The following is a 90,243-nucleotide window of genomic DNA, read 5'->3' on the forward strand; positions in this document are numbered from 1 at the left end:
CAGGTTGTTGGAAACGATGAGTCTGATCTGTATGATACCAGTTCATCCATCTTTTAATTTGACTTACATTTTTAACCCCCAATGTTTCCATAATTGTTCGGTTAGAATAACCTTCCTTTTTCATTTCAACGACTTTCCATTTTATTTCTTCTGGATAATGAACTCTTTTCTTCAAATGAAAAACACCTCCACTTAATTCGCATTTAGTATGCGAATTAAGGAGGTGTTTTTTTCATGTCCCATTAATGGGGTTCACTTTAATATCGAAGGTTCTTTTTGCTAGAATAGTTATGATTCTTTCGTGGTGAATATTTGTTTGAAACGGTGCGGATTTCCCTTTTCTTCTCGATTTTTTTCTTTTGAAAAAACACTTAAGAGTAGTGGGGTTGCAGAATAAATACTGTCTTTTTCTAATAGGTGTTTCATACCTGACACCATCATATACAGATCTAAAATAACAATGGTAAATAATAAAACAGGACCAAAAACTATCCCAAAAGGTTAACTTAGATAGTTTTAAACAATGTTAAATCCATACAACTAATACTTGTAAATATTTGTTGATTTGGCCAAACATAAGATTTGGGAAGTAGATAGAGCTTTACGTGCAGTTTACCTATAAAAAAATCTCTTTTTCGACAAAAAAATAATTATCTTGCTTGACAGTCGTAAATATAACCGATATAATTCTTAGTAATTTCAAAAGAAATTATATTCAGAATATTAGATTGCGTTGAATAGGAGTAGTAAGGTCATGTGTTTGTACAGAGAGCTATGGGTTGGTGTGACATAGTCAAATAACATCCTGAACTCGCCTAGGAGCAGTAAGGTGGAACAGAAGTCTAATTCTTAGTAAATCTTAACGGTTAACCTTCGATAACAGGTTTGTAATCAAACGATTACTGCTAAGGTGGATTCATAATGGAATCAATGAGAGTGGTACCGCGTTAAGTAAATGGCTTGGCGTCTCTTTATATAAAGAGATGCTGGGCCATTTTTTATTATATATAGGAAGAAATGGAGGTTTTATTTGGATTGGTCAATTATATTTATTTATTAATATAAAAAGATTTAATTAGGAGGAAAATAAGATGAAACAGACGGAGCAATGGACTTCGAAATTAGGTTTTATAATGGCCGCAGCAGGATCTGCAATTGGACTTGGAGCAATATGGAAATTTCCTTATATTGCTGGGAAGAGCGGTGGAGGAGCATTCTTTTTAATCTTTATATTGTTTACGGTATTAATAGGTCTTCCGTTATTGATAGCTGAATTTATGATAGGGCGCAGTACACAAAAACAAGCAGTTGGAGCATTTAAAAGTATCGCACCCAATACAGGTTGGCACTGGATTGGACGCCTTGGCGTTGGAACATGTTTTATTTTGTTATCGTTTTATAGTGTTGTTGGTGGCTGGGTATTAATCTATTTATTCAGAGGGATAATGGGACAATTGATTACACCGCAGCAAAATTACAGTTCTTTATTTACAGAAACAATTGGGGATCCTGTTTGGGCAATCGCTGGACATTTTGCCTTTATGTTTATTACGATTTGGGTTGTATCAAAAGGTGTACAAAATGGAATTGAAAAAGCGAGTAAATATATGTTACCAGCATTGTTCGTTCTGTTTGTAGCTCTTATTGTTCGCTCTTTAACACTTGATGATGCGATGAAAGGGGTCAAATTCTTCTTACAGCCTGATTTCTCAAAAATCACATCAGAAAGTATTTTATTTGCAATGGGACAATCATTTTTTGCAATTAGTATAGGAATTTCAATCATGGTCACGTATAGTTCTTACTTAAATAAAAAAGAAAGTTTACCACGTTCAGCGGTAACGATTGTTGGACTGAACCTGTTTGTTTCTCTATTTGCAGGGCTTGCTATTTTTCCAGCAGTATTTTCACTAGGAATGGAGCCAACAGAAGGACCAGGATTGTTATTTATTGTATTACCATCTGTATTTAGTCAAATTCCATTTGGAAATGTCTTTTTAACAGTATTTCTTGCGCTATTTACATTTGCAACGCTAACATCTGCATTTTCTCTACTTGAAACAGTCGTTTCAGCACTAGCGAATGGACAGCAAGAAAGAAGAAAGAAATTGTCATGGATCATTGGATTTTTAATTTTCTTAATAGGTATCCCATCTGCACTTTCATTTGGTGTATGGAATGATATAACAATCTTCGGCAAAAATATTTTTGACGCGGTAGACTTTTTATCTAGTAATATATTAATGCCACTTGGAGCTTTATTCATTAGTATTTTCGTCTCATTTAAAATGGAGAAAAAGGTACTGGAAGCAGAATTTTTTATTGGCGGGAATTACAGGAAATCAGTATTTATTTGCTGGGTGTTTTTACTTCGATATGTTGCGCCAATTGCGATTGTCATTGTCTTTTTGAATGTGATTGGGATTATTTAAATGAAAATAATTGAATATTAAGAAAATATGCGGTGTATTTAAGGAGAAAAACCAACCGAATTATTAAAAAATGTGGTTGGTTTTTAGCCTGTATAAGTAAATCAATTTTATTTATTAAAAGTTATTCTCCCTTTAACATGATTTACTTTTATTTTATCGCTTTTTGCACCTAAGATGGTAACATGCTTTTCAATATTATTGATATCAGCTGAACCATCTCCAATTTTCGCTCTTATAGATCCTTTTATATCCGTAATAACAACTTTGCCGTTATTATTATCAAGATTAATGTCAGACTTTGTATGCGCAATATCTACATCTCCATCTCTATTTGTTACACTTACAGTTCCATTAACGTTGGAAATGTTAATATTACCGTTGACATTAAGTATATTAATATCTGATTCGAGGTTAGAGACTTTGATATCGCCGTCTCTATGATTTTCGTTAAATTCTACTTTTATGTTCTTAGGTAATGATAGTTTGACATCAACCCAAGTTTCACTATTGCTAAAAAATTGTCCATCAAAAGAAGTGTTTAAAGTTGCAATTCCATTTTTGGCTGAAAGATCTAGTTTTAATTTATCCATGCTAATACCCCTAGCTTTTGCAGTTATAGAAGCTTCTATTTTGTCTGATTTAGGATTCGTGGAAATATCAATATTACCATTTCGGTTATCTAGTTTTAACGTTTTAACATCAGTAGCAGGTAGCTCAAGTTGTTGTTCCTTTGTTTCAGTTTCGGAACTTGAACAACCAGTAAGAATTAAAGTTATTAACATACAGAAATAAATCAATCCTTTTTTCAATGTATTTCCTCCAGTCTTCAAAAAAAGTTTAAGCGACATCTTTTTTTACGAATATAGGGTATGCAATGCCATGCATGATGAATATATGAATTAAGATAAACAGTATAGAAAAAACGAAAGTCATACCTTCTACAGGAGGATTATCATATACGAAACTTGATAAATCCGTATGAGAGAAGATGAAATATTTTGTCCAACTGAAACCTTTTAATGAGATACTCATGACAAAACCCGAAATTGCTACTAAAAGAGAAAATACGATAGAGAATGTAGAACTTTTAAACGCCGCTGAAATCATAAATGCTAAAGTTGCAACAATAATTAAGTAAGGAATCTTAAATAATAAGCTGCCAATTAGTGCCTGAAGGATGCTTGTTTTTTGAACGACATGATCTTTGACAAATAAGTATTCACCATTTATTCCATCAAAGCCTAAAAGAATGCCACTAAATAGAATGGAAAGAAGAAACGTTATCATGATTAAGAAAAATCCAAATAATAACGTAGAAATATATTTAGAAAAATATATTTGTGTGCGAGTCGCGGTTCGTGTTAATAAAAATTTAATTGTACCGGATTGAAATTCACTTGCAACAATTTCACCAGCTATTATGAGTGTAAGAATGGAGATAGCTATTAAAAAGTTCGTACTTTGTCCAATTGTGAAGAACCATGCATTGTTTGTTGGTTTTATATTACTGTCGATGTAATAATTATTTAGTAGAAGTTTTTTTTCATTCTCCATTTTTTCAATAGGTAATTTTAGAGATTCTTTTTCAACTTGAAGCAATGCATTTTCTTCAATAAGAGATGTCTTCCAGTCATCCCCATAATTAACTTGACTGGAAAGCTTTACGTTTAGGAATTGAATGAAAATAAATACAACCATAACACCTACCATAATCCAAGTTCTTTTTCGTTTGAAAATTTTCATGTTTTCATTTTTTATTAGATTAATCATTGTGCACGCCATCTCCAGTCATTTCAATGAATTTGTCTTCTAAAGTTGTTTTCATGGTTTTAATGCCATAAACATTCACTCCATTTTTGGCTAATGTATCGCAAATTTCAGGTATATGTTCTTTACTTATTTTGATTGTAATGCCATTGTGACTTGTTATGATTTCTTCACCTATTACTAATTTTTGTAAGAGTGGGATTGCTAAATCTGTTCGGTCTACTTCAAATTGCACAGCTTGTATCTGTTCTTTTGTAATATCCTTTATATCATGTATACCAACTAGATTTCCTTTGTCTATAATAGCGATGCGATCACACATCATTTCCATTTCGGCCATTAGATGACTTGAAACAACAATTGCTACCTGTTCTTCTGTAGCTAGTTGTTTTAAATGAAACCTTAAATCTCTAATTCCTTGAGGGTCTAGTCCATTTGTAGGTTCATCTAAAATGAGAAGGGCAGGTTTGTGTACAAAGGCAATTGCAAGAGCAAGCCGCTGTTTCATTCCTAAAGAATAAGTGGAAACTTTATTATGAATACTTTTTTCTAACCCAACTAAAGAAACAACTACATCCAAACGTTCTTTTGGAATATTAGGTGTCATTCTAGAAAAGTGAAGGAGGTTATCATAGCCAGATAAAAATTTGTATAAATCAGGATTCTCAACAATCACCCCAACATCTTTCATAGCTTCTTTGAAGTCTTTGCTTGTGTCTTTTTTATTAATTGTGACTGTTCCACTTGTTTTAGAGATTAAGCCAACAATCATTTTAATTGTGGTTGTTTTTCCAGCACCATTGGGGCCTAGAAGACCAAGAATTTCTCCTTTTTGAGCATCAAATGATATTCGATTAACGAGTGTCCGCTTTCCAATTTTCTTAGTTAAGTTTTGTACATTTAAAATACACATATTTTGTTCACTCCCTTAATATTAGTGATGTGTTTCGGTTACAAACATAGCAAAAAGAATGTAATATAAGGCAGTGACAAAGTGTCATAACCTTGCTATGATGAAAATGAAAAAATAGGAAATATAGGGAAAAGGTATAATGTTCATTTGGATAGGAGGCATATGAAAGTTGAATGACATAAAAAATAAGTTAATTTGGCAGGAATGGGTAATGATACTCGTTCGGATTACTTGGATTGTTGCAATTGTTACTTTGACATATCAAGATAACCCAAACTTTCCACTTGAGATTGTTTTTATAAGTACAGTTTTGTCTTATGTCATACCTGTCATGTTATATAAATTACGAAGTGAATTATATGTAGTAACAGAAATTATCTTAGTGGGGGGACTTTCGCTTTATTTTGCTTATACGTATCATTTGGCTCAATTTTTATCCCCTGCAATTTTGACGCTTGCATTTTTTTGCCGTGGAAAACTAAATTTTTATACATTACCTGCAATGATAATTGTCTGTGTATTGGGAGTTTTCTTTAATTTTGGGTTTGATCGTAATAAGCTGCTTCTAAGTATATTTGATGTTCTCTTTATATATGGCATAGGTCATTTGCTACAAAGAGTTGTTTATTCTATGGATGCCATAAAGCAAAAATTAAATTTGATCAAGGATAAGAATGCAATTTTAGAACAATATTCTTCCCAGGTAGAAAGAATAACTCTGCTTGAGGAAAGGGATAGAATGGCAAGAGAATTACATGATACGATAGGCTATAAATTTACTTCGGTTATATTGAGTATGGAAACATTACGACCACATCTAGCAACCAAGGAGGGGGAGGAAAAATTACAAGAAATATTAGATATATCAAGATCTGCATTAGATAATATTCGAAGACAGGTTCACGAAATGGATCCACAAGAAGAATCAAATTTAGATGTGTCTTTATTGAACTTAATAGAGGAGTTTAAAAGTAATACAAATGTTCATGTTGTTTTCCGTACGGTTGGAGAATATTATCCAATGGCTAAAAAACTAAAGAGAACTTTCTGTCGGTGTTTACAAGAGGCAATGACAAATGCAACAAGACATGGGGGAGCTGAAAAGATACAAGTTCTTTTACAATATCATAAAAATTATGTGATGCTTCAAATACAAGATAACGGTATAGGCATGGAAGTTATGCAGGAGGGCTTTGGTTTATCGGGAATGAGAGAACGCCTAAGTGAATATCATGGGAATTTGAGTATTGATTCGACTAAGGATACAGGGACAATTGTGACTTGTTTGATTCCGACCTTACATAAAGAAGAATCATCTGCCCAAGATAAGATTCATATATTAATAGTAGATGATCAACCTATTATTTCAGATAGTTTAGAACTTTTATTGGATAAATACGGTTTTCGCGTATCGGTTGCGAATAGTGGGGTACAAGCCTTAAAACAATGTGAAGAAAGGCAGCCAAATATTGTTCTTATGGATATACAAATGCCTGAGATGAATGGGATTACAACAATGAAGAAAATCAAGCATAGGTGGCCAGGTACTAAAATAATTATGATCACAACTTTTGAGGATACTTCTAGTGTTTCTGAAGCGATTGAAGCGGGAGCAGAGGGGTATGTACTTAAATCTGTTCAACCAGAAGAGTTAGTAGCGGCTATTCGATTAGTACATTCAGGTGGGACAATGCTAGCTCAGGATGTGGCAACTCGCTTTTTTAAAGAATATAGTCCAATACCGAAAAAGCCTCCTTATGAATTGACTCCACGTGAAATGGATGTATTAGGATGTCTTAAAGAAGGACTTCGTTATAAAGAGATTGCAGCAAAGTTGTTTTTATCTGAAGGTACTGTAAGAAATTATGCTTCTTCTATTTATATGAAACTTCAAGTCTCAGGAAGAGGAGAGGCGGTGAAAAAAGCGGTGGATGAAGCTTTTTTATAAAAACGTAAAATCCAATTGGTACTATTTAAATTGAATGTAGCGTTTTTAAACGGAGGATAGAAAGATGTATTGTTATATTACAGATACATAACGTGTACGAATTCGTGGCCCTCCTAATCGTATATGAGATCAAAAGATGAAAAATTGGAGGACAAAGAGATGAAACAAGAAAAGGAAGTATTATTACAAGGCGAAATGATGAAAGTACGTGGAAAAAAGATATATGTGGAGACGTATGGATCAGGAGAAAATCATTCTGTATTGTATCTTCATGGAGGTCCTGGTGAGATGTGTTTTGATTTCACCTACCATCAAGCACATAGATTACAAGATACTTTTCGGCTTATTGCCATTGATCAACGTGGGGTAGGACGTTCGGATGAAATTGGGAAGCAAGAGCAGTTTGGATTGCAGGATCTTATCGAAGATTGTGAAGAGTTAAGGGAGATGTTACGAATTGAAAGATGGTCTGTTATTGGGCATTCCTTTGGTGGTTTTCTAGCGTTGTTATATGCAACGATGTATCCACAATCTATTCAAAAGATTATCTTTGAAGGTCCTACTTTTGATTTTGCATTAACAAGTAGAGCTTTATTGAAAAGGACAGGAGTTTTACTAAAGAAGTATGGAAAAGAAAAGCAAGGGAATGAATGTATGGCTATTGCAGAAAGTAATGCTAGTTCAGTAGAATTACTAGAAGCTTATTCGAAATTAAGCGATGAATTAGGGGATAAAAGAATGGAAATTTATAATTATGTCGAGGATGAAACGGATTATAGCTTATATAGTGAAGAAGAATGGGAAGAGTTTTATGATCGTTCCGAAATTCATTTTACAAGATTGAAAGGGGAAGGGGAAATTTATCAATTGACATTATCAAAATTAAAAGATGTGGAGAACCCGATGTTGCTCATCATAGGAAAACACGATGTGGTAACGTGTGAAGAACAAATTAAAACGTTCAAAAGAGACGTACAAAGTGGTAAAGTCATAGTTTTTGAAGAATGTGGTCATACACCGCATTATGAAGCGGCAGATCGATTCGCAGAAACTGTCATTGATTTTTTGAAGTGAATTAGGAAAAGGTGCTTCCTAAAAATGAGAAGCACCTTTTTTCTTTATGTTTAAATTTCAGGATGGAAGATTGTAATGTTAGGCCATTTACTCTGCCAATTCTTTTTTTGTAATCTCGTTTCATACATATTTGTGAGCTCTTTCGTTTCGAGGAAATGAGGTGTTGGCTTCACTTGCAGTGTGAGAACGTCTTCTATTCCGCAAGGGGCAGTTAGCACCACATTATCTTGTTCATCTAATGTGACTCCAAGAGCAGTCGCTGTTTCTGAGAATTTAGAAATGGCATCGACTGAAGATAAATAAGGTGGCATGTTATTGACTACATGCATGCGAGCTTGATTTTTCACGGACCACGGAATTGTAGAATCTATATGTTTAAGCCTATTTTCTAATTTTTTTTCGGTGGATTCACTAATATGTAATGGGTCGAAATAGATGATATCTATGTCTGGCGTTGGCGTTCTTACGTCATATCCATGAAGAACATCCCAAATTTTAGAACGAACAAATCCAGCGCAAACCCACCAATCAGGAAGTTGTAGGGTTTTTGCGGTCTGTAATATTTTCATCATCCAAGTATCGTTTTGTATGAGTTTAATAATATCTTGCTCTGTTTTAATATACATACATTTCTCTCCTTATTAAATATACTCTTCATTAAGTATTGCTTCTGTTAATCGAGCTGCCATAATGAGAAGCATCATTCACTGCGTAAGTTTAATAATCCATAAAATCCAATATGCACCAGGTACAAATATGAGCTGTGCTAATAATGTACCAAGAAATCTTGAAATCATAAGCCAACCAAACATCTTACTCATTGTATCAGCACCATTTTCTGATTGAAGCGCTCGCTCTGTTAAAAGGGCAATACGTGGATCTAGCAACACAGTTAATAAGATTGTAGCAAATCCATTAATAAGGCCAGAAGCCGTGATTGCTTTCGTTGCATAAGCCGGATTTAAATAAGAAGCATATAAGGCGGAAAGGACCCCCGCAGTATAAATTGCGGTTGCAAACATATTAATTAACATAATTCGTTTTGGAATGCCGCCCACTCGCATACGGTGGATCATTTCGAATTTTGGAAATCTAACATATTTTTTTGTATACTTCAATTTTTGCACATTGTTTGTTTTCATCATTCGAATGAATGAACCATCTGTTTCGAAGCGCTGAATTACATATCCAAAGAGTTTTGTTAAAGTTGGATATAGAATGATTGCGAGCAGTGTACCGATAGAAGCGGATAATAAAACAAGGCGCATCGTACTTTCTAAATTAATTGAAGCGCCACTCTTCGCTTGATCGATAATGCCACCAAGTAAAAAAGCTTGTAGCAAGTTGGATGTTCGTGAAATAAGTAATACCATCCCAACTACAGATAATGCAACGGCAATTTTCTTTAAACGAACACCTGCAAGCCGAATACTATAAGAACTTGTTTCGACGGCATGGATGATAATCGTGAAAGTCATTATAAAAATTAATGTTGTCATCATTTTTGGTCACCATGTTTCTATGAAATTATGCTCATCATACAATAGAACGATATCTACTTTTGAATTGAGTAATAACGTGCACGAAAAAATAAAAGTTAAAAACGAATGAATATTTTGATAATATAGAAAGGATGGTGATTTGTCAATTAGGGGTGGAGAATTATGTATACAACTTTTCTATTTGATTTAGATGGAACATTAACAGATCCGAAAGAAGGAATTGTAAATTCGGTTTTATATGCATTGCGAAAAATGGGAATAGATGAACCGAATCAGAAAGAGCTAGATTCTTTCATTGGTCCACCAATTCAGCATTCGTTTGCAGGTAGATACAGAATGGACGAAAAGCAAGTAGAGCAAGCTGTTACTTATTTTCGTGAATATCTAAAGCGAAGCGGCCTACTTGAGAATTGTGTATATGAGAGGATTCCGTATATTTTACAAGAATTAAAAGATGAAGAGAAACGATTATTTGTTGCAACTTCCAAGCCTACTGTATTTGCAAAACAAGTGTTAGAACACTTTGACTTGATTCATTTCTTTGAAGAAATAGTAGGTAGTAATTTAGATGGAACCCGAATCAAGAAAGATGAAATTATTGAATATATTTTGCATACCAATCCAGAGCTGCAAAGAGAAGAGGTAGTAATGATTGGGGATAGAAAGCATGACATAGTAGGAGCGAATTGTAATGGAATTGATTCTATCGGTGTATTGTATGGATATGGGAGTGAAAAAGAATTACAAGAAGCAGGAGCGACGCATATTGTGAAACATGTCGAAGAGTTGCGAAGCTTTTGTGCAAAAGACAAAAGTTTTAAAATATAAAACAAAAAGGAAAATCCCTTTATAACGAGCGATAGTTAAATTGTTTTCGTTTAAAGGGATTTTTTATATGTAATAGAATAGTAATAAATATGCTATTTTAATCATAAAAATTTTGTTGGAAAAGGGGGAGGAATGTTAGGGTTTGGAGTGTTATAAAAACGATATTTTGTAATACATAGAAAAAATCTAGGGTGAAAGGATTGAATTTTCAATTAAATAGAGGTGAGAGAAGTGGAACTAGTTATTATTTTATTAGCACTTAGTTTACTTATGTTTGTTGCCTATAGGGGATTTTCAGTTATTTTATTTGCACCAATTTTTGCTCTATTTGCAGTATTCTTAACGGAACCTAGTTTTGTACTACCTTTCTTTTCGAATATTTTTATGGAGAAAATGGTAGGATTTATTAAATTATATTTTCCAGTTTTCTTACTTGGTGCGATTTTTGGTAAAGTAGTAGGAATGTCTGGAATTGCAGATTCCATTGCTAAGACAATTATTGAGATAGTGGGTGAAAAACGGACCATTTTGGCTATCGTTTTAATGGGGGCTGTTTTAACTTATAGCGGTGTCAGTGTTTATGTTGTTGTATTTGCAGTATATCCATTTGCTGCAAAACTGTTTCGTCAAGCGAATATTCCGAAGCGCTTAATACCTGGAACAATCGTTCTTGGAGCTGTCACATTTACAATGGATGCACTCCCAGGATCACCGCAAATTCAAAATGTAATCCCGACAACATTTTTTAAAACAGATATTTATGCAGCGCCAATACTTGGTATTATTGGGGCTATTTTTGTCTTAACGTTAGGATTGATCTATTTAGAGAGTAGACGTAAGAAGGCGAAAGCAGCTGGAGAAGGCTATTTTGGTTTTGAAGATGGGGGTTCTGAAATGGCTGCATCACTAGAGCTAGAGCAAAAGAATCATACTGCTCTTCAAAGTATTGAAATTTCGAGATTACAGCAAGTCGTAGCATTTATACCACTTATTTTGGTAGGGGTTATGAATAAGGTTTTTACAATCACAATACCGAAGTGGTATCCAAATGGTTTTGATTTTTCTTCAATTGGAATGAAAGCGTTTGGTAAGGTAGAGCTAAGTGCAGTACTTGGTATTTGGTCGGTAGAATTAGCACTTATCATTGGAATTATAACAACGCTATTATTATATTGGAAGCGTGTGGTGACAGGGTTCCAAGCAGGACTGAATACAAGTATTGGAGGAGCGTTGCTGGCAACAATGAATACAGGAGCGGAATTTGGTTTTGGTGGTGTGATTGCAGCGCTTCCAGGGTTTGCGATTATGCGAGATAGCATTTCTGCAACGTTTACGAATCCACTCGTGAATGGAGCGGTAACAACAAATATTCTTGCTGGTATTACAGGTTCGGCTTCAGGAGGCATGGGAATTGTTTTAAGTGCTATGGGTGATAAATTTATTGCAGCGGCAGAACAATATCATATTCCGCTTGAAGTTATGCATCGTATTGTCTCTATGGCATCCGGAGGAATGGATACACTGCCACATAATGGGGCAATTATTACAATCCTTACTGTTACAGGATTGACACATAAACAATCGTATCGTGATATATTTGCTGTGACAATATTGAAAACGATTGCTGTATTTTTAGTAATTGCTGTTTATACATTTACAGGAATTTACTAATAAAATTATTAGTCTGGGAGGAAATAATAAAGCGAAGTAGAATATTAAATTTGATAATTTATGTAGTAGAAGGTTCACATTATAAAATATTTAGTAGGGAAAGAAGGGGTGGGTTACTTGCAAGAAATCGCAGAATTTCGTATGCCAAAGAACGTTTTATATGGGAGAAATTCACTAGATAAATTAGGAGAACAAGCAATTAAGCTAGGAAAAAGAGCTTTCATTATCAGTGATTCTATTATGAAAAAGCTTGGCTATATCGATGCGTGCGTGAAACTACTAAAAGCAAAAAAAATAGATGTTATTACCTATGAAAATGTAAATGCCGAACCAACAAATATTCATGTTTCGGAAGCGTTAACGATATGTGCAGAGTCAAAATGTGATTTGGTTATTGGACTTGGTGGAGGAAGTTGTATTGATGCAGCAAAGGCTGTAGCAGTTCTGTTTACAAACGGGGGAGAGATTGAAGATTATGTTCAAAATCAAGTAGAAATAGAAAAGCAAGCCTTACCTCTTATTGCAATTCCAACAACATCTGGTACAGGCTCAGAAGTTACAAGTGTTGCTGTGATTACAAATACAAAAACAGATGTCAAAATGATGATTAAGCACACAAATTTCACACCACAAATAGCGATTATCGATCCTTTATTGACATGTTCTGTTCCGCAGAATATTACTGCAGCAACAGGTATTGATGCACTATGTCATGCAATTGAAGCATATCTTTCTAGATTTTCACAGCCGCTTACAGATGTATTAGCACTTGCGGCAATTGGAACGATTATGAAACATTTGCGGATTGCTTATGAAAATGGGACAAATATAGAAGCACGAGAAGCAATGATGATTGCTTCCTTACAAGCTGGCATTGCCTTTTCAAATGCGTCGGTCACTTTAGTTCATGGAATGTCACGTCCAATCGGAGCACTATTTCATGTACCCCATGGGATATCAAATGCGATGTTATTACCAGCAGTTTTAGATTTCACAAAGGTTTGTTGCGTCAAGCGACTTGCAGATATCGGACGGTACATCAATCCAGATTTACATTTACTTCCTGACGAAGAGGTTGCTAATCATGCGATTTTTGAAATAAAGAAACTTTGTTTGGATCTACGTATCCCGAATCTTAAAGAGTATGGAATTGATCAGGTTGAATTTGAAAATGCTCTTTCAAAAATGGCGAAAGATGCACTAGCTAGTGGAAGTCCGAGTAACAATCCACGCATTCCTTCTTATCATGAGGTGAAAAAATTATATCGTATATGTTTTGACTATCAATATGAAACTTCTGTGAGTGTGTAGTGAAAATTCTGAATATTTTTGAAATATTTCCTCGGAAATGAAAAGGGGTGCAGGAGATGGAATTAGTAATTATATTATTGGCTCTTTGCATGCTGATGTTTGTTGCCTATCGTGGTTTTTCAGTTATATTGTTTGCTCCAATTTGTGCACTATTTGCGGTTTTATTAACAGAACCAAGTCACGTATTACCTTTTTTCTCTAATATCTTTATGGAAAAAATGGTTGGATTTATTAAATTATATTTTCCTGTATTCTTACTCGGAGCCATTTTCGGTAAGGTAGTAGAAATGTCAGGTATTGCGGAGTCTATTGCAAAAACTATTATTCAGCTAGTAGGTGTGAAACGATCCATGCTAGCAATAGTTCTAATGGGGGCTATATTAACTTATAGTGGTGTTAGTTTATTTGTAGTTGCTTTTGCGGTATATCCATTTGCAGCTAATTTATTTCGAGAGGCTAATATTCCAAAACGATTAATACCGGGAACAATTGCTCTTGGAGCGATTACGTTTACAATGGATGCGCTTCCGGGGACACCGCAGATTCAAAACGTTATTCCAACCACGTTTTTTAAAACAGACATTTATGCAGCACCATTTCTTGGAATTATTGGGGCAATCTTTGTATTTCTTGTTGGTATGTTGTATTTAGAAAGAAGACGAAAAAAGGCCGAAGAAAGTGGCGAAGGATATTATGGGTTTGGAGATGAAAATCCTGAAATGGCTGCTACAACAGAAACAGAACAAAATATAAAGCCAGCTATTCCTGCTTCTGAAATCACACCGCTTCGTCAAGTACTTGCTTTTGTACCACTTATTTTAGTAGGGGTAATGAATAAAGTGTTTACAGTATTGATTCCAACCTGGTATCCAAAGGGGTTTGATTTTTCATCGATTGGATTAAAGGCGTTTGGTAAAGTGGAGCTTACCGGTGTGCTAGGCGTATGGTCTGTGGAACTGGCTCTTTTAATCGGAATTATTACAACGATAATTTTAAATTGGAAACGCTTAGTTACAGGGTTTCAAGCTGGCTTAAATGCAAGTATTGGTGGTGCATTGCTTGCTGCTATGAATACGGGAGCTGAATATGGATTTGGAGGAGTTATAGCAGCATTACCTGGTTTTGGTGTCATTCGAGATAGTATTTCTACAACGTTCACCAATCCACTTGTAAATGGCGCAGTGACTACAAACGTTCTTGCCGGGATTACTGGATCAGCATCAGGAGGTATGGGAATCGCTTTAAGTGCGATGTCAGAGAAATATATTGCGGCAGCTGAACAATATAATATTCCATTTGAGGTCATGCATAGAGTTATTTCAATGGCATCAGGAGGCATGGATACATTACCGCATAATGGTGCCGTTATCACATTGTTGGCAGTAACTGGATTAACACATAAACAATCATATCGCGATATTTTTGCAATTACGATTATTAAAACATTGGCTGTTTTTGTGGTGATTAGTGTTTATAGCTTAACGGGAATTGTATAATATTTGTGATAGTTGGATAAAACACGACTTTAAAGTTTAAGTGAAAGTCGTGTTTTATTGTATGGAAAATATATAATAATAATAGAAAAATAATCTGTTATTCCAAACAAGGAGGAGAATAATTATGAAAGTGATGGGGCTTATTGGTGGAATGAGCTGGGAGTCTTCAGCAGAATATTATCGTATTATCAATGAAGAAGTAAAGAACAGGTTAGGAGGATTACATTCAGCAAAATGTCTTTTATATAGCGTTGATTTTGAAGAGATTGAACAATATCAATCTGAGGGTGATTGGGAACAAGCAGGAAGCGTATTGGGAGAAGCTGCATATTCTCTTGAGAAAGCTGGTGCAGACTTCATTGTTATTTGTACGAATACAATGCATAAGGTGATTGGTAATATTAAAGGGAAAGTGAGTATCCCTATTTTACATATTGCAGATGCAACAGCTATGGAAATAAAAAAACAAGGAATTCGATCAGTTGGTTTACTTGGAACGAAATATACGATGGAACAAGATTTTTACAAATCACGTATAGAAGAAAAGGGTATGAAAGTAATAATACCAAATCAAACAGAAAGGGAAATAGTAAATAGAATCATATATAACGAGTTATGTTTAGGAAAGATTAATCAAACATCAAGAGATTCCTATAAAAAAATAATACATAGTTTAGTACAAAATGGAGCAGAAGGAATTATATTAGGGTGTACGGAAATAGGGTTATTAGTAAAACAGGAGGATACTCAAGTTCCTTTATTTGATACAACTTTTATACATGCTGTTGAAGCTGTGAATATTTCCTTAGGTAGCTATTTGGATGCAGTACAAGAGAATAAAATAAAATAACATAATTTTATTATGTAAACTGATGTGATTGTATAGATGGAAAACATTCAGAAAATATTTTATAATGAAAGTGGTTACAAAAAGGGGGAGTATGGATGTTTTCACTTCAGCCAATTGCTTTTGTACATAATGAAAGAAAAATGATAATGGATGATGAATGGGGAGATGTACAATCTCTTATTACGTTAACTGATGCATATGCAGAAGAGAGTATACAAGGAATTGAAAGTTTTTCGCATATTGAAGTAATCTTTTATTTTCATAAAGTGAAAGATGAACAGATTCAATATTCGGCTAGACATCCACGAAATAATAAGGAATATCCGAAAGTAGGTATTTTTGCACAGCGAGGGAAAAATCGTCCAAATCGATTAGGAGCGACAATTGCAAAAGTTGTAAGGCGAGAAGGAAAATCAATTGTAGTTGAAGGATTAGATGCAATTGATGGCACACCTATATTGGATATAAAACCCGTTATGAGAGAGTTTGTACCGAATGATGGAATTACACAACCCGAATGGGCAACGAACATTATGAAAGAGTATTGGAAAGGGAGCGGAACAAAATGAAAATATATGAAGCAAAAATTACAGATTTAGATGGATTAGCGGTTGTATTTAATAATTATCGCATGTTCTATAGACAGGAATCGAATGTAGAAGAAGCAAAAATGTTTTTGCGTAATCGCATAGAAAGAGAAGAATCTATTATTTTTGTAGCAGTAGAGGATGGCCAATACCTTGGATTTACCCAATTGTACCCTTCTTTTTCATCGGTTTCGATGAAAGAGTTATGGATATTAAATGACCTTTTTGTACAAGAAAGTAAACGCGGAGCTGGAATTGGAAAGAAATTATTAGAAGCAGCTAGAATCTTCGCATTAGAGAATGGCGCCAAAGGATTAAAACTGCAAACAGAAATAGATAACAAATCAGCCCAGCGATTATATGCTGAAAATGGTTATTTGAGGGATAATCGCTATTTTCATTATGAACTAACATTCTAAAGTTAATATGGATGCAGGTGAAAACACAAACAGAACGCTATCATTCAACATATGTTGCTATTGTACAAGCTAACTCGTCTGTTCTTATAACTTATATATGATAGGGTGAAGTTGTTTTGCCACAGAATCCATACCTAAATCCACACCTTGTGATAAGCCAGTGCAATTAATTGATTTCTACATGAGCCCAGGAAATCTATATTTATTTTTTGCTGAAATGGTTGAAGTATTAGGGGTTTATTTATGTGAATCATTTGGTTTTATCCCAGTTATTGTACCAATTTCTATGAATACAACGTACAATATTATTTGTGATTGTTAGTATATTTGTATATAAAAAATAAAAAGCTTAACATATTACGCTTGATAAATGTGTTAAGCTTTTTATGTGGTACTAATTGTTGAGAAGAAGGTTATTCTTTAAAATTGTATTATATGTTGCAGCAGAATCCAGCTGACAGCATCTTGAAAGTTTTCTGCAATATAATCTGGTTCCATATCAGCCCATTTATCGCGATATGTGTGCAAAGCATCATATCCAGCTCCGGTTTGAACTAAGATCGTTGTTGCATTCACATTTATACCAGCAACGATATCAGTCCAGCGATCACCGATGACAATACATTTTGTTAAATCTAGCACATGTTTTTCTGCTGCTTGCAAGAGCATACCTGTACTTGGTTTTCGGCATTCACATCCATCTCCATGTCTGTGAGGACAAAGGTACACATCATCAAAACCGAATGATTCCAATTCTTGAATAAAATCTTCTATAGTTGCTTTCCCATCAGCAATACCAGGTTGATTTGTAAAGGAAAATAGTTTTATATTCTGTGCTTTTAATGCACGTAAAGCGTCATGTGTAAAGGGAAATAAGGTAAATTCACCAGGATAATGTACGGTAGTATCTCCTCCAATGGTTCCATCACGATCGATAAATATTGCTTGAATGTTTGTCATAATAATAATTCCTTTCAACTAGTAGATTAAAAGTATTTTACAAATCGATAACCATTTACTTCGTAGCCTAATTTTTTATAGAACGGATGAGCTTCTTTTCTTTGTGTACCACTTACAAGCCATGTTCCAATACAGTTATGTTTTTTTGCTAGTTGTTCTGCATAATCCATTAAAATTTGGCCAATTCCTTTTCGGCGTGCTGACAGATCAACACTAATAATGGATATCTCCCCATATCGTGTTACATCTTCTAAGTTTTCTCGTATGCGAAATCCGAGGAATCCGAATATCACATTATCTTCTTCGTAAACATATAGGAAATCAAACGGACTCATTTCAACAAATTGTAAGCGGTTTTGCATGTCGACATGAGAAATATTAGAGCCTTTTAATTCTTTCGTGAGTGAACAAAGTGCTTCTATATCATTCACAGTCGCTTTTCGAATGTGAGATTCCATTCTCTCAACTCCATCTATAAATGTAAATTAACAACTCCAAATGTTAAATATTCTGTTAAAAATCGTTTTTTCCTGCTAATAATACGAATATGAATATTTAATATATTAGATATATAGAATGATATTTTAAGGGAAAATATGTTATAATTCCCCTGGAGTTTATTGTAAGTGGGAAGAGGGGAAGTAATTTGTTACAGGTCAATATTCAATCGGCGGGTTATGAAGCAGGAGAAAAAACAATCCATGACATAGCATTTTCAATTGAAAAAGGTGAATTAGTCGCTCTTATTGGTGCAAATGGCGCTGGAAAAAGTACGACGATTAAATCAATGCTTGGCTTGCTTGCGCATATGGATGGCGAAATTTTATTTGGTGAAAAAGAGAATCCGTATGCCTATGTACCGGAACATCCAACATATTATGATTACTTAACGCTATGGGAGCACATTGAATTGTTAATGGCTGCACGTGGGTGTGAAGCAGGGAGCTGGGAGGAGCGGGCACAGGAGTTTTTACATACATTTCGAATGGAGAAGCATAAACACGAATATTTATCGAAGTTTTCAAAAGGTATGAAACAAAAATCGATGTTGATTTTAGCGTTTTTAACGGAACCAGACTTTTATATTATCGATGAGCCGTTTATTGGATTAGATCCAGTAGCAACACGAGAATTTTTAAATTTCTTATATAAAGAGAAAGAGCGAGGCGCAGGAATTTTACTTTGTACGCACGTATTGGATACAGCCGAAAGAATATGTGAACGATTTTTACTTATTTCACAAGGTACTTTAGTAGCAAATGGGAATTTAGAAACGATTCAATCGTTAGCAGAAATGCCGGAAAGGTCATTATTAGATTGTTTTGATGCAATCGTAAGGCGGGAACAACATGATGAAACAACAATTTTATAAAAGGTTACGTTATGAATGGCAGAGGAAATGGAAATCGATTCGATCTGTTACGGATTGGACGGTAGCTCTCTATATTATAATTCCAGCGGTTATATTTAGTGGAATCTATTACCGTTCATTATGGACACGAGAATTAACAGTTGAAGAACCTGCTTATTTTTTAATAGGTTTGTTTGTGTTTTTCTTTGCTACATATTCAAGAGGGATGCGTTCGTTTTTTGAACAAGCAGATAGCCTGTTTTTAATTCAACATCCAGTTCATATGCAAAAGTTAATAAAGTGTGGAATGATATATACATGTATTCGAATAAGTATAATGAATAGTATTGTAACGCTCATTATGTTACCTATATTGGTTAAGAGTATGGGGGCTTCTCTTTTACAAGTTGTATTATTTTGGCTGTCCTTTACCGTTTTTCGGTGCATGTTATCACTATTGGTAAGATATATATATGTGCGTGGTGGAAAGCGCTGGGTATTATGGATTGTAAAGATTATCGTATTTTTTATGAGTTTTATTTGCTTGGGAAGTGGTGTGTTTTTAGGTTTTAAACATCCAGTATATGCAGTGTTATTTATCATTGCATTGATTGGAATTAGTTTGATATTGATAAAACAAAAAATGAACTATCAACGTTTCTTTTTTAAGGAAGTTGAAAAAGAAAAGGAAGAGAGTATGCGCTGGACGAAGGAAATTATGCACTTTAGTGGTCAAACTACGAAGCCAAGTAATAATTCAAGACCATGGTTGTTTCCACGCTCGAAGCATATACTGGGAAAAAAATCGGATTCGCGTATTATTGAATCATTTATAAAGGAGTATTTTCGATCAGGTACTTCTTTAAGTTTTTATATTAAAATTATCTTGATGAGTGCAACATCTATAAAAGTAACACCATGGTGGATTGCGCTTATTATTATCGTATTTTCCTGTGTTGCAATTGCACGTTATTCTGGTGATCAATGGAATGAGTTTGCAAAGAAAATGTTTCTCCAATTGTATTGTGAGCAAGGGAAGTTATTATGGTTAAAAGGAAGGGCAACGATGTGTTTGTTTATTCCAGCTGTTTTGATTTATGCAACAGTTATACTCGCACAGTTTTATTTATTACCAGCTATCATCATTGGTATTTTCTTATTAATCGTAATAGGCTGGATTGTATTTTTGCCATAGAAAAAGAGCCAGGATGGCTCTTTTTTAATCTGTAATAGACTGGTAAATAAAATATAAGAGAACAAAAATGCTTACGACGGAGTACATGACATCTAGAGTCATAAAAAATCCTCCTCACTATAGTTGTATTTATATTGTATGAAATCTTACTATTCCATAGTCAAATGAAAAAAATATGAAAATTAATAAATTTGTAAAGTGCAAAAATTAGCATCATTTTGTATAATGGAAGAAACAACCGTTATAGAAATATAAGTAGTGAAAGAGGAGGGAATAAAAAATGCCAAATTGGTTTAGAAAAACGTTAGTCGCATTAATTACTGTGTTTACATTTGGCTTAGTGACGCCTCCTTCTATTTTGCTTGATAATGCAAAAGCGGACAAGCCTACAAGGCAACAAAATTTGGAGCAGACGTCCTATACATATGAACAAGATCGTGAGAGGTTAACCGCAGATACCTTTATCACATATGCAATGCAAGAGGCTGAAAAACAATCTATGCAAAAGTTTGGTTCTAAAATCGGTCCTGTCATTGAAGATGAGTTTAAAGATATTATTTTACCTAAAATAGAAGAGGCAATTGCAGAGCTTGCTACAGATTTACCAGAAGAGTCATTACAATCATTAGCAATTTCACAAAAACCAGCAGGTGGTAATAATGAAAAGATTTTTCATGTATATGACACAAAAACAGGAAACGACTTACTGCGTTTTCATGTAAGACGTGATCATCCACCGCAAAATGGATATTATTTTAATTTCCATTACCACCGCTTTGATGATGGTTATACAGCGCACCATGAGCTAGGAGATATTTATTGGAATACGAATATGCCGCCGAAATGGCTGTCTTAGTGAAAAAGAACAAGGGCGATGCCCTTGTTCTTTTTTGTTTTTATAGATGTGAAGGTGAAGTAGGCCTTAACAGCGAATAGAATGATGTTTAGATTTGTTTGAAAAAGAGGATAAAGGAGTATTCATTATGTTGAAATATATTGTATTTGACTTTGATGGTACATTAGTAGATTCACAAGATATATTTGTGCCTATTTATAATCAACTTGCTGAAAAACATGGGTATAAAACAGTAAGTGAAGAAGAAATTGAGCCTTTGAGAAAGTTATCTATTCCGGAAAGATGTAAACAGCTGCATGTACCACTGTATAAATTACCTGTATTAGCGCTAGAATTTTATAAGCTATATCAGCCAGCTATTAAAGATTTAGTTTTATTTCATGGAATGAAGGAAGTATTAGATGAATTAGATAGGAAGGGGTATAAAATAGCAGTAATATCTTCTAATTCAGAAGAGCATATTAGAACGTTTTTACATAATAATCAAATAGAAAATATTCAAGAAGTTTTTTGTTCGAAAAATCTGTTTGGTAAAGATAAAATCATCAAGAAATTTTTAAAAACAAAAAAAATAACAGAAAAAGATATGTTATATGTTGGAGATGAACAACGAGATATTGTTGCATGTAAAAAAGTTGGAGTAAATGTGATATGGGTTGGATGGGGATATGATGTGATAGAAACGGTCAAGGAAGATTCTCCAGATTATATGGTAAATACACCGAATGAAATTTTACATGTCGTTGAGTCAATGTATTAAAATGATAGAAAGAAAAGGGGATGCAGCAGTTTGAACCAGGTATTTATCACATTGAATTTTGGGTAACCAATATACAGTGGATTTTTATGATTCGAACGGTTTTGTCGTAGAAGTTTCTTATACGCCTAATGTTGAAATGTGGGCTCGGTTAGAACAATAAAAATAGAGGGAAGTATAGTACTCCCTCTATTTTGTATATCGGTATTTTTATTTTATTTTTGTAAATGCTAGAGGTTGTGTACTTAACATAACTGGTACGTGTAATTGAATCGCTTGGAATTCCCCATTTGTATTCATCTCATAAGCAAGCAACACATTCATTTCTGTTTGGAATAAGTCTAATGTTGCACAAAACATATCGTAGTGATAATGCTGTAATTGGACTTTCATTTCTGTAAATTGTAAAGATAACTCTTCATTTTGCTTATATACTTCTAGTGTTCCATAAGCTGGATGTTCAAATGTTCCAGTATAGTCTCCTAATGTATGAGAAGGCACTGTTCCTTTTACTTGCTCTGGAAGTGATTGGTTTACTTCTTTCATCATTTCCTTCAATTTAGCGGTGTCTTCTATAGCGCGCTTATGCCAATCAATTGTTTCTAATCCAAGGAGTTCATCATAAATTTGATTTGCAAGATAACTAGGAAGTAATGTATTTCCAGAGTTGGTTAATATAACAAGACCTATATTTTCTTTTGGAATGAATGAAACAAGTGCTGTAAAACCATCGATATTTCCGCCGTGATGGATCACTTTATAACCTCGATAAGCACTAATAAACCAGCCAAGACCATAACTATTTAATGGAGATTCAGGTGTAGATAAAATAGGTTGATCAGGAATTGTATTGTGCGGTGTATACATTTGTTGTAGTAGTTCAGAAGATAGTAATTCATGCTCTCCAATTTTTCCTTGATTTAGATGGAACAGCACCCAATTTGCCATATCTTCAATTGTAGAATTGATGCATCCAGCAGCTCCTACAGTGTCAATATTACGGAATGGTACTTCTTGTATTTCCCCATCTTTCTCAACGTAAGGAAAAGCATAGTCATTCGTATCTTGTGAGTCTATGACAGAGAAGTTTGTTTGTTCCATTTGAAGTGGTTCTAATATATGTTCTTTGGCGTATTGTTCCCATGTCCGATCTGTAATGTTTTCTACCATATAGCTAATTGTTGCATACATTAAATTGTTATATAAGAAAGCGGTACGGAATGGAGCATCGAGTGATAAATGTTTTATTTTTTCAACGAGTTCTTTTCGCTTTAAGGAAGAGTTGTACCAAAGAGCATCATGACGACTTACGCCAGAGCGGTGGGAAGCTAAATCTCGAGCTGTAATTTGCGAGCTTGCAAATACATCGGATAAAGAGAATGTAGGAATATAAGCTTGGACAGGAGCATCCCAATCAAACTTTTTCTGCCCTGCTAATAAGCTTAAAGAAAGCGTACCAAACGCTTTTGTCGCAGATCCAATTGCAAAATGTGTTTGAGGAGTAACCGGCTCTTTCTGTTCTAAATTTCGATAGCCAAATCCTTCTGAAACAATGACCTCACTATCTTTTATTACTGCTACAGCAGCCCCAGGGACGTGTAAATCTTTCATCATTTTTTCAATTGTTGTTTGTAATGTACAAACAACAGGGATTTTTGTTTTACTCATGCTTCTAACCTCCAAATATTATTTTATACTTCCGCACTATATTTTCTTTGATAAGAAGTTAAATCCCTCTGAAAAGATGAAAAGTTAAGAATTTTGTAAGATTCATTAAAATTGAGATTCCAAATTAAAATTCAGTTAATACTTATTATATTGAAATGTTTTTTTATATGTTTTACGGAGAGTTTTGCATGCAGAATTATTTTTTGTATGATAAACTCCATATAGGAAATAGATGCGAAAGAGGGTTTTTCTTACATATGAAACATGCTGAATATGAATACTTAAATTTATGCCGCCATGTTATGGAGCATGGTACAAAAAAAGAAGATCGTACAGGAACAGGGACTGTATCTGTATTTGGATATCAAATGCGTTTTAACCTTAGTGAAGGATTTCCTTTATTAACGACAAAACGTGTACCATTCCGCTTAGTAGCCAGTGAGCTTCTTTGGTTTATGAAAGGTGATACAAACATTCGTTATTTGCTTCAAAATAACAATAATATTTGGAATGAATGGGCGTTTAAAAACTGGGTGGAAAGTGATTCTTATAAAGGACCAGATATGACAGACTTTGGACTTCGTTCTCAGCAGGATGAAGAATTTAAGAAACACTATGATGAGCAAATGGAATTGTTTAAAAAGAATGTATTAGAAGATGATGATTTTGCAAAGCAATATGGTTCTTTAGGAGATGTGTATGGAAAGCAATGGCGCGCGTGGAAAACAACAGCTGGAGAAACACTTGATCAGTTAAAAGATGTAATTGAAATGATTAAGAAAACACCAGATTCTCGTCGTTTACTCGTTTCTGCATGGAATCCTGAAGATGTGCCAAGCATGGCATTGCCTCCATGTCACACGCTATTCCAATTTTACGTAGCAGACGGAAAACTATCATGTCAGTTGTATCAACGAAGCGGTGATATTTTCCTTGGCATTCCATTTAATATTGCAAGCTATTCGTTGCTAACACATTTAATTGCGCATGAATGTGGCTTAGAAGTAGGAGAGTTTGTTCATACAATTGGAGACGCGCATATCTACACAAATCATTTCGAGCAAGTGGAAAAGCAATTAGCGCGTGAACCACGCCCATTCCCGACGTTAAAATTGAATGCAGATGTAAAGTCTGTTTTTGATTTTGAAATGGAGGATTTAACATTAGAAGGCTATGATCCACATCCTGCAATTAAAGCGCCTGTCGCAGTGTAAGCATAAAAGGAGATGAAAATATGATTATTTCATTTATGGTCGCAATGGATGAAGATAAAGTTATCGGTAAGGATAATAAGTTACCATGGCATTTACCAAGTGAATTGCAATATGTTAAGAAGACAACAATGGGTCACTCACTTATTATGGGAAGAAAAAATCATGAAGCAATCGGAAGGCCACTTCCAGGAAGACGAAATATTATTGTAACGCGTAATATGAATTATCATGTAGAAGGTTGTGAAATTGCGCATTCAGTAGAAGAAGTATTTGAGCTATGTAAAAATGAGGAGGAAATTTTCATATTTGGCGGAGCGCAAATTTACGAATTATTTTTACCATATGTAAACAAGCTTTATATAACGAAGATTCACCATTCATTTGGAGGGGATACTTTCTTTCCAGAAATGAATATGAAAGAGTGGAAAGAAGTTTTTGTAGAAAAAGGCGTTATGGATGAAAAGAATCCATATACATACTACTATCACATATATGAAAAACAACAATAATTATAAAAAGATTGATGTGGGATGTTCACATCAATCTTTTTATTTGGATAACAAGATAAGACTTTATGGATGAACTTTCTTGGTGATATAATGGGAGAGGTTGTAAGTTTTAGGATTTTAGCAAAATTCTATAAAAGAAAGATTTCCATTTATAAATTCTTTGTTTAGCTAAAGGAGGAGAATCGATTGAAAAAATTATGGGGATTGCTTTTTCTTTGTTTTACACTCATGCTAGTAGGATGTGGGAAAGAAGAGAAGCCAGAACAAGCATTTGATACATATGCAAAAGCGTGGAATAAGCAAAAGTTTGCAGATATGTATGATCAATTATCAGAAAATGCAAAAAAAACCATTTCAAAAAAAGATTTTACAGAGAAGTATGAAAAGATTTATGCAGGTATTGAAGTTAAAAATTTAAAAGTAGAAACAGGAAAAGTTAAAGAAGATAAAGAAGATAAAGGACCAGTTCCTTTTAAGGTGAGTATGGATACAGTTGGCGGGAAAATTTCCTTCTCGCACGAAGCAAAACTTGTGAAAGAAAAAGATGGAGATAAAGAATCTTGGAAAATAGATTGGACTCCAGATTTTATTTTTCCAGGGATGACAAAAGACAGTAAAATACGTATGCAAACAGTTCAAGCGAAGCGCGGAGAAATATATGATCGTAATGGAAAAGGGCTCGCAACGAATGGAAAGGCGTCTGAAATTGGCATGATTCCAGGACAATTAGGAGACGCTGCACCGCAGACGAAAGAAATAGTAGCAAAATTACTTAATATGTCTGTAGAGGAAATTGATCAAAAGCTTACAGCTAAATGGGTGAAACCAGATTATTTTGTACCACTCGGTATTTTACAAGAAGGTGCAACGCAAAATGATTATATGGATTTACCAGGAGTCTCATCTCGTCCAGTAAAAGTTCGTACATATCCATTAGGAGAAGCTTCAGCACACTTAACGGGATACATGGGAAAAGTGAATGCAGAAGATTTAAAGACCCTTCAGAAAAAAGGTTATCAAGCGGATGATCCAGTTGGGAAAGCTGGATTAGAACAAGTATTTGAAGCTGAATTGCGCGGCGAAAAAGGTGGTCGTGTCTTTATGGAGGATGCACAAGGGAAAGAGATGAAAGACTTAGCTAAAAAAGAAGCAAAAGATGGAAAAAATATTACTTTAACAATTGATAGTACAGTTCAAGAAAAAATCTTTAATGAAATGAAGGGAGAGGCTGGTTCAAGTGCAGCCATCAATCCGCAAACTGGTGAAACAATTGCGCTTGTAAGTAGCCCTGCATATAACCCGAATATAATGGTAAGAGGTGCGTCAAAAGCACAACGTGAAGCGTGGGATAATGATCTGAAAAAGCCAATGACGAATCGCTTTACACAAGCATCGGCACCAGGTTCTGTATTTAAAGCAATTACAGGTGCAATCGGTCTTGAAACGAAAACAATTGATCCAAAAGAGGAATTGAAAATTGAAGGATTACAATGGACAAAAGATTCTTCATGGGGAAATTATTATGTAACACGTGTAAAAGATGCAAGTCCAATTGATTTTGATAAAGCAATGAAGTATTCTGATAACATTTACTTTGCACAACAAGCGATAAAAATTGGTAAAGATAAATTTGTGAGCGAAGCAAAGAAATTCGGATTTGATGAAAAATTACCAATTGAATACCCATTCCCAGTTTCAACAATTGCAAAAGATGGTATTAAAAATGATATTCAAATGGCCGATACAGGGTATGGACAAGGCAAAGTATTAATGACGCCTCTTCATTTAGCATTAACGTATGCACCAATTGTTAATGAAGGGAATATACCGTCTCCACACCTTATTAAAGATGATAAACAAGTTAAACCTTGGAAAGAAAATGTGATTTCTAAGGGAAACCAAGAGATATTAAAAAATGCGTTAACAAAAGTAATTAATGATGAAGATGGCACAGGGAAAATTGCTAAAATTGACGGTATGACTCTCGCTGGAAAAACGGGAACAGCTGAGTTGAAAGAATCGAAGGAAGCAGATGGAAAAGAACTTGGATGGTTCGCTGCTTTTGACGTAAACTCACCGAATATGATTGTTACAATGATGATTGAAGATGTGAAGGGCCGGGGTGGAAGTAATGTTCCTGGTGAAAAAGTGAAACATGTTTTTCAAAAGTAATACTTAAGAAAAAGCTATCTCCTTAAATGGGAGATAGCTTTTTTTCGTGTAGATTTCATAATGAAATGTGAAGATTTAATGAAAGAAGACGAAAGGTTTATTTACTTACGAAAAAAAAGTAACTATTTTTTATTGACAAAAAAAGAATGGTTTTGTATGATACTTACATAAGGTAAGTGATTTACTTTTAAATAAAAAATCTCAAATTAAAGATATTAATTAAGGGAGAGAATAAAAATGACAAAAGTACTATTTATTACAGCAAATCCAAATTCAGCAGAAGCATCTTTCGGTATGGCAGTAGGGGAAGCATTTATCGAAACGTATAAAAATGAGCACCCACAAGATGAAGTGGTAACAATTGATCTATTTAACACAACAGTACCAGAAATTGATGCAGAAGTATTTGCAGCTTGGAGGAAATTTGCAGCAGGTGAAGGCTTTGAAGCGTTAAGTGAAAGCCAACAACAAAAAATTGCAGCAATGAATACAAACTTAGAAACATTTATGACTGCAGATCGTTATGTATTTGTAACACCAATGTGGAACTTCAGCTATCCACCAGTAGTAAAAGCATACTTAGATAACCTATCTATCGCAGGTAAAACATTTAAATATACTGAAAATGGTCCAGTTGGATTATTAGAAGGTAAAAAAGCACTTCACATTCAAGCTACAGGTGGCATTTACTCTGAAGGAGCATATGCAGCAATGGACTTTGGACGTAACCACTTAAATGCTGTATTAGGATTTATGGGGGTATCTGATACAGAATACCTTGCAGTTGAAGGAATGAATGCAAATCCTGAACAAGCACAAGAAATTAAAGAAGCAGCAATTGCAAATGCACGTGAAGTAGCAAAACATTTCTAATATAGAAAACTCAAAAATGTCCAAACGCTTGTCGTTTGGACATTTTTTCTTCTTTTTCCTTCGTTTGTCTAGTATAATTAATAACGGAAAGATAATAGGTGGGGGTTCTATATGATTCAAACGTTTTTTAAAATCTTTTATTTAATCTTAATTGTAATTGGTATTACACCGAGGCTATGGCGTATAAAGCGTAAAGCAAATACGATGTCGCCACAAGAAAAAGATCGCCTTGTGCATAAAACAACAAGCTGGTTTGGTAAGAAAATGGTTCGTGTAGCCGGATCGACTGTACAAGTAAACGGACTTGAAAATGTGCCAAAAGATAAGCCTGTACTTGTTGTAAGTAATCATCAAAGTGACATGGATATTCCCGTTTTACTTGGGTACTTAAATAAACCAATTGGATTTGTTTCAAAAGCAGAAATTAAGAAATTTCCGCTTGTACCAACTTGGATGGAATTGATGAATTGTGTATTTATGGATCGTAGTAATCGTCGTCAGTCTCTTCAAGCCATTAAAGACGGAATTGAACTTTTAAAAAATGGTCATTCGATTGTAATTTTTCCAGAAGGAACACGCAGCAAGGGCTGTGAAATGGGAGAATTTAAAGCAGGGAGTTTTCATCTTGCGGTAAAGTCTGGTGTCGCTATCTTACCCGTAACATTAGATGGGACATATAAGATGTTTGAAGCAAATGGAAACCGCATGAAGCCTGCGCATGCAACGGTAACCATTTCCAAACCAATTACACCTGAACAATACGCAAGTATGGATGTAAAAGAATTAACGCAATATACGAAAGATATTATTGCAGCTCAACTACATAAGTAATAAAAAAATCTCAGCTTGTTCAAGCTGAGATTTTTTTATGCAACAGGCAATACATAAAACAATACACAGAAAAACATCATTGTGCTACCACCTAATACAAAAAGGTGCCAAATCGCGTGGTTGAAGGGGAGTTTTTCCCAAAGAAAGAATATAGCCCCTACTGAATATAAAATCCCGCCGGTTAACAATAGTGAGAATCCGTGCCCAGTTAAATTTTCATAAAGTGGTTTGATAGCGACAATAATGAGCCAGCCCATAATGACGTAGCACAGTGTTGACATTTTAATAAAACGGCGTACAAAGAAAATTTTAAAGATAATTCCACCGATAGCAAGCGTCCAAATAATTGCAAGTAATGTCCAACCAAGTGGGCCACGCAGTGTAATAAGTAAAAACGGTGTATAGGTGCCAGCTATTAATAGGTAAATAGCAGAGTGGTCTAAAATCGTAAATAATTTTTCTACTTTTGGATGATGGATGCTATGTAATAGCGTAGAAAATAAATATAGTAGAAACATGCTCACACCGTAAACAGTAAATGCAACAACAGCAGAGGCTGTGCCATGCTTCGAAGCATGAACAATTAATATGATAAGGGCAGGAATGCTTAAAATAGCACCAATGCCATGGGTAATCGCATTAGCAATCTCTTCTTTGACGAACTGTGTCATTCGTGTTATTTTTTGCGCCATGGTTTAAATCCTTTCTCAGTTAATGAAATAAGATGTATTTTCTTTACCTTATCATATACAAAAGAAATAGAAAATGAAAATTGTTTAAGTGATTATATTTTCGAATTTTTTTGACAAAAGACAGCGGATACATTGACGTTTACAAACTTTTTTGACAAAATAAAATTAAGTGAGATTAAGGGGGAAGTCATATGCCAAATATTGGGGTTCCAGGATTGATATTAATTTTAGTACTCGCTTTAATTATTTTTGGTCCAAAAAAGTTACCTGAAATTGGACGAGCTTTTGGGGAGACATTAAAAGAGTTTAAAAGGTCTGCAAAAGGTTTACACGATGATACAGATGAAAAAAAATAAATTTTGTTTCTATGCCGTATAGTGAATGGGGAATGTGATGAGAAGAATGAACAATCAAGAGATGAGTGTCATAGAACACCTTGGAGAGTTAAGGAAGCGACTCATTATAACAGCGCTGACGTTTCTGATTTTTATTGTCATTGGCTTTTCATTTACGAAAGAAATATATAATTTTATCGTAAAAGATTTGAATATGAAATTAACTGTTTTAGGTCCGAGTGATATTTTATGGATTTATTTTGTAATTGCAGCTGTCTTTTCAATTGTCTGTACAATACCAGTTGCAGCTTTACAAATTTGGCTATTTGTAAAGCCAGCATTACATGAACATGAACGAAAAATGACAATTCTGTATATACCGGCATTATTTTTATTGTTTATTGGAGGACTTTGTTTCGGTTATTTTCTTATTTTGCCATTTATTTTACAATTTTTAATGAGTCTCGGTGAGGATATGTTTCAGACAATGTTTACAACGGATAAGTACTTTTCATTTGTTATGAATATGACTGTACCGTTTGCAGTGATTTTTGAACTTCCCGTCATCGCAATGTTTTTAACAAGCATAGGAGTTCTCAATCCGATAGCACTACAAAAAGTGAGAAGATACGCATATTTCATTTTAATTGTAATTGCTGTTTGTATTACGCCACCAGACTTTATTTCTGATTTTTCAGTAGCGGTACCTCTTCTTGTAATTTATGAATTAAGTATTACAGCATCAAAGTTTGTGTATAAGAGGAAAATGAAACGAGAAATGAATAAAGAATCAAAAAGTGCCTCATTATGAAGGCACTTTTTTAATATATTTGTTATACTATACTTGTAATCGTATACAATATAAAGAAGAAAAAAATTGTGGAATCCCCGAAATTTAGACAAACTTTTCACCAATGTAAGTTTATACTAAAGTTATAAATCCAACAAAAAAGAGGATTGATATCGTGATCATGAAAAGTTTTTATTTCACCCATTCAACAGGGAATTGTGTCAAAATATTTGAAATCCCTGTCTTACACGCACAACATCCGTTAGCATTTCTAATTCAGTCACGTCTTCAACTATTTATTGCTAAAATTCAAAAACAAAAACAACCGAGATTCTCATACTCTTTTCGCGAATATTTACAAAGTTGCTTAAAGTGGAATGATTATTCAAATGTGTATCAAACAAATTCACTTGAAAAAAATGCATAATCTAAAATAGAGACAGGGCAAATGTGCTCTGTCATTTTCTTTTTGGGCATAAAAACCAAAGAATTTTGTCGAAAATAAGCTCAAACTGTTGAAAGCATTGTGAATACTAGTATAATAACAAGGAGAGCGTATTGGAAAGGGAAGAAAAAAATATGCAAAAAATAAAAATTGTAACAGATTCAACGGCAGATTTATCACAAGATGTGATTGAGAAATATGATATTCATGTTATCCCATTATCTATTTCTGTAAATGGACAAACATATTTAGACCGTGTAGATTTACAACCTGATGAATTTATTGAGGAAATGATAAAATCAGAAGAATTACCAAAAACATCACAACCTGCTATGGGATCATTTGTAGAAATGTATGAAAAGCTAGGAGAAGATGGCAGTCAGGTACTTTCTATACATATGACAAGTGGAATGAGTGGTACAGTTGCAACGGCAAATAGTGCTGCATCAATGACAGAAACAAAAGTTACTGTTGTTGATTCTCAATTTATTACACATGCTTTAGCATATCAAGTAATTGAAGCTGCGAAAATGGCTCAAGAGGAGCGCTCGTTAGAAGATATTTTAAATCGTCTTGATGAAGTAAGAAAGAATACTCGTTTGTATGTAGTTGTGGATACGTTAGAAAATCTAGTAAAAGGTGGACGTATTGGAAAAGGAAAAGCATTCATTGGTTCTTTATTGAATATTAAACCGATTGCTAGTCTAGATGAGGGTGTATATAATCCTGTAACAAAAGTGCGTAGTCAAGGACAAATCGTAAAAACATTATCCAAACTATTTGAAGAAGAGACGGCAGGAAAAGTAATAAAGGCAGTTGCTATTCCTCATGCAAAAGCAATTCCCCTAGCAGAAAGCGTAAAAGCAGCTGTTGAAAAAATTAGTGGGTTTACACAATCAGAAATTTTTTATACAACTCCAGTTATTAGTACTCATACAGGACCAGGCGCAATTGGATTTATGTATTTAGCAGAGTAAAAAAAAGCTACTTGAATGAAATCATTCAAGTAGCTTTTTTTTACTAATATAGAAAATATGAGATAAGAAGAGTAATCAAGGCGCTTCCGCTAATGATGCAACGTTTTTGTAAATATTTTTCCATGAAAACACCCTTTTTGTTTTTTCTCTATATAATGTATTTTCAAAAAAAGTTGTTATACATTAAGATGTTTGAACGCTTGAGTATGCTCTTTTTTCTTATTTTTGGATGGGGTCGAAATATATGTCTGCCCAAGAAACAATACATGAAGTTGGTCCCACGGTAACATACGTAAGTTCCAGTTATTACGAAGTCGTGTAATTGCCTCTTTAGGCGTCTCATCAGCAAGTGCAAACGTACCGTAATGCATTGGGATGAAATGCATTGCTTTTACATCTAGAAAAGCTTGTACTGCTTCCTCTGGAGAAACATGTGATACTTTCATAAACCATTCTGGTTCGTATGCACCAATAGGCATTAAGGCAATATCAATAGAAAATTGGTTGCCAATTTCTTTGAATCCTCGGAAATAGCCGCTATCACCGCAAAAATAAATCGTTTCATCTGTTGTACCATTATTTAAAACCCACCCACCCCAGTGGGAAGTGTTCATATCAAACAATGATCTTCTCGTCCAGTGCTGCGCTGGTACGAAGTGAAAGTCTACATCATTAATTTTTGTGAATTCCCACCAATTATATTCTTCTACTCGCAGAAACTTTTTTTTTGTAAATAACTTTTTTAATCCAGTAGGTACTAAGTATAGAACATCTGAATTCAATTGACGAAGTGTGGCAAAATCTAAATGATCATAATGACCGTGTGAAATAAGGACAATATCAATTTGGGGCAATTCCTGTAATGTAAGGCCGGGATTCGTTAACCTTGGCACAAGTTTTATTTTGTTTGACCATACTGGATCTGTTAAAATGTTGAGTCCATTCGTTTGTATAAGAAATGTTGAATGACCTATCCATGTAATCGTTGTTTTTTTAGTGTTCGTTCGTAAAAACTGAGTATGCTTGACAGGTGATTGTTCTACTAAATAAGAAAAATCTTTTTTGCTTTGTTTTCGTTCTTTACGCCAACGTAAAAAGGAACGAATTGTTTTTTTTGTACTAACATTATCCATGTTTTCATACCGTTTTACCATGAACATCACCTCATTTAAAATCTCTGTAGTTGTATTGTACCGAAATGTTGTAAAGGAAAAAAGTGAGAAAAATTGATTGTCGATTAAAAAATTGTAAAAAAAATAGTGCGGCCATCTTTACAAAGTGAGTGACTTATTGAAAATCGTTATGTAAAGAAGTAAGAAGGGAATGATATTAGTAAACAATGAAATAATTGTCTAGTAATTCGCTCAAAAATAGGAAGTAACATACCTAAATTCGTACGATTTCGTGAACAAATGCGATAAACAATTTTCTCATAGTGTTTACTTTTGTTATGATAAGCATGTCATACATAAATTAAAGAAAGAGAAGAGAGGTTTGAAAATGAAGCGTTATCAAAAGCTGATTGGTCTCATAGTTGTTTTTTGCTTCTTTATACTTGCAGGATGCGGCTCAGGGTCAAAACTCCGTAAACCATTAAATTGGGATTTAGAAACTTTTGAATACATAAATCAAGACGGTAAACAGTTTGGAACAAAAGATTTAAAAGGAAAAGTATGGGTGGCTGATTTTATGTTTACAAATTGTCAAACGGTTTGCCCTCCAATGACTGCGAATATGGCAAAGTTGCAGAAGATGGCAAAAGAGAAAAAGCTAGATGTGCAATTCGTTTCATTTAGTGTAGACCCTGAACTTGATAAGCCAGAGAATTTGAAAACATTTATACAAAAATTCACAGAAGATACAAGTAATTGGAACTTGCTAACAGGGTACTCATTAGAAGATATCAAGAAATTCTCAAAGGATAATTTCCAATCACTTGTAGATAAACCAGAGAATGGGCAAGTTATCCACGGAACATCATTTTTCTTAGTCGATCAAGAAGGTAAGGTAATGAAAAAGTATAGCGGAATGAGCAATACACCATATGAAGATATTTTACGTGATATGGAACGGTTATTGAAATAAAAGAAGGATGCTGAGCATCCTTCTTTTTGTATATGGAAAAATATATAATGGTTAATCTATCGATAAAATGTCGTGCTGTTGTGGAAGTTTTGGAGCGCGGATTTCTAAAATGCCATTTTGATAGGAAGCTTTTGCGTTTTTTTTCTCAATTAAATATGGAAGTTTAATCATGCGAGAAGCTCCTGACATGGAGCGCTCACGGCGATAGTAATTATGTGAAACTTCATCTTTTGTTTCTTCCATGAAATCTTCCGTAACAGAGATTTTTAAGTATTCGCTTTGAATTTCTATTTGGATTTGTTCCTTTTGAACGCCTGGGAGTTCTGCTTTTATGACTAGGTCTTCACCAGCTTCATATAGGTCTACAGGAAATGTTAATAAACGGTTTCCTTTTTGAAAAAAGTGATTCATATCTGCAATTACATCACGCAATGGTGTTTGTTCAAAAAAATCATCGATTTGCTTTAAGTAACTACGAATTGGTGGACGAGACGAAGAATCTTTTTTTTCATCACTCATGTTTTTTGCCTCCTAGAAATCAATTTGCAATATCATATGACAAATGTGTGCAAATGTGAGTGCCTATTTTTCATGTTTGTTCAAAAAAATTGGGTAAAATGTGAAATGGAGTGATTTTTTTATAGTTTTTATCGCCATATTGAGTTGATTATGCTAGTATAAATAGGGTTGATATAGTAGTATAGAAACAGAATGAAAACTGAAAGAGGGTAAGAAGAATGTGTGGTTTTGTAGGATGTTTATGTGAAAACCCTAGAGAGTTTTCAGAAACAGAAAAACATCAATTTGAAAATATGAACACGATTATTTTCCACCGTGGTCCAGATGACGAAGGATATTTTCGTGATGAACATGTACAATTTGGCTTCCGCCGTTTAAGTATCATTGACTTAGAGGCAGGACATCAGCCACTAACGTATGAAAATGATCGATATGTAATTATTTTTAATGGTGAAATTTACAATTATGTAGAATTACGTGAAATGTTACTTGAAAAAGGCGCAACATTTGCAACACAATCTGATACAGAAGTTATCATTGCATTGTATGCACATATGAAAGAAAAATGTGTAGATTACTTACGTGGTATGTTTGCATTTATGATTTGGGATCGTGAAGAAAAGAAACTTTTCGGTGCACGTGACCACTTCGGTATTAAGCCACTATATATCGCACAGCAAGGTGATACAACATTCTTTGCTTCTGAAAAGAAAAGTATTATGCATGTAATGCAAGACAAAGGGGTAAACCCAACTTCATTGCAACATTACTTTACGTACCAATATGGACCAGAGCCAGAAACACTAACTGTTGATATTAATAAAATTGAACCTGGTCATTATTTCGTAAAAGAAATCGGTAAAGAAATGGAAATTCATCGTTACTGGAAACCGTATTTCAATGCTTCAAGTGCAACAAAAGAGGAGCACATTCAAGCGATTCGTGATGTATTGTACGATTCTGTAAAAGTGCATATGCGTAGTGACGTACCAGTAGGTTCATTCTTATCTGGTGGTATTGATTCATCTATCATTGCTTCTATTGCAAGAGAAATGAATCCAAACCTTTTAACATTCTCTGTTGGTTTCGAACGCCGCGGCTTCAGTGAAGTTGATGTTGCAAAAGAAACTGCAGAAAAACTAGGTGTAACAAACCATAGTGTCTTCATTACAGCAAAAGAATTCATGAATGAATTCCCAAAAATCATTTGGCACATGGACGATCCTTTAGCTGATCCAGCTGCTGTACCATTGTACTTCGTTGCAAAGGAAGCTCGTAAGCATGTAACAGTAGTTCTTTCTGGTGAAGGTGCAGACGAGCTGTTTGGTGGATATAACATTTATCGCGAGCCAAATTCTTTAAAAATGTTCTCTTACATCCCTACTCCAGGGAAAAGCGTTTTAAAAGCATTAAGTGGTGCGCTTAAAGAAGGATTTAAAGGGAAAAGCTTCTTAGAGCGTGGATGTACACCAATTGAAGAACGTTACTATGGTAATGCGAAAATCTTCCGTGAAGAAGAAAAAGCTGAGCTAATGAAGTATTACAATGAAAGTGTAAACTATATGGATATCACGAAACCATTGTACAATGAAATTAAGGATTATGACGATGTTAGCAAAATGCAATATATCGACATGTTTACATGGCTACGTGGCGACATTTTATTAAAAGCTGATAAAATGACGATGGCAAATTCATTAGAACTTCGTGTACCGTTCTTAGATAAAGAAGTGTTTGACGTTGCGTCTAAAATTCCAACAGAATTAAAAATTGCAAATGGGACAACAAAAGCAATTTTACGCGAAGCAGTGCGAGGAATCGTTCCAGATCATGTATTAGATCGCAAAAAGCTAGGCTTCCCAGTACCAATTCGTCACTGGTTAAAAGATGAAATGCATGATTGGGCTGTTAATATTATTAAAGAAAGTAAAACAGAGCATTTAATCGACAAACAGTACGTATTAAACTTACTGGAAGCACACTGTGCGGATAAAGGTGATTATAGCCGTAAAATTTGGACAGTACTTGCGTTTATGGTATGGCATCAAATTTATGTAGAGCATAAATACGATACAAATGAGTTTCATGAAGAAACAAAGCGTGCGTATAGCTTAGTTTAAGTAGAAAAACCTTAAGGTCATATACGACCTTAAGGTTTTTTTCATAAATATGTATTATGCTTGATACACTAATAGTAAGAGGGTGGACAACATATGATTACGTTTGAAAAAGTGAATACAGAGACAAAAAGAGTTGTTGAAGAAATGTTTGCTTCTCATGGTTTTAATAGGAAGAAAGTTCAATATTGTATAAAAATTGATGATACATATATTGGTGTAATGGATTATACAGTACAAGGTGAACACGCTGTATTATCTAATTTAATTATTCATTTTGATTACCAAGGTTACGGATATGGAACAAATGCTTACTTTACATTTGAAGAAATGATGAAGCATAGAGATATAAAAGATATCCAGGTACTAAAAGGAGATCTAACTGAACAAGCTAAATCTTTTACAGAGGGACTCGGCTTTATATGGAATGGTGAAATATACATAAAGCGCTTCTAGAAGGAAAAAGGATACCTGAGATAAGAAATGAATATAAGGCAGGTGGATGTATGACGATGACGTCGGGTTTTTTACTAATAGGGGGGTGTTTTGTTGTGGCAGAACTTTGCCAAATTTTCATTCGGAAAATGATGCGTAAAAAACGCAAGCCGTATGAATGGCAATACATTCCCGTATTTTTTATTTTGTTTTTCACTTTATATTTATTGCAAAATACGATAAATTTTCCGCCAATGTTAAATATTTTTTTGAAGTTTGGCTTAATATATAGTGGCATTGGAATAGCTATTTTATTTTGTTTGTTTTGTATACGACATGTTCATTATCAGTCGTACATATTTATTTTAAATTGGCTTAATCGAGATGATGGAAACCGCCTTACATAAGGGGGTTTTTTTATTTGTTTTGTAACCAACTTTTTATGTTGTACATAAAATAGGACGAGCATAATTATATGCTCTATTAAATACAGAAAGGAAATGGCATATGAAATTAGTTATAGACGCAGGTCATGGTGGATACGATTCCGGTGCTGTTGGTAACGGTTTGCAAGAAAAAGATTTAACACTTCAAATTGCTAAGCGTGTTCGAGATATTTTACTTGCAAATTATACAATTAATATTAAGATGACACGCGATAGTGATGTCTTTATCCCGTTATCAGAACGTGCCAATATTGCTAATTCTTTCGGAGCAGATTACTTCATCTCATTTCATATTAATAGCGGCGGCGGAACAGGTTTTGAAAGTTATATTTATAATGGACTATCAGATAGTAGTTCTGCAGCAGCTAAACAACAAAAGATGCATGCGGCAGTTAATCCTGTTTTAACAAAATACGGTTTGAGTGATCGTGGTGCGAAAAAGGCCAATTACGCAGTACTAAGGGAAACGACTATGGATGCATTATTAACAGAAACAGTATTTATTGATACAACCTTTGATGCAAATTTATTAAAAAATCCGCAGTTTATAGAAGATCTATGTCAAGCGTATGCAAAAGGAATCGCTGCAATTTTAGGGTTAAGGGAAAACCAAAATCCTCCAAATCCAACTCCTCAAACAAAAGGGGTGGCATATATCCGTGGGCAGAACGTAAATTTAAGAAGCGGCCCATCAACATCATCCCCAGTAATTCGTCAGTTAAATTATCCAGAATCCTATGTAGTTTATCAAGAAAGTAACGGTTGGCTAGATTTAGGCGCAGGCCAATGGATATATAATGATCCATCATATATTGATTACGTGAAATACGGGAATAGTGATGGAAGCCCGATTGGAGTGGCAAATATTCTAGGAACGAACGTAAATTTAAGAAGTGGTCCATCGACATCATCAGCAGTAATCCGGCAGTTAAATTATCCAGAATCCTATTTAGTATACGCAAACCAAAATGGTTGGCTAAACCTAGGAGGAAATCAGTGGATATATAATGATCCATCTTATATCAAATATGATCAATATTAAAATATGAAAAGATTATGAATAGAATCGAATAATACCCTGCCTCGAATGTCTTGCAGACAGAAGAATTTAGAGGGAGGGATTTTTTTGAGGAAATATATGCTAGAAAAGTTTTTTAAAATATATTGACAACATTTATTCAATACATTACCTTTAAAATGTCAATGATAATCAATTTCATCTAGGAGGAAGTATGATTCGAACTAAAAATATCTTTATGCTCTGCATCGTAATGTTAATGGTTATGATTGCAGGGTGTGGCAAAGAAGAGAAGAAAGAAACGAATGAAGCAAAAGGAAAAGATTCGTATGTAATTAAGCATGCGATGGGAGAAACAACGATTACGGGGACACCTAAAAGAGTGGTTGTCCTAACAAATGAAGGCGCCGAGGCACTTTTAGCGGTTGGAGTTACACCGGTTGGTTCTACAAAACCAAGAGCTGGTGATGAATGGTATCCACATGTAGCGAAAGAATTGAAAGATACAAAAGTTGTAGGAACTGAGCGTGATGTTAACTTAGAGGCAATTATGAAACTAAAGCCTGATTTAATTATTGGGAATAAAATGCGTCATGAAAAAGTATATGAACAATTAAAAGAGATTGCACCTACTGTTTATGCTGAAACACTGCGCGGAGATTGGAAAGAAAACTTTACGTTATACACAAAAGCTGTAAATAAAGAAAAAGAAGGGCAAAAAGCTCTTGGTGATTATAAGAAGCGTATTGAAGGAATAAAAGAGAAACTAGGAGATAAAGTAGAATCTAAAGTTTCAATCATTCGATTCGTTCCAGGTGACGTTCGTATTTATCAAAAGAATTCATTCTCTGGTGTAGTGTTAAATGATATTGGATTTAAGAGACCACCACTTCAAGATAAGGATGATTTTGCGATAAAAGGTGTTACAAAAGAACAAATTCCGAATATGGATGGAGACTACTTATTCTATTTCACATCCGATAAAGATGCTAAGAAATCGAATGAAGGAAATACAATAGCGAAAGAATGGACAGAAGACCCACTCTTTAAACAGTTACAAGCTTCCAAAAATAATAAAGTATTTGAAGTAGATGAAGTTATTTGGAATACAGCTGGCGGCATTAAAGCTGCGAACCTTATGCTAGATGACATTGAAAAATACTTTTTGAAATAAGTAAAGTAGAGAAAAACACATCACTATTTAAAGGGTGATGTGTTTTTTAAGTCTCAAATAACAGAAAATTCTTTCTGTTAAACAGGGGAAAGTTGTAAAATGGAATTAATAAAAGTAAAGGAGTGAAGAAATGATGAATGGTGCTCACAAAGATTGGATTTTGTTTAATGGTAAAATTGTAAATACCAAGGAAGAACAGCCAATGGTTGCATTAGAAGAGAGAGGTCTACAATTTGGGGATGGGATATATGAAGTATTTCGTTTATACAACGGGAAACCTCACTTGCTAGATTTACATTTAGAGCGATTTTTTAAATCTATGAAGGAAATTCATCTTGTTCCACCCTTTACAAAAGAAGAATTAATTCAGCAACTTCATCAATTAATTGAGAAAAATCAATTTCAAGAAGATGGTAATGTGTATATTCAAATTTCAAGAGGCGTGCAGCCGAGAAATCATATATACAACTCTCATTTAGAGCCAATGTACTTTGCAAATATTGTACCATTCCCAAGACCAATTACTACTATGGAAAAGGGTATCAAAGTAACAGTGGAAGAAGATATTCGCTGGAAATTTTGCCATATCAAATCTTTAAATCTACTACCTAATATTATGATTAAGAATAAAATTAATGAAGAAGGGTATCAAGAAGCAATATTAGTTCGAGATGGGATTGTAACAGAAGGGTGTCATTCAAATTTCTTTATTATAAAAAATAATAAGGTGATTACGCACCCTGCAGATCATTTTATTTTACATGGGATTACTCGTCATCATGTCATTTCATTAGCAAAAGCCCTACATATTGAAGTAGAAGAGCGCGAGTTTTCATTACAAGAAGTATACAAAGCAGATGAATGCTTTTTTACCGCAACACCTCTTGAAATATTTCCTGTCATTCAAATAGGAGCCGAGCAATTTGGTAATGGAGAAAGGGGGCCAGTTACGAAGCGGTTACAAGCTTCTTATGAGGAGAGTATTGCACCTTTTAAAGTTACTAATTGAACGTGAGAGGAAAGAGGAGCTGGTATTCTTCCAGCTTTTTTTTGTGGTATAATTGATCGTAAGGTGATTTCTGAAAACGCTATAAAAGGGGATTCTATGTATATGAAATATGAAGCATTTAAAGAAATAATTCACGGAAGACGAAGTGTCCGAAAATTCACAGAACAAGAAGTATCTGTTCGTGATATAGAAGAAATTATTGATTGTGCTCGTTACGCACCAAGTGATACGAATTCACAAACGTGGGAATTTATTGTCATTATGAATCGGGATAAAATTAAAAAAATTGAACAAATGACATGGGATGCTTTACATAAGTTGGCTGCACAAGCAACGGAAAAAGGTGAAGAAAAAGCAGGTAAATTACTTACACGTTCGTTTGGACCATATGCAACAGCTTTTTCTGATGCACCAGTTTTAATTGTATGCTTAGCTACACCATACGAATCTAAGTTTCGCGAAAAAATATTTGATCCGATTGACTTCGTTCCAAATTCAGTATGGGAAGAAGAAGGGATTAAGAGTAGCTGTTTAGCTGCACAAAATTTAATGTTAGCAGCATATGCAAGAGGACTTGGGACTTGTCCAATGACAGGACCTGTGTTATTGGCTCAAAATCAACTGCGACAATATTTACAAATTGAGCCTGAGAAACAAATCAATATGGTAATTTCACTTGGTTATCCGAAAGATCAAGCGAAAAAACTAGCGCGAAAAGAAGTTGAGGATATTACAAAGTTTATTTTGTAGAGTGCTGTGCGAAAAATTAGAAAAGACATTGGTGCATCCAATGTCTTTTCTAATTTTTTTAGAAGGGGATATTTTTTACTAATAATGGGCTAAAATGAGGAATAAGAAGGAATTTCTAATTATTTCTTGAAAAAATTAATGATGTTAAAAAAGAAAATATGGTACAGTAGTGATGAACAGAATGTTTGTTCACGGAAGTTTAAAAAAACTGAGCTTAGAACAGATAGTTATTTCTGTATAATAAATAAAGAATAAATTTACAGGGGGGATGAATTTTGAAAAAATTCATAATCGCTGGATCGTCTGCTTTGTTATTGGTTGGATGTGGTGTCTCAAACGGAAAAGAAGAAACCCAGCCGGTAAAAGAAGAACAAGTTGTGAATGCAAGTGAAGAGAGTGTAACGCCTTTTCCTGAGGGGACAATGCCGATTGGCGAGGGAAGAGTAAAAGTAATTACACCAGATGGCACTTCAGAGGGTGGGAATATACCAACTGTATTTGTAAAGAAAGACGCCCTCATTCAGCAAGTTGAATTAGAACTTACTCATTTTCAAAATGATAAAGAGACATTTGTATTCGTAGATAAAATATTTGAAGATAAACATCATGTTACTAACATGACGCAGACAACAGTAGAATTAAAACAAAGCACGTTAGAGACAGGCTACCATACAATAACGGCAGTTCAATTTGAAAATAATGATCCATCAGGAAAAGTTATTAATTTTGTGCAGGCTAAATTTGAAAATAAACCAGCGTTTTAAAATAGCTAACATGTTATGCATAATAAAAAGTACACTACTGAAAAAGTAGTGTACTTTTTGTTTTATCTGTTTTCGTAAAATGGGATTGTCAAGCGAAAGGATCTTACTGGATGATAATAAAAAGTGCAATATTACTGACGTATTCCAATCGATATATCCAAATCAAATAAAAATGACAAATACCTGTATCTTATATATAAATGCTTCGTAGGGATTTGTTTGAAAATGTCGAATAAAATATATTGAGTCGTTAAAACTCGTTTTCTATTGTTTAGCGTGAAACAAGTAGGGAGGAGAATAAGTGATGAAGCGGGCGCTTATAAATATTGATTATACATATGATTTTGTAGCAGAAAATGGTGCTTTAACGTGTGGAAAGCCAGGGCAAGATATTGAAGAGCATCTTGTAGCGATTACGAAGGAGTATATTGAAAACGGAGATTATGTTGTGTTTACTATTGATAAACATGAAAAGAATGATTCCTATCATCCAGAGACACAATTATTTCCACCACATAATATAGCGGGTACAAAAGGAAGAGATTTATACGGAGAGTTGCAAGATCTGTATGAAAAATATCAAGATAATGAGAATGTATACTATATGGATAAAACACGTTATAGTGCTTTTGCTGGAACGGAATTAGAAATGAAATTAAGGGAAAGAGGAATACAGGAAGTGCACCTTGTTGGCGTATGTACGGATATTTGTGTTCTCCATACAGCGGTGGATGCCTATAATAAGGGGTTTCATATCGTTGTACACGAAAAAGCAGTGGCCTCTTTTAATGAGCAAGGACATGAGTTTGCAATTGGGCACTTTAAGTCTTGTTTACATGCTACAGTGGAGTGAAGAAAACTAAAAAATGAGAGTTATGTAAAAAAGACTTTTAAAAATAAAAGTCTTTTTTATATGTTCTATATGGATACAACTTGCTGTTGAATGAGCTTCTTAATAAATGGACTAATATTTTCTGGTAATTGATGCAAGCGGAAAAATTTAACTTCTAAAGATTCAATACCATCAGCTTGTAATACGCCACCTTTTATTTCTTTACACATATAAGCGATTGTGATGGGATAAAATTCATCACCGTTCGGTAATTTTACAAAAAACTCTTTTCCAGAAAAAACACTTACTAAATTAAGTTCTCCTATCTCAATGCCAGTTTCTTCGAAAACTTCACGTCTTCCTGCATCTTCTGCTGATTCACCTAATTCAATAAAACCACCAGGAACGCCCCAAATACCACTTTGTCTTTTCTGAAGTAAAATTTGTCCTTGCTCATTTAGAACAGCAACAGCAACCCCTGCTAAATTAAGTGGATGTGGACCTACAATTTTACGTAAATCTTCAATATACCCCATAGTGTTATCCTCCAAATGAAAATAGATTAGAAATTCCCAATTATGTATTCTATAGTGTATTACTGTATACCTTTCTACGATTTAACTTTTAGAGCTGTGACGAGACAATATACCTTTTAAATATTGAAATTTCACATACCATAATATATTTAGATTGAAAAATACATGATTAAAATATCAAACAAATAATTCGCCCCTTTTTGACTAATTAATTTAATAAAGACAGAAAGAGATCATCGTTCATTGATATCTATAAGAAGGAATAGAAAATGCGTAATATATTTCAAAAGCTAGTAAATCGTCAAAATGGTGTTGCTCAGTTTGGACCTTGATATTTTCTCTAAACCAATGAACATGAATAGTTTTAAAGTGGATGTTCCAAAGGATTCTGATCAATATATTGTGCAAGCAGATTTACCAGGATTTCAAAAAGAAAACATTCAAGTCGATTTTGAAAGAGAGGTATTTGTGAATCAAGAAAGAATTGCGGCAGCATTTAAAGACGGTGTTCTTACTGTCTCATTACCTAAACTGAAGCTGATGTATTTAGCTTCTTTTTTTGTTTGTAGTATTTAGAAATTTCTTAATGTTATAATGATAATTGGTGATGAACATGAATTATGATGAAAAGGAAATGCGGCGGTTAGAAGCATTGAAAGAAATTGCGGAGTTGTTAAATGAGGCAACTGATTTACAGGAAATGTTAGAGGAAGTATTACATACATTATTACAAGTGATGAATCTACAAACAGGCTGGGTATTTTTTATTGATGAAAAAGGAACGCACCGTATGCTTGTTGATAGGAATTTGCCTCCAGCACTCACATGGAATGAAAAAAAACCGATGTGTGAAGGGGATTGTTGGTGCGTGAATCGATTCGTAAATGGACGTTTAGAAAAGGCAACAAATATCATTGAGTGTAAGCGAATTGAAGATGCCATTGAATATAATTGGGGAGAGACAGAAGAGATTACACATCATGCGACGATTCCTCTTCGTGCTGGTAGCGAGAAGTTCGGTTTACTTAATGTTGCTTCCCCACATAAAACGTATTTTTCAGAGGAAGAACTAGCCTTATTAGAAGCGATTGCATTCCAAATCGGAACAACAATACAACGAATTAAGTTAGTCGAGAAAGAGCGTAAATATGTAGTTGTAGCGGAGAGAAATCGACTTGCACGCGATTTACACGATTCGGTGAAACAATTGCTATTTTCCATAATGTTAACGGCTAGAGGTACTCTTGATATGACAAAGGATAAAGAATTGCAAGGTATGCTTAGTTATATGGGGGAATTATCACAAGAAGCGCTAGAAGAGATGACGTTATTAATTTGGCAATTACGACCAGAGGGATTAGAAAAAGGGCTGGCAGAAGCAGTGCAGAATTACGGAAAGTTATTAGGTATTCAAGTAACAATTCGAATTGATGGAGTTATTTCAATTGGTGATGAAATAGAAGAAGTGCTGTGGCGTATAAGTCAGGAAGCATTGCATAATTGTAAAAAACACGCTTCGTGTGAGAGAGTATCAGTTTACTTAAAAACAGAAAATAGTAAGTTGAACTTTCAAATTGAAGATGACGGCATTGGGTTTGTTAAAGAAAAAGTTAGAGATTCAGCGCTTGGTTTAAAAAGTATGAAAGAACGAATTGAACTATTGAAAGGAACATTTCGAATAAGAACGAAGCTAGGACAGGGAACAAAGATTGAGATTCAATTACCGGTTTGAAAGGGAGAAGTTCATTGAAAATTAAACTATTACTTGTAGAGGATCATCATATCGTTAGGAGAGGGCTTGTATTCTTCTTAAAAACGAAAGAGGAATTTGAAATAATAGGAGAAGCAGAGAATGGGGAAGAGGCGTTAGAGTTGATTCGAAAAGAAAGGCCAGATGTAGTATTAATGGATTTATCAATGCCAAAGATGGATGGGATTGAAGCGACAAAACGTTTGAAACAATATGACGCCACAATTAAAATACTTATGTTAAGTAGCTTCTCAGAGCAAGATTATGTTCTTCCGGCACTAGAAGCGGGCGCGGATGGCTATCAACTAAAAGAAGTACAGCCAGATCAACTGGTTGCTTCTATTATCGCTGTATATCAAGGAAATGCGAATCTTCATCCGAAAGTAACTCCTGCTTTGTTAGGAAGACCAGTAGTGAAAGAGGAAAAGCAGGATAGTTTATTTATGCTGACAAAAAGAGAAAGAGAAGTACTTTGTGAGATTGCGAAAGGAAGAAGTAATAAAGAAATAGCAGCAGAGCTTTATATTACAGAACAGACTGTAAAAACACATGTTTCAAATGTACTTGCGAAATTGCAGGTAGATGATCGGACGCAAGCTGCGTTGTATGCTGTGAAGCATGGGGTTGTATAGGAAGGACCTATTATGGGAGAAGAAGTTATATTACAAGCGTCCTCTCCAGTTATTGCAATGTCAATGTTCATGCGTTATCGTTCTCAAAAAGATGATACATTCCACGGAAAAGTTGTTTCAGCACTCCGAAATCAGTTTGGCGGACATGCTGTTGTAAAGAATGATTAATTGATATATCAAGAACTCATACAAAAGTATGAGTTCGTTTTTTAATTTTCATACTATTTTCTCAAAGCCTTTCCCTCTATTTGCTGATTTTCGCATAGAATATTCTGATATTATAGAGGTAGAACTTAAAACAAAGGAGAGAAACACACATGAAATTAGTCGTAATTAACGGAACACCACGTAAGTTTGGGAGAACTCGTGTCATTGCAAAATATATTGCAGAGCAATTTGCAGGGGAATTATATGATTTAGCAACAGAACAGTTGCCTTTATATAATGGGGAAGAATCACAACGAGAATTAGAAGCAGTAACGAAATTGAAAAAATTAGTAAAAGAAGCTGATGGTGTAATCCTTTGCACACCTGAGTATCATAATGCAATGAGCGGTGCGCTAAAAAACGCATTAGATTTCTTAAGCAGCAGTGAATTTGTCCATAAACCAGTTGCTCTATTGGCAGTTGCAGGCGGTGGAAAAGGCGGTATAAACGCACTTAATAGTATGCGTATTGTCGCGCGAGGCGTATATGCGAATGCAATTCCAAAGCAAGTTGTATTAGACGGTTTATACGTGCAAGATGGTGAGCTCAGTGAGGACGCAAAACCATTAATTCATGATCTTTTCAAAGAGTTAAAAGCATATATGAGCGTGTATAAAGAAGTGAAAAAGCAATTAGGGGTGGAATGATAAGCGTTTGCTTTGTTACGAATCTTAAGATGAGTTTTTAGGAGTTAATGGTCAATTGTCCATTGGCTCTTAGGTAAATATGAAAACGATACCATTAAAACTGGTTGCAGATTCATAATATAAACGAATGAGTAGTTTGCTAAATTTATCGTATTGATTGAAAACACGGTGGGGGAATGAGGATGATTACACATTTTTCAGAGTTGAAATTACAGACAGTATCTATTCAGGGGGTAGAACAAGTATATGCAAAATGTCTTGGAATTCCAATTTTATCAAAAACAAATAAACAAATAAGTTTTAAATTAACTCCATATGTTTCATTAGTTTTTGAAGAATCATATGAACCACTTTCTCCTGCTCATTTTGCTTTTCAAGTACCATTTTCAAAGTTCTATGAAACAGTAAAGTGGATTCAAGAATCAGGTTTGCTTATTGTAAGGTGGGAAGACGGTCATGAAATTGACGAAGAGGATGGTCGATTAAATTTATATTTTCGTGATGGAGATGGAAATCTTCTTGAAATTATTGCACATAAATATATTGAAGAAGATGTTTTAATTCCATACACACCTTTGAACATTTTGTACTTAAGAGAAGTAGGATGCCCAGTAAAAAGTGTGCCAGTATATAGAGAGTGGCTAAAATCCAATTTATTTATGAAAACATTTGAAGATGGTGAAATATTTAACTTTGTAGTTGGTGGTACGGCTCATGTTGTTGCAAGCTGGAAAGGAAGACCTTGGATTCCAATTGCAATGAAAGCTTTGCCGCCGAAAATGCATATTTCATTTGGGACGCCGAGTCTTGAGTTCATTCAAATGGTCCAGAAACATCTAAGAGGAAGCGATGTACCATTTCATTTTCATAATAATGAAATATCGTTTGTTCAAGAAGGATATTCTTTTTCTATACAATATACGCCTCATCTTAAAGCTGATATTCCTAAAAAGTTGAATTTACCACTTTCTATTTAAGTGGTATTTTTTGAGTTGTTATTATTGATGAGATTTTATAAGGGACTAACCTAAAAACAGGTATTTTGATGTGAGTTCAAAATACCTAATGCTTAATTATTACATTAATGATTCGGATACGTCTTTTTCAAAAAATTTATAGATTGTTTCATTAGCACTTTTAGCACATTAATATCAATGTCTGCTACTTTATTAATGTATACACACGATTTCCCAGATGTATGTTTTCCAAAGTCCTTTAATAGGTTTTCTCGCTCAGGATCACCAGTTGCGAAGTATAAACTAATCTTGGCTTTTCGGGGTGAAAAGCCTACTAATGGCGCATCCCCTTCATGACCAGATGCATATTTATAATGATATGTACCAAATCCAATTATACTTGGACCCCACATTTTTGCTGGATAACCAGTTGTTTCAGTAAATATATCTAGCAACTGATATGCGTCTTCTCGTTTTTTTAGGCTGTCAACATTTTCAATAAACTCGATTACACTATTGTTGGTTTCTGTTGTTTTGAGTTTGTACATAAAAGAATCCCCCCTTTTTAGATATAGGTTTTATCGCATATTTCATTATAATACATAGTTTGAATCAAAGTTACAGAATCTCTTGTATTCTTAAAAGAAATAAAAACTTTTGAATAAAAATTTAATTTCTATTTTCATCAAAAAATAACACAAAATTATTTCATTTCATCTAACTTCTCTTTTTTTCTAAGTAAATCGGTTTTTGTTATATCTCTAGAAATAATAAATAAAAATGAGTTAACCAAGACTAAAATGACATCTATACAAATGACCCAAGAATCACTTTTTATAAAAGAATTAGTCATAACCAATATTAATAAGCTAATTCCTGAAATGAAACGTATTTTGTTTTGTCCTATTTTCAACATAAAACCATCTCCTTTTCACTATATTACAATATTCTTGTTGTATTTAATATATATCAAATTATAAACAGGTAATGAATGCATTAAATGTAACCTTTTATCCCGAATAAACGAGAAGGAATATCCTCACCTCAAGATGCAGAGAGAAACAAGGAAGTTGGGTGGAAGATCGACTACACGTAAAAGCCCGATTGGTTCAACTAACCAACAGTTGGGGATGAAGACCTCCCTACTGTTGGAAGTTTCACTTTATTTTGATACCCCAAAAATATTCTTGAAATAAGGAGAAACTTCCAATAAAACCATTGTATGACGAGAGAGAAAATACAAAATCTATAAAGGAACCATATAAAAAGAGGATGTGAAACAAAGTGGGAAAAACAAAAGCGTTAGGATCAGCGAAACATAAAGGGAATCAAACTCAGTGCCATACATCTTCTAAAAAAGGGCGTAATGCTCAAAACGCAGGACAACGCAGTCACTAAAAAATACTTCTGTCTCCCTTTCTTTTTCTATATAATATAAAGAAAGGGAGTGTAAGCTTATATATGAACAAATGGATACTATTTATTATCTTATTATTTCCACCCTTATGCATTGTGTATATGACATATCGAATGAAAAAAGTTGCTTATGAAAAAGTAAGTGATAACGCTCCATATGTATTAATTTTAGGTGCAAAATTATTTGGGGATAAACCTTCTTTATCTCTTCAAAATCGGTTAGATGTAGCTTTAATGTATTTAAATTCTCATCCGGAAACAAAAGTAATTGTATCTGGAGGACAAGGTGAAGATGAGGATATTCCTGAGGCTCACAGCATGCGAAATTATTTAATACAACATGGAATTGAAGATGGACGTATTTTCATTGAAGATCGCTCGACAAGTACTTATGAAAATCTAAAGTTTAGCATGGAATTATATCATGTAACGCACGCGGTGGTTGTAAGTAATACATATCATCTATATCGAACAAAAATTATTGCTAAACGTTTAGGTATGCAAATGGAATCACTTGCAGCACCAACGCCAAAGCGCTCAAAGAAGAAAGCTTATATACGTGAGTATGCAGCAATTATTAAAACAATATTATTCGATCATTAGAGCTCAAGTAAGGGCTCTTTTTTCATGAATAAAAAGCGTATCATTTGAAAAGAAGATAAGATTCTATCAGAATGAAAGAAATGATAATAAGGGAGTTGTATTTGTGATTCGATTTGAACACGTTTCAAAGGTGTACAATGGAACGAAAGTGGTAGACTCGTTGCATTTAGAAATTAAAAAAGGGGAGTTTTTTGTCCTCATAGGTCCGAGTGGTTGCGGAAAGACGACCACGATGAAAATGATTAATCGTTTAATTGAAACGACAGAAGGCTCAATTTCTATCGACGGAAAAGATATTCAAGAATACAATATTCATGAATTACGTTGGGACATTGGGTACGTTCTGCAACAGATTGCCTTGTTTCCTCATATGACAATTGCCGAAAATATTGCGATTGTACCTGAAATGAGAAAATGGAGTAAAGAAAAAGTTCGGGAGCGTGTGGATGAGTTACTTGATATGGTTGGATTAGATCCAGATGTGTACAGAAATCGTATGCCTGATGAATTATCTGGTGGACAAAAGCAGCGTGTAGGAGTTGTAAGAGCACTAGCTGCCAACCCGAAAATTGTTCTGATGGATGAACCATTTAGTGCGCTAGATCCATTAAGCCGAGAACAGTTGCAAAAGGATATTGTAAAATTACAGAAAAAAATCCAAAAAACCATTGTGTTCGTGACACATGATATGCAAGAAGCGTTAACACTTGGTGACCGAATTTGTGTGATGAAAAAAGGGAAGATCGTTCAATTAGATACACCAGAAGGAATCATACATAGTCCCGTAAATGATTTTGTAGAAGAATTTATTGGAAATCGTGTGCGCCCTTGGTATGAAGGAAAGAGCATTGAAGATGTGTTGCCATTTGTGAGTGATAAACAAGTAGAAAATGATGTTATACCTCTATCGACAAATGCTTCACTGCAAGAAGCTTTGATTCGTTTGGAAGCAGAAGAAGCTGTTCCAATTGAAAGAGATGGACAATGCATTGGGACATTAACAAGCCGTCATATTGTGGCATATTTGACTGGACAAATGAAGGAGATGGGGTAAATCGTGTCTGCATTATTACAAACGTTTCAAGAACGAAAGTTAGAATTACTTCGCGCTCTTATTGAACACCTTCAAATTTCACTTATTTCTTTATTTTTTGCAGTAATGATTGCCGTTCCGCTAGGCATTTTGTTAACGCGTCGAGAGAGAATTGCTGAATTCATTATAGGAACATCTGCAGTTATGCAAACAATTCCTTCATTGGCTTTACTAGGGCTTTTAATTCCCCTAGTTGGTATTGGAAAGGTGCCAGCAATTATCGCGTTAGTTGTATACGCGTTATTGCCAATTTTACGAAATACATATACGGGAATCCGTAAGTTAGATCCATCGCTTATTGAAGCAGCAAGAGCGATGGGAATGAACAGTTTTCGAAGATTATGGAGAATAGAACTTCCACTCGCATTACCGATTATAATGGCTGGAATTCGTACAGCGATGGTACTAATTGTCGGAACAGCTACGTTAGCTGCTTTAATAGGGGCTGGGGGGCTTGGAAAACTTATTTTACTCGGTATAGATCGAAATGATCATGCTCTTATCGTATTAGGGGCTGTACCAGCCGCATTGTTAGCTTTATTCTTTGACGGTGTACTTCGGATGTTTGAAAGCACTAGACGATCTCCTAAGCGATTTATAATGGCAATATGTATCATTGTGGTTGTTATAGCTGCACCATTTTTAGTGAATACGCAAAAGAAGGATATCGTAATTGCTGGGAAGCTTGGGTCTGAACCGGAAATTTTAATGCAAATGTATAAACAACTGATCGAACAAGATACTGATTTATCTGTAGAGCTTAAACCTGGGCTTGGGAAAACAGCATTTGTTTTTGAAGCTTTAAAATCGGGAGAAATTGATATGTACCCTGAATTCTCAGGGACTGCATTATCTACTTTTGTAAAAGAAGAACCAAAGAGTACAAATCGCAAAGAGGTATATGAACAAGCCCGCCAGGGGATGGAAAAGAAATATCAAATGGTGATGCTAAAGCCGATGGAATATAACAATACATATGCGCTTGCAATGCCAAGAGATATTGCAGAGCAATATAATGTAAAAACAATTTCAGATTTACGAAATGTTGCAGCAAATGTTAAGGCTGGATTTACATTAGAATTTGCAGATCGGGAAGATGGATATAAAGGGATGCAAAAGGTATATAACTTCCAGTTTCCAAATGTTAAAACGATGGAACCGAAGTTACGTTATAGCGCAATAGAATCTGGTGATGTTACTGTCATTGATGCTTATTCTACGGATAGTGAACTTGAGCAATATGAACTGCAAGTACTAGAAGATGATAAAGGATTGTTTCCACCGTATCAAGGAGCTCCATTGTTAAGAAAAGAGACACTTGAAAAGTATCCTGAACTTGAGAAGACATTAAATAAACTTGCTGGGAAAATATCAGATGAAGATATGAGAAAAATGAATTATGAAGTAAATGTAAATGGTAAAAGTGCAGAAAAAGTAGCGAGGCAATTTTTAGAAAAAGAGGAGTTAATTCATTAATATTTACAAGAAATATACAATTTAATGATTGAAAATCGACCGTTCGTAATAAAATGAACGGTTTTTTTGTGCATACTTATACATTTTTTCAAAAAAGTATTCCCTTTTTGCTGATTTTCTTTTAGAATAAGTAATGTTTTCCTGAAAAAATATAATAGAAACGTCTATTAGAGAAAAAGGTGACTTTAATAGTTGAATGGATAAACATAACACCTAGAATGACAGATGGGGTGGTACCAATAGAAAAGAAATTAGGATTTTTTCCATTAATTGCATTAGTAGTAGGAACAATGGTTGGCGGGGGTGTTTTTAGTTTACCGCATGATTTAGCAGTAGGCGCAAATAGTGGCGCAACGATAATTGGATGGTGTATTACGGCAATGGGAATGATTCCGCTTGCACTTGTATACCAAACGTTAGCAAAACAAAAACCAGAACTTGAAGGTGGGATTTATAGTTATGCACGTGCAGGGTTTGGTGAATATGTCGGTTTTAATAGTGCATGGGGCTACTGGCTTGCAGGGATTTTAGGAAACGTAGCTACGATTATGTTATTGTTTAGTACACTTGGATATTTTTTCCCTATTTTTAAAGGAGGAAACAACGTTGCATCCATCGTTGGTGCATCTCTATTATTATGGACACTTCACTTCCTTATTTTAATTGGAATTCGTGAAGCGTCTATTATGAACTTTATTGCAACAATTGGAAAACTTGTTCCGATTTTATTATTTATTGTCGTTATGATTACAGCGTTTCGCTGGGATACATTTACACATGATTTTTGGGGAGAGGGAAGTATTTCTATTTCTTCTGTCCTTGGTCAAGTGAAAAATACGATGCTTGTTACACTTTGGGTATTTATTGGTGTAGAAGGGGCAGTCGTATTATCTGGAAGGGCAAAAAACAGCAGGGATGTTGGAAAAGCAACGGTTGTTGGATTGATTTTAGTTATGTCCATCTATATTTTAATTTCAGTTCTTTCCATGGGAGCTATGACAAGACAAGAGCTTTCCGTGCTAGAAACGCCGTCAATGGGCCATGTATTAGAGCATGTTGTTGGACCATGGGGTGCAATTGCAATTAATATCGGATTGGTTGCTTCACTTATTGGGACATTAATTGGTTGGTTCTTACTCGTTTCTGAAATTTCACACGTAGCAGGGAAAGATGGCGTATTTCCAAAAGTATTTACGAAGACAAATAAAAAGCAGACACCACATGTTGCATTATGGATTTCAAATGGTGTGGCACAGACTTTGTTTATTATTGTATTGTTTTCGGAATCAACGTATCAAATGATGTATTTTATCGCATCTACATCTATTTTACTTCCGTACTTATTATCAGCACTTTATCAGTTGAAATTAGTTGTAACGAAGGAATTGAAAAGGGCAAGGCTGAAAAATGGAGTACTGGCTTTAATTGCCGCATTATACTCTGTATGGCTGATTTATGCAGCAGGTTTAAAAAACTTATTACTTGTCTCAATCGTATATGGTATTGGACTTGTTGTTTATGTGTTTGCTCGAAAGGAAAAAGGAAATCGCTGTTTTTCTGGCATGGAGAGATATGTCATGGTTGTAATCGTGATTGCAGCGGCAGTATCGCTTTATATGCTTGTAACAGGTAATATAGAAATGTAAAAAAGTCCTTCTGAAGGACTTTTTTCTTTGTATACAAGGAATTTTAGTTTATTTACAGAATATCTAATATATAAGATGTTTAGGAGGGATGAGAATGGAAGAAAAAGAGCAGCTGTTAAGAATTGTGGAATTAGCAAGTGATTTACGAAAAGTATTAGTGCAAGAATCATTTTTTAATCATCATCCCGAACTACGTGGAGTAATTGAGAATTTAGCTAGTTCTGTTGAGACCTTAGCAAGCCTGCAGCAGAATAAAGATGAAAATGCGGAGGATAAATTACGATACGTACTTGCTAAAATGAAAATTTCTTACAATGCGATTATGCAGGAGAAAAAAGCTTTTCCTTCTCAAATATAAATTTTATTTTTTATAACCTGACGGAGTACGTCGGGTTTTTTTGTTTCTAGTTTTCATTTGCAGTTCATACAATAAAAATAGTATGAAAAAAAGAAGGTGAGTATAGTGAAGCTACATAAAGCTCTCCACCCAAGTTTTATAAAACGGATGTATCATATGAGGTTTCTTGGGAAATTTGTTGAAAGTCAGGAGGAGAATAAAGATACTTTTTCTGTACAATGTCTTTCACAAATCCCATCTGTTTTGAAATCACAATTTGAAAATGAAACGTATTTGTTTGAAGGGCTATATGCCAACAAAAAAAATGAGAGAATATTTGCGGATTTAAAGAAAAAAGGGTTAGAAAGACAAATAGTATTGTTTCGACTTTATTATGAAAGAGGGCATTTGTACGTTGAATTAATATGTACAGAGCAACGGGAAATTGCGAATGCATATAAAATCATCCCATCGCCAAGATTAGCCGGGTATAAAAAGAGAGAGTCGTTAGAGCGAAAACTAGGGAATGGATTTTTATCTTTTCTTATTCCTAAATTTCCACACGACTTTGAAGTACCACAGTTGTTATGGTGTGAAGGAAGATTATATGGGAATTTATCTTTAAAATCATCCATTAGTTCAATCGCGTATTGCGAACAAAAAAAAGAATGTAAATATATCGAAATGGATGATTGGACCAAATATATAGAAGTGAAAGCGGATGATCATTTGTATTTTGTTCGAGAAAATATGTATGATCAGCTTCTAAAGAAAATTCTAGAAGAGGGAAAAAAGGTGGAAGTAGTGGACATAAAAGTGCAAAAAGAAGAAACAGAATGGAATGAGCGTGAATCTACATTTATACAATATGTACAGGATGTCATCAATAATAAAGACTTGTATTTAGATGCAACGGATATTTTTAATTTTCATATTAGTGTAAAAACAAATCTATTAACAATTCTTGCTGGAATCCCAGGAATCGGAAAATCACGTTTGGTGCAGGCATATGCAGAAGCATTAGGATTAACATATGGGGAAGAATTGTTATGGATTCCGATTTCTCCATCTTATCAAGAACCACACGATATACTAGGCTATCTTCATCCAAATGGAACATATATCGAGAGTGAAACGAAATTAATTCGAACATTATTAAAAGCGAATGAGAATCCGAATCAACTTTATATGATTGTATTTGATGAAATGAATATGTCACATATTGAGCATTGGTTTACACCATTTTTATCTATTCTTCAATTAGAAAAGAAAAATCGTATTCTTTCTTTATATGAGGAACGGACTGGGATAGAGAATGAAGTTCCATCCAAAATTGAAATTGGTGAAAATATTATTTTTATCGGGACTGTGAATTTTGATGAAACAACGAAAGAGTTATCGGATCGCTTATTAGATCGGGCAAATCTCATTACGCTTCAAAAAATTCCATTTTGTGAAATAAATCTGCAGCAAAATAAAGGGACACAAATTCCGCCCTTACAAGTGACAACCGGAGAATTTCGTCTAAATTGGTTACGAAATAAAGAGATGATGGATGTGTTTTCGGAAGAAGAATTAGAGTTATTAGATAAATTACATGATTTAATATCATCACATGACGCATCGAAAGGCGTTTCTTTTCGATGTGCTGCTGCGATTGCAACTTATTTGCAAAACATTCCCCAAAAAGATACTCAATCATATATGATTAGCCGAGAAGAAGGTTTTGATTTACAAGTGAAACAACGTATTTTAACAAAATTACGAGGTACGGAGGTGACAATTGGTTCACTTCTTCGTGATGATGAGAAAAAAGGACGATCGTTAGTAGCGTTATTACAATCTCCACTTGCAAATTGTGTCTCCGCATTCGAACATTCTCTAGCTTATATAAGGCAAAAACGGCGTGAATTGGAGTTGTATGGGTATGCAAAATGAGGAGCAGCACGAGACGGAAATTGTAGACACAAATGATAAGCTCCCGTTTGTATTAAAATTAATTATTGGAACAGAGGGAAAGGGAGACTTTGTATTTCTGAATCGCCTTTGTAAATACACGACAACAATGACACATTGTGTTTATAAAGTACAAGAATTAAAAGCATTACGTTTGATGTTACATTATCAAAAACCAGTCCGTGTCACTTTTGTATGGAATAAAGTGTATGAAGGGCAAAAGGGTAAGAAAGAATGGCAATATGAATTGCATGAAAAAAAACAAAAAGTATTATTATATGAACATGGAAAAACAGACTTTTTTTATCCATGGCGCTGCGGCTTGTATCATTTCGAGGTGCAAGTGGAAGAAGATGTATATTATGGAGCGTTTCAAATTGTCCCCAAAAATTTTTTGGATGATCAATTTGAAATGATTCAAAATTATGTAAAATCAATTTTAAGTGAAATTATGTTAGACCGTGGTTATTATAAAAAGACATTTTCAACACTAATTGATATTGAAGATTCTTCTTATTTAATGTTACTTCGCATGCTACCACAAAAAATGAAAAAAATAAAACAGCTATATAAAAAAGTTGAAGAGAACACGAAGTATATAGATAGATATGATTGGGAGGTACGAGAACGAAAAGCAACGATGAAAAGTGTAATAATGAGGGAGAAAAAGCTTACTGCTAAGTATTATAATCGTAGATTTATCGAACAAACAAATAGTTTAGAGAATGCCTTTCTAAAATTTACAACGAAACAATTTTATCAATATTTGCTTGAAGCTCAGGCTTTCTTACACAAAACAATTGAAATACTAGAAGGAACAATACAGACCAAAAAAGAGGAATTCCAATCTGTGAAAATAATTATGCATACTATTGAAAGAAATGGATCTGTAACGGACAGGGAGAAGCAAAAATATCGAAATATTCATTTGTTAAAAGAGGCAGACTTGCGGAAAGCATCTGTGAAAATACAAGAGTATAAAATTTTAAATCATATTGTACACCAAGCTATACTGTACTTTCAAAATTTGTTGAATTCTTCATTTTGGAGAGGGATTTCTGAAAAAACAAATATAACTATGCATGCTTTACCTGTTACACATCGGCAATTATTATATCATTTAGAATTTCTACCACGTTATAATCAACAATCTCCAGCATTATTATTTGTTTATAAACCAACATTTTTAGTGTATGAGTATTATGCATTTTTCATCATCATTTCTATATTGCAACAATTAAAATTTAAAGATGATATTCCACTTCTCGAACAAATTCAAACTTATTTTTACTTAGATGGTTTACAAGACGGTACGACAATTGTTTTAAATCGTGAAAATATCCAAATACATGTAGCGTTTAATGACCTTATTGAAACACATCCACTCATTGCACTTAGTAAAGGTAGCCATTTTTATAATGGAGAGGACACGAAAAAACCAGACATTCGTTTAGATTGTTATGTGAAACAAGGAGAGCGCTATGAGTACCAGTCTTCTATTATTATTGAAGTGAAATATAGCCCCATGTTTAATATTTTTCAGCCCGTAGGCAATACAAAAGCAACAGAACAGATGTATAAATATTGGTCTATTAAATATGTAGAAGAACAGGATGGAAAACATATTTTTCACCGAAGGGCGATCCATGAAGTGATTTGTGTATACCCAGGCAGTCATATGCATGGGAAGAAAATAGAAGCAGGTTGCGGAATCTTTCTGCAATTATATCCATATAAAACAAAGCAAGGAGAAGAAAAATTAGCTGGAAATCATGGTCTTGTGCAAATTTTTGAGAAATGGCTAAAAACGGTAGTAACATAAAAAGACGGCATTGAAAAAGGGATTATTTTGAAAAAATAACGTGCATTGTCTCGGTATGTTGAAAAAATAAAGGGGTTCGTCGCCTGTAATAGTGGGTAATGGGCTCCTATTTCTTATAAAGTGGACTTTTTATGTAGGTGAAGTGAATTTGTGTATTTTATATGAAATGTTAAACATACACTTTATAAGTAAAGAGAGTCTAGCATAAATATAAAGCATCTTTTATTCTTGTAAAAATTTTTTATAAGTCTAAAACTTGAATAGGAGAAGATTTTATTTTATAGAATATGTAATGAAGTAGTGAATAGTTTTAGGTTGCATACGAAGGTTTGTTCTTATATGATAGATAGTGAAAGCGTTATCAAAAATTAGAACGGCGATGGGAAAGGCGGGGAAATATGTTCCAGCGTGTTCAAACAAAGGAAGAACATTTTTGGTTCGAGCAACTGTGGGGAGATTTTTGTGAAGAGAGAGATTTAATGTTTGTAGAGCGTAATTTAAATCCATCACGATTTTTATTAATAGAAGGCGGGCAATATATCGGTACAGTAGAATGTATTCGATATACGACACCTGAACAATCTAATTCTGAGTTTTTTTATCCATTTTCTAAAAATGAGTTGGTGAAAGGATTAAAAAATGTTTATGAAATTGGAAAGTTAAGCATTGCGAAAACGTCGCGTGGAAGAGGGCATTTCAAAAGGTTAACAGCTATTTTATTTATACATGCTTTGGAAATGAAAGCTGAGTGGTATATTGCTGTTGTTACAAAAAGAATGTATATGTATTTACTTACACTAGGGTTTCCAATTGAACCGATTGATGACCCATTTCCTTTTCATGATGCATTACAGGGGGTGCCTGTTCGAATTCATGCTCGAAAAGGAGTAACGCATTTGTATTCTTTAAAAGAATTTCGGGATATTATTCAAGGGAATGCTCATGCACAGGCATTAATCAAAGAAAACAGTAAAAACATTATGTTAACAAGGTGAAGTGTCACAAATTTTTACAAATTATTGTGATTGATATCACATCCTTTTTTCTTCATGTATATTACGCTTTAGTTGTAATGATTGATTAGGAGAGGGTGGGATGATATGTTTTGCTATCAATGTGAACAAACGCCAACAGGCGGATGTAAAGTAATGGGTGTTTGCGGGAAGAATGAAACAATTGCGAGTTTACAAGATACAATTGTGTTTGGATTAAAAGGAATTGCGGCTTATCGTACCCATGCTGCACAGCTTGGGTATACAGATCAGTTTGTGGACGCTACGACTCATGAAGCGTTATATATGACATTAACAAATTCTAACTTTAATGAACAAGAACATATTGATATGGCTATGAAAGTTGGGAAATCAGCTTTACGGATAATGGAACTGTTAGATGAGGCACATACGAATTATTTTGGTGTTCCAGAGCCTGTTCAAATTACACAAAACCGTGTAGAAGGTAAGGCAATTGTTGTTACTGGCCATAATCTATTTGCATTAGAGGAATTATTAAGGCAAACAGAAGGAAAAGGAATTAATATTTATACTCATTCGGAAATGCTACCAGCGCATGGGTATCCACAGCTAAAAAAATATAAACATTTAAAAGGAAATATTGGTAAGGCATGGTATGATCAGCGACGCCTCTTTGAAAAGTTTACTGGTGCAATATTGGCTACAACGAACTGTGTTATGCCAATTAAAGGATCGTATTCTGATCGCTTCTTTTCATATGATATTGCAGGCCTTGAGGGTGTACAGAAAATTGAAAATGATGATTTTGCACCATTGATTCATAAAGCGCTAGAACTTCCAGAAGTACATATGGAGTCGGATGAACAGCTGGTAACAGGTTTTCATCATAATACAGTATTATCATTAGCACCAGAAATCATTCAGGCGGTAAGAGAAGGGAAAATTAAGCGTTTCTTTGTTATCGCAGGTTGTGATGCACCAGGTAAAGGTGGAGAGTACTATCGTGAATTAGCAATGTCACTTCCGCAAGAAACAGTTATATTAACGACATCGTGCGGGAAATTCCGCTTTAATGATGTGAATTATGGTGTTGTGCCAGGTACGGAAATTCCACGTTACATTGACTTAGGGCAATGTAATAATTCTATATCTACAATAAAAATAGCAGCTGCTTTAGCTGATGCTTTTCAATGTGAAGTGAATGAATTGCCAGTTAGTATTGTTTTATCGTGGTTTGAACAAAAAGCGGTTGCGATTTTACTTGGGTTATTTAGTCTCGGGATTCAAGATATTCGTATTGGACCAAAGGCACCTGAATTTATTTCACCTGGTGTGCTTGATGTATTACAAGAAACGTTTGGTTTAAAACTTATTACAACTGCAGCAGAAGATATGAATATGATGTTATCGTAACAAAAAGGATGTCTTGTAATGAGACATCCTTTTTGTATAAAGTGAACTTTCCATCAGTGGAGCGCTTTATTCTTCGCACCGATAAGAATAAGTAAAAAAGCGCATGAAAATTGACCGGGGGGAGTCAATTTTCATGCGCGAACACACGATTGGGAAAGAACTAAAATCCGAATATACTTAAAATCATTTTACGACGTTTCGGCTTTTCTTCTCGTTCATATGTTGGCGTGATATCAGGTGTAATGTATATTTGTTCTTTTTTCTCAAGGGCAGCTTCTAATTTTTGAATTCTATCCATCATTTCTTCCATTTCTCTGCGATGTTGTAGCAATTGGTAATTGACGACATCATCTGCTTTATCATGCAGTTGTTCTTCTATACGATTTAAACGGTGTGTAATTGTATTTAATTGTGTAACAAGTTGATCAAAATCAATTGATGGTTCTACTTGTGAAATGGTAGCTGGGGATGAAGGTTGTTCTATTTGAGAACGATGAAACTCTAACATTGTATCTAAGTCGTCTTGAGTAAAAATAAAATGACCGTATTTGTTTTTTTCTATGTTGAGATTCAATTGTTGTGCAATCCGAACCACTGCCTTTGGGCTAACACCTAACTTTTTCGCAATAATGGGTGTTTTATATTCCAAGGTAAATCCCTCCTATATATATCCTGTTGAATGATTTCGAGGTACTAAGCCTCTTCCCTGCATGGATGACAAAAGAAGTGAGGAATCGGCAAAGAAAGTGTTTTTTCACGAAAATTAGTTTTTTAACATATAAATATTTCTAAAAAGAGAAAAAAATGTCTCTTTTTAGAAATTACTCCTGTTTGACGGAAAGAAGATAATTAGATTATCATAAATATAAATATCCTCTTTATGTATGCATATAATGTATAAAAAGGTGATAGCGAATGTAGAAACTTGTAAGATGATAAGAAGAGCTTTTTCGTTTGAATAAATTTAGTAGGAGGTGGCTTCCTTGCTTACAGGGTAAGTAAGGAAACGTATTTGGACATATATAGTATAAGTATGGTGATTGTTTTGATTGCCTTAACTGCATTTTTCGTTGCGGCTGAATTTGCAATTGTGAAAGTAAGAAGTTCACGCATCGATTTTTTAATTGCAGAAGGGAATAAACGTGCAGCTTCTGTGAAAACAGTCATTACAAACTTAGACGAGTATTTATCAGCTTGTCAATTAGGGATTACAGTTACAGCTCTTGGACTTGGATGGTTAGGAAAACCGGCGATAAAGCACATGTTTGACTCGCTTTTTGCAAGATGGGAAGTGCCTCCCCAGGTTGCTGATGTTTTAGCTGTGACTCTAGTGTTTATGTTCATTACTTTTTTCCATGTTGTTGTGGGAGAATTAGCACCCAAAACATTGGCAATTCAAAAAGCAGAACAAGTGAGCTTACTTGTTGTGAAACCGCTTATTTTCTTTTATCGAATTGCTTTTCCATTCATATGGCTTTTAAATGGTTCAGCTCGATATGTAACAAAAATATTCGGTTTACAGACTGCAAAAGAGCACGAGGGAGTCCATTCAGAAGAAGAATTACGGTTATTAGTGTCAGAAAGCTATAAGAATGGAGAAATTAATCAATCTGAATTTAAATATGTAAATAAAATTTTTGAATTTGATGATCGTATTGCAAAAGAAATTATGGTCCCGCGGACAGAAATGCACATTTTAGATAAAGATATGTCTGTTAAAGAAGCATTGCAAAAAATGTCCAATGAGAAATATACAAGATACCCAGTTGTTGATGGGGATAAGGATCATGTTATTGGTTTTGTAAACTTTAAAGATATTTTCACAGATTTTGTGAAACATGGTGCTTTTAGTAAAGAAACAGTGCAGCAGTATATTCGCCCCATTATACTTGTCATTGAATCGATAGCAGTTCATGATTTATTTCTAAAAATGCAACGAGAGCGTACACATATTGCTATATTAATTGATGAATATGGTGGGACATCAGGTCTTGTAACGGTTGAAGATATATTAGAGGAAATTGTTGGTGATATTCAAGATGAATTTGATATAGATGAAAAACCAGAAATTCAACATATTAGTGAAACGAAAACAATTCTTGAAGGAAAAGTACTTGTTAGCGAAGTAAATACATTATTAGGTTTATCAATTGATGATGATGACGTTGATACAATAGGTGGATGGATTTTAACAAAGCACTTAGAAATCTCAGAAGGTGACATTGTTGAAATTGAAGATTATAATTTTTGTGTTAAGGAATTGGATGGTCACTACATTAAGCAAATAGAAGTGACAAAGCGAGTAGTTCCCATTCTAATTTCAGAAACCGAGCAGCCAATATCATTACAGGAACAGGTAAGTTCTTAAAAAATACCAAAAGGTACACTTGCTGTTTAAGCAAGTGTACCTTTTGGTTATAGTGTATTATTCCATCTCTTGTTTAAAAATAGTATCTTCAACATAAATTTGTTCTTTATCTACCGCTGTACTGTGTGCAAGAACTAAACCAATTGGTGTATGTGTACCTTTATTTTGAACGATTGTAAAAGGTACATTTTTTTCGTTTGCTAATTTAATGTATTTTGATAAATGTGGGTAAGAGATGCTGCCGTTTACAAATAACTGTAATGATTGAGAAGTGCGCATACTGTTAGCTACTTCAGTATAAACGTTGCTTTGCATCACTTGACCGATCGTTAAAGCGATTTCTACACGCTCACGCAATGTGTTTAAGTACATATTGCGTTCTTCTGGTTTGTTTTGCTTTTGGCCATGAATGCCTTCTTGGAGATAATCATCCACATTTTTATTTACCATATTTTTCACACCTTTCATATCTTATTGTACGCAAGAAATGAAAAGTATGCAAAAAAAGTCATTTCAAATACCATATTCAAATTAACTTTATCAACAGAAATTAACAAAATGTGACAACAATCTCTTAACGAAATCTGTTTTTTGTGTTAATATTCAAAATATATAGGGTATTCGTCGCATGGAAATGGAGGAAATGGGGGTTTTTCCAATCGATAAGGATATTAAAGAAGTATTTTGTTCGCACTTGAAAAACAATAGGCATCAATTCGTAGAGAACTGGAAAAACAAAATGATAATCTCCGAAGAAGATCCATTTAAACAAGAAGTAACACGAAACGGTGAGAATGTATTAGAGTTAATTGTCGAACTTATTATGGAAGAAAGGGATATAACTCTTCTACAACCGTTATGTGAAAAAATGGCAATTGAGCGGGCGGGGGCAGACGCAAATATTGGAGATTTTGTTTATAACGCGAATGTAGGAAGAAATGAACTATTTGAAGCAATGTGCGAATTAGATGTAAAGGCTCGTGAGCTAAAACCAATTATAACAAAAATACATACTTGTTTTGACAGATTGATTTATTATACGGTTTTAAAATATTCGGAAATTATATCGAGAAATTTAGAAGAAAAACAGCAATATATAAATGAAACACATAAAGAAAGGTTGACGATTTTAGGACAAATGTCAGCTAGTTTTGTTCATGAGTTTCGAAATCCATTAACCTCAATTATGGGGTTTGTGAAATTATTGAAATTAGATCATCCGAATTTATCATATTTGGATATTATTTCACATGAATTGGATCAATTAAATTTTCGTATTTCGCAATTTTTACTCGTTTCAAAAAAAGAAATGTGGAATGAGTCTGAGCGATTTTGGCTAAATGATTTGTTTCATGAAATTATTCATTTCTTATATCCAAGTTTAGTTAATACGAATGTTTCAATTGAAAAAAACTTACCGTATCCTATTTCATTTATGGGATACCGTAGTGAAGTGAGACAAGTTTTTCTAAATATTTTAATGAACTCAATCGATGCTCTCGAAGTGATTAAAGAAAATCGTAAAATTATTATCGATGTATGTGAAGAGGAAGAAAGGATTCATATCGTTATTAAAAATAATGGCCCAATGATCCCAGCAGAAAGTATTGAAACGATTTTTGAACCATTTGTCACGACAAAGAAATTAGGAACGGGTATCGGTTTATTTGTATGTAAACAAATTGTTGAGAAGCATAATGGATTAATTACATGTCACTCTAATACAGAATGGACAGAATTTCAAATTTCATTTCAAAAGTAAAGAGAAAAAATTCTACACCAACGGGGATGGTGTAGAATTTCTAATTTGTAAGAATCACTGCTTCTAACTTTGGAGATTGATTCGAATAGCCTACTAATGAGAATGTATAAATTGTGTTTGGCTCTACTTTGACATCTGGAATGGTTATAAGAACCTCTTTAGTATCAGCAAGAGAGATCTCAATATCAGCTGTTCCAGGGCTCACCTGTAAATAATCTGTTATTTGTTTAAATAAGACATTTTCAAATAAATGATCCCCACCTTTTATAGATATGTGAACAGCAGGAGTATCAGGTGAAAAATGTGAAAACCTTATTTTTGCTTGACCAGATTGTAAAGGTGTATTATCAAGCATTGGTTGCAATTGTATATGTGTATCAGTACTAATTGCTGCAAGCGTATAGGAGTGGTTGCCCATCATAGGAACAAGTGCTGAGAAAATAGGTGTTTCGCTACCAACAGGAACAAGATCAACTCGGTACTGCCCTTGAGCTAAAGACAAATAAGGGCTGTATTGTTTGAAAGAAATGTTTTTAATTACCTTCTGTCCGTTTACTAAAAAATCAATAGCTGGTGTATGAGGAGAAGCGTGAAATATTCTCATATAGGATGGCAATGTTGCCTCTTGAGAATCACGTTTTTCATACGCATATACGAGTTTGGTAATCGCACTATGATATTTCATATATAATTCCATGTATTTTTTGGGATTGGTATATTGATAGTAACGAGCAAGTTGTTCATACAGGACTGCTTCTTGTCCATATTTTTCAATTTCAGGTTGAGCCATGTAAATTCCTCCTTTTTTATCACTATCACTATATGCATTTCGGAAACGAGCTTATGCAACAAAAATGATTCGGAAAATGAAAACGGGACCGGATGTTGTATGTGATGTCATACATTTTACGCATATAAAAATCTCTAGCTGAGCTAGGGATTTTTTGATTTATAGGCAAACGCACATACAAAGTGATAGTTGGCCTACATAATTTATTAAGGAAAATTAATTTTTAAGTGGCGGAGGGAGTGAAACAAATTATGTGGGGATATGGATATCCTGGTAGTTACTGTGGATACGGTTATGGCGGCGGAGGTTGCGGTACAGGTTCTGGATTTGCGTTGGTTGTTGTATTATTTATTTTACTAATCATTATTGGGGCATGTTGGGTTCGATAATCACCGATAAAGGGCGTCATGCTGAACTGGTTAATGATCGTTAATCGGTTCCTTCTTTTTTATTTTCATATAAACTCGTAGTTCAAATATCAGTTGGAACACGAGGTCTTGCGACATTTTAACACAAAAGAATAAATGTAGAAGTTGCAGTGGGATAAACTAACGATGGTAAAGGTTACCAGAAGCTGTGAAATTAATTGTTAAATATGTACTTAAAAATTTGAAATTACATTGAATGGAAGTATGTGTAAGATTACATAAGGTTGTATCTATGTTGCACATTAGGGTAGAGCCTTACTGCTCGCGAATAACGAGATAAAGAAGGGATAGCTAAAAAAGTTAATGGAAATGAAACATAAGAGGAGCGTTAGGTGTTTGCAATAAAAAATGAAAAGGATTAAATATAATACTTGTAAAAAAATAAAATATCAAAAAGAATCTTCCTGCCCTTTCTTAGGTAAATCGTACAGAAAGGACAGGAAGAAAAATGGTTTATACTATAATCAAATATATCTATTGATTTTGTATACGTTGTTCTGTATCAACATCGAAAAAGTGTGCTTTCGTTAAACTAAAAGCTAATGGAAGCTTATCGGTAGCTTTAATTTCTGAACGAGCGTTGATTCGTGCAACAAAGTTTTGACTTGCAAGTTTTCCATGAATCATCGTCTCAGCACCTAATAATTCAGCGACTTCAACTGTAATTTCGACAGTTGATTCAGGAGAAGATTGAAGAACAATTGGTTCATCATGAATGTCTTCGGGACGAATACCGAGTATGATTTCTTTTCCATTATATCCTTTTTTCTTTAATGATTTTAGTTGGCCATCTGGTATTCTAAAACGAATGTTTTCGATATGAAAATAGTTATCTTTTAATGTTCCAGTAAAGAAATTCATAGCTGGAGAACCAATGAATCCACCAACAAAAATGTTTTCAGGAGCATCATATACTTCTTTTGGCGTACCAACTTGCTGGATGACACCATCTTTCATAACAACAAGGCGTGATGCCATTGTCATTGCTTCTGTTTGATCATGTGTTACATAGATAGTAGTCGTGTTTAACCGGCGATGAAGTTTAGAGATTTCAGAACGCATACTTACGCGCAATTTTGCGTCTAAATTGGATAGAGGTTCATCCATTAAAAACACTTTTGCGTCACGAACGATAGCTCTTCCCAATGCAACACGTTGGCGTTGTCCACCTGATAATGCCTTTGGTTTTCGTTTTAAGTAATCTTCAAGTCCTAAGACTTTCGCAGCCTCTGTTACGCGGCGATTAATTTCATCTTTTGGAAGTTTGCGTAGTTTCAAGCCAAACGCCATATTATCATAAACAGACATATGTGGGTATAGTGCGTAATTTTGAAATACCATCGCAATGTCGCGATCTTTTGGCGCAACATCATTCATACGTTCTCCATCAATATAAAATGAACCATCAGAAATGTCTTCTAGACCCGCAATCATACGTAGAGTTGTTGATTTTCCGCATCCAGAAGGACCGACAAATACGATAAACTCTTTATCTTCAATATGTAAATTAAAGTCAGAAACAGCAGTTGTTTTATTATCATAAACTTTAAAAATATGATCCAATACAAGTTCTGCCAAGATTACTCACTCCTTTTTTTGAATTAATTGAATTATAAGTTTTTTTAAGAGTGTAGGTAAATTGGCAGGTTGCACAAAAAAATGATAGGTTTTTATGCAAGTTTATGAGATGCCTAAAGAAAGAAATGCCATATAAACTGCTACAGCGCCTTCAAATGTTTTGATATTAATTCCCGTTTTCTCAATGAATTTATCAATTCGATACTGCAAGGTATTGCGATGCAAATATAATTGTTTCGCTGCAAGTGATACATTTAAATTACATTGGAAGAATACTTTAACACTATCGATTAGCTCTTTGTCATTTAAAATGTGTGCTAATAATTGATACGTGTACTTTTCTCTTTCTTCTTTTGGTAATGAGATTAGTAATTGATAGGGGAGTAGTTGTTCAATGTGTGTAATTTTATTGGATAAATAGGGAGAAAGAAAAGAAAATAAATTTCGCTCCCATTGATACAGACGAGCAATTTCATTTGTTTGCGTATAGTGTCTTCCAATAAAGAAGGATAGAGATATAAAAAAATCTGCTTCTAATGTATCAAGGGCTATTTGTAATATAGATTCCGATATATCTTCTTCTAAGACGAGAACGCCTGCTTGAGAAGTTTCCCATATCGTTGTAGTGGAGAAAGAAAACATGGATTCTAAAGCATCTTGAAACTCTTCTCTTTCTACTATAGATTGATTTGTGAAAAAATGTAAGAAACGAACAGACACGATAGGAATATCCTTATTTTGATATAACGCTTCATACCAAGACTTTTCTTTTTCTGTTTTATACATTGTATCAGTATGAATGGGTGTTAAGATTGATGAAAGTAATTGACATTCCTTTTGGTGTAAGCGGGATTTACGAATCCCTACTTTGTTTCCTTCAAATAAAAACCACCTATACTCTTCAGACAATACGGCTTCATTAATCTTTATATCTTTACCGTAATATGTTTTTAATTGTTGAATCATAGGAACACTCCTTTTCTTTTTATGAGATAAATAGAATTATATTATTCAGCTATGAATAAAAACGCCTGTAAATTTTGAAAAGAATCAGAAAATTGATCGCAGAAGAAAAAATTGTAATGGAATACTCCATAACAAATGGTAATGACAACATGATATCATGTTTTAATGTGTTATTTATATAACAATATATCATGGAGAAGAATGTAGTTGCGGTGAGAAAGGGTGTTAAGTGGTGTGTAGTTCACTCCCAAATTCATTATTATTGAGGTCGTGATCACTGAACAAGGTGAATTATTTTTGAAACAACTTGAAGAAAGGTTGTAACACGCGGTGATGAACATCTATCAAAAAAGATAAATATTGTTCTAGCAGCGTTACACAATCATGTTGGGAGAGTGCTATAGATGGAGGTGCTCTGTAAGAGGAGAAACCTCATACAGAGGATTAGCAAATTTGTTTTTTCTCAGTAAAAAATATTTTGTAAAATGCAATAAAAGCATGTTTTTTAATAGAAATAAATAGATGACGAAAATTTAAAAAATAAATATATGAAAGAAACCTCCTATGATTGAGTAATCATAGGAGGTTTCTTTTTGAAAAATTTGTCTAATTTTGTTGAAAAATATGACGGCTAAACTAAATAAATAGGAAGGAAATTGACGGGAGTTTCGTCGAAGTTTACACAATGTCAGCAATTGAGCGAAGCTGATGGTATGGTGAAAAAATAATTAGGTAGTATATTTTTTAGGCATGTTTTTTATAGGGGGGAGGATTTTTTAAGAAGGATAAAAGGTTAGTCTTTTGTTGTGTTTCTGAATTTTCATTTTTTTTATTTTAATTTTTAGCAATCATTTGTATATTTTATAATAGTTTTTTGATAAATTCACTGCGCTTGCAGAGGATTCTTTTTTATGAAAGAAACGTCAATTTTCTTCATATATATATACAAATTGGAGAAATGGGGGAGCGCTATGCGCGATTACTTAATTAAGCCACTTGTTGGTCAGCCGTATCCAATGATTTCACATGGAAAAGGTGTGTACTTGTATGATCAAAATGGTAACAAATATTTTGATGGTTCGTCAGGAGCGATTACGGCAGGTATCGGACATGGCGTAACAGAGATTGCGGAAGTGATTAGAAAGCAGGCAGAGGAGATTGCTTTTGTGTATCGCTCACAGTTTACGAGCGAACCAGCTGAGAAGTTAGCAAAGAAGTTAAGCGATTTAAGTGTAGGAGATTTAAACTGGAGTTTCTTTGTGAATAGTGGTACGGAAGCAAATGAAACGGCTATGAAAATTGCGATTCAACATTTTCAAGAGCGCGGTATTCAAGGAAAACATAAAATTTTGTCACGCTGGATGAGTTATCATGGTATTACAATGGGAGCTTTATCAATGTCGGGGCATCCACTTCGTCGTCAGCGATTTGTATCTATTTTAGAAGATTACCCAACTGTACCAGCACCATATTGTTTCCGTTGTCCGGTGCAGAAAGTATATCCGACGTGTCAGCTTTCTTGCGCGACTGAGCTAGAACGAGCAATTGAGCGAATTGGTGCAGAACATATTGCGGCTTTTATAGCGGAACCGATTATTGGCGCGGCAGGCGGTGCAATTGTACCACCGAAAGAATATTATAAGGTCATTAAAGATATTTGCAGTCATTATGATATTTTATTGATTGCTGATGAAGTTATGACAGGTCTTGGACGTACTGGATCTTGGTTTGCGATGGAGCACTGGGGTGTGGAGCCGGACATCATGACGCTAGGAAAGGGACTAGGTGCTGGTTATACACCGATGGCCGCGACGGTTGTGAGTGACCGTGTGATGGAACCGATTTTAAGAGGGTCACGCTCTGTGATGAGCGGGCATACGCTTAGTGCCAATCCATTGTCAGCTGCGACAGCTTTAGCGGTTATTGAATATATGGAGAAACATAACCTGCCTGAGAAAACAGCAGAAAAAGGAGAATATTTAATAAAAGGTTTGCAAAAAGTTCAGCAGCAATCAACAATTATTGCAGATGTGCGCGGAAAAGGATTCTTGATTGGAGTAGAATTGCAACCGTTTACAAAAGCGTCTGAACTCATTTCAGTCGCGGCGAAAAATGGACTTCTTTTATATCAAGCTGTATCAGGGCAAGCAGGAAAAGAGGATAGTGCGTTGCTTATTGCACCGCCGATGACAACTACATATTCCGAGTTAGATGAATTACTTGAGATTTTTGCGAAAAGTGTGGAAGAGATGATGCAAAAAGGAGGTCACAGTGTCGTATGACAACCATTACAAATACATTTGGAAAATTAAAAGAAATTGAAGACGTTATCTCGCTATTTCATGATGATATGACGTTAATGTTTGGGGGATTTGGCGGAATTGGCTCTCCTCCATCATTAATACAGGCTATTGTAGATAAAGAAATTTCAAATTTACATTTAATCGGAAATGATACAGGGTTTCCAGATGTAGGGATTGGCCGCCTTGTAACAAAAGAGCGAGTAAAATCATTAATTACTTCACATATTGGTTCAAATCCAAATGCAGGAAGACAGTTAAATGAGGGGCGATTACATATTGAGTTTTCACCTCAGGGAACGCTAGCAGAAAGGATTCGCGCTGGTGGTGTTGGACTTGGCGGGATTCTTGTCGATGTCGGCGTAGATACGATTGTGGAGGAAGGAAAGCGAACAATTGAGATGAACGGAAAAACATATTTAGCGGAAACAGCTTTAACTGCAGAGGTATCGATTGTATATGCGAAGAAGGCGGATCCGTTTGGGAATCTTGTGTTTGATAAAAGTGCTCGTAACATGAATCCGCACGTTGCGATGGCTGGAGATATTACAATTGTTGAGGCAGAAGAAATCGTACCACTTGGGAGTTTAGATCCTGAGGAAATTGTTGTTCCAGGTGTTTTTGTAGATTATATTGTACCGTCGGAAGGAGTGAATTGGAAATGGGTATGGGAGTAGAAGTAAGAGATAAGATTGCAAGGCGTGCTGCGAAAGAGATTCAAAATGGAATGATTGTTAATTTAGGGATTGGTATTCCTTCTCTTGTACCTAACCATTTACCAGAAGATATACATGTTATGTTCCATGCGGAAAACGGCATCGTTGGAATGGGGCCAACGCCAAGTAAAGGAAATGAAGATGAAAATTTGTGTAATGCGGCTGGATTGCCGACGTCACTCATTACAGGAGCAAGTTATTTTGATAGCTGCACAGCATTTGGAATGATTAGAAAAGGCTTGCTTGATGTGACAATACTTGGTTCACTGCAAGTAAGTGAAAAAGGAGATTTAGCAAATTGGATTGTTCCGGGGAAACGGGTTCCTGGTATTGGCGGAGCGATGGATTTAGCGCAAAAAGCAAAACGGGTTGTTGTTGTGATGAATCACGTTGATAAGTATGGAAATGCAAAAGTTGTTTCAGAATGTACGCTTCCATTAACGTCGAAAAAGTGCGTGGATTTAATTATTACAGATATGGCTGTAATAGAAGTTACATCTGAAGGATTAATACTACAAGAGCTAATGAGTCCTTATACAGTTGAGGATGTAAAACAAAATACGGAGGCATCTTTTCATGTGAGTTCTAATTTACTTGTGATTGAATGAGGGGGAGCTAACAAATATGGAGCAATTAAAAAAACAAGTGTGTGATTATATTGAAAGTCATGAAGGAGAAAGTGTAAAGTTCTTAAAACGATTAATTCAAGAAAAAAGTGTATCTGGAGATGAGAGCGGCGCGCAAGCAATTGTCATTGAAAAGCTACGTGAATTAGGTTTAGATCTTGATATTTGGGAGCCTTCTTTTACAAAAATGAAAGATCATCCGTATTTTGTATCTCCAAGAACGAATTTTTCAGATAGCCCAAATATCGTTGCGACACTAAAAGGAAGCGGCGATGGAAAATCAATGATTTTAAATGGACACATTGATGTTGTACCAGAAGGTGATGTGAATCAGTGGGAACACCATCCATATAGTGGTGAGAAAGTAGGGAATCGCATATACGGTCGTGGAACAACGGATATGAAGGGCGGAAATGTAGCTCTTATGTTGGCAATGGAGGCAATTATAGAATTGGGTATTGAATTAAAAGGAGATATTTATTTTCAAAGTGTAATAGAAGAAGAGAGCGGTGGAGCAGGTACTTTAGCAACAATTTTGCGAGGGTATAAGGCGGATGGGGTTATCATTCCAGAACCAACAAATATGAAGTTTTTCCCGAAGCAACAAGGGTCAATGTGGTTTCGCCTGCATGTGAAAGGGAAAGCAGCGCATGGTGGGACTCGTTATGAAGGAGTTAGTGCGATTGAAAAAAGCATGTTTGTTGTTGAGCATTTGAGACAATTAGAACAGAAAAGAAATGAACGAATTACAGACCCGTTATATAAAGAAATTCCAATCCCTGTTCCAATCAATGTTGGGAAAATTGAAGGTGGTAGCTGGCCAAGCTCCGTACCAGATTCGTTGATTTTAGAAGGAAGATGTGGAGTTGCACCGAATGAGACGATAGAGGCTGTAAAAGAAGAATTTGAAAATTGGATAGGGCAATTAAAGAATGTAGATCCATGGTTCGAAGAATATCCAGTAGAGGTAGAATGGTTTGGGGCAAGATGGGTTCCAGGTGAATTAGATGAGGAGCATGTACTCATTACAACACTTCAAGATAATTTTGCTCAAATTGAAGGAAGAAATCCAATTGTAGAAGCTGCACCATGGGGGACAGATGGTGGTTTGTTTACACAAATCGCAGAAATCCCAACTATTATATTTGGACCAGGAGAGACAAAGGTAGCCCACTATCCAAATGAGTACATTGAAGTGGATAAAATGATTGCCGCAGCAAAAATTATTGCATGCACATTACTAGACTGGTGCGAGGTGAAAAAATGAAATATTATGAATCATTTAGAGAACAGACAAACTACTATACTGTAGAAGGGGCGCTAGATTATTTTAATAAACGTATTCGGGTAGAGCATTATACAGGAAATGTAGAAAGTCTTATGCAAAAAATAGAAGAATTAGCAGAGAAGCATTCTTTCACTAAATGCATTATAAAAGGAAAGGGAGAGCATGTTTCGACTTGGCTCTCTTTTGGCTTTTTATTAGAAGCGACAATTCCACATTATTTTCAAGGACATGATGCATACTTTTTCGTGAAATATCGTGATGATGAAAGACGAAATAGTATTCAGTGGGCTGAAGAGGATCATATTATAAATGGTGTGAGAGAAAAGGAAGTAAAGGAGAAGCAAGTTCCAGAGAAATTTATCCTAAGAAAAGCGACAGAGGCAGACTCAGAAGAATTGGCAAGTGTGTTTGGAAAAGTATTTGAAATTTATCCGACACCGTTAAATGAAGCAGACTATATTGTTCAGACGATGAAAGAAGATACAATTTATTATGTGTATGAATCAGAAGGACGTATTATTAGCACTGCTTCAGCAGAAATGAATGTGAAAGAAGGTAATGCAGAATTAACGAATTGTGCAACTTTACCGGAATATCGAAAACATGGACTTATGAAAAGTTTACTCATTAAGTTAGAAGAAGAATTACAAGAGAGAGCAATCTTTTGTTCTTACACAATTGCACGTTCACTTTCATTTGGCATGAATGCAGCTTTTCATCAGCTAGGATATACATACACAGGAAGGCTAGCAAATAATTGTTATATTTTTGATAAATTAGAAGATATGAATGTATGGGTAAAAGATTTATCTCGCATGAATGGGTAGTAAGTTCTTTACTTGAAAGTTCAGAGTGTCTAATTGGAGCGGGTTAATCATCAGTGGGGGATGATTAACCCACTGATTCAAGTTGTACTTTATCCCTTGTTGGCGGGAAAGTAGTAATATGAAATAAATAGAAAAATAGAACGGAATCGTCATGCTTATAATCGCGCACAGGGGTGCCGGAAATTCGGCATATAATTTGCTGAATTTTTAGCAGGAGGAGGGATGACATTGCTGGCAGTTTCGACACAAGAAGTCATTGAAGCGATTTTGGGCAGTATTGATGAAGCGATTCATGCGGTGGATGAAAATGGTATTACAATTTTTTATAATACTGTTGCTGCAAAACACGATGGGTCCAAGATTGAGAATGTATTAGGGAAGCATTTATTAGAAGCATTCCCGTCTTTATCAAGGGAAACGAGTACACTTATGAAAGTTCTAGATACACAAAAGCCGATTTTACATCAAGTACAGCGTTATCAAAATTTAAATGGTGAAGATGTCTGTACTGTAAATACCACATTACCTATTTTTATAGAAGATAAAATTGCGGGTGCTGTTGAAATTGCAAAAGATTACTCAACGATTCAAAAATTAACGGATACCATTGTTGATTTGCAATCGAAAATGAAACGATCTTCTAGGAAGAAGGTAACAAAAAAACATGTTGCTTTTAATACAATTGTGACGAATGATTTTCGCTTTAAACAAACAAAAGATTTAGCGCAAAAGGTAGCTCCAACAAATGCAAATGTTTTAATATACGGAGAAACAGGAACAGGAAAAGAACTATTTGTACAAGCGATTCATGAGGCTTCAAACCGTAAAAACAAACCGTTTATTGCCCAAAACTGTGCAGCTCTTCCAGAGTCATTACTAGAAAGTCTATTATTTGGGACAACTAAAGGGAGTTATACTGGAGCTATTGAACGTGCGGGGTTATTTGAACTTGCAGATGGAGGGACATTATTTTTAGATGAATTAAATTCAATGCCTCTTGATCTGCAGGCGAAAATGCTACGCGCATTAGAGGATGGAGTAATTCGTCGCATCGGTGATAGTAAAACGAGAAAAGTGGATGTACGTGTCATTACTGCGATGAATCAGCCGCCAGAGATATGTTTGCGTGAAAATAAAATTCGTACCGATTTATATTATCGTTTAAATGTATTTTCGTTATATATTCCACCACTTCGTGAGCGAAAAGAAGATGTATTATTGTTAGCGTCTTACTTTTTAAGAGACTATAACAAAGAATATAAAAAAGAGGTACTGCATATTGACAATGAGACGAAGGAAAGATTATTAGCCTATCATTGGCCCGGAAATGTAAGGGAGTTAAAGCACACGATTGAACATGCTGTAATTATTGCAGAAGGAGGTTCATTAACAGTTAGTTGTTTACCCCGAACATTTCGAAAAGAAGTAGAGTTAAGGAAAAAGAAGAAGTCTATTCTGCCATTACGTGAGGCACTGAATCAAACAGAAAAAGAATTAATCGATCGAGCGTTAGTGGAAACGGATGGGAATATTTTGCAAGCTGCTAAGCTATTAGGTATTCCAAGGCAAACATTGCAGTATAAATTAAACAAGTATGACAAAACCGCCGAATAATCGGCGGTTTTTGAGTGTTTGCACCAAAAAAAGAGCGCTTACATATACAGAAAGTAACGAATATTGTATTGAATCGAGCGCCATTTAAAATAAAAAAATATTTTTTTCTTATATAATAGGATATCTTTCGTCACCACTTCTTGAAAATGTATAGTTGGCATAATTATTGCTTATATAAATGGCGAGCGTAAAAAAAGGGGGAATAGCAATGTTACATGATGTATACAAACCAAATCGTCACTGGAAAGAGATCGAATTATGGAAAGATGTTACAGAAGAGCAATGGAATGATTGGGTTTGGCAATTAACGAATACGATCAAAACGTTAGATGATTTAAAGAAAGTGATTAATTTGACACCAGAAGAAGAAGAAGGTGTTAAAATTTCAACGAAAACAATTCCGTTAAATATTACACCGTACTATGCTTCTCTTATGAATCCTGATGATCCACGCTGTCCGATTCGGATGCAATCTGTACCGATTTCGGAAGAATTATATAAAACAAAGTATGATTTAGAAGATCCGCTTCATGAAGATGAAGATTCACCAGTTCCAGGCTTAACACATCGTTATCCAGACCGCGTGTTATTTCTAGTTACAAATCAATGTTCTATGTATTGTCGTTATTGTACACGTCGTCGTTTTAGTGGACAAATTGGAATGGGTGTTCCGAAAAAACAATTAGATGATGCTATTACTTATATTCGTGAAACACCACAAGTGCGTGATGTTTTAATCTCTGGTGGTGACGGTCTTCTTATTAATGATAAAATTTTAGAATACGTATTAAAGAACTTACGAGCAATTCCGCATGTGGAAATTATCCGTATTGGAACGAGAGCACCAGTTGTATTCCCACAACGTATTACAGAAAATCTATGTAACATTATTAAAAAATATCACCCAGTATGGTTAAATACACATTTTAATACTTCTATTGAAATTACGGAAGAATCAAAACTAGCATGTGAAATGCTTGCAAATGCTGGTGTGCCAATTGGAAACCAAGCGGTAATTTTAGCAGGAATTAACGACAGTGTACCAATTATGAAAAAGCTGATGCATGATTTAGTTAAAATTCGTGTTCGTCCGTATTATATTTATCAATGTGATTTATCAGAAGGTATTGGTCATTTCCGTGCACCGGTTTCCAAAGGATTAGAAATTATTGAGGGACTACGTGGACATACATCTGGTTATGCAGTGCCAACATTCGTTGTCGATGCCCCAGGTGGAGGCGGAAAAATTGCGCTTCAGCCAAATTATTTAATTTCACAAAGTGCGGATAAGGTTGTTCTTCGTAACTTTGAAGGTGTTATTACAACGTATCCAGAACCAGAAAATTATGTGCCAGGAAGAGCTGAAGGTTATTTTAAAGAGATTTATCCAACTTATGAAGAAAAACGCTCTGATATCGGTGTAGCAGGGTTGATGAGTGATAAGAAATTCAATCTTGTTCCGGATGATTTGCAACGTATGAATCGCCGCAAAGACTATGAAACAAATGAAACACATTCTTCCTTAAAGGATAAACGTGATAAGCGTGATGAGTTAAAAGATAAAAAATACCAAGCTCAAATGGCGAAATTAGAAGAAAATACAGAAGCTGAGGGTGACGCAGTATGAATTGTATGTGGTGTGACAGTACAGAGGCGAAAGAAAGTCTGAATACTGTATATTGGGAATTGCCAGATGGTACAAAAGCCATTGAAATTCAAAAGACACCATGTATTTCTTGCTCATCATGTGGAATGGACTATCAGCCTGATCATGTTGTAAAAGAAATAGAAGATCAGTTGTTTTTAATTTATACAAAAGATTTACCAAAACAATTAACATATGAAGAGTTAATGGAGCGCCCACGTCTACTAAAAAGAAATTATTTTGACTTTTAACCAGCGATTATGCTGGTTTTTTTCTTTTTCCCCTTGTATAATGTATCCAAGTTAGAAAGGTAGGGAATATTTTTGAAAAAGTCATTTTATCACTATATGATGAAGCATCGTGCGTCTTTAATCAAAAATGAAATATCGGATTTTGCTGAAGCTATGTATGACGATTTAAGTTTTCCGAAGCAATCAGAAGATTACGATGAAATTAGTTCGTATTTAGAATTAAGTGGATTACTGGATAGTATGTCTATTTTTGATGAAGCATGGGAGCTATACATACAAGAAAGATAACGAGCAAACATATACTACAAATATATCTGCACTAGTACATCACTCTATAAAAAGTGATGTATTTTTTATTGGAAAAATTTTTGAATATAAGCTCATGTGATAAGCGTTTTTTAATCGTTTGCATATACTGTTATCAAAAATCACGACTTTAAAAAGGAGAGATATAAATGGCAAGAAAAAAACAACCTAAATATAACGTAGGAGATATAGTCGTGATTACACTATATGGAACTGTTGGTAAAATCACAAATATGAAAATGTTAGATGGCGTTTATGTATATGAAGTTAATAATCATGATGGATATTATGTGGAACAAACACTTCAACATGTCACGGAACAAGAAATGAAAAAAGGTGAAACAGAATGGATTGAATTACGATATCATTTTACGTTTGGTGATCTTGTGCAAGTTACGGGTTATGATAAAGATGTCTTTCGTATCGTTGGATTTCGTACAGAAGTGTGGCGATATAAAAATGATGCATGGGAAGATACAATATATGAATTATCGAGAATCACAGATGGTGAGTGGTTAGAGGCTGATGAATCAGATTTAACATTGCTTGCGAATGCACAAACGGCTAATGCCATCTTGAAAAAAATGAAACAAGATAAAGCAGGGATGAATAAATTAGATCTTGGAAAATTGAAGTCAATCAATAATTCCAAAAAGGTAAGTATTAAAACGAGCAGACAAGAAATTATTGATGGATTATTAGATATTTATAATGACTATCAATTATTATATGAAACATTTCAAGATGAAGAATATAAAATTGTAATGGATGTCGTTCATAATTATTTAGTTAAACTAACAGAGAAAAAATAACTAGAAAGCAAGAAGGAACTGAACAAAAATATAAGCTGTGTAAGGTATACCTACAATTGTTAAAAAAATAATAAGCCCTTTGATGACAGAGTCTGCCCATTTATCTTCATGCATGAACTCTTCTTTTCTTTGTTCCATTTTATTTCCCCCTTCAAATAGCTTGTACTACATCGTATGCTGTAAGACGAGTCAATATGACTGACAAATATGATATGGAAAAGAAAATCTATTTTTCTAATCTCGTATACATAATTTTGAAATTCCTTCATAAAACAGAAATAAAGGAGTGATGCTCATGAAGGAAATTGAGGTCGTAATTGATACGGAAGAAATTGCGGAGTTTTTTTATGAGCAACTAATAGAGAGAGGGTATGTACCAAAGCGAGAAGAGATTGAAGATCTCGCTGATATTACATTTGAGTATTTACTAGAAAAATGTATGATTGATGAAGTGTTTGATGAGGATGAAGGGTGAAAGTAACGACGGGAAAAACCCGTCGTTTTTTACACTTCAAAATCATTTCTTTACAAACTTGTCACAAACATAAAAGATTATTATTGGTATAATAAAAAGAAAATTTTAAACAAGAGGTGAAGGGATGTTCAAAAAAATTATTGATTCTTTACTAGGAAAGAAGAATAGACATCGTTCCTACTCAAGTAGTGATTATCGTCATAGAGGTCGCTCGTATTCAAGTAGCGATTATAATAAGAGGAGAAATCCCCATGGCTATGGACATCAGCATTATAAAAGAAAACACAAAAGTCGTAGCTTTTTTTCAAGTAGTTGATGAAGTGGCGTGATATACTTGCTTGGTTTGATAGGCCGCTGCACAATGATACAATTGTCTCGCAACGCTATAAAATTGAATCAGTAATTGGAATGGGTAGCTATGGTTTTACATATATCGTTTATGATTTAGAAACGAAAGAGAAAAAAGTTTTAAAACAATTAAGACAAAGTAAGCAAAGGTATAAGTCAGGTAGAAGGTCGTTTGCGCAAGAGCAAACAATTTTAGAGCAGTTAAATCATCCAGCAATACCGAGCTTATATGATAGTTTTATATGGAAAAAACAGCCGTTTTTTGTAATGGAGTACATGTCGGGTAAGAATTTCGAAGACTTCATTTTTAGAGATGGACATGTATATGAAGAGCAAGAAGCTTTTCATATTTTATATAAGGTACTTGAGATTGTTTCTTATTTTCATAGTAAAGGTATTATTCATCGAGACTTACGAATTCCAAACATTTTAATGAAAGAGGGACAAATCAGCATTATCGATTTTGGATTAGCTAAATTTATAGAAGAAATCGATGAACGGGCATCTACCTATGAAGGGGAACAAGCCTATATGCGAGAGGTTCATTATCGTAGTGATTTTTATGCACTAGGTCACTTTACATTATTTTTATTATACTCTGGCTATGAATCTACTGTAGAAGAAGAAAGGCCATGGTATGAAGAGTTGCAGATAATGAAAGAAAACTGTGAAATTATTATGCGAATGTTGCGGATGAAGTCTCCTTATTATGAAAATATACAAGAAGTTAGAGAAGATGTACGCCATGTATTAGAAAGGATGGGAGATACATGTTTCAAAAGTTTTTAGCGAGCATTGGAGTAGGAAGCGCGAAAGTAGATACAGTTCTTGAAAAAGAAGAATATTTAGTAGGAGAAGAAATTGTAGGTGTAGTTCACATTACAGGTGGAGCAGTTAGTCAACAAATTGAAAGCATTTACTTAACATTAACGACGTCGTATATACGAGAAGTAGATGATAAAAAAGTAAGCGCTACATTCGATTTAGAACGAGTACGTTTAACCGATCCGATTACGATATCTCCAAATGAAAAAGTGGAAATTCCATTTTCATTCCCAATGCCAATTGAAGCGCCGCTTACATTTGGAATGAAAAATGTTTGGGTTCATACAGGTCTTGATATTAAGCGGAGTATTGATCCGAGTGATCGCGATTACATTCAGGTGTTACCGAATGCATTATTTAACAGTGTGTTAGATAGCGCAAAACAATTAGGATTCAGGCTTCGTCAAGCAGAATGTGAAGAATTACCACACCGATTACGTACCAATATTCCATTTGCACAAGAATTTGAGTTCATTCCAGTTTCAGGACAGTATTATGGAAAGTTGGATGAATTGGAATTATTAATTCTACCACGTGCCTATGATCGATTAGATATTGTTATGGAAGTAGACAGAAAAGCCCGTGGGCTAGCAGGACTATTTTCAGAAGCATTAGACTTAGATGAAAGAGTCGTTCGTTTTACTGTAACGCGTGAAGATATCCCAGCTATGCAGCAAAAAATTAACAGTTATATTTCTTAATAAAAGATGCATAAAAAAGAAATGGAGAGGAAAACTAAAACAACCGCTCCATTTCTTATTTTTATATAGTGAGGTTATGTATGTGAAACGATATCGACATGTATACTTGTTAATTGTGTTTCTCATTTGTTTTGTCGGATTATCACTTTCGTATCATACCGCTTGCATTGAAAAATTTGATGATGTTATTTCCAAATTTATTCAAAGTTTTCGGAACGAGTATTTGACAGCTTATTTCACCTGGATGTCTTATATTGGTTCAAAGAAAATATATTTCCCATTATTAATCATAGTTGTAATGTACTTTCTTATTCGAAAAAAGTTGTTAGGTGCGTTATTTTTAATCGTTAATTATTACGGATCTCGTTACCTTAACAACCTTTTAAAATTATGGTACGAACGACCAAGACCAGATGTATCGCAGCTTGTTACAGCTACAGGATATAGCTTTCCAAGCGGCCACTCGATGAATGCTACAGCATTTCTAGGATTTATCGCTTATGTAACAATTACGGAACATCGTATTACATTGCATAGAAAGTTGTTGATTATTTTAATTACATGTTTCGTTATATTTTCTATTTCTGTTAGCCGCGTATATCTTGGTGTTCATTATCCATCCGATATATTAGCGGGTTGGGCAGCGGGGGGAAGTTGGCTCATTTTATGTATTATGTTTCATCAAACATTCATCAAAAAAGAACCTATGTCATCATAGGTTCTTTTTGCGTAGGTTCTACATGAATATGAGTGTATAAAATTCCAAATCTTTCTTCTAACATTTCTTCAATTTCATCGGTAATATGATGGCTTTTACTCACGTCCATATGAGCATCTACTTCAATCGTAATATCCACATACGTTTGGTTCCCATACATACGTGCACGAATATCAACAATATTTTCAACACCAGAAACGAGCTTGACAGCATGTGAATATTCTTCCATTTTATCCGGATCGATGCCATCGGTTAACATATGAGAGGCTTCTGTAAAAATATCCCACGCGGTTTTACAAATAATAAAGCCGACAATTAAGGCTGCAATTGGATCGAGGATAGGCATGTCGAACTGTGATGCTACAATACCGACAACTGTACCTATACTAACGAGAGCATCGGATAAATTATCTTTTGCTGCGGCTTCTAGTGCTTTACTTTTTGTGCGCTGCGCAATTTTATTATTATATTTATACACACTGTACATGACGACAGCACAAAATAAGGCAACCCAAGCTGCAAGTACATTAGGCGCCGTTTTCTGTGGAGTGAAAAACGATTGAATTGCACTTACGATAACTTCAAGTCCGACCGTTGCCATAATAAAGGAGGCGACAAGTGAAGCAATTTGTTCTGCACGAGAATGACCATATGGATGATCCGGATCACGAGGTTTTCGAGAAATTTTTAAACCGATTAATACAGCTATAGAAGCACCGATATCTGTTAAATTATTTAAACCGTCTGCACGTAATGCACTGGAAAGAGCAATATAGCTAATTGCGATTTTTAGTGACGCTAAAAATATGTAGGCAATAATGCTGACAATGGCTCCTTTATCAGCTTCTTTATTAGAAAGTGAATTCATAACGATCACTCACCTTTCTGTTAGGAATTTCTTTCTAGTAATAGAGTATCAAACGGAACTCGTGTGGGTCTATACAAACATTGTTGACGCTTTATAGCTTTTTAAGTAGGGGATAACAAAGTTAGCTTAGGGCAAAAAGATTAATATATATACATCAAAAATATTTCTGATTATAATTAAGATGAGAATATTAGTAATATATGGGGGAATAGCAATTAGTGAATAAAAAGGCAACAGTTAAAATAGGGGTATTGTTTACAATTTTATTAATTGTATGTGTTTTTTATGGGTATAAGAGTTTAAATAGTTTTTTACTCTGGGACGAACTCGGTGATTTCAAGATGATTTCAAGTGATAAAGAAGTTGCAGATGGTATTTACTTTGTAAGAGGGAAGATATATTCTGAACCTGTAACAGGAGATGAAACATTACTTGCTGATGGGTATGCGGTAGTGAATCGTATTCAAAAGAAAAAAACGACATACTATACACAGACTTCTGCACCAAATCGTTCTTTATGGAGTAACAGTCAAGTGACAGCTTTTTATAATGAACCAATACATATTGGAAATAAAGAATTAAAATTAATAAATAAAGAAAATGTATCTCTTGAAACACCCTTTATAGAATTAAATAGTCAGAATGTAATTTCAACAAGAATAAATGATATTCAGGCGAATGCTACAAAGTTAGCAGATGGAAAAAAACGTTTTTATTCATTTAGAGCAGTAGAAAATAAAGAAAATGTAGTTGTGCTTGGGTCAGTAGATGGAAAAATAATAAAAGAATTACCTAATAGATATGGGAAATCTGTTTATATTGGAAATACTAAGGAACAAATTATAGATAGATTAAAGAGTGAAAACAACAAAAATTGGATATATTTTTCTGTCCTTGTTGTATTAACCAGTATTAGTGGGTTTGTATTATATATGTATGGGAAGGGAAAATGGGCAAAAGATGTTTTTGTTTTTACATTTTTCGGTAGAAAGATAAATTAAAGAGGACGCACCTTTGCGTCCTCTTTAAAAATTTATATGAGTTCTTCTTTATTTTCATATCCAGTAAATAAAACTTCTTCAATTTGTATATGATCGAAAAAAACATTATAATCTTTTGAAAGGTTACCATAAGGGTAAAGACAACCAACATAATCCCGATTTTTTCGATTAGATTGTTGTTTTCTTCCTATCTAAGGAAATGTTGTTTATCCCGCATTATAAGACCTTGCCTTAAAATGCAACGAAAGCAAAGTAGTAAGGTAGGGAATAAAACGGCCAGTAAAAGCATGATTCGTTCAACTAATAATCAGTGGGAGGTGATGCCCCACTAATTAAAGTTTCATTTTGTTACCTAAATAGTTTATTTGAATTAGTATGCTTCTAAAAACTCAGTAACTTGCTCTTCTGTTTTTGCATTTGCACTATGTAAATGACCAAGTTTTTCACCATTTTGATACACTAATAAGCTAGGAATTCCCATTACTTGATACTCTTCTGCAATACTTGGGAATTCATCTTTATTTATAGAATACCATTCAAATTTATTGAACTCTTCCATTACATCCCCGATAAAGTTGTCCATACGTACACAATCTGGGCACCATGTAGTAAAGAACTTAACAACTACTGGCTCCTCGCTTGCGATAATGTCTTTGAATTCCTTTTCACTCTTGATTTCTTTCATGTTTTGTTGCTCCTTTTTCATTTTTTGTATTTGGAATAATTCAGGTGGTGTTTTTGCTAAAAAAACGAAAACTTTTAACAAACGTTTTTCTTTCCGAATAATTCGTTTGCAAATTGATCCACCTCAGTTTCTTGAAGTCCCGGTACAACATGCGAGTAGGTGTCTAATGTGATGCCTACTATTTTGTGTCCTAATCGTTCACTTACAAATTTCGGATGAATCCCTTGTTTCAACATGATAGTTGCATGATTATGCCCTAGATCATGGAACCGAATATAAGGAACCTCACTTTTCTTTATAATCTTTTTCCAGAGCTGTGTCAAACTTCTGAAATTGCAGGGGTTACCATTTTTATGTTTTTCCGAATTATTGAACAGCAACCAAAGATGATTCAATTATGTATCGATTAGGAGCATCCCCAATATAGTTGAATGGATAACATGTGGTTAATGTAAGTGTTGGTTTATCTTTTGCAACGATTACACTCATATCATTGGCGTCGGTAATCCAGTGTTTCCGAATTTGATAAGCGTATATCTTGTTATCGTATTCAAGTAAAATATAATCATTTTCTTGTAAATCTCCTAAATCGGTAAATACTGTATCCCGATGACCACTTAGTACAGTATGTCCATTTCCAGAAGGGGGTGATGTAATGTCACTAACGAACATTCCAACGCCTTTTTTCAATGTTTTGTCATCAGCACCCCAGTAAACTTGATATTTCCGTTTGATTTTCGGGATTACCATATATGCGATTTGTTCTCCTTGTTGGTGTTGCACTTGAGAAGAGGGAAAGTGTTTCTCGGGTTCTAGTAATGTTTGCTTATGATCAGTTAGGTTGTTTATACTTTGATACTTCTTAATCTCAGTACCTGTTAAAGTCTCAACAGTTTTTGTTGAATCATACCAAGTAATAAAGTAATAAACGAAAGAAAAAGAGCCAATAGTAATCAATAATATACCGAACCATTCAAGCTTTTTCAAATGTATCACTCCATATTAAAAAAGACAGGAATATCCCTGTCTTTTTTAGTTATTATTCTATGCATCCGTCTTTTTACGACGGAATACAAAAATTGAACCTAATAATATTAGACCAGCACTTACAAGCATCATTGTCATATTATTAGAAGCTGTATTTGGTAATTTCTCAGCTTGTTTTTTTGTAACTTCGTTATTGTTTGTTTCTTTTTTTATTGGAGTTTGTTTGCTAGCCACAAATCGATCATATTCCCCTTTGTTTACTTCACAAGGTAATCCATCATTATCACGATCTAAATCATGGGGATCGTTATTCGCGTTATACCCATTACTGTGCCAAAACTCCATTACTTCTTGATTATTTTTGAATTGACCGCAATCTTTGTCATTTGGGTTCTGAGCTGCAAATACAGATGAGTTATACCCTACAGTTAAAAGTGTGAATACTGTTGCTGAAACTAATAGCTTTTTCATGTATATCTCCCTTTACCTAAATTATGTATTTATATTAAATATTTTACATTTTAAAAATCGGAAAGACAATATAAATTAATTTAAAATGTAATATTTTCCTATTTTAACATGGAGAGAATTTCTTTTATTATGAAAGCAAATCAAAGTATTCTATGTTTTTTATTATCTTTAGAACGAATATTCCCCTATGCTGAAATAAAGAAAAAAGCACACTTCAGGTAAACCGAATTACCCTTGTAATATTTGAAAGTACACTGAGAGAGGACATGTACCTGTGATTGGGAAAATAACAATTTAGGTAGTATAACAATAGAAGTTGTTGATGTTCGCGAAAATTCATCGTTAAATGCAGCTATTATGAGACAAGTCTTAAAGGGAAGTAACCATGTTTACCTAATTTGGCATCATGATGGCTCTTACTTTTTGGTATAAGATTGCTGAGAACAATTGACTACGAGATGATGTATGTAAAATCGATAAAGTTTACAAAGCATCAGGTGTTGTTTGGATTACAGGAACGAACATCAATCTTCACAAAGGTTTATGTGATTCAAAGTATATAAGAGTGTAGCAAAAAAATAACCGCCCCTTTACTTATAGGTAAAGGGGCGGGGGTTATGAGGGATAAACATCTTCAAATTTTATCCCAACAAGCATATGTTTCATCATTATAAGGCATTGTGCACTATCATTAACTGTGAAAGAACAAACTTCCTGTTTCGTTTTTTTTACAACTAAAACATCAAAACTACAGGCTAAAACGTCTGTAAGATAGTCTTTTTCCTGAGTATCTATAGCGATTAAAATATTATAAGTATATCTTGGAAAAACACTCCCATTGTTATACCAGAAGATCCATGGTTCAGCATCATGTTTATTTAAATTAATAAACATGTTAGTAATAGCATCGTTCACCTGACTCACAATATCTTGGTTTATATTTTCTCCCCAACGATAAGTAGGAAATGCTAATATATCTTTAATAATCAGATTGCTAATTTTCTCAATCAATTCTGAAATTTGAAGTGCTTCTCCGCCGATGATTGCTTCCTGTGACGAATCCAAAAAGTTTATATTACGATTTGATTCTAGCACGTTGACTAGAGTGCGAGGATCAGCGAAATCATTAAAATCCATATCTAATTCTTCAAAGAATTTCTTTAATTTAAGAACTTGTCCCAAATGTTCTTGTTTCACAGCAAACACATTATGAAAGTGATTATTCCCCATTTTTAACAGTCCCTTCTATATAGAACATAAGACAGATATATGATGGAAATTCCAATATATAACTGTTTTTTGTTTTAAAAGGATATTAAATTTTAAAAATCCCATAATTTAATTGATGATTTGCGTCATAATGGCAGTGGGAGTGATGAGTAATAGAAGAAATACAATGGAGGTTTTTAGCAGAAGAAATATAAAAAAGTGCTAACAAGTTTGCAAATAAAACTGCAAACTAAACAAATGCTTCTAAGTAAAAGTAAGAGGTAAAAAACGAATTTATAAAAATAGTAAAGACTTAACAAAATGTAACCTGAGAAGAAACCGTAAATTATAAGAATCCCTGCGGAACAGGGGGCAGGGATTCAGAGGTAAGGAAGGTTATTTTGTATTTGTCGAAACGTGTCGTTTTCAACGAATTAATCATACCATTAATTTTCAAAAGCTTATCATGTTAAATGTGTCTGAATTATATATAAACTATGTATAAATTGAAACAAAATAGTTATTTGAATGGAAGGAGCAAATGAGAGGTGAATTTACGTGAGAATCGCGAATGACTAGATGGTAATGGAGAAAAAGAATCCTAAACATCAATTTCATTTTGTAGAAAAAAACAAGGCTCTAGTTTCCTAGGACGATGGGTATAACTACTCGTTTTTATCGAGCTATTACATGATAAACTGTAACCTAATTAGATACAACGGTAATTGTTACCAATAAAAGGGCAGCTAGCAAACGCTAACGGCTTGGTTCAGGGGGATGAAGAAAGTAACTTAATGGGTTACTGTATTAATGTAATATCCATTTTAAGGAAACAAGTATATGTTATGGGTAAATAAAATGTAAGGATTCTCTCAGTCATGGAAGATTGGTGGTAGGATTAACGAAAGTTGAGATACACTTGACGGATCTGTTGCTACTATACTTTTTTGAAAAGATAGAGGATTTGAAAAGTCTGTTAATATTAGGTGGTTCAAAATCTAGTTCCTACGTAGAGTATATTATTAATTCTATAAATCGTACACCTTTTGAGTAGGATAAGCATATATAGAAGTATGGGACAAGCGTAAATCGCTTTTTTCATACTCATTGAAAACTCCTTATCACGAAAAGAGCACTTTTGAGTGCTCTTTTTAATTTGAAATACATAAGAGAGAAGTTTAGGTAAGTCATTTCATGCACAAAATGAAATGTATTAAAATATAATGGGGAAATGTAGGGAAGACATTTTTCTTGTGAGAAAATACAGATTTGGGAGCTTCAAACGATTGAGGGAAATATTTTCGATTTACTGAAAGATATTATGATTTGTGAATCCGTGATAAATAAAATGAGTCTAATATAGGTGGATGAACAATATGAGTTCAAGAAATTTAACGGTTACAGGAGCATGGTTTCAAGTAGGAGGAAATACGATAGCTGCTATTGGAACTACGAGAGGGTTTATAGGAGAGAAAAATGTTGAGGAACCACTTGTAATTGTAGGTGGATCATTACAAGCTCTTGGATATATACTACAATTGGTAGCGTTAAAAGATGCCTCTGAACAACAAGGATTACACATAGAAGAGGATAAACTCAGTAAAGAGGACCAATTGCACGAAAAAAATAAAACTTTGGAGAAAACAGGGATTGAATTACTGATTTTAGGGAATATTTCAAATGTAATAGGAACCTTTTTTAATATACACAAGAAAACAAAAGAGAATGATTATCTCATTATTACAGGAAATAGTCTGCAGTCTATTGGTGCATTTGTAGGGGTGGAAGTGGCACTAAATGAAGAACCCAAAATTCCATGGTTGATTGTAGTGGGCAATTCATTACAGACGCTAGGGGCTGGATTACAAGCATATCAAGGTATACACAATCTATCGAAAGAAAAACAAATGGTTGAGAAAAATGATCGGGAAAAAGAAGATGAGAGATTAGTTGGACTAATTGGTATTTGGATACAAGCAATTGGTACAGCAATTTCAGCAATTGGAATCACACAAATGATAGAGGAATAATTTATGAATTTTGATTATTGAGAAAACTTATATGAGTGAAAGGGAATATTTCTTTCTCTTTTAAGATAGGACAAGGACTTTAATGGGGAATCTTCGTCAGTTTTTATCATTTTCCGACAGAAAACTCCCACCTCAAGGAATGGGTAGGACATGGTTCAATGAGTAGGTGGGAGATGAATGGCGGTTAGGTAAAATCCTAATATTTCTCCTTGTGGAAGAGTTAGGATGAGGTATCGGGATTCGTTCGTTCCTATAGAAGAGAACTGATGCAGGAAGAAGTATTCTTACATAGAAGGAATTGTTCCATTATAAAAGTCTTTCCATATGTATACATTTTTGAAGGGTGGCAGAGGATTTTCGACAAAAAAGAAGAAATGATACGAGAGAAGTATTTTTGAATATATTCCGATATCGTTCTCATACATATCGTGAAAAAAGCATGTAGAAAAACTAAAATAGAAAGTGAGGTGGAAAGTGGTGCTCGTCCATAAAGCGTATAAGTTCCGGATCTACCCTAATGCAGAACAAAAAATACGTATCGCGAAAACAATGGGTTGTTCTCGTTTTGTATTCAATTATTTTTTAGCAAAATGGAATGATAGATATAAAGAA

93 protein-coding genes, 4 pseudogenes and 1 other annotated feature are annotated in these 90,243 nt (G+C 34.4%); of the genes and pseudogenes, 69 read left to right on the forward strand and 28 right to left on the reverse strand.

Going from position 1 to position 90,243, the window contains the following annotated elements:
• A pseudogene (locus M014_RS0125790) lies at positions 1–175 on the reverse strand (helix-turn-helix domain-containing protein); the annotation flags it as partial.
• Positions 176–724: 549 nt separating this feature from the next.
• Positions 725–974 (forward strand) — a binding site (T-box leader).
• A 117-nt stretch (positions 975–1,091) separates the two neighbouring features.
• On the opposite strand from M014_RS0125790, the gene M014_RS0125800 reads away from it, so the two are divergent.
• Positions 1,092–2,432: a sodium-dependent transporter gene (locus M014_RS0125800; protein ID WP_026594268.1), complete on the forward strand. Its 1,341-nt coding sequence runs from the start codon at positions 1,092–1,094 to the stop codon at positions 2,430–2,432.
• A gap of 107 nt (positions 2,433–2,539) precedes the next feature.
• Here the strand turns inward: M014_RS0125800 and M014_RS0125805 are convergent, their stop codons facing one another.
• From M014_RS0125805 to M014_RS0125815, 3 genes are read right to left on the reverse strand one after another with little or no spacing between them, the layout of a single operon-like run.
• Entirely contained in the window at positions 2,540–3,241 is a 702-nt protein-coding gene (locus M014_RS0125805; protein ID WP_026594269.1) for a DUF4097 family beta strand repeat-containing protein, read from the reverse strand.
• Positions 3,242–3,269: 28 nt separating this feature from the next.
• Positions 3,270–4,202, reverse strand: coding sequence for an ABC transporter permease (locus tag M014_RS0125810; protein WP_026594270.1), 933 nt, complete (start codon positions 4,200–4,202; stop codon positions 3,270–3,272).
• Complete coding sequence (locus tag M014_RS0125815; protein ID WP_026594271.1) at positions 4,195–5,112, reverse strand: ABC transporter ATP-binding protein; 918 nt, start codon at positions 5,110–5,112, stop codon at positions 4,195–4,197. Before M014_RS0125815 ends, M014_RS0125810 begins: the two co-directional genes overlap by 8 nt.
• Positions 5,113–5,323: 211 nt before the next feature.
• Between M014_RS0125815 and M014_RS0125820 the strand changes: the two genes are divergently transcribed.
• The gene (locus tag M014_RS0125820) at positions 5,324–7,060 is read left to right on the forward strand and encodes a helix-turn-helix transcriptional regulator (protein WP_051588628.1); all 1,737 of its coding nucleotides are present in this window, start codon (positions 5,324–5,326) and stop codon (positions 7,058–7,060) included.
• Between the two features lie 159 nt (positions 7,061–7,219).
• On the forward strand, positions 7,220–8,134 hold the full coding sequence (locus tag M014_RS0125825; RefSeq protein ID WP_026594273.1) for an alpha/beta fold hydrolase: 915 nt from the start codon (positions 7,220–7,222) through the stop codon (positions 8,132–8,134).
• A gap of 50 nt (positions 8,135–8,184) precedes the next feature.
• Here M014_RS0125825 and M014_RS0125830 read toward each other — a convergent pair whose 3' ends face one another.
• The gene (locus M014_RS0125830) at positions 8,185–8,760 is read right to left on the reverse strand and encodes a nucleotidyltransferase family protein (protein ID WP_026594274.1); all 576 of its coding nucleotides are present in this window, start codon (positions 8,758–8,760) and stop codon (positions 8,185–8,187) included.
• A gap of 78 nt (positions 8,761–8,838) precedes the next feature.
• Positions 8,839–9,636 (reverse strand): lipid II flippase Amj family protein, encoded by a 798-nt coding sequence (locus tag M014_RS0125835; RefSeq protein WP_026594275.1) that lies wholly within the window; start codon positions 9,634–9,636, stop codon positions 8,839–8,841.
• Positions 9,637–9,798: 162 nt separating this feature from the next.
• Between M014_RS0125835 and M014_RS0125840 the strand changes: the two genes are divergently transcribed.
• The 7 genes from M014_RS0125840 (at position 9,799) to M014_RS0125870 (ending at position 16,798) form a co-directional block, all read left to right on the forward strand.
• Positions 9,799–10,464 carry an HAD family hydrolase gene (locus M014_RS0125840; protein ID WP_026594276.1) on the forward strand — a complete coding sequence of 222 codons (666 nt, stop codon included), beginning with the start codon at positions 9,799–9,801 and terminating at the stop codon, positions 10,462–10,464.
• Positions 10,465–10,695: 231 nt separating this feature from the next.
• Entirely contained in the window at positions 10,696–12,135 is a 1,440-nt protein-coding gene (locus M014_RS0125845; RefSeq protein ID WP_026594277.1) for a GntP family permease, read from the forward strand.
• A gap of 108 nt (positions 12,136–12,243) precedes the next feature.
• Complete coding sequence (locus M014_RS0125850) at positions 12,244–13,446, forward strand: iron-containing alcohol dehydrogenase (RefSeq protein WP_026594278.1); 1,203 nt, start codon at positions 12,244–12,246, stop codon at positions 13,444–13,446.
• A 56-nt stretch (positions 13,447–13,502) separates the two neighbouring features.
• Positions 13,503–14,942 (forward strand): GntP family permease, encoded by a 1,440-nt coding sequence (locus M014_RS0125855; protein ID WP_026594279.1) that lies wholly within the window; start codon positions 13,503–13,505, stop codon positions 14,940–14,942.
• A gap of 124 nt (positions 14,943–15,066) precedes the next feature.
• The gene (locus M014_RS0125860; protein ID WP_026594280.1) at positions 15,067–15,792 is read left to right on the forward strand and encodes an aspartate/glutamate racemase family protein; all 726 of its coding nucleotides are present in this window, start codon (positions 15,067–15,069) and stop codon (positions 15,790–15,792) included.
• Positions 15,793–15,887: 95 nt separating this feature from the next.
• Positions 15,888–16,361: an SAM-dependent methyltransferase gene (locus tag M014_RS0125865; RefSeq protein ID WP_026594281.1), complete on the forward strand. Its 474-nt coding sequence runs from the start codon at positions 15,888–15,890 to the stop codon at positions 16,359–16,361.
• Positions 16,358–16,798, forward strand: coding sequence for a GNAT family N-acetyltransferase (locus M014_RS0125870; RefSeq protein WP_026594282.1), 441 nt, complete (start codon positions 16,358–16,360; stop codon positions 16,796–16,798). The genes M014_RS0125865 and M014_RS0125870 overlap by 4 nt, the downstream gene beginning before the upstream one ends.
• 420 nt (positions 16,799–17,218) lie before the next feature.
• On the opposite strand, the gene M014_RS0125880 is transcribed toward M014_RS0125870, so the two are convergent.
• Positions 17,219–17,758, reverse strand: coding sequence for an HAD-IIIA family hydrolase (locus M014_RS0125880; RefSeq protein WP_026594283.1), 540 nt, complete (start codon positions 17,756–17,758; stop codon positions 17,219–17,221).
• A 26-nt stretch (positions 17,759–17,784) separates the two neighbouring features.
• Positions 17,785–18,216 (reverse strand): GNAT family N-acetyltransferase, encoded by a 432-nt coding sequence (locus M014_RS0125885; protein WP_026594284.1) that lies wholly within the window; start codon positions 18,214–18,216, stop codon positions 17,785–17,787.
• A 188-nt stretch (positions 18,217–18,404) separates the two neighbouring features.
• On the opposite strand from M014_RS0125885, the gene M014_RS0125890 reads away from it, so the two are divergent.
• From M014_RS0125890 to M014_RS0125905, 4 genes are all read left to right on the forward strand, one after another.
• Positions 18,405–19,130, forward strand: a complete 726-nt coding sequence (locus M014_RS0125890) for an ABC transporter ATP-binding protein (RefSeq protein ID WP_026594285.1) — start codon at positions 18,405–18,407, stop codon at positions 19,128–19,130.
• The gene (locus tag M014_RS0125895) at positions 19,108–20,304 is read left to right on the forward strand and encodes an ABC transporter permease (RefSeq protein ID WP_026594286.1); all 1,197 of its coding nucleotides are present in this window, start codon (positions 19,108–19,110) and stop codon (positions 20,302–20,304) included. The genes M014_RS0125890 and M014_RS0125895 overlap by 23 nt, the downstream gene beginning before the upstream one ends.
• Positions 20,305–20,584: 280 nt before the next feature.
• Positions 20,585–21,160, forward strand: coding sequence for a YpjP family protein (locus M014_RS0125900; RefSeq protein WP_026594287.1), 576 nt, complete (start codon positions 20,585–20,587; stop codon positions 21,158–21,160).
• A gap of 127 nt (positions 21,161–21,287) precedes the next feature.
• Positions 21,288–21,920 carry an HAD family hydrolase gene (locus M014_RS0125905; protein ID WP_026594288.1) on the forward strand — a complete coding sequence of 211 codons (633 nt, stop codon included), beginning with the start codon at positions 21,288–21,290 and terminating at the stop codon, positions 21,918–21,920.
• Positions 21,921–22,127: 207 nt separating this feature from the next.
• On the opposite strand, the gene M014_RS0125910 is transcribed toward M014_RS0125905, so the two are convergent.
• Complete coding sequence (locus tag M014_RS0125910) at positions 22,128–23,585, reverse strand: serine hydrolase (RefSeq protein ID WP_026594289.1); 1,458 nt, start codon at positions 23,583–23,585, stop codon at positions 22,128–22,130.
• 257 nt (positions 23,586–23,842) lie between these two features.
• On the opposite strand from M014_RS0125910, the gene M014_RS0125915 reads away from it, so the two are divergent.
• The 5 genes from M014_RS0125915 (at position 23,843) to M014_RS0125935 (ending at position 29,184) form a co-directional block, all read left to right on the forward strand.
• On the forward strand, positions 23,843–24,799 hold the full coding sequence (locus M014_RS0125915; RefSeq protein WP_026594290.1) for a thymidylate synthase: 957 nt from the start codon (positions 23,843–23,845) through the stop codon (positions 24,797–24,799).
• A 20-nt stretch (positions 24,800–24,819) separates the two neighbouring features.
• Positions 24,820–25,308, forward strand: coding sequence for a dihydrofolate reductase (locus tag M014_RS0125920; protein ID WP_026594291.1), 489 nt, complete (start codon positions 24,820–24,822; stop codon positions 25,306–25,308).
• 186 nt (positions 25,309–25,494) lie between these two features.
• Positions 25,495–27,480, forward strand: a complete 1,986-nt coding sequence (locus M014_RS0125925; RefSeq protein WP_026594292.1) for a penicillin-binding transpeptidase domain-containing protein — start codon at positions 25,495–25,497, stop codon at positions 27,478–27,480.
• A gap of 237 nt (positions 27,481–27,717) precedes the next feature.
• Positions 27,718–28,353 (forward strand): FMN-dependent NADH-azoreductase, encoded by a 636-nt coding sequence (locus M014_RS0125930; RefSeq protein ID WP_026594293.1) that lies wholly within the window; start codon positions 27,718–27,720, stop codon positions 28,351–28,353.
• 111 nt (positions 28,354–28,464) lie between these two features.
• Positions 28,465–29,184, forward strand: coding sequence for a lysophospholipid acyltransferase family protein (locus tag M014_RS0125935; RefSeq protein WP_026594294.1), 720 nt, complete (start codon positions 28,465–28,467; stop codon positions 29,182–29,184).
• A 35-nt stretch (positions 29,185–29,219) separates the two neighbouring features.
• Here the strand turns inward: M014_RS0125935 and trhA are convergent, their stop codons facing one another.
• Positions 29,220–29,876, reverse strand: a complete 657-nt coding sequence (trhA, locus tag M014_RS0125940; RefSeq protein ID WP_026594295.1) for a PAQR family membrane homeostasis protein TrhA — start codon at positions 29,874–29,876, stop codon at positions 29,220–29,222.
• Between the two features lie 191 nt (positions 29,877–30,067).
• Between trhA and tatA the strand changes: the two genes are divergently transcribed.
• The 4 genes from tatA (at position 30,068) to M014_RS0125960 (ending at position 32,423) form a co-directional block, all read left to right on the forward strand.
• Positions 30,068–30,232: a twin-arginine translocase TatA/TatE family subunit gene (gene tatA / locus M014_RS0125945; protein ID WP_026594296.1), complete on the forward strand. Its 165-nt coding sequence runs from the start codon at positions 30,068–30,070 to the stop codon at positions 30,230–30,232.
• Between the two features lie 46 nt (positions 30,233–30,278).
• A complete protein-coding gene (gene tatC / locus M014_RS0125950) occupies positions 30,279–31,022 on the forward strand; it encodes a twin-arginine translocase subunit TatC (RefSeq protein WP_026594297.1) in 744 nt (247 codons plus the stop codon).
• Positions 31,023–31,176: 154 nt separating this feature from the next.
• Positions 31,177–31,428: a DUF2535 family protein gene (locus tag M014_RS0125955; protein WP_026594298.1), complete on the forward strand. Its 252-nt coding sequence runs from the start codon at positions 31,177–31,179 to the stop codon at positions 31,426–31,428.
• Positions 31,429–31,580: 152 nt separating this feature from the next.
• A complete protein-coding gene (locus tag M014_RS0125960; RefSeq protein ID WP_035415791.1) occupies positions 31,581–32,423 on the forward strand; it encodes a DegV family protein in 843 nt (280 codons plus the stop codon).
• Positions 32,424–32,599: 176 nt separating this feature from the next.
• On the opposite strand, the gene M014_RS0125965 is transcribed toward M014_RS0125960, so the two are convergent.
• Positions 32,600–33,577, reverse strand: coding sequence for an MBL fold metallo-hydrolase (locus tag M014_RS0125965; RefSeq protein ID WP_026594300.1), 978 nt, complete (start codon positions 33,575–33,577; stop codon positions 32,600–32,602).
• Between the two features lie 346 nt (positions 33,578–33,923).
• On the opposite strand from M014_RS0125965, the gene M014_RS0125970 reads away from it, so the two are divergent.
• Complete coding sequence (locus M014_RS0125970) at positions 33,924–34,508, forward strand: SCO family protein (protein WP_026594301.1); 585 nt, start codon at positions 33,924–33,926, stop codon at positions 34,506–34,508.
• 51 nt (positions 34,509–34,559) lie between these two features.
• Here M014_RS0125970 and M014_RS0125975 read toward each other — a convergent pair whose 3' ends face one another.
• Entirely contained in the window at positions 34,560–35,027 is a 468-nt protein-coding gene (locus M014_RS0125975; protein ID WP_026594302.1) for an Hsp20/alpha crystallin family protein, read from the reverse strand.
• A 218-nt stretch (positions 35,028–35,245) separates the two neighbouring features.
• Here M014_RS0125975 and asnB point away from each other — a divergent pair, with 218 nt between their 5' ends.
• The 9 genes from asnB (at position 35,246) to M014_RS0126020 (ending at position 43,593) form a co-directional block, all read left to right on the forward strand.
• Positions 35,246–37,147 (forward strand): asparagine synthase (glutamine-hydrolyzing), encoded by a 1,902-nt coding sequence (asnB, locus tag M014_RS0125980; protein WP_003197399.1) that lies wholly within the window; start codon positions 35,246–35,248, stop codon positions 37,145–37,147.
• Positions 37,148–37,240: 93 nt separating this feature from the next.
• Positions 37,241–37,600 carry a GNAT family N-acetyltransferase gene (locus M014_RS0125985; RefSeq protein ID WP_026594303.1) on the forward strand — a complete coding sequence of 120 codons (360 nt, stop codon included), beginning with the start codon at positions 37,241–37,243 and terminating at the stop codon, positions 37,598–37,600.
• A gap of 56 nt (positions 37,601–37,656) precedes the next feature.
• Complete coding sequence (locus M014_RS0125990) at positions 37,657–37,986, forward strand: hypothetical protein (RefSeq protein WP_026594304.1); 330 nt, start codon at positions 37,657–37,659, stop codon at positions 37,984–37,986.
• Between the two features lie 100 nt (positions 37,987–38,086).
• Entirely contained in the window at positions 38,087–39,067 is a 981-nt protein-coding gene (locus M014_RS0125995; RefSeq protein WP_026594305.1) for an N-acetylmuramoyl-L-alanine amidase, read from the forward strand.
• 190 nt (positions 39,068–39,257) lie between these two features.
• Positions 39,258–40,217, forward strand: coding sequence for an ABC transporter substrate-binding protein (locus M014_RS0126000; protein ID WP_026594306.1), 960 nt, complete (start codon positions 39,258–39,260; stop codon positions 40,215–40,217).
• Positions 40,218–40,350: 133 nt separating this feature from the next.
• Complete coding sequence (gene dat / locus M014_RS0126005) at positions 40,351–41,226, forward strand: D-amino-acid transaminase (protein ID WP_026594307.1); 876 nt, start codon at positions 40,351–40,353, stop codon at positions 41,224–41,226.
• A gap of 102 nt (positions 41,227–41,328) precedes the next feature.
• Positions 41,329–41,976 carry a nitroreductase family protein gene (locus tag M014_RS0126010; protein ID WP_026594308.1) on the forward strand — a complete coding sequence of 216 codons (648 nt, stop codon included), beginning with the start codon at positions 41,329–41,331 and terminating at the stop codon, positions 41,974–41,976.
• A gap of 275 nt (positions 41,977–42,251) precedes the next feature.
• A complete protein-coding gene (locus M014_RS0126015) occupies positions 42,252–42,740 on the forward strand; it encodes a hypothetical protein (protein ID WP_026594309.1) in 489 nt (162 codons plus the stop codon).
• Positions 42,741–43,044: 304 nt separating this feature from the next.
• Positions 43,045–43,593 (forward strand): cysteine hydrolase family protein, encoded by a 549-nt coding sequence (locus tag M014_RS0126020; RefSeq protein ID WP_026594310.1) that lies wholly within the window; start codon positions 43,045–43,047, stop codon positions 43,591–43,593.
• A 65-nt stretch (positions 43,594–43,658) separates the two neighbouring features.
• Here M014_RS0126020 and M014_RS0126025 read toward each other — a convergent pair whose 3' ends face one another.
• A complete protein-coding gene (locus M014_RS0126025; protein WP_026594311.1) occupies positions 43,659–44,108 on the reverse strand; it encodes an NUDIX hydrolase in 450 nt (149 codons plus the stop codon).
• A gap of 269 nt (positions 44,109–44,377) precedes the next feature.
• Here M014_RS0126025 and M014_RS27510 point away from each other — a divergent pair.
• From M014_RS27510 to M014_RS0126055, 6 genes and pseudogenes are all read left to right on the forward strand, one after another.
• A pseudogene (locus tag M014_RS27510) lies at positions 44,378–44,684 on the forward strand (hypothetical protein).
• Positions 44,685–44,721: 37 nt separating this feature from the next.
• Positions 44,722–45,840, forward strand: coding sequence for a GAF domain-containing sensor histidine kinase (locus M014_RS0126035; RefSeq protein ID WP_026594312.1), 1,119 nt, complete (start codon positions 44,722–44,724; stop codon positions 45,838–45,840).
• 14 nt (positions 45,841–45,854) lie between these two features.
• The gene (locus M014_RS0126040) at positions 45,855–46,490 is read left to right on the forward strand and encodes a response regulator (protein WP_026594313.1); all 636 of its coding nucleotides are present in this window, start codon (positions 45,855–45,857) and stop codon (positions 46,488–46,490) included.
• Positions 46,491–46,520: 30 nt separating this feature from the next.
• Positions 46,521–46,658, forward strand: a pseudogene (locus M014_RS29470) (phosphogluconate dehydrogenase (NAD(+)-dependent, decarboxylating)); the annotation flags it as partial.
• Between the two features lie 149 nt (positions 46,659–46,807).
• On the forward strand, positions 46,808–47,344 hold the full coding sequence (locus M014_RS0126050) for an NADPH-dependent FMN reductase (RefSeq protein ID WP_026594314.1): 537 nt from the start codon (positions 46,808–46,810) through the stop codon (positions 47,342–47,344).
• 182 nt (positions 47,345–47,526) lie between these two features.
• Complete coding sequence (locus M014_RS0126055; protein ID WP_026594315.1) at positions 47,527–48,321, forward strand: VOC family protein; 795 nt, start codon at positions 47,527–47,529, stop codon at positions 48,319–48,321.
• A gap of 104 nt (positions 48,322–48,425) precedes the next feature.
• On the opposite strand, the gene M014_RS0126060 is transcribed toward M014_RS0126055, so the two are convergent.
• A complete protein-coding gene (locus M014_RS0126060) occupies positions 48,426–48,848 on the reverse strand; it encodes a DUF1801 domain-containing protein (RefSeq protein ID WP_026594316.1) in 423 nt (140 codons plus the stop codon).
• Between the two features lie 155 nt (positions 48,849–49,003).
• Positions 49,004–49,216, reverse strand: a complete 213-nt coding sequence (locus tag M014_RS0126065) for a hypothetical protein (protein ID WP_026594317.1) — start codon at positions 49,214–49,216, stop codon at positions 49,004–49,006.
• A gap of 545 nt (positions 49,217–49,761) precedes the next feature.
• On the opposite strand from M014_RS0126065, the gene M014_RS0126075 reads away from it, so the two are divergent.
• The 9 genes from M014_RS0126075 to hcp all read left to right on the forward strand — a co-directional run bounded on the left by M014_RS0126075 (position 49,762) and on the right by hcp (position 61,036).
• Positions 49,762–50,319, forward strand: a complete 558-nt coding sequence (locus M014_RS0126075) for a YdcF family protein (protein ID WP_026594318.1) — start codon at positions 49,762–49,764, stop codon at positions 50,317–50,319.
• 103 nt (positions 50,320–50,422) lie between these two features.
• Positions 50,423–51,373 (forward strand): ABC transporter ATP-binding protein, encoded by a 951-nt coding sequence (locus tag M014_RS0126080; protein ID WP_026594319.1) that lies wholly within the window; start codon positions 50,423–50,425, stop codon positions 51,371–51,373.
• 3 nt (positions 51,374–51,376) lie between these two features.
• Complete coding sequence (locus M014_RS0126085; RefSeq protein WP_026594320.1) at positions 51,377–52,888, forward strand: ABC transporter permease/substrate-binding protein; 1,512 nt, start codon at positions 51,377–51,379, stop codon at positions 52,886–52,888.
• A gap of 218 nt (positions 52,889–53,106) precedes the next feature.
• Entirely contained in the window at positions 53,107–54,534 is a 1,428-nt protein-coding gene (arcD, locus tag M014_RS0126090) for an arginine-ornithine antiporter (RefSeq protein ID WP_026594321.1), read from the forward strand.
• 94 nt (positions 54,535–54,628) lie between these two features.
• A complete protein-coding gene (locus M014_RS0126095; protein WP_026594322.1) occupies positions 54,629–54,892 on the forward strand; it encodes a hypothetical protein in 264 nt (87 codons plus the stop codon).
• A 105-nt stretch (positions 54,893–54,997) separates the two neighbouring features.
• On the forward strand, positions 54,998–56,809 hold the full coding sequence (locus M014_RS0126100; protein ID WP_026594323.1) for an McrB family protein: 1,812 nt from the start codon (positions 54,998–55,000) through the stop codon (positions 56,807–56,809).
• Positions 56,799–58,649: a hypothetical protein gene (locus tag M014_RS0126105; RefSeq protein ID WP_026594324.1), complete on the forward strand. Its 1,851-nt coding sequence runs from the start codon at positions 56,799–56,801 to the stop codon at positions 58,647–58,649. Before M014_RS0126100 ends, M014_RS0126105 begins: the two co-directional genes overlap by 11 nt.
• Before the next feature lie 398 nt (positions 58,650–59,047).
• Positions 59,048–59,644, forward strand: a complete 597-nt coding sequence (locus M014_RS0126110) for a hypothetical protein (protein ID WP_026594325.1) — start codon at positions 59,048–59,050, stop codon at positions 59,642–59,644.
• Between the two features lie 105 nt (positions 59,645–59,749).
• Positions 59,750–61,036 carry a hydroxylamine reductase gene (gene hcp, locus M014_RS0126115; RefSeq protein WP_026594326.1) on the forward strand — a complete coding sequence of 429 codons (1,287 nt, stop codon included), beginning with the start codon at positions 59,750–59,752 and terminating at the stop codon, positions 61,034–61,036.
• Between the two features lie 160 nt (positions 61,037–61,196).
• Here hcp and M014_RS0126120 read toward each other — a convergent pair whose 3' ends face one another.
• Positions 61,197–61,685, reverse strand: coding sequence for a chromosome segregation protein (locus tag M014_RS0126120; RefSeq protein WP_026594327.1), 489 nt, complete (start codon positions 61,683–61,685; stop codon positions 61,197–61,199).
• Between the two features lie 384 nt (positions 61,686–62,069).
• On the opposite strand from M014_RS0126120, the gene M014_RS0126125 reads away from it, so the two are divergent.
• Positions 62,070–63,404, forward strand: coding sequence for a hemolysin family protein (locus M014_RS0126125; protein WP_035415785.1), 1,335 nt, complete (start codon positions 62,070–62,072; stop codon positions 63,402–63,404).
• A 57-nt stretch (positions 63,405–63,461) separates the two neighbouring features.
• Here M014_RS0126125 and M014_RS0126130 read toward each other — a convergent pair whose 3' ends face one another.
• Positions 63,462–63,854: a YueI family protein gene (locus M014_RS0126130; protein WP_026594329.1), complete on the reverse strand. Its 393-nt coding sequence runs from the start codon at positions 63,852–63,854 to the stop codon at positions 63,462–63,464.
• A gap of 178 nt (positions 63,855–64,032) precedes the next feature.
• Between M014_RS0126130 and M014_RS0126135 the strand changes: the two genes are divergently transcribed.
• Positions 64,033–65,166: a BA2291 family sporulation histidine kinase gene (locus M014_RS0126135; protein WP_090689179.1), complete on the forward strand. Its 1,134-nt coding sequence runs from the start codon at positions 64,033–64,035 to the stop codon at positions 65,164–65,166.
• A gap of 40 nt (positions 65,167–65,206) precedes the next feature.
• Here the strand turns inward: M014_RS0126135 and M014_RS0126140 are convergent, their stop codons facing one another.
• Positions 65,207–65,956 carry a DUF4397 domain-containing protein gene (locus tag M014_RS0126140; RefSeq protein ID WP_026594331.1) on the reverse strand — a complete coding sequence of 250 codons (750 nt, stop codon included), beginning with the start codon at positions 65,954–65,956 and terminating at the stop codon, positions 65,207–65,209.
• Between the two features lie 251 nt (positions 65,957–66,207).
• Here M014_RS0126140 and M014_RS27515 point away from each other — a divergent pair, with 251 nt between their 5' ends.
• Positions 66,208–66,345: a YjcZ family sporulation protein gene (locus M014_RS27515; protein ID WP_035415787.1), complete on the forward strand. Its 138-nt coding sequence runs from the start codon at positions 66,208–66,210 to the stop codon at positions 66,343–66,345.
• A 513-nt stretch (positions 66,346–66,858) separates the two neighbouring features.
• On the opposite strand, the gene M014_RS0126150 is transcribed toward M014_RS27515, so the two are convergent.
• Both M014_RS0126150 and M014_RS0126155 read right to left on the reverse strand, forming a co-directional pair.
• Positions 66,859–67,962, reverse strand: a complete 1,104-nt coding sequence (locus M014_RS0126150) for an ABC transporter ATP-binding protein (protein ID WP_026594332.1) — start codon at positions 67,960–67,962, stop codon at positions 66,859–66,861.
• 102 nt (positions 67,963–68,064) lie between these two features.
• Positions 68,065–68,928, reverse strand: a complete 864-nt coding sequence (locus M014_RS0126155; RefSeq protein ID WP_026594333.1) for a PucR family transcriptional regulator — start codon at positions 68,926–68,928, stop codon at positions 68,065–68,067.
• A 971-nt stretch (positions 68,929–69,899) separates the two neighbouring features.
• On the opposite strand from M014_RS0126155, the gene M014_RS0126160 reads away from it, so the two are divergent.
• The 10 genes from M014_RS0126160 to M014_RS0126205 all read left to right on the forward strand — a co-directional run bounded on the left by M014_RS0126160 (position 69,900) and on the right by M014_RS0126205 (position 79,313).
• Positions 69,900–71,210 (forward strand): aspartate aminotransferase family protein, encoded by a 1,311-nt coding sequence (locus M014_RS0126160; RefSeq protein ID WP_026594334.1) that lies wholly within the window; start codon positions 69,900–69,902, stop codon positions 71,208–71,210.
• The gene (locus M014_RS0126165) at positions 71,207–71,905 is read left to right on the forward strand and encodes a CoA transferase subunit A (protein ID WP_026594335.1); all 699 of its coding nucleotides are present in this window, start codon (positions 71,207–71,209) and stop codon (positions 71,903–71,905) included. Before M014_RS0126160 ends, M014_RS0126165 begins: the two co-directional genes overlap by 4 nt.
• Entirely contained in the window at positions 71,890–72,552 is a 663-nt protein-coding gene (locus M014_RS0126170; protein WP_026594336.1) for a CoA transferase subunit B, read from the forward strand. Before M014_RS0126165 ends, M014_RS0126170 begins: the two co-directional genes overlap by 16 nt.
• A 16-nt stretch (positions 72,553–72,568) precedes the next feature.
• A complete protein-coding gene (locus tag M014_RS0126175; protein ID WP_026594337.1) occupies positions 72,569–73,837 on the forward strand; it encodes a peptidase in 1,269 nt (422 codons plus the stop codon).
• Entirely contained in the window at positions 73,834–74,685 is an 852-nt protein-coding gene (gene ablB / locus M014_RS0126180; protein ID WP_026594338.1) for a putative beta-lysine N-acetyltransferase, read from the forward strand. The genes M014_RS0126175 and ablB overlap by 4 nt, the downstream gene beginning before the upstream one ends.
• Positions 74,686–74,907: 222 nt before the next feature.
• Positions 74,908–76,299, forward strand: a complete 1,392-nt coding sequence (locus M014_RS0126185; RefSeq protein ID WP_155924367.1) for a sigma-54 interaction domain-containing protein — start codon at positions 74,908–74,910, stop codon at positions 76,297–76,299.
• 208 nt (positions 76,300–76,507) lie between these two features.
• Positions 76,508–77,926, forward strand: a complete 1,419-nt coding sequence (gene ablA / locus M014_RS0126190) for a lysine 2,3-aminomutase (protein WP_026594340.1) — start codon at positions 76,508–76,510, stop codon at positions 77,924–77,926.
• Positions 77,923–78,195: a YokU family protein gene (locus M014_RS0126195; protein ID WP_017149664.1), complete on the forward strand. Its 273-nt coding sequence runs from the start codon at positions 77,923–77,925 to the stop codon at positions 78,193–78,195. Before ablA ends, M014_RS0126195 begins: the two co-directional genes overlap by 4 nt.
• 72 nt (positions 78,196–78,267) lie before the next feature.
• Positions 78,268–78,483, forward strand: a complete 216-nt coding sequence (locus tag M014_RS0126200) for a YozE family protein (RefSeq protein ID WP_026594341.1) — start codon at positions 78,268–78,270, stop codon at positions 78,481–78,483.
• Positions 78,484–78,650: 167 nt separating this feature from the next.
• On the forward strand, positions 78,651–79,313 hold the full coding sequence (locus M014_RS0126205) for a hypothetical protein (protein ID WP_026594342.1): 663 nt from the start codon (positions 78,651–78,653) through the stop codon (positions 79,311–79,313).
• On the opposite strand, the gene M014_RS29000 is transcribed toward M014_RS0126205, so the two are convergent.
• Positions 79,314–79,451 (reverse strand): DUF3930 family protein, encoded by a 138-nt coding sequence (locus M014_RS29000; protein ID WP_081811136.1) that lies wholly within the window; start codon positions 79,449–79,451, stop codon positions 79,314–79,316.
• 157 nt (positions 79,452–79,608) lie between these two features.
• On the opposite strand from M014_RS29000, the gene M014_RS0126215 reads away from it, so the two are divergent.
• The 5 genes from M014_RS0126215 (at position 79,609) to M014_RS0126230 (ending at position 82,380) form a co-directional block, all read left to right on the forward strand.
• Positions 79,609–79,788, forward strand: a complete 180-nt coding sequence (locus M014_RS0126215) for a YozD family protein (RefSeq protein WP_003197525.1) — start codon at positions 79,609–79,611, stop codon at positions 79,786–79,788.
• Between the two features lie 124 nt (positions 79,789–79,912).
• The gene (locus tag M014_RS29005; RefSeq protein WP_081811137.1) at positions 79,913–80,104 is read left to right on the forward strand and encodes a hypothetical protein; all 192 of its coding nucleotides are present in this window, start codon (positions 79,913–79,915) and stop codon (positions 80,102–80,104) included.
• Positions 80,104–80,925: a serine/threonine protein kinase gene (locus tag M014_RS0126220; protein ID WP_026594343.1), complete on the forward strand. Its 822-nt coding sequence runs from the start codon at positions 80,104–80,106 to the stop codon at positions 80,923–80,925. The genes M014_RS29005 and M014_RS0126220 overlap by 1 nt, the downstream gene beginning before the upstream one ends.
• Positions 80,907–81,662, forward strand: coding sequence for a sporulation protein (locus M014_RS0126225; protein WP_026594344.1), 756 nt, complete (start codon positions 80,907–80,909; stop codon positions 81,660–81,662). The genes M014_RS0126220 and M014_RS0126225 overlap by 19 nt, the downstream gene beginning before the upstream one ends.
• A gap of 82 nt (positions 81,663–81,744) precedes the next feature.
• Positions 81,745–82,380: a phosphatase PAP2 family protein gene (locus tag M014_RS0126230; protein ID WP_026594345.1), complete on the forward strand. Its 636-nt coding sequence runs from the start codon at positions 81,745–81,747 to the stop codon at positions 82,378–82,380.
• On the opposite strand, the gene M014_RS0126235 is transcribed toward M014_RS0126230, so the two are convergent.
• Positions 82,367–83,248 carry a cation diffusion facilitator family transporter gene (locus M014_RS0126235; protein ID WP_026594346.1) on the reverse strand — a complete coding sequence of 294 codons (882 nt, stop codon included), beginning with the start codon at positions 83,246–83,248 and terminating at the stop codon, positions 82,367–82,369. The two genes, M014_RS0126230 and M014_RS0126235, sit on opposite strands and share 14 nt — an antisense overlap.
• A gap of 218 nt (positions 83,249–83,466) precedes the next feature.
• Here M014_RS0126235 and M014_RS0126240 point away from each other — a divergent pair, with 218 nt between their 5' ends.
• A complete protein-coding gene (locus M014_RS0126240; RefSeq protein ID WP_026594347.1) occupies positions 83,467–84,249 on the forward strand; it encodes a hypothetical protein in 783 nt (260 codons plus the stop codon).
• Between the two features lie 32 nt (positions 84,250–84,281).
• On the opposite strand, the gene M014_RS29010 is transcribed toward M014_RS0126240, so the two are convergent.
• The 6 genes and pseudogenes from M014_RS29010 to M014_RS0126265 form a co-directional block, all read right to left on the reverse strand.
• On the reverse strand, positions 84,282–84,440 hold the full coding sequence (locus M014_RS29010) for a DUF4176 domain-containing protein (protein ID WP_081811138.1): 159 nt from the start codon (positions 84,438–84,440) through the stop codon (positions 84,282–84,284).
• 179 nt (positions 84,441–84,619) lie between these two features.
• Positions 84,620–84,934: a thioredoxin family protein gene (locus M014_RS0126245; protein ID WP_026594348.1), complete on the reverse strand. Its 315-nt coding sequence runs from the start codon at positions 84,932–84,934 to the stop codon at positions 84,620–84,622.
• Positions 84,935–85,008: 74 nt separating this feature from the next.
• A pseudogene (locus tag M014_RS27520) lies at positions 85,009–85,284 on the reverse strand (tyrosine-type recombinase/integrase); the annotation flags it as partial.
• Positions 85,285–85,300: 16 nt separating this feature from the next.
• On the reverse strand, positions 85,301–85,921 hold the full coding sequence (locus M014_RS0126255) for a class D sortase (protein WP_026594349.1): 621 nt from the start codon (positions 85,919–85,921) through the stop codon (positions 85,301–85,303).
• 57 nt (positions 85,922–85,978) lie between these two features.
• Complete coding sequence (locus M014_RS0126260) at positions 85,979–86,392, reverse strand: LPXTG cell wall anchor domain-containing protein (protein ID WP_026594350.1); 414 nt, start codon at positions 86,390–86,392, stop codon at positions 85,979–85,981.
• Positions 86,393–87,007: 615 nt separating this feature from the next.
• Entirely contained in the window at positions 87,008–87,622 is a 615-nt protein-coding gene (locus M014_RS0126265; RefSeq protein ID WP_026594351.1) for a pesticidal protein, read from the reverse strand.
• A 1,355-nt stretch (positions 87,623–88,977) separates the two neighbouring features.
• Here M014_RS0126265 and M014_RS0126270 point away from each other — a divergent pair.
• Both M014_RS0126270 and M014_RS29015 read left to right on the forward strand, forming a co-directional pair.
• Positions 88,978–89,631 (forward strand): DUF6944 family repetitive protein, encoded by a 654-nt coding sequence (locus M014_RS0126270; protein WP_026594352.1) that lies wholly within the window; start codon positions 88,978–88,980, stop codon positions 89,629–89,631.
• Between the two features lie 477 nt (positions 89,632–90,108).
• Positions 90,109–90,243 (forward strand): helix-turn-helix domain-containing protein (locus M014_RS29015; protein ID WP_155924368.1); only part of this gene is annotated, 135 nt, incomplete at its 3' end.

It is taken from the genome of Bacillus sp. UNC437CL72CviS29 (assembly GCF_000482345.1).
In the GTDB taxonomy this organism is placed as follows: domain Bacteria; phylum Bacillota; class Bacilli; order Bacillales; family Bacillaceae_G; genus Bacillus_A; species Bacillus_A arachidis.

Excerpts from the sequence above, each read along its gene's own strand:
- M014_RS0125830 (WP_026594274.1), bottom strand. The coding sequence starts at position 8,760 with ATGTATATTAAAACAGAGCAAGATATTATTAAACTCATACAAAACGAT.
- M014_RS0126095 (WP_026594322.1), top strand. The coding sequence starts at position 54,629 with ATGGAAGAAAAAGAGCAGCTGTTAAGAATTGTGGAATTAGCAAGTGAT.
- M014_RS0125920 (WP_026594291.1), top strand. The coding sequence starts at position 24,820 with ATGATTATTTCATTTATGGTCGCAATGGATGAAGATAAAGTTATCGGT.
- M014_RS0125935 (WP_026594294.1), top strand. The coding sequence starts at position 28,465 with ATGATTCAAACGTTTTTTAAAATCTTTTATTTAATCTTAATTGTAATT.
- dat (WP_026594307.1), top strand. The coding sequence starts at position 40,351 with ATGAATGGTGCTCACAAAGATTGGATTTTGTTTAATGGTAAAATTGTA.
- M014_RS0125985 (WP_026594303.1), top strand. The coding sequence starts at position 37,241 with ATGATTACGTTTGAAAAAGTGAATACAGAGACAAAAAGAGTTGTTGAA.
- tatC (WP_026594297.1), top strand. The coding sequence starts at position 30,279 with ATGAACAATCAAGAGATGAGTGTCATAGAACACCTTGGAGAGTTAAGG.
- M014_RS0125885 (WP_026594284.1), bottom strand. The coding sequence starts at position 18,216 with ATGGAATCTCACATTCGAAAAGCGACTGTGAATGATATAGAAGCACTT.
- ablA (WP_026594340.1), top strand. The coding sequence starts at position 76,508 with ATGTTACATGATGTATACAAACCAAATCGTCACTGGAAAGAGATCGAA.
- M014_RS0126055 (WP_026594315.1), top strand. The coding sequence starts at position 47,527 with ATGATTACACATTTTTCAGAGTTGAAATTACAGACAGTATCTATTCAG.
- M014_RS0126215 (WP_003197525.1), top strand. The coding sequence starts at position 79,609 with ATGAAGGAAATTGAGGTCGTAATTGATACGGAAGAAATTGCGGAGTTT.
- M014_RS0126130 (WP_026594329.1), bottom strand. The coding sequence starts at position 63,854 with ATGGTAAATAAAAATGTGGATGATTATCTCCAAGAAGGCATTCATGGC.
- M014_RS0126160 (WP_026594334.1), top strand. The coding sequence starts at position 69,900 with ATGCGCGATTACTTAATTAAGCCACTTGTTGGTCAGCCGTATCCAATG.
- M014_RS0125905 (WP_026594288.1), top strand. The coding sequence starts at position 21,288 with ATGTTGAAATATATTGTATTTGACTTTGATGGTACATTAGTAGATTCA.
- trhA (WP_026594295.1), bottom strand. The coding sequence starts at position 29,876 with ATGGCGCAAAAAATAACACGAATGACACAGTTCGTCAAAGAAGAGATT.
- M014_RS0126175 (WP_026594337.1), top strand. The coding sequence starts at position 72,569 with ATGGAGCAATTAAAAAAACAAGTGTGTGATTATATTGAAAGTCATGAA.
- M014_RS0126205 (WP_026594342.1), top strand. The coding sequence starts at position 78,651 with ATGGCAAGAAAAAAACAACCTAAATATAACGTAGGAGATATAGTCGTG.
- M014_RS0126035 (WP_026594312.1), top strand. The coding sequence starts at position 44,722 with ATGAATTATGATGAAAAGGAAATGCGGCGGTTAGAAGCATTGAAAGAA.
- M014_RS0126185 (WP_155924367.1), top strand. The coding sequence starts at position 74,908 with ATGACATTGCTGGCAGTTTCGACACAAGAAGTCATTGAAGCGATTTTG.
- M014_RS0125800 (WP_026594268.1), top strand. The coding sequence starts at position 1,092 with ATGAAACAGACGGAGCAATGGACTTCGAAATTAGGTTTTATAATGGCC.
- M014_RS0125930 (WP_026594293.1), top strand. The coding sequence starts at position 27,718 with ATGACAAAAGTACTATTTATTACAGCAAATCCAAATTCAGCAGAAGCA.
- M014_RS0126025 (WP_026594311.1), bottom strand. The coding sequence starts at position 44,108 with ATGGGGTATATTGAAGATTTACGTAAAATTGTAGGTCCACATCCACTT.
- M014_RS0125840 (WP_026594276.1), top strand. The coding sequence starts at position 9,799 with ATGTATACAACTTTTCTATTTGATTTAGATGGAACATTAACAGATCCG.
- M014_RS29000 (WP_081811136.1), bottom strand. The coding sequence starts at position 79,451 with ATGGAACAAAGAAAAGAAGAGTTCATGCATGAAGATAAATGGGCAGAC.
- M014_RS0126245 (WP_026594348.1), bottom strand. The coding sequence starts at position 84,934 with ATGAAAGAAATCAAGAGTGAAAAGGAATTCAAAGACATTATCGCAAGC.
- M014_RS0125975 (WP_026594302.1), bottom strand. The coding sequence starts at position 35,027 with ATGAGTGATGAAAAAAAAGATTCTTCGTCTCGTCCACCAATTCGTAGT.
- M014_RS27515 (WP_035415787.1), top strand. The coding sequence starts at position 66,208 with ATGTGGGGATATGGATATCCTGGTAGTTACTGTGGATACGGTTATGGC.
- M014_RS0125860 (WP_026594280.1), top strand. The coding sequence starts at position 15,067 with ATGAAAGTGATGGGGCTTATTGGTGGAATGAGCTGGGAGTCTTCAGCA.
- M014_RS0126010 (WP_026594308.1), top strand. The coding sequence starts at position 41,329 with ATGAAATATGAAGCATTTAAAGAAATAATTCACGGAAGACGAAGTGTC.
- M014_RS0125970 (WP_026594301.1), top strand. The coding sequence starts at position 33,924 with ATGAAGCGTTATCAAAAGCTGATTGGTCTCATAGTTGTTTTTTGCTTC.
- M014_RS0126220 (WP_026594343.1), top strand. The coding sequence starts at position 80,104 with ATGAAGTGGCGTGATATACTTGCTTGGTTTGATAGGCCGCTGCACAAT.
- M014_RS0126075 (WP_026594318.1), top strand. The coding sequence starts at position 49,762 with ATGAACAAATGGATACTATTTATTATCTTATTATTTCCACCCTTATGC.
- M014_RS0126260 (WP_026594350.1), bottom strand. The coding sequence starts at position 86,392 with ATGAAAAAGCTATTAGTTTCAGCAACAGTATTCACACTTTTAACTGTA.
- M014_RS0126050 (WP_026594314.1), top strand. The coding sequence starts at position 46,808 with ATGAAATTAGTCGTAATTAACGGAACACCACGTAAGTTTGGGAGAACT.
- M014_RS0126060 (WP_026594316.1), bottom strand. The coding sequence starts at position 48,848 with ATGTACAAACTCAAAACAACAGAAACCAACAATAGTGTAATCGAGTTT.
- M014_RS0126140 (WP_026594331.1), bottom strand. The coding sequence starts at position 65,956 with ATGGCTCAACCTGAAATTGAAAAATATGGACAAGAAGCAGTCCTGTAT.
- M014_RS0126155 (WP_026594333.1), bottom strand. The coding sequence starts at position 68,928 with ATGATTCAACAATTAAAAACATATTACGGTAAAGATATAAAGATTAAT.
- M014_RS0125990 (WP_026594304.1), top strand. The coding sequence starts at position 37,657 with ATGACGTCGGGTTTTTTACTAATAGGGGGGTGTTTTGTTGTGGCAGAA.
- M014_RS0126020 (WP_026594310.1), top strand. The coding sequence starts at position 43,045 with ATGAAGCGGGCGCTTATAAATATTGATTATACATATGATTTTGTAGCA.
- M014_RS0126110 (WP_026594325.1), top strand. The coding sequence starts at position 59,048 with ATGTTCCAGCGTGTTCAAACAAAGGAAGAACATTTTTGGTTCGAGCAA.
- M014_RS0125855 (WP_026594279.1), top strand. The coding sequence starts at position 13,503 with ATGGAATTAGTAATTATATTATTGGCTCTTTGCATGCTGATGTTTGTT.
- M014_RS0125960 (WP_035415791.1), top strand. The coding sequence starts at position 31,581 with ATGCAAAAAATAAAAATTGTAACAGATTCAACGGCAGATTTATCACAA.
- M014_RS0125815 (WP_026594271.1), bottom strand. The coding sequence starts at position 5,112 with ATGTGTATTTTAAATGTACAAAACTTAACTAAGAAAATTGGAAAGCGG.
- M014_RS0126195 (WP_017149664.1), top strand. The coding sequence starts at position 77,923 with ATGAATTGTATGTGGTGTGACAGTACAGAGGCGAAAGAAAGTCTGAAT.
- M014_RS0125810 (WP_026594270.1), bottom strand. The coding sequence starts at position 4,202 with ATGATTAATCTAATAAAAAATGAAAACATGAAAATTTTCAAACGAAAA.
- M014_RS0125915 (WP_026594290.1), top strand. The coding sequence starts at position 23,843 with ATGAAACATGCTGAATATGAATACTTAAATTTATGCCGCCATGTTATG.
- M014_RS0126125 (WP_035415785.1), top strand. The coding sequence starts at position 62,070 with ATGGTGATTGTTTTGATTGCCTTAACTGCATTTTTCGTTGCGGCTGAA.
- M014_RS0125910 (WP_026594289.1), bottom strand. The coding sequence starts at position 23,585 with ATGAGTAAAACAAAAATCCCTGTTGTTTGTACATTACAAACAACAATT.
- M014_RS0126105 (WP_026594324.1), top strand. The coding sequence starts at position 56,799 with ATGCAAAATGAGGAGCAGCACGAGACGGAAATTGTAGACACAAATGAT.
- M014_RS0125870 (WP_026594282.1), top strand. The coding sequence starts at position 16,358 with ATGAAAATATATGAAGCAAAAATTACAGATTTAGATGGATTAGCGGTT.
- M014_RS0125995 (WP_026594305.1), top strand. The coding sequence starts at position 38,087 with ATGAAATTAGTTATAGACGCAGGTCATGGTGGATACGATTCCGGTGCT.
- ablB (WP_026594338.1), top strand. The coding sequence starts at position 73,834 with ATGAAATATTATGAATCATTTAGAGAACAGACAAACTACTATACTGTA.
- M014_RS0126270 (WP_026594352.1), top strand. The coding sequence starts at position 88,978 with ATGAGTTCAAGAAATTTAACGGTTACAGGAGCATGGTTTCAAGTAGGA.
- M014_RS0125835 (WP_026594275.1), bottom strand. The coding sequence starts at position 9,636 with ATGATGACAACATTAATTTTTATAATGACTTTCACGATTATCATCCAT.
- M014_RS0126265 (WP_026594351.1), bottom strand. The coding sequence starts at position 87,622 with ATGGGGAATAATCACTTTCATAATGTGTTTGCTGTGAAACAAGAACAT.
- arcD (WP_026594321.1), top strand. The coding sequence starts at position 53,107 with ATGACAGATGGGGTGGTACCAATAGAAAAGAAATTAGGATTTTTTCCA.
- tatA (WP_026594296.1), top strand. The coding sequence starts at position 30,068 with ATGCCAAATATTGGGGTTCCAGGATTGATATTAATTTTAGTACTCGCT.
- M014_RS0125895 (WP_026594286.1), top strand. The coding sequence starts at position 19,108 with ATGATGAAACAACAATTTTATAAAAGGTTACGTTATGAATGGCAGAGG.
- M014_RS0126225 (WP_026594344.1), top strand. The coding sequence starts at position 80,907 with ATGTTTCAAAAGTTTTTAGCGAGCATTGGAGTAGGAAGCGCGAAAGTA.
- hcp (WP_026594326.1), top strand. The coding sequence starts at position 59,750 with ATGTTTTGCTATCAATGTGAACAAACGCCAACAGGCGGATGTAAAGTA.
- M014_RS0126165 (WP_026594335.1), top strand. The coding sequence starts at position 71,207 with ATGACAACCATTACAAATACATTTGGAAAATTAAAAGAAATTGAAGAC.
- M014_RS0125900 (WP_026594287.1), top strand. The coding sequence starts at position 20,585 with ATGCCAAATTGGTTTAGAAAAACGTTAGTCGCATTAATTACTGTGTTT.
- M014_RS0125965 (WP_026594300.1), bottom strand. The coding sequence starts at position 33,577 with ATGGTAAAACGGTATGAAAACATGGATAATGTTAGTACAAAAAAAACA.
- M014_RS0125820 (WP_051588628.1), top strand. The coding sequence starts at position 5,324 with ATGATACTCGTTCGGATTACTTGGATTGTTGCAATTGTTACTTTGACA.
- M014_RS0126135 (WP_090689179.1), top strand. The coding sequence starts at position 64,033 with ATGGAAATGGAGGAAATGGGGGTTTTTCCAATCGATAAGGATATTAAA.
- M014_RS0126235 (WP_026594346.1), bottom strand. The coding sequence starts at position 83,248 with ATGAATTCACTTTCTAATAAAGAAGCTGATAAAGGAGCCATTGTCAGC.
- M014_RS0125880 (WP_026594283.1), bottom strand. The coding sequence starts at position 17,758 with ATGACAAACATTCAAGCAATATTTATCGATCGTGATGGAACCATTGGA.
- M014_RS0126065 (WP_026594317.1), bottom strand. The coding sequence starts at position 49,216 with ATGTTGAAAATAGGACAAAACAAAATACGTTTCATTTCAGGAATTAGC.
- M014_RS0126000 (WP_026594306.1), top strand. The coding sequence starts at position 39,258 with ATGATTCGAACTAAAAATATCTTTATGCTCTGCATCGTAATGTTAATG.
- M014_RS0125865 (WP_026594281.1), top strand. The coding sequence starts at position 15,888 with ATGTTTTCACTTCAGCCAATTGCTTTTGTACATAATGAAAGAAAAATG.
- M014_RS0126170 (WP_026594336.1), top strand. The coding sequence starts at position 71,890 with ATGGGTATGGGAGTAGAAGTAAGAGATAAGATTGCAAGGCGTGCTGCG.
- M014_RS0125825 (WP_026594273.1), top strand. The coding sequence starts at position 7,220 with ATGAAACAAGAAAAGGAAGTATTATTACAAGGCGAAATGATGAAAGTA.
- M014_RS29005 (WP_081811137.1), top strand. The coding sequence starts at position 79,913 with ATGTTCAAAAAAATTATTGATTCTTTACTAGGAAAGAAGAATAGACAT.
- asnB (WP_003197399.1), top strand. The coding sequence starts at position 35,246 with ATGTGTGGTTTTGTAGGATGTTTATGTGAAAACCCTAGAGAGTTTTCA.